We start from the raw sequence: 110,034 nt of genomic DNA on the forward strand, positions 1-110,034 counted from the left end.
CCCTTCGGGCTGCGCCGCTGCGCTCATCACCAGCCGCATGCGGTGGTCGTAGAGCGTGTCGACCAAGAGGATGAAGCGCTTGGCCTCGTTGCGCTTGCCTTCGCCGAGCACCGGCACATGGTCGATGAAGATGGTCGAGAAGCGGCCGGCGATCGCCAGGTAGTCGCGCGCGCCGAGCGGCTTTTCGCAAAGATCGGCGAAGGAGAAACGCGCGGCTTCGCCGGCGGCGCGGGGCACGACGAGCTGGCGCCCTTTAAGCGTCAGCGTCACCGCTTCCTCCGGCCTGCCATGCGTCATCGTCTTCCAGGCCTCGTCGAGCGCCCGGTCGGCCGCCGCGTCGGCCGGCGTCACATAGACCGGCAGGCGGTTGAGCTTTTCCTGCCGATAGTCCTTTTCGGCATCGAGCGTCAGTACCTCGGCATTGCGTTCGAGCAGGCCGATGAAGGGCAGGAAGAGCTGGCGGTTCAGCCCGTCGCGGTAAAGGTCCCCCGGCGCGACATTGGAGGTGGCGACCAGCACGACGCCGTTGGCAAACAGCGCCGAAAACAGCCGCGACAGGATCATCGCATCGGCGATATCGGTGACCGAAAATTCATCGAAGCACAGCACCCAGGCTTGCTCGGCCAGCGCGCGCGCCACCGGCGGGATCGGATCGTCTTCCTTGACGTCGCCGTTCTTACGCGCCGCCCGGTGCTTCTGGATGCGGTCCTGCACGTCGGCCATGAAGTCGTTGAAATGGACGCGGCGCTTGCGCCGGACCGGCAGCAGCTCGAAGAAAACGTCCATCAGCATGGTCTTGCCGCGCCCGACACCGCCATGGATGTAGAGGCCCTTGACTGCCTCGTGCGGCTTTTTGCTGCGCGCGAACAGCCAGCCCAGCGCGCTCGATTTCTGCGCCAGCCTTTTTGCCGAGATTTCGTCGGTCAGCCGGTCGAGCGCGGCGACGACGCGCTCCTGCGCCGGATCGCGTTCGACCACGCCGGTTTCGACAAGATGGTCGTAACGCTGCCTGACGGTCACATGGGTCTGGAGGCCGTCACGCAGATGCATAAGTCACGTCGTTTGCTCTGAGCAGAATGCTCTAGAAAGAGTTAGGGTGTGTTGAGATTCAGGTCAGGCCGAGCCGAGAATGGCGGCTTTCGAGAACCGGAGCGGAGCGTACCTGAAGTACGTGAGCACCGGAAGCGGAGAAAGCCGCCGTTTCGCAGGCCGGCATCACCTGAATATCAGCATACCCTAGCCTTACCTTGTAAACGATATCGGCTGCCCACTGGAAGTCTGGCCGTCGAACTTTTCGCCGCCGGAGGAATAGAGTCTGGCCAGGGCGCCGCCGTTTTCGTCGTAAAGCGTCAGCTGCTTGCCGGCGACGTTCCACGACTTGATGCCGTCGATCGGGGCCGGGCAATGCAGCGGCCCGGCGCGGTAGCCGGCGCCGAACTTGGTCTGCGGCGTCGCCACCTTGCAGCCCTGACCGCCGACGCTGACGTTCCAGACACCGGCGACGCTGGCCGCGGTCAGGTCCGTGGCGCCAGCGGGCGCGGTGCCGTCCGGCGGCAGCGAGGCGACCTGGCTGTTCTTCGGCGCATTCGGGAATTGCGACGGGTCGGTGGTGCCCGGAGCGGCCGGCGGCGGCAGCTGGTTCTGCGTCACCGTGCCGGACGGCGCCGGCGTGAGCGGCGCCGGCTGCTGGTCATCCATCGACGAGAAGCGCGAGGTCGAGCAGCCGCTCGCAACGAGCGCGGCCAGCGATACGGCCAAAAGGCCAGTCCTATAAAAAGTCATTCCAACCTCCGTCGGATCCGGTGGGGGGCGCCGTCCGCGTAAAATACCTGCTTCACCAAGATGGCGAAGGTGGCAGAATTTCAACCCGATATGGTTAAAATAGGGTTTTCGGGGCCGCTGTTGCAAATTTATCGCAACCGCCATCGTCACCCGGTCCGGACCGCGAACGTGGGTCCTAACGTGTTGAAATCTCAGGCCTGCAGCCGCGCGCTGGGCACGAAGACATAGCCGTCCGGACCGACAATATAGCATTCGCGCAAGCCATGCGGCTTGTCGATCGAGCCCGCCAGCACGATGTGGCCGAGCGCTGCCGCCTTTTTCTCGGCCGCATCCGGATCGGCGCCATAGAGACGCAGCTCGATGCCGGCGCCGCGCATTTCGGCACCCGTGGTCACGCCGGTCATGGGATTGTCGAGATAGGAGTGGTCGGCATGCAGCATGAAGATCGAGCCCAGCAGCTCGATCGCCGCGAAATCCTCGTCGGCATAGATGATGCGCGCGCCAAGCACGTCGCTGCAGAAAGCCTCCATCGCCGCCATGTCAGTGACCAAAAGGTTGACGCCCAGCCCATGCGGCAGCGAGCGGCCGAAATCCTCGGCCTTCATCCACGGTGTCCTGGTCCGCTTCATCGCCACGATGATGTCCCTCCGCAGGGCTGATCCCAGAGCATGATCCGGAAAAGTTGCAGACTTTTCGGAGAAGAATCATGCTTCAAAAACAAGAAGCCTAGTCGAAGCCGGACTTCGGCCCTTGGCATTCGCCGGCGAAACGCTTGCGCCAGGCTCCGGCGCCCTTATTTCAGGACAAGGGATAGCGAATAGGCGGAGAACGATGGTCGCAAGAAAAGCAGCAGCCAACCGCTATTACAGCGGCCCGCCCAGCGACCATTTCGACGGCACCCTGTTTTTCAATCCCGACGGCAAGCCGCCCGGGCGCTTCGCCGATCTTCTCAAATGGCAATTGAGCGGCGGGCGTTCGAAATGGCCGCCGGCCTCGCCGAGCCCCTATCCGCAGGCGAAGCCCGAGCAACGGATCGAAGGCGCGGCGCTTCGGGTCACGATGGTCGGCCATGCCTCGCTGCTTATCCAGACCGCCGGGCTGAACATCCTGACAGATCCGGTCTGGTCCGGGCGCGCCTCGCCCTTCGCGTTCGCCGGGCCGAAGCGGGTCAATGTGCCGGGCATCGGCTTCTCCGACCTGCCGCCGATCGACCTGGTGCTGGTCAGCCACAATCACTACGACCATCTCGACCTCGCGACGCTCGAGCGGCTGAAGCAAAGCCACGACCCGCGAGTGCTCACGCCGCTCGGCAACGACGCCATCATCGGCGCCGCCGTGCCCGGCATGCGAGTGTCGGCGCATGACTGGGGCGACAGGATCGAGTTCGGCAACGGCGCGGTCATCCATATCGAGCCGACGCATCACTGGTCGGCGCGCGCCGCGCGCGACCGCCGCATGGCGCTGTGGGCGGGGTTCGTCATCGAAGCGCCAGGCGGCAAGCTCTATTTCGCCGGCGACACCGGCTTCCATGGCGGCGCCAACTACCGGCTGATGGCGGAAAAGCATGGCGGCTTTCGGCTGGCCATCCTGCCGATCGGCGCCTACGAGCCGCGCTGGTTCATGGCGCCGCAGCATCAGAACCCGGAGGAAGCGGTGCAGGGCATGAGACTGTGCAACGCCGCCCATGCCGCCGGCTGCCACTGGGGCACGTTTCAGCTGACCGACGAGCCGATCGAGGAGCCGGCGCAAAAGCTCGCGGAGGCATTGGCGGCAGAGCGCATGTCGCATGAGCGATTTCGCGCCATGCGCCCGGGCGAAGTGTGGGATGTGCCGTCCGCCTAGCCCGCTCGGGCGACGGAACCGGAAGCACATGGCCGCGTTGCTTCCTTGACACAATTCGGCAGGGAGCCGTCTCTCATGATCAAGTGGATCATCATCCTTCTGATTGTCGCGGCCGCCGCGAGCCTGCTCGGCATGCCGGCGCTGGCCGGCACCGCCGCCCTGGGCGCGCGCATCCTGATCGGCATCGTGCTGATCCTGTTCCTGCTGCTCCTGCTCGGCGTCTTCGCGGTAACCTAGGCACGACCACTTGGTCGTCGCCGGCGCGGCGTCTTCGCCGCAGCCAGGTCCGCGCCTTCGCCGTGGCCAGGCCCGCGCCGGACTGGTAATTCCCGCCCGTTTCCGCCATATAGCGCCAAACGGTACACGGAAATGACGGGATCGATGGCAGGCACCGCCCCCTTCGCCAAGATGAACGGCATCGGCAACGAGATCATCGTCGCCGATATGCGCGGTCGTGCCGACAAGGTGACGGCGGCTGCCGCGATCGCGCTCAATGCCGACGCGGCGACCAAGTTCGACCAGATCATGGCGATCCATGATGCGAGGACGGCGGGCACCGCCTACTATGTCGACATCCTGAATTCCGACGGCTCAGGTGCGCAGGCCTGCGGCAACGGCATGCGCTGCGTGGTGCAGGCCTTGGCCGCCGAGACCGGCCAGAAGGTCTTCACCTTCGAGACCCGTGCCGGCATCCTCAACGCAAAGGAACATGCCGACGGCACGATCTCGGTCGACATGGGCAAGCCGCGCTTCGGCTGGCAGGAGATCCCGCTCGCGGAGGAGTTCCGCGACACGCGCATGATCGAATTGCAGATCGGCCCGATCGACGCGCCGGTGCTGCATTCGCCCTCCGTCGTGTCGATGGGCAATCCGCACGCCATCTTCTGGGTCGACCGCGACGTCTGGTCCTATGAGCTCGACCGTTTCGGCCCGCTGCTCGAGAACCACCCGATCTTCCCCGAGCGGGCCAACATCACCATTGCCCAGGTGACGTCGCCGCAGACGATGATCATCCGCACCTGGGAACGCGGCGCCGGCCTCACCAAGGCCTGTGGCTCGGCCGCATGCGCCGCCGTGGTGGCCGCGGCCCGCACCAAGCGCACCGGCCGCAGCGTGTCGCTGCTCACGCCGGGCGGCGGCGAGCTCAATGTCGAATGGCGCGACGACGACCACGTCATCCTGACCGGCGCCGCCGAATGGGAGTTTTCCGGCAGCTTCGATCCCTCGACCGGCGCCTGGGCCCGCGATACCGAAAGCGCCGCCTGATGTCCGCTCTGCAAAAAGGTCCGGTTTCTGCGGACCCCATCTCTAAAGGAATCGACGTCGTCACGTTCGGCTGCCGCCTCAACACCTATGAATCCGAGGTGATGCGCCGCGAGGCCGAGAACGCCGGCCTCGGCGCGCTGGAGGGCGGCGCCGTCATCTTCAACACCTGCGCCGTCACCGCAGAGGCCGTGCGCCAGGCCAAGCAGGCGATCCGCAAGGCGCGCCGCGAGAACCCTGAAGCGCGCATCATCGTCACCGGTTGCGCGGCACAGACCGAACCGCAGAATTTCGTCGCCATGGACGAGGTCGATCTCGTGCTCGGCAATGAGGAGAAGGTCAAGGCGAACTCCTACCGCGCGCTGCCCGATTTCGGCGTCAACGACACCGAGAAGGCGCGCGTCAACGACATTTTTTCGGTGCGCGAGACCGCAGGCCACATGGTCGACGCCATCGAAGGCCGGGCGCGCGCCTTCGTGCAGGTGCAGAACGGCTGCGACCACCGCTGCACCTTCTGCATCATCCCCTACGGCCGCGGCAATTCGCGCTCGGTGCCGATGGGCGCCGTGGTCGAGCAGATCAAGCGCCTTGCCGGCAACGGCTATGCCGAGATTGTTCTCACCGGCGTCGACATGACCGGTTGGGGCGCCGACCTGCCCGGCAGCCCGAAGCTCGGCAAACTCGTAAAGACGATCCTGCGCCAGGTGCCGGAGGTGAAGCGTCTCAGGCTCTCCTCGATCGATTCCATCGAGGCCGACGAAGATCTGCTCGATGCTATCGCCACCGAGCCCAGGCTGATGCCGCATCTGCATCTGTCGCTGCAGTCGGGGGACGACATGATCCTGAAGCGCATGAAGCGCCGGCATTTGCGCGATCAGTCGATCCGCTTCTGCGAGGACGTGCGCAAGCTGCGCCCCGGCATCGTGTTCGGTGCCGACATCATCGCCGGCTTCCCGACCGAGACCGAGGCGATGTTCGAAAATTCGGAAAAGATAGTCGAGGAATGCGGGCTGACGCATCTGCACGTCTTCCCGTTCAGCCCGCGCGAGGGCACGCCCGCCGCGCGCATGCCGCAAGTCCGCCGCGAGGTGGTCAAGCAGCGCGCCGCCAGGCTGCGCGCCGCAGGCGAGGCGGCCTACCGCCGTCATCTCATGTCCCTTGGCGGCACGCGCCAGTCGATCCTGGTCGAGCGCGACGGGCTCGGCCGCACCGAAGGTTTCACGCTTGCCGCGATCGCCATTGGACAGCCGGGCGAGATCGTCGATGCTGTCGTCACCGGCCATGACGGCGCCCGTCTGATCGCGGCACCGCTCGCCGCCCAAGCCGCCTGAGACTGCGAGACGCATGGCTGGTTTCTTCAAGAAGGTATTTTCGTTCGGCAGGAAAGAGGTCGTCGAGGAGCGCGTCGACGAGACTGCGCCGCTGCCGCCGATCAAATGGGACGCGCTGGAGGCGCTGAAGCCGGAGGCGCAGCCGGCGCCCCACCCTCCCCTCGATGGGGAGGGTCGCCACGAAGTGGCGGGGCGGGGTGACGGCGCCGACGCTGGTGCCGATCGCCCCCACGCCCGAACTGCGCTCGGGACCTCTCCCATCGAGGGGGAGGTAGAGGCCGCGCCTCAACCGGCTCCCGAGGAACCGAAGCCCGAGCCTTCACCGGCTATCCCACAGCCGCCGGAACCGACAATTCCCGCCGAGCCGGAACCGCTGCCGCAGCCCAAGCCGGAAGAAGAACCGCAACCGGCTCCGGAGACACCCGAACCGCCGGCGCCGGAGGTGGTGCCGGTGCCGCCGGCGGAACCCGAACCAGAGCCGGCACCCGAGCCGCAGCCGCAGGAAGTACCGCCGCCCGCCCCGGTCGAGCCGGAGATCGTGCCCTCGCAACCGGAGCCCCAGCCGGAACCCGCGCCGGTCGAGATACCCGCGACGGTGCCGGAAATTCCCGTCGAGGCACCCACGCCCGAGATTCCGCCGGCCGAGGTCATGCCGCCCGTTCGCCAGCCTGCGCCCGTCGAGCCTGAGCCGGTGCGTGCCGAGATCGCTCCGGAGATCGAAGCTGCGCCAACGCCCCACCCTCCCCTCGATGGGGAGGGTCGCCACGAAGTGGCGGGGCGGGGTGCCAGCGCCGACGCTGGCGCCAGTCACCCCCACCCCCGAGCTGCGCTCGGGACCTCCCCCATCGAGGGGGAGGTAGGGCCGGCACCCGTCAGTCAACCTTCGCCAAAGCCCGCGCCGTCCGCCGGCAAAGTAACCGTCGCGAAAAAGGTCGAGCAGAAGGCCGAGCCGCAAAAGGCGCCGGAACCGGCGCCGCGGCGCTCCTGGTTCCAGCGCATGCGGGACGGGCTTGCCCGTTCGTCGCGCGAGCTCACCGGCAACATCGCCGGCGTCTTCACCAAGCGCAAGCTGGACGAGGACACGCTGCAGGATCTGGAAGACGTGCTGATCCGCGCCGATCTCGGCGTCGAGACGGCCTTGCGCGTCACCGATTCGCTCGCCTCCAGCCGCTACGGCAAGGACGTTTCCGACACGGAAGTCCGCGCCGTGATGGCGGCGGAGGTCGAGAAGGTTTTGACGCCGGTCGCCAAACCGCTGGAGGTCGACCTCAGCCACAAGCCGCATGTCATCCTGGTCGTCGGCGTCAACGGCACCGGCAAGACCACGACCATCGGCAAGCTGGCGGCCAAGCTGACCGAAGGCGGGCTCTCGGTGATGCTCGCCGCCGGCGATACGTTCCGCGCGGCCGCAATCGAGCAGCTGAAGATCTGGGGCGAGCGCACCAAGTCGCCGGTCATCGCCTCGAAGCTCGGCGCCGATGCCGCAGGCCTCGCCTATGATGCCTTCGAGAAGGCCAAGGAGGCCGGCTCGGACGTGCTGATCATCGACACGGCCGGGCGCCTGCAGAACAAGGCCGAGCTGATGGCGGAGCTGGAAAAGATCGTGCGCGTGCTGGGCAAGCTCGATCCGGAAGCGCCGCACACCGTGCTGCAGACGGTCGACGCCACCACCGGCCAGAATGCGCTCAGCCAGGTCGAGATCTTCCGCAATGTCGCCGGCGTCAACGGCTTGGTCATGACCAAGCTGGACGGCACGGCGCGCGGCGGTATTCTGGTGGCGATCGCCGCCAAGCACAGGCTGCCGGTCTATTTCATCGGCGTCGGCGAGCAGGTCGACGACCTCGAACCTTTTTCGGCCGGCGAATTCGCCAGGGCGATTGCCGGTGTAGCTTGAACGATCCCAAAAGCGCCGACTTTCGGGACAACAAGGACTTTCATGAACATCCTCGAACGCGACCCGTCCGACCCGCAGAAGCAGAAGAAGGAAGGCCTCAACCCGCTGCTCAAGCTGGTGCTGGAGCTCGGGCCGTTGCTGGTCTTCTTCTTCGCCAATGCGCGCGGCGAATGGCTGGTGCAGAAGGTTCCGGCGCTGGGCGAGCTCGGCGGCCCGATCTTCGTCGCCACCGGCCTGTTCATGGCCGCGACCGCGATCGCGCTCATCGCCTCCTGGTTGCTCACCCGCACCTTGCCGATCATGCCGCTGGTGTCGGGCGTCGTCGTCCTTATCTTCGGCGCGCTGACGCTTTATCTGCAGGACGACATCTTCATCAAGATGAAGCCGACCATCGTCAACACGCTGTTCGGCTGCGTGCTGCTCGGCGGCCTTTTCTTCGGCAAGTCGCTGCTCGGCTATGTTTTTGACTCGGCCTTCAGCCTCGATGCCGAAGGCTGGCGCAAGCTGACCTTCCGATGGGGTCTGTTCTTCCTGTTCCTGGCCCTCGTCAACGAGGTGGTGTGGCGGAATTTTTCGACCGACGCCTGGGTTACCTTCAAGGTCTGGGGCATCATGCCGATCACGCTGCTCTTCACCTTCAGCCAGATGCCGCTGATCATGCGCCACTCGCTGGAGGAAAAGGCCAAGGGAGAGAACGCCGGCAAATAAAGCAATTCCAGGAAAAGTGCGTGGCGGTTTTCCATCCGGAATTGCGGCGAGACAAACCGGACAATTCCGGGAGGGGACGGCATGGAATTTCTCACCACGCGCGACGAGCTGAGGACGATCTATAAGACGCCGCGTCCGACCGACGGATCGATCCGCAAGGAATTGAAGGCGCTCGACGGCCACTGCCGCTCCTTCATCGGCAAGAGCCCCTTCGTGCTGATCGGCTCCTCGGACGGCGCCGGCAATGCCGATGTGACCCCGAAGGGTGACAAACCCGGCTTCGCCGCTATCCTCGACAACGCCACCATCGCCATCCCCGACCGTCCCGGCAACAACCGGCTGGACACGCTGGAAAACGTCATCCGCAATCCGTCGGTCGGGCTGCTGTTCCTCATTCCCGGCATGAACGAGACGCTGCGCGTCAACGGCGACGCCCGCATCACCGTCGATGCGAGCTTGCGCGAGCGGCTGGCCGTCGACGGCAAGGAGCCGCAAAGCGTCATCGTGGTGACGGTCAAGGCCACCTATATGCATTGCGCCAAGGCCTTCATGCGCTCCGACCTGTGGAAGCCGGAGACCTGGTACGACCGCGCGACCCTGCCGACGCTCGGCCAGATCATCCGTGACCAGCTGGCGCTCTCCGAGACCGCCAATGAGATAGACCGCGAGCTCGACGACGATTACCGGCAGACCATGTGGTAGGCTTGGGGCACGATTCGCCTGAGCAACCCGCCTCCTCCCCGTGCTGAATATCCTCGCCATCTCCGGCAGCCTCCGCGCCGCCTCGACCAATTCGGCCCTCATCGCGGCTTTAGCCGCCAACGCGCCGGCGGATTGCCGCGTCACCGTCTATGACGGGCTCGGCCGGCTGCCGATCTTCAACCCGGACGACGAAGGCGAGCGGACGCCGCCGGAAGCGGCGCGCCTGATCGACGCCGTCACCCGCGCCGACGGCCTCATCGTCTCCTGTCCCGAATATGCGCATGGCGTGCCGGGCGGCATGAAGAACGCGCTCGACTGGCTGGTGTCGCGCGACGCCGCCGTCGGCAAGCCTGCGATGCTGGTGCACGCCTCGCCGCGCTCGCTCTATGCGCGCGCGGCGCTTGCCGAGATCATGCGCACGATGTCTTTTGCGCTCCACGAAGAGGCCGCGCTCGAGATCGCCCTGCTCGGCAAGAAGCCGCCGGAGATCGAGGCGATCCTGGCGAAGGCCGAGAACCGGCAGGCGATGCGCGAGGCGGTCCAGGCATTCGCCGGCTTCATCGGGGCTCGCTGAGCGGCCGCTCCCGCCAACATGCGGCATCTTCGAGTTGCCTCAGCCCCGCGTGTTGCCTCAGCCCCGCGTGGCGGCAGCGTATGCGACGATCACAGCCTCAATAGGTCTTCGCCCCATTGACCATCAGCCGCACCATGTAGAGCGAGGTGGTGCCGGCGATGTAGAGGCAGTTGCGCTTGATGCCGCCGAACACGCAATTGGCGGTCACCTCCGGCACCTTGACCTTGCCGATCAGCGTGCCATCCGGATCGTAGCAATGAATGCCGTCGGCCGCGCTCGTCCAGATGCGCCCTGCATCGTCGAGCCGGAAACCGTCGAACAGGCCAGCCGTGCAGTCGGCGAACACCTTGCCTCCCGAGACCTTCTTGCCGCCCTTGCCGACATTGAACACGCGGATATGCGCAGGGTTCTGGGCGCCATGCGTGCGGCCGGTGTCGGCGACGTAGAGAAGGCTCTCGTCGGGCGAGAAGGCAAGCCCGTTCGGCCTGACCATATCGGTGACGACGGCCTCGATATCGCCCGTGCCCGGATCGACGCGAAATACGTAACAGGCGCCGATCTCGCTCTCGGCCTTGTCGCCCTCATAGTCGCTGTCGATGCCGTAGGACGGATCGGTGAACCAGATCGATCCGTCCGACTTCACGACCACGTCATTGGGCGAGTTGAGCCGCTTGCCCTTCCATGTGTCGGCGATGGTGGTGATCGAGCCGTCATGCTCGGTGCGGCTGACGCGGCGGCCCGAATGCTCGCAAGTGACCATCCGGCCTTGCCGGTCGACCGTGTTGCCGTTGGAATTGCCCGACGGCTGGCGGAAGACGCTGACGCTGCCGTCGGTCTCGTCATAGCGCAGCATTCGGTTATTGGGGATGTCCGACCATACCACATAGCGGCCGGCGGCGAACCAGGCCGGACCCTCCGCCCAGCGGCAGCCGGTGAACAGCTTGTCCACCTGCGCGTTGCCGACGAACAGGCGCGCGAAGCGCGGATCGAGAACTTCGTAGTCGGCGGCCGCCATGCTTTCCTCCCGGCACGATGTGACGCGCGGATCAAGCCAGCCGATGACAAAGAAGGCAAGGCCAATGATGGCAGCTTCACCGCGTCTTGAGCGTCCTGGGGCAGCCATGGCGATCCAGTTTGGACCGACGGCTGGGTAACGGCCGGTTAACCGGCTATGCGCTGGCTGCAATGGTGCATTGCAACATCTTTCTTTTGCAATGCACCATTCCTATGTCATGCTGGCAATCGATCAAGGGAGGAACAAACCGCCGCGTGAATGCGGCAGAGAAGGAACCTCGTCATGATCTTCGACAACTTCGTCTCCCGCGCTCGCAACAACATCGCCAAGCGCCGCCAGTACAACCGTCTCGTCGCCGAAATCGAGAACCTGTCGAGCCGCGATCTCGCCGATCTGCGTGCCGACCGCTCCGAGATGCTCTACCAGATCCACAAGCAGGTCTACGGCTGAGTCTTTTTGCCGACCAGCGCGGCCCGACGGCGCGTTGAGATTCAGGTCAGGCCGAGTCGAAAATGGCCGGCATCACCTGAATATCAATGCGCCGTCAGCGCTTTCTCGATCTGCGGCAACAGCAGATCCCGGGCCGACTCCGGCGTCAGCGGCCCGACATGCTTGTAGGCAATCCTGCCGTCCTTGCCGACGACGAAGGTTTCCGGCACGCCGTAGACGCCCCAGTCGATCGCCGCTCGCCCGGCCGGATCGACGCCGATCGCCTGGTAAGGATTGCCGAGATCGCCAAGGAAGCGGCGGGCATTTTCCGGCTGGTCCTTGTAGTTCAGCCCCGCCAGCGTGAATCGCCTGTCCTGCGACAGCCCGAGAAGCACCGGATGCTCTTCCCGGCACGGCAGGCACCACGATCCAAAGACATTGACCAGCGTCACCTTGCCGGCGAAGGATTTTGGGTCCAGCCCCGGCAGGCTCAACCCTTCGAGCGGCGGCAGCTTCGTCTGCGGGGCCGGCTGGCCGATCAGCGCCGAGGGGATTTCCGAAACGTCGCGGCCGGACAGAAGCTGCGCCAGGAACAGTCCGGCCAATCCCAGGAAAATCAGCAGCGGCAGAAGCACCAACAGGCGACGACGGGGCGGCGCCGAGGATCCGGTTTCGATGCTCATGGCTTCGCCGTCCCGGCCTTGTCGGAGCGGCGCCGCACGCCGGCGGCTTCGAGCGCCGCGAGCTCGCGCCTGCGTGCCCGCTGGTCGAGCAGGATCCAGCCGATCAGGCCGATGAGCACAATCGCCGTGATGGCATAGGCGGCGGCGACATAGAGGGCATGCGCGCTCATCTCAGCCGCTCCGCGCGCGCAGCTTCCGCGCCTGCCATGTCAATCCGCTTGTCATGCCTTCCTTTAACCTTGCGCCGCCGGTCCGGCAATCAGTCGCGGTGCCGCAGACTTGAGAACGTCCGACAGACCTCAATCCGTTCCGTGGCGCAACGCCAGCGCCGCCGACAGCGGCCCGACCACCGCAAGAAACAGCGTCAGCGCGGCAAGAATGAGGAAGGGCTGCAGGAACGGCGCCGGATCGGCCACCGCGCCGTAGCTCGCCGAGACGCCGAAGATCAGCACCGGGATGGTGAGCGGCAGCACAAGCACCGAGATCAGCAGCCCGCCGCGCGGCAGCGCCACCGCCACGGCAGCGCCAGCGGCGCCGATGAAGGTGATGGCCGGCGTGCCGACAAGCAGCGTCAGCGCCGTGGCGCCGATGCCCGTCGGCTCCATGTTCATGAACAGGCCGAGCAGGGGTGCCGCGACCACCAGCGGCAGCACGCTGCCGGTCCAGTGCGCCAGGCACTTCACCAGCACCGTCAGCGCCAGCATCTGGCGGTCGCTGTTCAGCACAAGGAGATCGAGCGCGCCGTCCTCGCGGTCGGCTTGGAACAGCCGATCGAGCCCGAGCAGGCAGGCGAGCAGGGCGGCGATCCACAGGATCGCCGGGCCGATGCGGGACAAGAGGTTGAGATCGGGCCCGACGCCGAACGGGATGGTGGCGATGACGGCCAGGAAGAAGATGACGCCGATCAGCGCGCCGCCGCCGGCGCGGATCGAAAGGCGGATGTCGCGGAGGAAGAGGGACCACATTATGAGGCGATCCCCTCGTAAGGTATGCGTTCCTTCGCGCCCCCCTCTGTCCTGCCGGACATCTCCCCCACAAGGGGGGAGATCAGACGTCGCCGGCGATTTCGCCAGCCTCCAACGTTGAAGGCGGGGCGCCGTCGGCGAAGCTGCCAATCTCCCCACTTGTGGGGGAGATGTCCGGCAGGACAGAGGGGGGCGCCGTAGAGCGCCGACATCAATGGCCAACCCTCATTTGCAGCTCGCGCGCCCCTTCCAACCCCAGCGGCAGATGCGTCGCCGCCACCACAATCCCCCCATCCGCCAGATGCACCCTCATCAACCCCGCGAACCTCTCCTCCGAGGCCTTGTCCAGCCCCGCCGTCGGCTCGTCGAGCAGCCAGACCGGCCGCCGGCTGATCAGAAGCTTGGCGATCGAAGCCCGACGCCTCTGCCCGGTCGAAAGATAGCCGAACGGCAGGTGGCCAATGCCGCCCAGCCCCACCGTCTCCAGCGCCTCCTCGACGCCCAGTCCCGGCTCGCCCTGGAAGGCGCGCCAGAAATCCAGGTTTTCGTCGACGCTGAGCGCCATCTTCATCGCATTGAGATGGCCGAGATAGTGCGAGGCCGAAGCGACCGAGGGGAATTCATCGCCGCCGCCTTCGACCGTCACCCGGCCCCCGGCCGCCGGCAGCAGGCCGGCGATCACCCTCAGAAGCGTCGATTTGCCGGCGCCGTTCGGCCCGGTGACGATCAGCGCCTCGCCCTTTTCGAGCGCGAATCCGATGCCGGAAAAAACCGTCTCGCCGCCGCGCTCGCCGCCCAGATTTTCGGCGATCAGCCGCATCCTTGCCCGTCCCGAAAGCACCGTTTCGCGGCCGCCGCCGCATCGCACAAATTTGCCTTTCGACTGTCTAGAACTATTCCAGGAAATTCTCTATATGCGGTTCATCCGTGCCAGCGGTCGGCGCGGGAACAGAATTTGCGCCGAACCAGCGCGCGCGCCGCCTTGAACGGCTCGGGTTGCTCGGGAGCGGACAGCGGAAATGGCCGTACCCGCACCTTTGCGCGTGATTGCATGCCATCGGCGTCCGTTCCCTTTCAGGCTGAACAGACAAGGACGGATCGCACGTGTCAAAATCCCTCGACAGTTTCCATTGCCGCCGCACCCTGACCGCGGGTGGCGCGGACTATGTCTATTTCGACCTCACCGAGGCCGAGAAGAACGGCCTCGCCGGCATCGCCAAGCTGCCCTATTCGATGAAGGTGCTGCTGGAGAACCTGCTGCGCAACGAAGACGGCCGCTCCGTCACCAAGGAGAGCATCCAGGCGGTCGCCGCCTGGCTCGCCGACAAGGGCACCGCCGGCGTCGAGATCGCCTATCGCCCGGCACGCGTGCTGATGCAGGATTTCACCGGCGTTCCAGCCGTGGTCGATCTCGCGGCCATGCGCGACGGCATCAAGGCGCTCGGCGGCGATCCGGAAAAGATCAATCCGCTGGTGCCGGTCGACCTCGTCATCGACCATTCCGTCATCGTCGACGAGTTCGGCACGCCGATGGCCTTCGCCCGCAATGTCGAGCTCGAATATGAGCGCAACGAGGAGCGCTACAAGTTCCTGAAATGGGGCCAGCAGGCCTTCCGCAACTTCCGCGTCGTGCCGCCCGGCACCGGCATTTGCCACCAGGTCAACCTCGAATATCTGGGACAGGTGGTGTGGACCAACGCCGAGGACGGCGAGACCACCGCCTATCCCGACACCTGCGTCGGCACCGATTCGCACACCACCATGATCAACGGCCTCGGCGTGCTCGGCTGGGGCGTCGGCGGTATCGAGGCGGAGGCCGCGATGCTCGGCCAGCCGGTCTCCATGCTGCTGCCCGAGGTCATCGGCTTCCGCCTCACCGGCAAGTTGAAGGAAGGCGTCACCGCCACCGACCTGGTGCTCACCGTCACCCAGATGCTGCGCAAGAAGGGCGTCGTCGGCAAGTTCGTCGAGTTCTTCGGCCCCGGCCTTTCCAACATGACGCTCGCCGACCGCGCCACCATCGGCAACATGGCGCCGGAATATGGCGCCACCTGCGGCTTCTTCCCGGTCGACAGCGAGACAATCCGCTACCTCACCATGTCCGGGCGCGAGGAGAACCGCATCGCGCTGGTCGAAGCCTATTCGAAGGCGCAAGGCATGTGGCGCGACGCAGGCTCCGCCGATCCGGTCTTCACCGACCTGCTCGAGCTCGACCTCGGCGACGTCGTGCCGTCGATGGCCGGGCCGAAGCGCCCCGAGGGCCGCGTCGCCCTGCAGGACATTCCGGCCGGCTTCGCCAAGGCGATGGAGACCGAGTACAAGAAGGCCGCCGAGATTTCGAAGCGCTATGCGGTGGAAGGCACCGGCCACGACCTCGGCCATGGCGACGTCGTCATCGCCGCCATCACGTCCTGCACCAACACCTCGAACCCGAGCGTTTTGATCGGCGCCGGCCTGTTGGCCCGCAATGCCAACCGGCGCGGCCTGAAGCAGAAGCCGTGGGTGAAAACCTCGCTCGCCCCCGGCAGCCAGGTGGTGGCCGAATATCTCGAAAAATCCGGCTTGCAGAAGGAGCTCGACCAGATCGGCTTCAACCTGGTCGGCTTCGGCTGCACCACCTGCATCGGCAATTCCGGCCCGCTGCCGGGGCCGATCTCCAAGACCATCAATGACAAGGGCCTGATCGCCGCCGCGGTCTTGTCCGGCAACCGCAACTTCGAAGGCCGCGTCTCACCGGACGTGCAGGCGAACTACCTGGCCTCACCGCCGCTGGTGGTGGCGCACGCGCTGGCCGGTACCGTCACCAAGGACCTGACCACCGAGCCGCTCGGCGAAGGCAGCGACGGCAAGCCGGTCTATCTCAAGGACATCTGGCCGACTTCGGCCGAGATCCAGGAGTTCATCGAGAAGAACGTCACGCGCGAGCTCTTCGCCCGCAAATATGCCGACGTCTTCAAGGGCGACGCGTACTGGCAGAAGGTGAAGGCGCCGGAAGGCCAGACCTACGCCTGGGACGACCATTCGACCTATGTGCAGAACCCGCCCTATTTCGCCGGCATGGGCCGCGCCTTCGGCAAGGTCGGCGACATCAAGGGCGCGCGCGTGCTTGGTCTCTTCGGCGACAAGATCACCACCGACCACATCTCGCCGGCTGGTTCGATCAAGGCAGCTTCGCCGGCCGGCAAATATCTCACCGAGCATGGCGTCGGCGTCGCCGACTTCAATCAGTACGGCACGCGGCGCGGCAACCATGAGGTGATGATGCGCGGCACTTTCGCCAACATCCGCATCCGCAACCACATGCTGGGCGAGAACGGCCGCGAGGGCGGGTACACGATCCACTATCCCTCGAAGGAGGAGATGTCGATCTACGACGCCGCGATGGAATACAAGCAGGAAGGCGTGCCGCTGGTCATCTTCGCCGGCGTCGAATACGGCAACGGCTCCTCGCGCGACTGGGCGGCCAAGGGAACGAATCTGCTTGGTGTCCGCGCGGTCATCGCCCAGTCCTTCGAGCGCATCCACCGCTCGAACCTGGTCGGCATGGGCGTCATCCCCTTCGTCTTCGAGGACGGCACCTCATGGGCCTCCCTCAACCTCAAGGGCGACGAACTGGTCGAGATCGACGGGCTGGACGCGATCAAGCCGCGCCAGAAGATGGTGGCCAAGGTCACCTATGGCGACGGCACGGTGAAGAACGTGCCGATCGTCTGCCGCATCGATACGCTGGACGAGCTCGACTACTTCAAGAACGGCGGCATCCTGCAATACGTGCTGCGCGATCTGGCTGCGTAAGCAAGCGAATAAGGGGGGTAGGGCAGTAAGGGAGTAGGGAAAAGGTACGCTACTTCCTACCCCCTCCTGCCCAATCTCCAACAATGAAACCGCAGCCGGCCAAGCATTCGCCGGCGCGGTTCAAAGTCCAAGTCCGGCCCGCTCGCAATAGAGATCGGCCGGCATCGGAAAAGTTTACCGCATGGCGGCGATGCGGCCCCGAAATCGAACCGCGTCGAAAAATGCAGTGGCCTCTCTGTCGCCACCTTACCTGCGGCCGCGGCAACAAAAATTTCACCGCAACGTGACTTCCCGTTGACTGTCCGTTCTGCCACATATTTTGGCAATCAGAACAAGGCCGGCGTCACCGGCGGGAATTGGAACAGTCATGGCTTCTCGAGGACCATTGCGGCTTGCGGCAGTTGCGCTGGCCCTTTCAACATTTGCCGGCGCCGCGCCGGCAAGCGAGCCCGATAAGCCGCAAAACGACAAGCTCCAGGCCGAAAAGCCTCAAGCCGAAAAGCCTCAAGCCGAAAAACCTCAAGCCGAAAAACCTCTGGGCGTGGTCGAGCTTTTCACCAGCCAGGGCTGCAGCTCCTGCCCGCCGGCCGATGAATTCTTCGCCGAGCTGGCTGCCAAGGAAAACGTCGTCGCGCTCGCCTACCACGTCAACTACTGGGACTATCTGGGCTGGCAGGACACGCTGAGCAACAAAGAGAACACCGACCGGCAGTATGACTATATGCGCGCCTTCGGCAGCCGCTCGGTCTATACCCCGCAAGCCGTCATCAACGGCCGCAGCCACGTCAACGGCGCCAGCCGCAAGGATGTCGACGGCGCGCTGGCCCGGATGGACAGGACCGGCGAGGGCATGCGGGTCGGCATCAAGGTGAGCCGCACCAGCGACCGCGTCATGATCGATGCCGGCGACGCCGGCAACGGCCCGACCGACGCTCATGTTGTGATCGTCTATTTCGATCCGCCGCAGACGGTGCAGATCGGCCAGGGCGAGAACAGCGGCCGCAACCTGACCTACTGGAATTCCGTCTCCGACATCCAGACAGCCGGCATGTGGCACGGCAAGGCGCAACGCTACGAGCTGCCGATGACCGAGATTGCCAAGAAGGGCGGCTGCGCGGTGCTGCTGCAGTCGGTCGGCAAGGACGGCATGCCCGGCCCGATCCTCGGCGCCGCCTTCATCCGCAAGCCCGAGCGGCTTTAGCGGCTCCTTTCCCTTCTCCCCTTGTGGGAGAAGGTGTCGCCGAAGGCGACGGATGAGGGGTGTTCCAGCTTGGCGAAGACATCCGTCGAGGTAGGGCGCTTGGCGGCAGGATTGCCAGCGTTTCACTCCGCTGGAACACCCCTCATCCGTCTCGGCGCTGCGCGCCGATCCACCTTCTCCCGCAAGGGGAGAAGGGCATCCCGCTCCAGCCAATAAAAAACCGGCGTCAGCTTGCTTCTGACGCCGGTCATTCAGGTTTTGGGATCGTCGCACCTGATTTTTCCAAGGAAAAACCGAGGTTGGTTCGATCCGACGCTGACCCGTGGGCGGGGGGCTTGGGGTTTACGAGCCGGTGCCGGACCGAACCGTCTCAGGCAACGCCGGTAAAGTCGTCGGACATTGGGGCATGAGCGCGGATTATTTGTGGCGAGAATGTGGCGGAGCATCACCAATTCCAACACGCGTTTTGCAAACGTGACTGGACCTTTCGGAAACCGCGCAGGCCCCGCATGCTTGGCCGGCCCTTGCAATTCGGCCGCGAAAGCGCGAACCTCGGCTGCGAGATTCAAGTGAAGGATCGAAGCATGACCGATCACGGCTGCGGGACGGAGGATGGGGAAGCATCCGGAATATTGATCCCGCTGCATGAGGCGCGCAGCGCGCGCCTCGACCAGCCGGTGCGCTTCGACCGGCGCGAACTCGACCAGATCCTGAGGCTTTACGGGCGTATGGTGGCGGCCAATGAATGGCGCGACTATGCGATCGACCATCTCACTGATCGCGCTGTCTTTTCGGTCTTCCGCCGGGCCAGCGAAGTGCCGCTGTTCCAGATCGTCAAGGACCCGAAACTGGCGCGCCGGCAAGGCGCCTTCGCTGTCATCGCCGCCGGCGGACGTATCCTCAAGCGCGGCCAGGAGCTCGGCCGCGTGCTCGGCGTGTTCGATCCCAAGCTGAAGCTGGTCCAGGCGTGAAGAGGAACTGGAGAATTGAAGAACTGAAGAATTGAGGAAAAGAGGCGCTAAGCGCCTGATATAAAATTGTCTTTCTTCAATTCTTCAATTCCCCAGTTCTTCAATTCCCAATTCCCATTTTCTCATTTCCCTCCGAGCCGGAACTTCCGCTCCGGCAGCGAATCAGCATCCGGCGGCAGTGCCGCGCCGCCGTTGAGCGGCAGCTGCATGAACACCGTGTCCAACCAGCGTCCGTGCTTGTAGCCCGATCCTTCCAGGCGTCCTGAATGACGGAAGCCAAGCTTCTCGTGCAGCCGCACCGAGGCGCTGTCGGCATGGCCGTCGCCGATCACCGCGATGATCTGGCGAAAGCCCGCAGCGCGCGCCGCCTCGATCAGAGCCTGCATCAGCAGGAAACCGACGCCCTGGCCCTTGGCCTCGGGCGCGACATAGACCGAATCCTCGATGACGAATCGGTAGGCGGGACGCGGCCGGAACGGCCCCGCATAGGCATAGCCGAGCACGATGCCGTCCTTTTCCGCCGCGAGATAGGGAAAGTCGCCTGCCGTCAGGCTGTCGAATCGATTGCCCATTTCGGCGCGGCTGGGCGGTTCCAACTCGTAGCTCGCGGTGCCGTGCGTGACGGCGTCGGCATAAATTTCCGTGATTCGGTCGAGGTCGGCCGTGGTGGCGGCCCTGATCGCAATATTGCTCATAATTTATGCAGGTCGTTTTCCTGCCTCGATAACAGCAGAGGGACGCGCAAAAGGAAAGGGCGGCCGTTGGGCCGCCCTTCCGAAGTCTATGGTCCAGCAGAACCGGGTGCTCGCCTTAGCGGCGGTCGCCCATGAACTGCAGCAGGAACATGAACAGGTTGATGAAGTCGAGGTAGAGCTGCAGCGCGCCCATGATCGCCTTGCGGCCGGCAACATCCGCGACGTCACCCTCGTAATACATCTCCTTGATCCGCTGCGTGTCGTAGGCGGTCAGGCCGGCGAACACCAGCACGCCGACCGCCGAGATGGCGAAGGCCAGCGCCGACGACGCCAGGAAGAAGTTGATGACCATGGCGATCAGCAGGCCTATCACGCCCATGATCAGGAACGAGCCGAACGCCGTCAGGTCGCGCCTGGTGGTGTAGCCGTAGAGCGACAGCGCGCCGAAGGCGGCGGCGGTGGCGAAGAAGGTCTGGGTGATGCTGGTGCCGGTGTAGACGAGGAAGATCGTCGACAGCGACAGGCCGACAAGGCCGGCATAGACCCAGAAGGTGGTCTGAGCCGCAGCCACGCTCATCGACTGGATCCTGAAGGACAGGAACATCACGGCAGCGAGCGGCGCCAGGATGACGACCCAGCGGAACGCGCTTGCGTAGATGAGCTGGCCGAAGGCGGTCAGCTGGCCGTCGCCGGTGACGGCGAGCTGGAACGCGCCCCAGGCGGCAAGGCCGGTGATGAGCAGGCCAAGCCCCATCAGGTTGTAGACCTTGATCATATAGGCCCTGAGGCCCTGATCGATATCGACGCGCGCGCCGGGGGCGGCGGACGTCTGGTAGTTGCGAATGGGATCAGCCATTGGAAATCCTCTGTTGCTTCTGCCCCGTCCGGTGACAGGTCGCCCGATCATCACTTTGGGATGACCTCTTCGGGACCAGGCGCCGCTGGCGGGGCTCCAGCATGCCTGCGCAAAATATGAGCGTTCTCGACGTCAAGAACAAGACGGTAACGAGGGGTAACGCTTCGTGAGATAGCAAAAGCCCGGTTTTCGGCCGTTTCGGCCGGGCATTCTTACAAAGATTTAAGACGCGCAGTTCCCGGCATGCCGGGTCAAAGGTTGCGCAGCACCGGCGCCGCCTTGTGGCCGAGCACCCGCCAGGTGCCGGCAAGGCCGATACCGACGGTAACAGCCAGCGACACGAGGATCGTCGCCACCGCCACTTCCGGCATGAAGTGCGACGGCAGCGTCATGATATGCGCGACGACGAACCATGCCGCGATGCCGCCCGCGGCAAGCGCGAACAATGCGGTCGCAAGGCCGATCAGCACATATTCCAGCGAGAAGGCGACGATCAGCGTTTGCCTTGTCGCGCCAAGCGTCTTCAGCACCACCGCGTCATGGATGCGCGCCCGGTTGCCGGCGGCCAAAGCGCCGGAGAGAACCAGCACCGAGGCGATCAGCGCCACGCCGGCGGCGGCGCGGATCGCCGTGCCCAATTGGGCGACCAACCGGTTGACGATGTCGAGCGCGTCCTTGACCCGCACGGTCGTCACCGCCGGAAAGGCGCGGGTGACCGCGTTGAGCAGCCTGGCGTCGTCGGCCGTGGTGGTGCTCTTGTCGGTCAGCGTCGCCAGCCAGCCATGCGGCGCGCCGGCGAAGGTGTTGGGCGAGAACACCATGACGAAATTGATGCCCATGGTTTCCCACTCGACCTGGCGGAAATTGGCGATCCTTGCCATCACGTTGCGGCCGAGCACGTTGACGGTGACGGTGTCGCCAAGCTTCAGCCCGATCGCCTTGCCCTCCTCGGCCGAGAACGACACCAGCGGCTCGCCGGAATAGTTCTGCGGCCACCACGTCCCCTCTGTCAGGGTGGCGTTGGCCGGCTGCTTCGCATCATAGGTCAGCCCGCGGTCGCCGCGCAGCACCCACGCGCCGTCGGCGGAGACCTTCACCTTGTCGACGTCGACGCCGTTGAGCGCCATGATACGGCCGCGCAGCATCGGCACCTTGACCAGCGTTCCCCGCGGCGCCTCTTTGCCGACCAGGCCGGCGAAGGCATCGACGTCGCTGCTCTGGATGTCGACGAAGAAGAAATTCGGCGCCCGCTCCGGCAGGCTGCCGGAGATCTGGCGCCTGAGATTGCCGTCGATCAGCGCCAGCGTCACCAGGAGCGTCAGGCCGAGCCCGAGCGACAGCACCACCGACGGCGTCAACGCGCCGGGGCGGTGGATGTTGCCGAGCGCCAGCCTGAGCGACACGAAACGCGCGCGCGGGCTCTGCTGGGCAGCCCACTGCACCAGCGCGGCCACCAGCCGCAGCACCAGGAAGGCAAAGACCGTGGCGCCGACGAAGATCGAGGCGATGCGCCGATCGTCGGCGGAAAGGATGGCGAGCGCGGCCAGCGCCAGCACGATCGCGAGGGCGGCGCCGACATAGGGCAGGCGCGGCCAGCCGCGGCTCTCAAAACCCATCTCGCGAAACAGCGCCGTCGCCGGCACGTCGCGGGCGCGCCCGAGCGGCAACAGCGCGAAGGCCAGCGTCACCAGGAGACCAAAGAGCGCGGCCATGGCGAGCGCGCCAGGATAGAAGCCGCCCTCCGCCGGCACCGGGATGACCGACCGCAGAAGCGCGCTCGCCACGAACGGCATCGCCGCGCCCAGGATCAGGCCGAGCACGATGCCGAGGCCGGCGATCAAGAGGATCTGCACGAGATAGACCGTGAAGACGAAGCCGCCTGAGGCGCCGAGGCTCTTGAAGGTGGCGATGACGCCCCGCTTGCCGTCGAGATAGGCGCGCACCGCGTTGGCCACGCCGACGCCGCCGACCACCAGCGCCGTCAGCCCGACCAGCGTCAGGAACTGCGAGAAGCGCTCGATGTTGGAGGACAGCGCGGGCGCCGCATTGCTGCGCGTGCGGATCGACCAGCCCGCTTGTGGAAAATCTTTCGCGGCCTCGGCCTGGATCGCCTTGATCCGCGCCTCACCGGCGCGGTCGGGCAGCCGGACCTTGTAGGCGTTCTCGACCAGGCTGCCGGGCTGGATCAGTCCGGAGGCGGCAAGCCCGTCGTTCGAGATCATCAGCCGCGGCGCGAAGCCGAAGCCGTCGGATATCGCATCGGGCTCGCTGACCAGCCTGGCTCTCAGTTCGAAGGTGGCGCCGCCAAGCTTCAGCCGGTCGCCGATCTTGAGATTGAGGCGATCGAACAAGAGATCGGGCGCGGCGGCGCCGAAGATGCCGGCTTTCTCGCCGAACAGCTCCTTCTTCGGCAGCGGCGGGTCGGTTTCCAGCGAGCCGTAAAGCGGATAGGCGTCGTCGACCGCCTTGGCCTCGACCAGCGCCTGGTCCGAGCCGTCCTCGAGCCGCGCCATGGAACGCATGCCGGAATTCAGCGAGACCGTGCCAAGGCTGTCGAGGAAGCCAAGCTCCGCATTCGAGGCGCTGCGCTGGTTGATCTGGAAGCGCAGATCGCCGCCAAGCAGCGTCTGGCCCTGATTGGCGACGCCTGCCGTGATCGCCTGCGCCACCGAATTAACGCCGCCGATCGCGGCCACGCCGAGCGCGATGCAGGCGAGGAAGATCATGAAGCCGGACAGGCCGCCGCGCATCTCGCGCAGCGAGAAGCGGATGGCGAGCTTCAGGGTCCGCATCAGGCCGGCACCTTCACCTGCTTGGGCGCATCCTCGATGCGTCCCGAGCGCATCGATACCTGGCGCGCGCAGCGGGCGGCAAGCGCCGGGTCATGTGTGACCAGCACCAGCGTCATGCCGCGCTCGGCCGCCTTGGCGAACAGAAGGTCGGCGATCTGTTTCCCCGTCGCCTGGTCGAGGTTGCCGGTCGGCTCGTCGGCAATCAGGATGCGCGGCGAGGGCGCCAGCGCCCTGGCGATCGCCACGCGCTGCTGCTCGCCGCCGGAGAGCTCGCCGGGATAGTGCGTCACACGGTCGCTCAAGCCGACCGCCGCCAGCTCCTGCGCCGCCACGGCGAACGGATCGGCATGGCCGGCGAGCTCCAGCGGCACCGCGACGTTCTCGAGCGCCGTCATGTTGGGGATCAGGTGGAAGGACTGGAAGACGATGCCGATGTTTCGCCCCCGAAACGAAGCAATCTGGTCCTCGCTTTTGCCGTTGAGCAGTTCGCCGGCGATCCGCACGGTTCCTGAATCGACCCTCTCCAGCCCGGCCAGAACCATCAGCAAGGTGGACTTGCCGGATCCCGACGGGCCGACGATGCCGGTGGCCTCGCCGCCGGCCACGTCGAGGCTAATGCCCTTCAGCACATGGACGGAGGACGCACCCTCGCCGAGCGTCAGCGAGACATCCCTCAGTGCGATGACGGCTTCTGTCACAATGAAAGCGTCCTATATGGTGGAAAAGGGAGACGAGAATGCCTCCTCCAACGATCGTTTCGGTCATATGGGGCTCGCCGCATGGCTTTCAAACATACTCTTGCCGCGGCCCTCGTCCTTTTCCTTTCGGTTTGCGGCGCCATGGCGCCGGCGGGCGCGGAGACCTTCAACATCGTCGGCTTCGGTGACAGCCTGACGGCAGGCTTCGGGCTCGGCCCGGGTCAGGGGTTCACCGACAGGCTACAGGCGGCGCTGAAAGCGAAGGGCCATGATGTCGCCGTCGCCAATGCCGGCGTTTCCGGCGATACCACGAGCGGCGGATTGGCGCGGCTCGACTGGTCGGTGCCGTACGGCACGGGGCTCGTCATCCTCGAGCTCGGAGCCAACGACATGCTGCGCGGCGTCGCGCCCGACATCGCTGAAAAGAATCTCGATGCGATGCTGGCCAAGCTCAAGCAGCGCAAAATCCCGGTGCTCCTGGCCGGCATGCGCGCGGCGCCCAATCTTGGCGCCGACTACCAGAAGGCCTTCGACGCGATCTATCCGCGGCTGGCCGCAAAGTACGGCATTCCTCTCTACCCGTTCTTTCTCGACAACGTCGCCGGCCATCCGGACCTGCAGCTGGAGGACGGCCTGCATCCCAACCCGAACGGAGTTGATGTCATGATTGAGGGCATTCTGCCGGTCGTCGAAAAGGCCATCGCCGCCAATGGCGGTCCGTCGTGAGTCCCAAACGCCACGGTTTCCGTTGGGGAAACCTTGTGGACAACAAACCGCTTGCCCCGCGCCGATATCGATGATTCGCTAGGGGTAGAGTTTCGATTCGAGGACAGGAGGCTTCTCATGCCACGTCTTTTCACCGCCCTCGAAATTCCGCGCGACGCTGCTCTTTCGCTGTCCCTGCTGCGGGGCGGCCTTCCCGGAGCCCGCTGGATCGATGTCGAAAACTATCATCTGACGCTGCGCTTCATCGGCGACATCGAAGGCCATGTCGCCGACGAGATCGCCAACGCGCTCGACCGCGTCAACCGTCCCTCCTTCCCCTTGACGCTCTCCGGCGTGGGCGCCTTCGGCGGCAAGAAGCCGCATGCGGTGTGGGCCGGCGTGTCCGCCTCGCCCGACCTGGTGGCGCTGCAGGGCGAGATCGATCGCATCTGCCAGCGGCTCGGCCTCCCGGCCGACCCGCGCAAGTTCTCGCCGCATGTGACGCTCGCCCGCCTGCGCAATGCGAGCCCGCTCGACGTCGCCCAATATCTTTCGGCGCGCGGCAACTTTTCCGCGCTGCCCTTCCGGGTCGGCCGCTTCGTCCTGATGTCGTCGCGCGATTCGGTCGGCGGCGGCCCCTACATCGTCGAGGAAGCCTGGCCGCTGGTTGGTGCTGACACACGCGCGTCCAGCCGCTTCGCCAGCGCCTCCGACGCCTCGCGGATCATGCGGTAGACCGAAGCAAAGGCCTGCTGGTCTTCATAGTAGGGGTCCGGCACGTCGCGCGCGTGTCCGTTGGCAAACTCCAGGAACAGGTGGATGCGGTCGCGCGCGGCCTCAGGCGCCAGCGCCTTGAGGTCGCGCACGTTCGACCGGTCCATGCCGAGGATCAGGTCGAAACGGGAAAAGTCTTCCGGCGCGATTCTGCGCGCCCTTTGCCCGGAAATATCGATGCCGTGGCGAATGGCGACCGCGATCGAGCGCGGATCGGGAGCGGAGCCGGCCTCCCAGCCGCCGGTCGCGGCCGAATCGAGCACGATGCCCTGATCGTCGCCGCGCTCGCTCAGCACGGCGCGAAAAACAGCTTCAGCCAGCGGCGAGCGGCAGATGTTGCCGAGGCAGACGAACAGAATGGATTTTATGGGCTTTATGCTCATTCGATATGCGCCGTTTGTGCATCTGGAACCCCAAAACCGCAAAGCACCTTTGGGCGACTTGCGTTATGGTGAGGTCAAATTCGAGATAGCACGGGAAATCATCATGACGAGAGAAAAACTCAGCAAGGACGCCATCACCGCTGCGCTTGCCGAACTCCAAGGCTGGTCGCTGGCCGCCGACGGCGCCTCCATCAAGCGCAGCTTCGGCTTCAAGAACTTCTCGGAGGCCTTCGCCTTCATGACGCGCGTGGCACTGGCAGCCGAGAAGATGGACCACCACCCCGACTGGTCGAATGTCTACAAGGTCGTCGACGTGACCCTGAACACGCACGACGCCGGCGGCGTGACGGCGCTGGATATCGAGCTTGCCAAGCGGATGAACCGTTATTTCGGATAGGGCCGACCAACCGCGTGCAGTCCGATTTTCCGGGCCCGGCAACGCGCGAAGTCTTGCAGCAGGCTCCCGCTTTCACCACATCTTTGCGCGGCGGGCTTGCCACGCAAGGTTGCGCGCGGCCGCCAAGGAGAGATGAATGGCGCAGGAATCCCGTTTCGATTTCTTCGGTTTCGGCGACAGGCTCGCAGGCGAAGGAGAGGTGCGCGAGAAGTTCTGGCGCACCGCCAAGAAAGCCGCCCGGCAGATCCCGTTCATGGACGAGGTGGTCGCCGCCTATTACTGCGCCATGGACAAGGACACGCCGCTGCGCGCCAAGGGCACCCTGCTTGCCGCGCTCGGCTATTTCGTGCTGCCGGTGGATTTCATCCCCGACTTCGTCTTGGGTCTCGGCTTCACCGACGACCTTGCCGTGCTGACCGCCGCGATCGCCGCCGTCAGCGCCCACATCACGCCCGCGCACCGGCAGGCCGCCAGGGACGCGCTGGCCGACAAGCGTTGACCCTTGGGGTTGACCCTGGCTTACATTTCGGCACGACGAGGCCGCGAAAGCGCCCGCGCGAAAAGACAAACTCTTGCCGTTTTCGTGGCCTCCAAGTTCGCGCCGGGACGTCGTGATCGCCGCACTACCAGCGGCGGCGCGAATGGTGGCGGTTTCCTGGGGTGAGCTCCTTTTCTTGAGGACAATTCACCGTTTGGTAACCCTGATTAAATCAAAATGAAGCGACGGCAGGACGCCACGCGGCCCGCCTCCGCACCAGTTGGAATACGGGAAGAACGATGCGCGGATTGATTGCTACAGTTTCCAGCCTGGTCCTGGCGGCCGCCTTCGTGACGTCGGCCATGGCCCAGCAGGCGACCAAGATCGGCCAGCACAACGCCTGGGGCACCTACAGCTATCAGTCGCAGGCCGGCAAGGTCTGCTACGTGCTGACCGTGCCGACCGACAAGCAGCCGCCGTCGCTCGACCACGGCGACATGTTCTTCTTCGTCAGCCAGCGCCCGGGCCAGCAGGTTTCCTACGAGCCGCAGTTCATCGCCGGCTACAATTTCCAGGAAGGCTCCAAGGCCACCGTCACCATCGACAAGAAGTCCTTCTCGATGTTCACCCGCGGCAAGTCGGCCTGGGTCGAGAACGCGGCCGAAGAGCCGGTGCTGATCGCCGCCATGAAGACCGGCACCGACATGAAGGTGCAGGCCAAGTCCGGCCGCGGCAACCCGACATCCTATGTCTTTTCGCTGAAAGGCATCTCGGCCGCGCTGGCCTCGATCGCCAAGTGCAAGTAGTCGCGAAGGCTCCGCGCGACTAGGCAGGCGTGGCTGCCCGGCTATGCGTCGCTCGGCATTTTTCGCGTCAACGACCAATCATTGGCCACGACCTCGATGGTGTCGTCTCGGAAACAGAGCAGGAAATGCCGCGAATCAGGGCCGTCCGGCGCCAGGACATCCCAATCATCCTCGCTGACTGCCCGGCTGTCCCCGGTCACCTCGTAGAACTCTCCCCATTTTGGAGCCTGCTGGCCGTTAAACCAAGCGTGGTCGTCTGAGGCATCCCATCGGATTCGGCTACAGCCAACAAAGTGAAGCGTTCCCATCTCTCTGAGCTTGGCGCCGTCGGCCGCTGGGTTCATGAGAAAGGAAAGCCGCGCCGAATTGCCCTCGATATGCAACTCAACGTCGGGAGCACTCGGCTCGGCGTTCCAGTCGAGGCTCAGGTGCCGGAAAGTCAACTCGCTCATGCATCGATATTGCACGCCGGCGCGGCACCTTCCATCCATAGTCGCCCACTGGGCTTGTTGCAGGACCAGCCGATTGCTGTGTTGGGATGTCGCTCAGTCCTAGTGCGTTTCACCGTTTCACGGAAACGGCGAAACGCCCTATCTCCTTGTTTTTACGCAATTCCGGACGGAAAACCGCTCACAATTTTCCTGGAATTGCTCTAGTGGGTTCCCGGCGCCGTCTCCGCCCGCCGCCGCCGGATCGCCTCGGCGACGAACACGCGCGACAGCGCGTGATAGAGCGGCTCGTTGGAGATCAGCCGCGCCGTGCCGTAGCCCAGCACCGCCGCGCACATCAGCGCGATGACATTGTCGTGATTGCCGGTCATCTCGAGGATGATGACGAAGGCCGTCATCGGCGCCTGCACGACGCCAGCGAAATAGCCGGCCATGCCGAGCAGCGCGGCGAGGCCGGTGCCGGCGCCGAGGACAAGGCCGAGCGTGCTGCCGAGACCGGCGCCGACCGCAAGCGACGGCGCGAAGATGCCGCCCGGAATGCCCGACACCATCGACAGCACCCCGGCGGCAAATTTTTCGAGGAAGAAGAACGCCGGCAGCGGCGCGCCTTCGACGGCGCCGCGGGCCTGCGCATAGCCGGTGCCGAAGGTAAGGCCGCCTGAAGCAAGCCCGATCACCGCCACCGCCAGGCCGCAGATGCCCGCCACAAGCAGCGCGCGCCACAAGGGCTGCAGCGCGTTCCAGCGCCGGATGCGCCGGGTGACCTTCAGCGCCAGCAGCGAGAACAGCGCGCCGAAACCGCCGCCGATGACGCCGCAGGCGATCACCAGCGGCCAGTCGGTGGCAAAGGCCACCGTGTCCCTGGCGACGCCGAAATAGGTGTAGTTGCCGAGCAGGCCGAGCGAGGCGAGGCCGGCGAGGATCACCGCCGTCAGCACCAGCCCGTTGGTGCGCGATTCATAGGCGCGGCCCATCTCCTCGATGGCGAAGACGATGCCGGCGAGCGGCGTGTTGAAGGCGGCGGCGATGCCGGCCGCCGAGCCCGCCAGGATCAGGCCGCGGGCCTGTGCCATGCCGCCCCAGCGCGCCGCCTGCAGCATCAGCGACGCCCCGACCTGCACCGTCGGACCCTCGCGGCCGATCGAGGCGCCGCAGGCGAGGCCGATAACGGTGAGCGCGATCTTGCCCGCCGCCAGTCGCAGCGAAAGCAGATGCCCGCGATCCTCGTCGTCGCGCAGGTGGCGCGCGGCGATCGCCTGCGGAATGCCGCTGCCTTGCGATCCCGGGAAGAAGGAGTGGGCAAGCCAGGCGCAGGCGACGAAGCCCGCCGGCGTCATGATCAACGGCAGATAGAAGCGCCAGCCGCTGCCGCCGGTGACGATATGGAACAGCGCCTGCGCCCTGTCGGCCAGCATGGCGAACAGGACGCTGATCAGGCCGATCGAGACGGCGCCGGCCCAGAAGACGAGCCGCGGCTGCCAGACACGGCGCGAGGCCCACATCGCCTGCGAGCGCCGCAGCATCGGGTGTCTTCGCGATATGCCGGCCATGCCTTGTCCTCATGATGATCACCCGCCCCTAGCATACTGAAGGGGGCGATCAAGCCTGTGAGGTCAGGCCGGAAAGCGGGGCCGACGACGAACATCGGAGATCAGGCTACCGGGCAGGATCCGCGCATTTGGACATATCCCGCCGGCTTTTGCCGGCGGGCAGCGCGAGGGTTGGCGAGGTCCAGATATCCTCACATCGCCATTTTTTCACATTCGGCCTGGGCCTTCTTGGTCGACGTATCGACCATGTAGGTTTTGCCCTTGGCGTCGGTGATCATCATCATGCAATGCTTGACCGGCTTCGCCATCTTCATCATTTCGGCGCTCGTCTTGGCGTCCGGCATCATGGTGCCCATATGGCCGTCCGGCATGATCGCCGTCACTTGCCCGCCCTTCATCATGGTCATTGTGCCCATCGCGTCCTCGGCGAATGCCTGCGAGGCGCAAAGGCTTGCAAGACCGGCCATGGCAACAAGCTTGATCGAATGCATTCCGCGTACTCCCATTTTTGCAAGGGCATGGTCGCCCCTTTCAGGTTCGCGGGCGCGCTTCGAGCTGTTACGCCTACACGAATATGTGATCTGTTTCCGCGGCGGGATTGGCGACACCGGCCGTATGGGCCGCCTACATGACTCCGCCTGCAAGCTGTGCTATGCGCCGCGCTTCATTTCGGGCACGATGCTGAAATCGGCCGCAAACCGCTTATATTGGCGCAACCATGACCCTTTCATTCGATCTGACCGCCGAAGGCGCGCGCGACGCCTTGCGCCGCGCAACACCGGCCGAGACGCCGTCGCTGATCGGCCTGACCCGCGCCGAGCTCGGCGCGGCGCTGGTTGCCGCCGGCATCGTGCCGGAGCGCCAGGCGAAAATGCGCGCCCAGCAGCTCTGGCACTGGATGTATGTGCGCGGCGTTTCCGACTTCGCCCACATGTTCAACATCTCCAAGGATTTGCGCGCCGCGCTCGACAGGCATTTCACCGTCGCGCGGCCCGAGATCGTCGAGGAGCAGATCTCTTCCGACGGCACGCGCAAGTGGCTGTTCCGCTTTCCGCCGCGCGGCGCCGGCCGCCCGGTCGAGATCGAAACCGTCTATATCCCGGAGGAGGGCCGCGGCACGCTCTGCATCTCCTCGCAGGTCGGCTGCACGCTGACCTGCTCCTTCTGCCACACCGGCACGCAGAAGCTGGTGCGCAACCTGACGACGGAAGAGATCCTGGCGCAGTTGCTCACCGCCCGCGACCGGCTCGGCGACTTCCCCGACCGCGACACGCCGGACGGCGCCATCGTGCCGGCCGAAGGCAGGAAAGTCTCCAACATCGTCATGATGGGCATGGGCGAGCCGCTCTACAATTTCGAGGCGGTGAAGAAGGCGCTGCTGATCGCTTCCGACGGCGACGGCCTGTCCCTGTCGAAGCGCCGCATAACGCTCTCGACCTCCGGCGTGGTGCCGGAGATCGCCCGCACCGGCGAGGAGATCGGCGTCATGCTGGCGATCTCGCTGCACGCCACCAATGACGATCTGCGCGACCTTTTGGTGCCGATCAACAAGAAGTTCCCGCTGAAGGAACTGATCGCCGCCTGCCGCGCCTATCCGGGGCTGTCCAACGCCCGCCGCATCACCTTCGAATATGTGATGCTGAAGGACGTCAACGATTCGCTCGAGGACGCCAAGGCGCTGGTCAAGCTGCTCAAGGGCATTCCGGCCAAGATCAACCTGATCCCGTTCAACCCATGGCCCGGCACCAACTACCAGTGCTCGGATTGGGAGACGATCGAGAAGTTCGCCGATTACATCAACAATGCCGGCTATGCCTCGCCGATCCGCACCCCGCGCGGCCGCGATATCCTCGCTGCCTGCGGCCAGTTGAAGTCGGAGTCCGAGCGCATGCGCAAGGTGGACCGGCTGGCGCTGGAAGCCATGATGATCGCGGGGCATGGCGAGGCGTGAGGCGTATCATCGCCTATCTCGTCCGCTTCGCCGCCATCCTGATCGGCTATGCCATCGCCTCGCTGGCGGCGAGCGCCTTTCTTAACGTGCTTTTCCTCGGCCATTTCGGCTATGCGCCGGAGCCCGGTCATCCGACGATCGCGCCGGCGCTCTATTTTTCGGTGCCTTTCGTGGCGCTGTTCGTCGCCTATTTCGGCTTCATGCCGGCGGCAATCGTCATCCTGATCGCCGAGGTGCTCGGCCGGCGCGACTGGCTGTTCTACGCGCTCGGCGGCGCCGCCGTCGCCGTCGTCTTCCTCGGCTTCGCGCACAATGTCGGCGATGGCGATTTCGATGTCGCCGACAACAATGTCAGGCTCGCGCTGGTCGGCAGCGGCATGGTCGGCGGCATCTTCTACTGGCTCTGCGCCGGCCGCTGGGCCGGCGCCTGGCGCCGCGAGCCGCTGCCCGACGCCGAAGCCTGAGATCGGCGCCAGCGAGGCGAGGCTTACTTCGCCTGCGCTGTCAGGATCTTCAGCGCGAAGGCCGAGAACACGCCGCCGAACAGATAGTCGACCACGCGCGTGACGCGCGGGCTCGCCTTCATCGCAGCCGCGAATTTCTCTGCCGCCAGCACCATCGGCGCCGTCACCGGGATCGACAGCACGATGAACATGACGCCGAGGAAGAACAGTTTTCCCGGCGCGTTCGGATCGTGCGCGGAGACGAATTGCGGCAGGAAGGTCATGAAGAACAGGATGATCTTCGGGTTGAGCAGGTTGACGCCGAGACCGGCCGCCCAGCTGCGGAACAGCGAGATCTGCGGCCCGCTCTTCTTCTCCGGCGAGAAGGCCGACCCCTTGGCGATCGCCTGCCAGGCCAGGAAGACGAGATAGCCGGCGCCGAAGATCTTCAGCGCGAAGAAGGCCATCGGCGAGGCGACGATCAGCGCCGAGACGCCGACCACCACCAGCGTGGTGTGGATCAGCGTGCCGGTGAGCGCGCCGGCCATCGAGGCAAAGCCGGTGGCGCGGCCCTGGCTCAGTGTTCGCGACACGAACAGCGTCATGTCCGGTCCCGGCGTGATCGCCAGGATGACGGTCGCGATGGCGAACTGGATCAGCGTCGTGGTGTCGGGAATGAAGGACATTGCTCGCTCCTGGGAAGCTTTGCGCAGCCTATAACGCAGCCATTTCCCCGCCGCCAGCATCTGCTGCAAGAAGTATCTGGCCCAGCCTCTGCCTAGGCCCTGCGCCCGTTCGTCTCTTGCGCCACCCGGAAACCCCGTGATACCTCGCCCGCGAACACTGTCCCTGCGGAACCGCCAAGATGTCCAAGACCAAAGACGTGAAGAAAGTCGTGCTCGCCTATTCCGGCGGCCTCGACACCTCCATCATCCTGAAATGGCTGCAGACCGAGCTCGGCGCCGAGGTCGTCACCTTCACCGCCGATCTTGGCCAGGGCGGCGAGTTGGAGCCGGCGCGCCGCAAGGCCGAGATGATGGGCATCAAGGACATCCGCATCGTCGACGTGCGCGAGGAATTCGTCGCCGACTTCGTCTTCCCGATGTTCCGCGCCAATGCCGTCTATGAAGGCACTTATCTGCTCGGCACCTCGATCGCCCGGCCGCTGATCTCGAAGCATCTGGTCGAGATCGCCAGGGAGACCGGCGCCGACGCGATCGCGCATGGCGCCACCGGCAAGGGCAACGACCAGGTCCGTTTCGAGCTCTCGGCTTACGCGCTCAATCCCGACATCAAGGTCATCGCGCCGTGGCGCGACTGGTCGTTCAAGTCGCGCACCGACCTGATCAACTTCGCCGAGCAGCACCAGATCCCGGTGCCGAAGGACAAGCGCGGCGACGCGCCCTTCTCGGTCGACGCCAACCTTTTGCACTCCTCCTCCGAGGGCAAGGTGCTGGAGGATCCGTGGAGCGAGCCGCCGGAATTCGTCCACCAGCGCACCGTCTCGCCGATGGACGCGCCCGACGCCGTCACCGAGATCGAGATCGAATTCCTCAAGGGCGATCCGATCGCGCTCAACGGCAAGAAGCTGTCGCCAGCCACCATGCTGGCGGCGCTCAACGACCTCGGCCGCGACAACGGCATCGGCCGCCTCGACCTGGTCGAGAACCGCTTCGTCGGCATGAAATCGCGCGGCGTCTATGAAACCCCCGGCGGCACCATCTTGATCGCCGCCCACCGTGCGATCGAATCGATCACGCTCGACAGGGGTGCCGCGCACCTCAAGGACGAGTTCATGCCGCGCTACGCAGAGCTCATCTACAACGGCTTCTGGTTCTCGCCCGAGCGGGTCATGCTGCAGGCGATGATCGACAAGAGCCAGGAAGACGTCGAAGGCAAGGTGCGGCTGAAGCTCTACAAGGGCAATGTCATCGTCACCGGCCGCAAGTCGAAGAAGACGCTTTATTCCGACGCGCTCGTCACCTTCGAGGACGACCGCGGCGCCTACGACCAGAAGGACGCAGCCGGCTTCATTCGCCTCAACGCGCTCCGGCTCAGGACGCTGGCGGCGAGAAGCCGCAAGGGCTGATGTCCGAACGTCGAAAGTTGAGATGAGCGGGAACCCGGCGGCGACGCCGGGTTTTTATTTCACAAAGCTAATATAATAGAAGTTCAGTCCACTTCAGAGAAATTATCGTTTGACCTTTCCGCCGCTCCAATTAAGTTCGCCAGCGGGGTGGGGGTTGACAGTGAAAAGTAGTATTTCTCTTTTGCTTGCGGCGGCGTTGACCTTAATGGCGTGCGGGTCTTCGCAAGCAGGCACACAGCAGGCACCTGAGGCTAATTTGGACGGGTGCATCTCCGCTGTGCATTTATGGAGCATCACGTTCAAGCACGAAATCGCCTCTTTCATGGGCGTCTCGCAGGAGCGCATGCCGGCCTTGTTCTGCCAGCGCATTGCCGAGGGGATACGCAGCGGGCGGATCAACTACTCCGATTTGAATAGAGTGCAGTTGGACCTACCGACCGAGATATGGCTGGTCATCAAGGGCAAGTCCAAGGCTGCGGCTACGGCCACGGTGGCGCCGCGGACGTCCAGCTTCCGTACCTGCTATCGTAACAACGGCGCCTTCCAGATTCCCGCTTCCCGGAAATGCCCGTTGAGCGGCCACGCACAGTTTGACCAACCGACCAAAATCGACATGAAGGGTAAGTCAAAGACGCCTACCCCAGCGCCGCGGAACCCCAAATTCCGTACCTGCAACGGCATTACCGGTACCTTCCAGATTCCCGTTTCCCGGAAATGCCCGTTGAGCGGCTACGCGAATGATTGAGAGTTAGGACATGAGATCGAACCCGGTCGTTCCGGGTGGTTGGGTTTTGACCCTTGCTCCGTAACAAAAAGCCCGGCGCCTGGCCGGGCTTTTTGTCTATGTCAGATAGGTTCCATCAGTTGGCGTCGATCGCCTCGGCTATGCGGGCGATGGCCTGCTGGTAGACGCTGGCCGAATTCCAGCCGGCGATGGCGCCCATATTCGCCTCATAGCTCGCGCCGGCGCGCCAGCCGTGACCCTTGAGGAAGTTGGCGGTTGAGGCGAGCGCGGTGTTCCTGTCGCGCAGGTTTCCGTTGCCGACGCCATATTGCAAGACATTTCCGGGCAGGAACTGCGTGTGGCCGATCTCGCCATGCATGGCGCCGACCGAGGAAGCGCTCAGCGCGCCGCGATCGACCAGCTTCAGCGCCGCGATGGCGTGCGGGGTAAAATAGTCCGGACGGCGGCAATCATAGGCAAGCGTCAGAATGGCGGAGACCGTGTTCTGGTTGCCCATGGAGGCGCCGAAGCCGGTCTCCATGCCCCAGATGGCGAGCAACACACCCGGCGGCACGCCGTAGTTCTGTTCGATCCTGTCGAACATCGCCGCGTTCTGCTTCTTCAGCGCGCGGCCCCTGGAAATGATCGCTGCCCCGCCCCGGCGCTTCATGAAAGCCTCAACCGAGCCGCTGAAAGCCTTGTGGATGGCGCGGTCGGCGGCGATCGTCCTTGTCGCGTAGGTCGCGCCGGCCAGCGCCGACAGGCCCTTCTGGCCAACGCCGTTGGCCTGTGCTTCCGCGGCAAACTGCTGTTTCCACGCGTCGAAGCCGGCGCCGTTCTTGCCACAGCTGCCCGCTGCCTGAGCGGCCGTCGCCAGCCCGAAAACCGCCACAGCGGCGGCCACGAAAATCCTTCCCTTGGCAAAAAATGCCATTCTGTCTCTCCTGGTTGCCTGAATCACGTCCCGGTTGCGAATTTGCCAGTGAAACGCCCGGTTGTCACCGCCCACACGGGGCTGCGCGGCGCTCGGCGCTGGCGAATGCCGGGGAATTTGCGCATGATCAAGCATTAATTATGGCGCAAGCTCATTGTGGCGGGGGTCTTTATGGAAGACGTTGATGTTGTGATCATTGGCGCAGGCTCGGCAGGGCTTTCCGCGGCCAAGACGCTCAGGGCAGCCGGACTTTCCTTCACGCTCCTGGAGGCGATGAGCCGCATCGGCGGCCGCGCCTGGACCAGCGACCGGCATTTCGGCGTACCCTTCGACATCGGCTGCGCCTGGCTGCACGCCGCCGACCGCAATCCCTATTTTCCCGAAGCGCAGGCCGCCGGCTGGACGCTGCATCACCACGACATGAATGTCGACCACCTCTATTACCGCGAGCGCAAGGCGAGCGAGGCGGAAGAGGCCGCGATGAAGGCCGCCGACGCAAGGCTGTTCGAGCTGCTTGCCGCCCATCAGGTCGAGGAAGGCGACGACGACCGGCTGTCGGCGCTGCTCGCCAAGGGCCACGCGCCGCGCGCCGCCGCCACTTTCGCCGGTCCGATGGATTTCGGCGCCGACGAGGACGAGATCTCGATCCGCGATTTCCAGGCCGCCGCCGACCTCGATCCGAATTATTTCACCAAGGAGGGCCTCGGCGCGCTGGTCGCGCATTTCGGCGCCGACGTGCCGGTCGAGCTGTCGACGCCGGTGCGCAAGATCCTTTGGGACGTGCCGGGGGTCGCCTGCGTCACCGACCGCGGCACCATCCGCGCCAAGGCGGTCATCGTCACCGCCTCGCCGGCGGTGCTCGCCTTCGAGGAGATCGAGTTCGCGCCGGCGCTGCCCGACACGCATTTCGGCGCCTTCTTCGACCTGCCCATGGGCATGCTCACCAAGCTGCCGGTGGAGATCAAGGGTACCCGGCTCGGCCTCGAGCCCTTTGACGACCTCTTGATCGAGCGGATGGCCAGGCACGACATCTATTTCCTCTGCTTCCCGTTCGACCTCGACCTGATGGTGGGGTTTGTCGGCGGCGACTTCGCCTGGGAGATGTCGGCCGCCGGCGAGGCGGCGGGCGTCGACTTCGTCGTCGACCGGCTGTGCGGCATCTTCGGCGGCGACGTGAGGAAACATGTCGGCCGCGCCATGATGACCAATTGGGGCGCGGAGCGCTTCGTGCGCGGCGCCTATGCGGCGGCCCGTCCCGGCCGTTCCGAAGCGCGCGCCACGCTGATGCAGCCGGTGGCGGAAAAGATCTTCTTCGCCGGCGAGCATGTCGCCGGACCGCTCATCCAGACCTGCGGCGGCGCGCGGTTGTCGGGCGAAAGCGTGGCCAGGCAAGTCATTGCGCAGCTCGCGACGAAATAGCGTCGGAACGACGGGCGACGACGGGCGTTTGGGCGATGCCCGACGCCGTCACCCCATGCTGTGGTTCGATTACCGATGAAGCTGTTCGACTGTCCTCATTGCGGTCACCGCCTTTATTTCGAAAACGCGCAATGCCTGAACTGTTCCAGCCTGGTGCTCTATGACCCGGAGCGCGCGCGTTTCACGCTTTCCGGCGCCGACGACGCCGTTCCATGCGGCAATGCCGACGAATGCGCCTGCAACTGGCGGGCCGAGCCGGGCAGGACCTTCTGCCGCGCCTGCGGGCTCAACCAATTGATCCCCGACCTCTCGGTGGACGGCAACCGCCAGCGCTGGATCCGCGTCGAGGCGGCCAAGAAACGCGCCGTCTATTCGCTGCTCGCCTTCGGCCTGCCGGTCGCGCCCAAGGCCGGACCCCAGGACGAGGCGGGACTCGCTTTCGACTTCCTCGCCGATCCGATCGGCGGCGGACCGGGCGGCGAGCGCATCCTGACCGGCCACGACAACGGCCTGATCACCCTCAACGTCGGTGAGGCCGATTCCGCCGAGCGCGAGCGGCGGCGCGTCGAGATGGGCGAGAACTACCGCACCTTGCTGGGCCATTTCCGCCACGAACTCGGCCACTATTACTGGGACCGGCTGATCCGCGACGATCCCGGGCGGCTTTCGGCCTTTCGCGCTCTGTTCGGCGACGAGCGGGCCGACTACGAGCAGGCGCTGAAGGCCCATTATGCCAATGGCGCTCCGCTGGACTGGCAACAGCGCCACATCTCGGCCTATGCGACGTCCCACCCCTGGGAAGACTGGGCCGAGACCTGGGCGCACCACCTGCACATCACCGACACGCTGGAGATGGTGCATGCGCTGAATTTTCCGCTCGGCCGGCTGGAGACGGTGGAAGCCAACGAACTGCCGCGTGGCGACACCGGCGGGCATGCGCAGCCGACGCCCGCCGAGCCCGATCCGGCGCCGGAACCGTTCGAAAAGATCCTCGCCCGCTGGCTGGTGCTGTCGGAGGCCTCGAATTCGATCAACCGCTGCATGGGACTGCCCGATCTCTACCCCTTCGTCATTTCGGACGTGACGGCTCAAAAACTGGCCTTCGTTCACCAGCTTTTGACCAGTACGCCGAAAAAACCTGGAACAATTCGTGAGCAGGCGACGGCACTTTAGCCGGAACGCATAAGGCCCGGTTTCGTTTTCGAGCCCGAGGGAGCGTTGAAAACGGAGAGTAAAACCATGAAACGCATACTGTTTCCGGCGGTTGCCGGCGCGCTGCTCGCCATGTCGGGCGCGACCCTTGCCGACACGCCCGTCTCGGCAGTGGCGGATTTGAACGTCCGCGCCGGCCCGGGTCCGCAATATCCCGTGATCGGCGTGCTGGCCGCCGGCCAGTCGGCCACTCTTACTGGCTGCATCGCAAACAGCAAATGGTGCACCATCGCCGAGGCCGGCGGCAACGGCTGGGTCTATTCCGACTATGTGACGGGTGATTTCGGCGGCAGCCGGGTTGTCGTCACACGTCGACCGGCCGAGGCCAGTATCGCTGTCGTGGCGCCGCCGACCGACGATATCTATTCGCAGGACGACTACACCGGCGCCATCGTTTCGGGCGATGCGGTCGAGCCGATCGCCAGGCCGCCGGCCGAGGTCGGCACCTATGTCACCACCCACAGGGTCGACCCGGTCTATCTCGAAGGCGAGGTGGTCACGGGCGCAACGCTGCCCGACACGGTCGAGCTGCGCGAGATTCCGGACTACAATTACCGCTATGTCTATGTGAACAACCAGCCGGCGCTGGTCGATCCGGGCACGCGGCGCATCGTCTATGTGATGCGCTGATCAACGGTGATTTTGGTAGAGCGGCCGCCGGAGATGGGCGGCCGCTCGTTTGAAGAAGCGCCGACGCCAGGTCGGGCTGCCTGCATCCGCTCGCCGGCGTCGACCCTCCTGCCCTCCACCAGATCGGTATGACGTTTGGTTGAGCCGTTATCCTGATCTTCGCCAGAGCTTCACGCCCGCGGATGCGCCCGTTCGTAGACTTCGAGCAGCCTTGCCGTGTCGACGCCGGTATAGACCTGCGTGGTCGACAGGCTGGCATGGCCGAGCAGCTCCTGGATGGTGCGCAGGTCGCCGCCGCGGCCAAGCAGATGCGTGGCGAAGGAATGACGCAAGGCGTGCGGGGTAGCGGTGTCAGGCAGGTTCAGCGCCGAGCGCAACTTCGCCATCTCGCGCTGGACGATTGCCGGGTTCAGCGGGCCGCCTCGCGCGCCGCGGAACAGCAGGCCCTTCGGATCGATATGGAAAGGACAGAGCCGCCGGTATTCGGCGACCGCGCGTGACGCCACCGGCAGCACCGGCACCAATCTTGTCTTGCCGCCCTTGCCGGTGACGCGCAGCACGGTGTCGGCCTCCGAGGCGAGGTCGGCGCCGGCGAGGCCAAGCGCTTCCGAGATGCGCAGTCCGGAGCCGTAGAGCAGCGTGAGCACGGCCGCGTTGCGGGCGGCGATCCACGGCTCTTCCGCCAGCTGGCCCTCCACGGCCACGACCTGTTTCGCATCGCTCGCCGTCAGCGGCTTGGGCAGCGATTTCGGCTGGCGCGGCGCGCGCAGCGCCGCCGCGCCCGCCGCGTTGGCGAGGCCGCGCCGCTCGAGGAAGCGCAGCAGCGAGCGGATGCCGGCCAAGCCGCGGCCGAGCGTGCGGGCGCCGGCGCCCGAGTTGCGGCGCGCGGCGAGGAAGCCGCGCAGATCGGCCGGCCGCAAATCGGCGATCTCGGAGATGCCGGGCGGTCCGCCGCAATGCCCGGTCAAAAAATGCAGGAATTGGCGCGTGTCGCGTTCATAGGCCTCGACCGTCTCCGGCGACAGCCGGCGCTCGCGCGCCAGCATTTTCAGCCAGGCCTCGCGTGCCGCTTGAAGATCCGGCTTTGCCGGGATGAGGAATTCCTGCATGGCGGCAGTTTCGGGCAGCGAGGTTAGGAAGCGGTGAAGAGGCCGTCATTGAAATGGCGGCTCGAGGGCGTTAGAGCAGTTCAGCGATTGGCAAAATCGCTGAACTGCTCCAACTACTTGTTTTTCCGCAATTCCGAACGGAAAACCGCTACACACTGTTCCTGGAATTGCTCTAGAGCAAGGCAAAGGAAGCGCTGCCGATGTCCAAGCTCGAGAACCCCGTCCAGATGGCCGTGATCGGCGCCGCGCACGGCATCAAGGGCGAATTGCGAGTAAAAACCTTCACCGGCGATCCGCTGGCGCTCGCCGATTACGGGCCGCTCCACGCCAAGGATGGCCGCGCCTTCCAGATCCTCGACATCAGGCCGGCCGGCACGGTGGTGGTGGTGCGCTTCAAGGGCATCAACGACCGCAACGCCGCCGAGGCGCTCGCCGGCACCGAACTGTTCGTCGACCGTTCGGTGCTGCCGGACGACGGCGAGGAGGACGAGTTCTACCACGCCGACCTGATCGGCCTGGAGGTCAGGGACGATACCGGCGTCATCGGCAGGGTCGTCGCCGTGCATAATTTCGGCGGCGGCGACATACTCGATGTCACGCTCGCCGGCCGCAAGGGTGTGCTGATCCCGTTCACCCAGGCCGCGGTGCCGCATGTTTCAATCGCCGACGGTTTTGTCGAGGTCGATCCCATGGCGGCGGGGCTGGTCGATGACGAGGAGAGCGAGGCGCCTGGCGGTTCCGGCTTCGACCCGAAGGGACGGCCGCGCGGACCGAAGGACGCCGGGGGCAACCGGTGAGCTTTGCCGCCTCGGTGCTGACGCTCTATCCCGAGATGTTTCCCGGCGCGCTCGGCCTGTCGCTCGCCGGCCGGGCGCTGGAAGCCGGCACCTGGTCGCTGGAAGCGATCCAGATCCGCGACTTCGCCACCGACAGGCACCGCACCGTCGACGACACGCCGGCCGGCGGCGGCGCCGGCATGGTGATGCGCGCCGACGTGCTGGCCAAAGCCATCGATCATGCCTCGCCGCCTGGCGATACGCGCCCGCGCCTGTTGATGAGCCCGCGCGGAAAACCGCTGACGCAGGCGCGGGTGCGCGAGCTCGCCGCCGGGCCGGGCGCCGTGATCCTGTGCGGCCGCTTCGAGGGCGTCGACCAGCGGCTGATCGAGGCGCGCGGCCTGGAGGAAGTCTCGATCGGCGATTTCATCCTGTCGGGCGGCGAGCCGGCGGCGCTGGTACTGCTCGACGCAGTGGTGCGGCTGCTTCCCGGGGTCATGGGCAATGCCGTCTCGGGCGAGGAAGAAAGCTTCGAGAACGGCCTGCTCGAGCACCCGCACTACACAAGGCCGCAGGAGTTCGAGGGGCGGCAAATTCCCGACGTGCTGATCTCCGGCAACCACAAAAAGATAGCCGACTGGCGCCGCGCCGAGGCGGAGAAGCTCACCAGAGAGCGGCGGCCGGATTTGCTGGCGGCTGCTCAGCCTTTGACGAAGTAGTAGAACGCCAGGAAAAGGCCGACGGCGACGACGAAGCCGCGCACGACGCCCTGCGGCACGCGCTTGGCGATCCAGACGCCGGCATAGCCGCCCAGCGCGCCGGCCGGGATCATGACGATCGCCTGCGGCCAGGCGACGACGCCGCCCGAAACGAAGACGAGGATGGCGATCGCGGCGATGACCACGGCCAGCATGTTCTTCAACGCATTGAGCTTGTGGTAGTCCCCGGCCTGCGTCAGGCCGAGGGTCGCCAGCATCATGACGCCCATGCCGGCGCCGAAGAAGCCGCCATAGACCGATGTCGCGAACTGCGCCAGCGATCCGGCGAGCGAACCGACCGAGGCCTGGTGCTCCGGTCCCGCCGTCGGCTTGAGCCACGGCCCGGCGGCGAACAAGGCGGTGGCGGCAATCAGCAGCCACGGCACGAGCGCGCGGAAGGACGGGTTGGAGAGCGCGAGCAGGATGAGCGAGCCGGCCAGCCCGCCGAGCGCCGAGATCAGGCAAAGCAGCAGGGCCCCGCGCCAGAAATGCCTGATGTCGTCGCGATAGGCGAGCGTCGAGGTGATGTAGCCGGGGAACTGCGTCACCGAGGAGGTGGCGTTGGCGACGATTGGCGGCACGCCGACCAGCGTCATGGCGCCGAAGGTGACGAAGGTGCCGCCGCCGGCGACGGCATTCACCGCGCCGGAGACAAAACCCGCGGCAAAGAGAAGGACGGCATCGAAGAAGGTCATTGGGGGAAGGCCTGGGGGATACACTTTCCCCCGCTTAGGAAGCTTGCGAGGCTCGCGCAACCCGGCACGACGGCGATATGATGGTGCCATGGCGCAAAAAAACGCCTCGAAGGCGTGACAAAGCGCCGAAATAGCTGTATGTGGCCGCCCGAACCGGAAGAACGATCTTGCAAGAACGCTCTTCCGGGCCCGTCATCAATGGCGGTGTAGCCGTCCCTGTCCGATGCTTGACCGCAAAGGGCATAGCCGAGCGGTCAATGGAACTGCAAGGCGAGCCGAGGACGCTCTGACTGTCGGAAGAACAAGAAGTGGATTTTTGAGATGGATCTCATCCGTCAGCTCGAGGCCGAGCAGGCCGCCAAGATCGAAGCTAAGCGCAAGCTGCCCGAATTCCAGCCCGGCGACACCGTGCGCGTCCAGGTGCGCGTCACCGAAGGCAGCCGCACCCGCGTCCAGGCCTATGAGGGCGTCGTCATCGCCCGCTCCGGCTCCGGCTTCCAGGAGAATTTCACCGTCCGCAAGATTTCCTACGGCGAAGGCGTCGAGCGCGTTTTCCCGGTCTACTCGCCGATGGTCGAGGGCGTCGAGATCGTGCGCCGCGGCAAGGTGCGCCGCGCCAAGCTCTATTACCTGCGCGACCGTCGCGGCAAGTCGGCCCGTATTTCGGAAAACACCGGCGTGCGCGCCCGCAAGCTGAACGACGAGGAGCGTGATGCCCTGGCCGCCGAGCGCGCCCGCATCGAGGCCGAGAAGGTCGCCGCCGCCGAGGCGCTGGCTGCCGAGAAGGCCGCGCAGGACGCCGCCGAGAAGAAGGCCGCCGAGGAGAAGGCCGCCGAGGAGAAGGCCGCCGAGGCTGCTTCGGCCGAGTAAGGCGCTTCTGCAGATTGTTTGAGAAAGGCGGCTTCGGCCGCCTTTTTTGTTTTGCAAGGGTTCGGAATCTAGTCGAAGCCCTTCGCTTTTCGTCATTCTAGGGCGAAGCGAAGCGGAGACCCTAGAATCCATGCCGTTACCTTCGCGAGGGATGCGGCGGTAGAGAATGGAACTCCGTCGAACCTTTGAATAGGTCTGCACCGCAGCAGCGCTCGGAGGCCACGGCATGGATTCCAGGGTCTGCGCCGCGTCGCTACGCTCCTTGCCCCGTCCGTGGATGACGACATCGGTGGGTTGACTCGCAGTTACCTTGTACACTAAATAATCGTGCACAAACAAACGGAGACGAAGATGTCAGCACTCTACACCACCCAGGCTCGCGTCGTTGGCGGCCGCGCGGGCCATGCCGAGACCAGCGACGGCCTGCTCAAGCTCGATCTGGCAATGCCGAAAGAGCTCGGCGGGCAGGGTGGCGCGACCAATCCCGAGCAGCTTTTCGCCGCCGGCTATGGCGCCTGCTTCGAAAGCGCAATCCGCTTCGTGGCGCGCAAGCAGAAGCTGCCGCTCGAGGATGCCGCGGTTACCGCCACCGTCAGCCTCCATCCCAACGACCAGGGCGGCTTCAGGCTGGACGTGGCGCTTGCGGCCGAGATCAAAGGCCTTGATCAGGCGGGCGCGGAAGCGCTTGTATCCGAGGCGCACACGATCTGCCCCTATTCCAACGCCATCCGGGGCAATATCGACGTGGCGCTTTCCACGGTGGCGCTTGCGGCAAAGGCGGCATGACGACTGAAACCGAAATTCGAGCAGGCGACGTCCCGGCCGATAGCGCCGGGACGATTGCCGTTCCGCGTCTCGATCAGCAGCTCTGCTTCGCGCTCTATTCGGCGAGCGGGCTGATGACCAGGCTTTACCGGCCGCTGCTCGACCCGCTCGGCCTCACCTATCCGCAATATCTGGCGATGCTGGCGCTGTGGCAGCGCTCGCCCATGACCGTCGGCGAGCTCGGCGAGGCGCTGGGTTTGGATTCGGCGACGCTGACGCCGCTGATCAAGCGGATGGAAGCGGGCGGCCTGGTCACGCGTCGGCGCGACAGCGCGGACGAGCGTCGGGTTCTGGTCGAGCCGACGGCAAAAGGCCAGGCGCTGCGCGCGAACATGAAGGACGTGCAGGCGGCGCTTGCCTGCAGCATGCCGTTGGAACGCGCCGAGCTCAAAGCCCTGCACGGCACGCTCACCCGACTGGTCGCCGGTTTGCGCGAGGCGGTTGCGGACCCTTCGGAATAATCGCTCCCCCGGCTGCGTTCGGAAAACCGTGCCGACCAGAGCATGGGAATCCGCCTTGGCGCTTGTCCATGCAGCGGATCGGCTTGCAAGGCGCCTGCGGAAAGCTAAAGTCGGCGCCGGGTTTTCATGCGTGCCCCGCATAGCGGGGCATTTCAGGTTCTGGGAGTTTGTCATGACCAAGTCGAAACTGTTGCTGGCCGCCATGCTGGCCTGCCTTCTCGCGCCTGCCGCTGCGCTAGCCGACACGCTGCCCGATCTCGGCGGCAAAAAGGTCGTGGTGGTGACGGAAAACGCCTACCCGCCGCTGCAGTTCATCGACAAGAAGACCGGCAAGCAGATCGGCTGGGAATATGACGCGATGGACGAAATCGCCAAGCGGCTGAACTTCAAGGTCGAATACCAGAACACTTCCTGGGACGCGATGATCCAGGCGGTTTCCGACAACCAGTACAACATCGGCATGACCGGCATCACGATCAAGGACGACCGCAAGGCGAAGGTCGACTTCTCCGACCCCTATATGCGCTCGGAGCAGTTCATGCTGGTGCGCGGCGACGAAAGCCGCTTCACCGATGCCAAGACCTTCGGCGCCTTCAAGGACGGGCTGATCGGGGCGCAGCCCGGCACGACACCCTTCTACACCGCCGTCTACAGCGTGCTCGACGGCAACGAGCAGAACCCGCGCATAAAGCTGTTTGAGACCTTCGGCGCGACCGTGCAGGCGCTGAAGGCGGGCGACGTCGACGTGGTGCTCACCGACGGCACTGCCGGCAAGGGCTATGTCGATGCCTCCGAAGGCAAGCTCAAGCTGATCGGCGGCCCGCTCGGCACCGAGGATTTCGGCTTCATCTTCCCGAAGGGCTCCGACCTGGTGAATCCGGTCAACGCCGCGATCGCCGCGCTCAAGGCCGACGGCACGCTCGATGCGCTGAACAAGAAGTGGTTCCTCGACTACAAGATGGGGCAGTGAGCTCGTCTTGTTACGTGCAGCGGGTTTGCAGGAAATCGCGCTGACATTGCGCCAGGGGGCTGTGTCGGAACGCGGCCTCCACAACCATATTGTTTGCATTGCCTAATGGTGGCACCGTCCAACTCCACTCCCAAATCCGAATTTCCCTGGTGGCTGGCCACGGCGCTGGCGATGGCATTGGCGGCGGCGCTGGCGATCGCCGCCAGCGACCTCTATGCCGAGGTCTTCGCCACGGTCGCCAAGGGCATCGGCATCACCGTCTTCGTCACCGTCGTCGCCTTCGCACTGGCCTCGGCGTTCGGGCTCGGCATCGCGCTGATGGCGCTGTCGGGGTCGCAATGGCTGCGCCAGATCGCCCGCTTCTATGTCGAGATCATCCGCGGCGTGCCGATCCTGGTGCTTTTGTTCTGGATCGCCTTCGCCGGCGCGCCTGCCTTCGTCGCGGCCTGGAACGCGCTGACGGCGCCGCTGCAAAGCGCCGGCTTCATGGGCGAGCTTCTGGTGCGCGACGTCTCGCTGCTGTGGCGCGCCATCATGGCGCTCACCATCGGCTATTCCGCCTTCATCTCGGAAGTCTTCCGGGCCGGCATCCAGTCGGTCGAGAAGGGCCAGATCGAAGCCGCCAAAGCGCTGGGCCTGACGCGCGTGCAGCGCTTCCGGCTGATCGTCTTCCCGCAGGCGATCCGCACCATCCTGCCGCCGCTCGGCAACGACTTCGTCGCCATGGTCAAGGATTCCTCGCTCGTCTCGGTGCTGGGCGTCGCCGACATCACCCAGATCGGCAAGATCTATGCCGCCGGCTCCTTCCGCTTCTTCGAGACCTATTCGATCGTCGCCTATATCTATCTGATCCTGACCGTCGGCCTGTCGCTGGCGTTGAGGGCGCTGGAACAGCGGCTGCGCCGGCAGCACGGGGAATAGCCGCCGGGCACGGACCGCGCTACTTTCGAGGCGACATTCATCCGGCGCGGAGGAGCCGACCTATGAATTTCGACAAGGCCAATGCCGCGCTGGATTCCGTCTACACGGCCGAGACGCCGGAAGCGCTGGCCAAGGCCTATGCCGAATGGGCCGCGACCTATGACAGCGAGACCGCCTCGCTCGGCTATCTCCTGCCGTTCCTCATCACCGCCTGGATGGCGCGGCATGTGCCTGCGGGTGAAGGCCCGCTGCTCGACGCCGGCTGCGGCACGGGGCTTTCGGGACCGTCGCTCAAGGCGCTGGGCTATGGCGACATCGCCGGCCTCGACCTCTCCGACGCCATGCTTAAGATCGCGGGCAGCCGCCGGGCGAATGGCAAGCCGGCCTACAGCGAGCTGAAGAAGGCCATGCTCGGCGGCCCGCTGCCGTGGCCGGACGGCCATTTCCGCGCCATCCTCTCGACCGGCGTCTTCACCATCGGCCACGCGCCGGCCTCCGGCCTGCACGAGCTGGTGCGCATCACGAGGAGCGGCGGCCACGCCATCTTCACCGTCCGCGACCAGGTTTTTGAAAGCGGCGGCTTCCAGGCAGTGTTCAACGAACTTACGCAAGCTGGGAAATGGCGGGCAGTGGAGGAAAGCCCGTGGTTCCGCTGCTACGCGATCGGCGATCCGGAAGCGCTGGTGAAGACGTTTGTCTTCGAGGTGTTGTGAGCGAGACTCCCCTTCTCCCCTTGTGGGCCTGTTGCGTAATTGGCTGGTTGTGATTCTCTGAGTTGGAACTCGGAGGGAATCGCGATGGCGGTGAAGCGGACGGGTCAGTTGAGCCTGGCGGAAGCATTTCTGGGCCAGAAGCTTGCTGGTGGATCCTCGCCGCTCGATCGGCTGTCCGGTCTGGTGAAGTGGTATCGCTTCGAGAAGCTGCTCAACCCGCTACGCGATGGCGGCCCGGGACGTGCGGCTTGGCCTCCGCTGGTTCTGTTCAAAGCACTGCTGCTGCAATCGCTCTATGGGCTATCGGATCGCGAACTCGAGGAAGCGCTGGGCGACCGGCTGTCGTTCCGGCGCTTTGTCGGGCTTGGCCTTGAGGAGAGCATTCCCGATCACTCAGTGCTGTCGCGCTTCCGCAACCTGCTTGTCGGCGAAGGGCTGATGGAAAGGCTGTTTGGCGAACTGGACCGGCAGTTGGAGAAGGTCGGCGTAATCCTGAAGCGCGGCACGATGCTGGATGCGACGCTGATCGATGCGGTCTCGGCGCCGCCGACAGCCGAGCGGCCCTCGAAGGATGCCGATGCCCGTCCCGTGCGGCGGGGCAAGGGCGGCTTTACCTTCGGCTACAAGGCCCATGTTGGGGTCGACGAGGGCTCTGGTCTGATCCGCACGGTGATCACCACGCCGGCCAACGTCAACGACACGGTAATGGCCGATCACTTGATCCGAGGCGACGAGAAGACGGTGTGGGCGGATGCCGCCTATGACACGCATGCCCGGCGTGCTCGGCTCAAGGCCGAGGGCAGGAAGCCGCGCATTGCCCGCCGCCCCAATAAGCACCATTCGCTGCCCGAGCGGCTCAAGCGCTACAATCGCCTGATCGCACGACGGCGGGCGGCGGTGGAGACGACCTTCGCCACGCTTAAGAACCGCATGAAACTGACCACAATCCGCTATGTCGGACTGGCCAAGGCCGCAGCCCAGGTGACACTTGCCGCGATCGCTTTCAACATGCGCCGATGGGCGGCAATCACAGGATAGGTGCGCCTAGCCTCCAGCCTAAGGCCGCCCGCCACCATCAAACTCCACCCCAAAAGCCAAAAATGAGCGAGACCTCACGGCCAAACCGCCTCGCGGGTCTGTCCGCGCTAACTGCGCAACAGGCCCACAAGGGGAGAAGGGGGCGTCGCGCCAATTGCCGAAAAGCCAAAACATTGCTATCTACGCCGCCATGGAAGAGCTTTTCGGCGATCCGGCCTACAAGGGCTTCGTGCTGCAGGACAGGAAGCGCCTGCCGTCGCGATTTGCCGCGCGCGTCTGCGGCGCGCTCACCAGCCGACTTAGCTGAGGCCGACCGATCCAGGTCGATTCGCCGGTTCGAAACCCGGCGCCAGCCTTTCCCATTCTCGCATCGACGGATTTACGCACATGAGCGCACCGCGCACCCTCTACGACAAGATCTTCGACGACCATGTCGTCGACCGCCAGGACGACGGCACCTGCCTGCTCTATGTCGACCGCCACCTGGTCCACGAAGTCACCAGCCCGCAGGCCTTCGAAGGCCTGCGCATGAGCAACCGCAAGGTTCGCCATCCCGAAAAGACGCTCGCCGTGGTCGACCACAACGTGCCGACCTCGCCGGAGCGCAAGTTCGGCATCAAGAACGAGGAAAGCCGCATCCAGGTCGAGGCGCTGGCCAGGAACGCCAAGGATTTCGGCATCGAATATTACTCAGAGAACGACGTCCGCCAGGGCATCGTCCACATCATCGGGCCCGAGCAGGGCTTCACGCTGCCCGGCATGACCATCGTTTGCGGCGACAGCCACACCTCGACGCATGGCGCGTTCGGCGCGCTGGCGCACGGCATCGGCACCTCGGAGGTCGAGCATGTGCTGGCGACGCAAACGCTGATCCAGCGCAAGGCCAAGAACATGCTGGTGCGCGTCGACGGCCAGCTTCCGGAAGGCGTCACCGCCAAGGACATCATCCTCGCCATCATCGGCGAGATCGGCACCGCCGGCGGCACCGGCTACGTCATCGAATATGCCGGCGAGGCGATCCGCTCGCTGTCGATGGAAGGCCGCATGACGGTCTGCAACATGTCGATCGAAGGCGGGGCCAGGGCCGGCCTGATCGCGCCGGACGAGACGACCTTCGCCTATGTCAAAGACAAGCCGCGCGCGCCGAAGGGCGCCGCCTGGGACGCCGCGCTCGCCTACTGGAAGACGATGCATTCCGACGAAGGCGCGCATTTCGACAAGGTGGTCGTGCTCGACGCGCAGAAACTGCCGCCGATCGTCTCCTGGGGCTCGTCGCCGGAGGACGTCGTCTCGGTGCAGGGTTTCGTGCCCGATCCGGCCGGTATTGCCGATGAGAACAAGCGCTCATCGAAGCTGCGCGCGCTCGACTATATGGGGCTGACGCCGGGAACCAAGATCACCGACATCGCGCTCGACCGCGTCTTCATCGGCTCCTGCACCAATGGCCGCATCGAGGACCTGCGCGCCGCGGCCAAGGTGGTCGAGGGCAAGAAGGTAAACCCGCGCGTCAACGCCATGATCGTGCCGGGCTCCGGCCTGGTGAAGGAGCAGGCCGAGGCCGAAGGCCTCGACAAGATCTTCGTCGCCGCCGGCTTCGACTGGCGCGAGCCCGGCTGCTCGATGTGCCTTGCCATGAACGACGACCGGCTGAAGCCGCATGAACGCTGCGCCTCGACCTCGAATCGCAATTTCGAGGGTCGGCAGGGCTTCAAGGGCCGCACCCATCTGGTGTCGCCGGCCATGGCGGCGGCCGCCGCGATCGCCGGCCATTTCGTCGACATCCGCGACTGGAAATAGGCGCGTTTGCAAGCAGGCGCGGCTTGAGCCAGGCCCGCGCCGCAATCCGTCACCGGAACCCCGAGCCGCGCCGCGGCTCGGGGTTTTTCATGGCTGACCGGAGCAAGATTGCGCCTGCGTCAGCTTCCGCTTAACTGCTTGTTTGCGCTTCCGGACTAGCATTCCCCCTGGGTCAAGTGGGGAAAGTCACGGTCCGTTGGACACCGGTCTGCTCATAGCGCTGCTCAATCCGACGATAGCGCTGGCGCTTGGCGCCGCGTTCCTCGTGCTGTGGTTTCATCAGCGCCATCGTCCATATCTGGCGGTGCTGGCGGCAAGCTACTGCCTGTCGGCGCCGGGCTTCCTGCTGCAATATTTCACGCTTCCGGTCGGCATCGTGGCGACCAAGCTGATCTCCAACATATGCTTCACGATCGCCGCCTGCTGCCTTTCCGGTGCGATCGTCGCGCGCTACGGCCGGCGCGTGCCCTATATCGGCATCGGCATCATGACCGGCAGCGGGCTCGCCGCCTTCGCGTGGTTCATGTTCATGCAGCCGGATCTCACCTGGCGCGTGCTGGCCATGAATTTCGGCTTCGGCGGTCTCAGCCTGCTCGTCGCCGCCGAGCTCAGGACGGTGCGCAACAACGGGCCGACCGAAAAAATCCTGTTCATTCTGGCGCTGCTTTCCGGGCTGAACTTCACCGCCCGCACACTGATCGTCGTCATCGCGCATGGACCGTTCCCGAGCTATGATGGCTTCTACGGCTCGTCCTACTGGACGACGGCGCTGCTTTCGCATGCGCTTTTGTCGCTGCTCATCGCGCTCTGCCTGTTCACGGCGGCGGCGCTCGACGTGCTGAAGGCGCTGAAGGCCGAGACCCATACCGATCCGCTGTCCGGCCTGCTCAACCGCCGCGGCTTCGAGGAACGGGCGGCAGCTCTGCTCGATCAATGCGCCAGAGCGGGGTTTCCCGTGGCGCTGGTGCTTGCCGACCTCGATCACTTCAAGGCGCTCAACGACCGGCACGGACATGAGGCGGGCGACCGGGTGATTGCCGATTTCTCCGCCAAGCTGCGCTTTGCCACGGGCGCCCGCGGCGCCGCCGGCCGCATCGGCGGCGAGGAGTTCGCCGTGCTTCTGCCGCTCAGCGATCTCGCCGCGGCGCGCCTGTTCGCCGAAGCGATCCGCAGCTTCTATTCGGCCGGGGCCGTCGACGGCCTGCCGCCCGGCACCAGGGTGACCGCGAGCTTCGGCGTCGCCGCCCGCACCGGCAATGAAGGGCTGGCGCCGCTGATGCGGCGCGCCGACGAGGCGCTCTACAAGGCCAAGAGGAACGGCCGCGACAGCGTCCGCCTTTCGTACGAGCGCCCCGAAACCGCCTTCGTGCCCGAAGCGGCCAGCGTCGGCTGAGACGGACGGGCCTGGGTCATCGGAGACGCCACGCCGTTCGAGATGACCCCCGAGCTATCGCGACCGCCAAGGACGCTTCGCCAAATCTCGAAGATATGCAGCCACCATAGCCCGCGTTAACATGTTTTTCGCCCGTCGGTGGTTTTCTGTGCCGGGGACTCAAGGAACATGGGCAGCGCTGATTTCATCCTGGTGATCAATCTGTTCGTCGCCGGGCTGCTGGCGGCGGCCTTCATGACCATCGCCATCCATGATGTCGGGCGCGTGTCGGCGCGCTGGCTCGCTCTCGGCTATGGACTCGGCATGGCCTATTTCGCCATCGAGTTCAGCATTCCCGCCTTTGCCGATGCCCGGCTGCCGGTTGTCGTGGCCTTTGCCGTCTTCCTCGGCGCAACCATTGCCTTCAACGGCGGGCTTGCCCACAAATACGGCGTGCGCCCGCCCTGGGCGCCGATGCTGTTCTTCCTGGCTGTCGCCTCGGCCGCCGTCTATCTGGTGCAGGACCTGCCCCGCCACTCGCTCACCCGCATGATGGCCTATCAGCTTCCCTATGCCGCCATGCAGTTCACCGCTCTCGGCATCGTGCTGTCCTCCAGGCAAAGGCTTGGCCGGCTCGATCACCTCTTGATGGCCGTGCTCGCGGCAAGCGCGGCGCAGTTCGCATCAAAGCCTTTCATCGCCGGCGCGCTGGGCGGCTGGGGCGCCAATCCGCAATCCTATGTGCAGACGGGCTATGCGCTGGTGTCGCAATCGCTCGGCACCGTGTTCGGTCTGGCTGTGGCGCTGCTCGCGCTCGCCATACTGGTGCGCGACGTGCTCGCCGAGGCGATGTCGAAATCGGAGACCGACACGCTGTCGCGGCTGCTCAACCGCGGTGGCTTCGAACGTCATGCCGAGCTCGCAATCAGGGATGCGGTGCGCCAGGGCATTCCGGTGGCGCTGGTCATCGCCGATCTCGACCACTTCAAGAACATCAACGACAGCTACGGCCATGCCAGCGGCGACCGCGTCATCGAAACCTTCGCGGGTCTCCTGCGCGAGGCGGCGGCGGAGCATCATGTCGCCGGCCGCATCGGCGGCGAGGAGTTCGCCATCATCCTGCCCGGCACCAACCTTGCCGCCGCGCGGCTGTTCGCGGAGGGGGCGCGCAACGCCTTCGGCGCGCTGCCGATCGAGGGACTGCCCGCCGGTCATCGCTGCAGCGCGAGCTTCGGCGTCGCCGAGCTTGCCGCGGACGAGGGTTTCTCAGATCTGTTTCGGCGCGCCGACGAGGCACTCTACGCGGCCAAGAATGCCGGCCGCGACTGCGTGCGCGTCGGGCTGGCGACTTTGCGGGGAAAGGCGCTCAGCGGCAGGGGCTGAGATTGGGCATCTCGCCGTCGGAAAGCCCGTACATGTAGGAGCGGCCCTTCACGAAGACCGGCGGCTGATAGCAACCCGGCGCGCCAGCATCGTCGGAGTCATATACGACATCGGGCTGGCCGGCGCCGGTAAAGTTGGAGAGCTCCTTGGCGTGCCTGCCCTCGCCGACGATGATGCGCTTGTAGCCGGCGGCGCTGTCGATGACAAGATTGCCGAAGGAATCGGCATAGACGCGGTCATGATGGCGCAAACCCGCCTCGGCCGGCGCGGCAATCGCGGTGGCGAGTGCCGCCAGCGTGACGGCCGCGATGCTTGCCCGCACTGAATTCGAACGCATGTCGCTCTCCCTTTAAGCGCGCTGCGACCTTGTCGGATCGCGCTGCACAACGTCGAATCAGAAATTAACTCTTTCTTAACCTTTGTTAAGAGGCGGACGGCCTCCGCTGGCGGATCTTAATCAACATGGTTAATTTCGGCGGCCTGGATCGCATCGTCCAGCCCAACCCGGCTGACTCAGGGTGAACTTGATCTTGGCGCGCCGCGTGGCTAGCGTGCCGCGCACGAAAGGGGCTGCCGCATATGAGCTTTGGCCGCACGGTTCGGGTGTCGATCGCCATCCCGCTGCTTCTCGCAGCCGCTGCCTGCGTGCCGCAGGATGGCGCGCCGAAGGCGGTGAATGCTGCATCGTCCGCGGCTACGCCCGCACCGGTTCAGCCGCCCGCCGCGCCAGCGGCGCCCCCGATATCCGCAGCACCCCCGATATCCGCAGCGCCCAAAACGCCCGGAACCGCCCCGGCACCCGCAACCAAGATCATCACCGACCTGACCGCGCCGCGATCCGGTGTCGGAACGGCCACCTACAGATGCGGCAATGGCGGCATGATCACCATCCAGAATCTTGGCCGGTCGCTGCGTGTCATTGGACCGGACGGCGCGGCCGAGGAGTTTGCGGCGTCGCCGGCCAACCAGAGCAGCCGCTACCAGGAAGCGGCGACGCATGACGCAATCGTGATCGACGGACGCGAGGCGCTGGTGATGAAGAGAGGGTCGACGCCGCAGACCTGCAGAAGGTAGCGATCCTCGTTGCCATACCGCACTGCAGCGACGTTGCGCCGGCTTCGCATCGCCCGCTAATCGATTGAAGCGGATTTCCCCCTTTTTGTCAGACTAAATGACGTTTCCAAAACGATTTTCCGGCTTTGACGCGGTGCAAAAAGCGCATTAGAAACCGCCTATCCGAAGCCATATACGGAGGCGGCAAACGCCGCGCCTGTCGCGGCTCCGGAACGCCGAACTGGGGGAGCCATGAGCAAATCACCAGCCACCCGCGCAGTTGCCAGACATGAGCGGCCGCTTTCGCCGCATCTGACGATCTACCGGCCGCCGATCACGATGACGATGTCGATCATCCATCGCGTCACCGGCGGCGCGCTCTATTTCGGCACGCTGCTGGTGGCGGCATGGCTGATCGCGGCTTCGACCTCGCAGGCCGCCTTCGATCTCGTCAACTGGGCCTTCGGCTCCTGGCTCGGCCGGCTGGTCCTGTTCGGCTACACCTGGGCGCTGATGCACCACATGCTGGGCGGGCTGCGCCATCTTGTCTGGGATACCGGCGTGGGGCTTGAGAAACACACCGCCTCGAAGATCGCCTGGGCGACGCTCGCCGGCTCGATCGTGCTGACGCTGCTGATCTGGATCGCCGGCTACATGGCGCGGGGAGCACTCTGATGACCGCAAAGAATTCGGACATGCGCACGCCGCTGGGCAAGGTACGCGGCCTCGGCTCGGCCCGCGAAGGCACCGGCCATTTCTGGCGCCAGCGGCTGACGGCGATCGCCAACATCCCGCTCATCCTGTTCTTCGTAGGCTTCCTGATCGCGGTCAACGGCCACGGCTATGCCGACGTGCGGGCTTCGCTCGCCAATCCGTTCGTGGCGCTGGTGCTGTCACTGGTGCTCATTTCCGGCCTCTACCACATGCGGCTCGGCATGCAGGTGATCATCGAGGACTATGTGCATAGCGAAGGCATGAGGCTGGCGCTGATCGCCCTCAACACATTCTTCACAGTGGCAGTGGGCGTCGCCTCGCTCTTCGCCCTGCTCAAACTCGCATTCGGAGGCTGACGTCTTGGCCAACGCAAATACAACCGGCACGGCTTCCGCCTACACTTTCGTCGATCACAAATTCGATGTGGTGATCGTCGGCGCCGGCGGCGCCGGGTTGCGCGCCACGCTCGGCATGGCCGAGCAGGGGCTGCGCACCGCCTGCATCACCAAGGTGTTCCCGACCCGCTCGCATACGGTGGCGGCCCAGGGCGGCATCGCCGCTTCGCTCGCCAACATGGGTCCCGACAACTGGCAGTGGCATCTCTTCGACACCGTCAAGGGTTCGGACTGGCTGGGCGACATCGACGCGCAGGAATACATGGTGCGCGAGGCGCCCGCCGCGGTCTACGAGCTCGAGCATTACGGCGTGCCGTTCTCGCGCACGGAGGAAGGCAAGATCTACCAGCGGCCGTTCGGCGGCATGATGATGAATTTCGGCGACGGCCCGCCGGTGCAGCGCACCTGCGCCGCCGCCGACCGTACCGGCCATGCCATGCTGCATACGCTCTACGGCCAGTCGCTGAAGAACAACGCGCAGTTCTTCATCGAGTATTTCGCGCTCGACCTGATCATGGAGCCGGACGGCACCTGCACCGGGGTCGTTGCCTGGAACCTCGACGACGGCACCATCCACCGCTTCTCGGCGAAGATGGTGGTGCTGGCGACAGGCGGCTATGGCCGCGCCTATTTCTCGGCCACCTCGGCGCATACCTGCACCGGCGACGGCGGCGGCATGGCCGCACGTGCCGGGCTTGCGCTGCAGGACATGGAGTTCGTGCAGTTCCACCCGACCGGCATCTACGGCGCCGGCTGCCTGATCACCGAAGGCGCGCGCGGCGAGGGCGGCTATCTCGTCAATTCCGAAGGCGAGCGCTTCATGGAGCGCTATGCGCCGTCGGCCAAGGACCTTGCCTCGCGCGACGTGGTCTCACGCTGCATGACGATGGAGATCCGCGAGGGCCGCGGCGTCGGCCCGAAGAAGGACCACATCTTCCTGCATCTCGACCATCTCGACCCGGCCGTCCTGCATGAAAGGCTGCCAGGCATTTCGGAGTCGGCAAAGATCTTCGCCGGCGTCGACCTGACCAAGGAACCGATCCCGGTGCTGCCGACGGTCCACTATAACATGGGCGGCGTGCCGACCAATTACTGGGGCGAGGTGCTCAACCCGACGTCGAGTAGCCCGGACAGGGTGTCGCCGGGGCTGATGGCGGTGGGCGAGGCGGCCTGCGCTTCGGTGCACGGCGCCAACCGGCTGGGCTCGAATTCGCTGATCGACCTGGTCGTCTTCGGCCGCGCCGCGGCGATCCGCGCCGGCCAGGTGATCGACCGCAATTCGCCGATTCCTTCGCCCAACGAAGTCTCGGTCGAGAAGATCATGGACCGCTTCGACCGGCTGCGCCACGCCAACGGCTCGACGCCGACGGCCAGCTTGCGCGAAAAGATGCAGAAGGCGATGCAGGAGGACGCTGCGGTGTTCCGGACGCAGGAATCGCTCGAAAACGGCTGCAAGCGCGTCTCGCAGATCTGGGGCGAGCTCAAGGACATCAAGGTGTTCGACCGCTCGATGATCTGGAATTCGGACCTGGTCGAAACGCTAGAACTGGAAAACCTGATGGCCAACGCCATCACCACGGTCTACGGCGCCGAGGCGCGCAAGGAGAGCCGGGGCGCGCACGCGCGGGAAGATTTTTCCTCTCGCGACGACGCCAACTGGCGCAAGCATACACTGGCTCATCTCAGCGAGGACGGTGAGGTGACGCTCACCTACCGGCCGGTGCATACCGAGACGCTGCTGGCGGAAAAGGACGGCGGCATCAATCCGGCCAAGATCGCGCCGAAGGCCAGGGTGTACTGACCATGGCATTGGTGGCCGCGGGATATTCCGGCACGCCTCTTCCGGCCAAGCTCGGCCTGAAGGACGGCATGGTCGCCGCCTTCATCGCGCTGCCGTCGGAGCTCGATCAACTGACCGAGGCCGTTTCCTTTGCCGGCGTCGACCGGCTCGCGGAATGGTCGGCGATTTCGGGCAGCTGGAAATACGACGCCGTGCAGGCCTTCACCCGGCAGCGCGCCGAGATCGAGGATGGTCTGGCCGGCATCGAGATGGCGATCAAGCGTGACGGCATGGTTTGGGTCTCGTGGCCGAAGAAGGCCTCGAAGGTGGCGACCGACGTTACCGAGGATGTGATCCGCGTCGAGGCACTCAAGCTGGACCTCGTCGACGTCAAGGTCGCCGCCGTCAATGAAATCTGGTCCGGGCTGAAGCTCGTCATCCGAAAGGACCGCAGGTAATGGTCGAACTCACGCTTCCCAAGAATTCGAAGGTCCAGCAGGGCAAGACCTGGCCGAAGCCGGAAGGCGCCACCAATCTGCGCGAATACCGCATCTATCGCTGGTCGCCGGACGACGGCCAGAACCCGCGCATGGACACCTATTTCGTCGACATGGACGATTGCGGGCCGATGGTGCTCGACGCGCTGCTGTGGATCAAGAACAAGATCGACCCGACGCTGACGCTGCGCCGCTCGTGCCGCGAAGGCATTTGCGGCTCCTGCGCCATGAACATCGACGGCTCGAACACGCTCGCCTGCACCAAGGGGGCGGAGGACATTTCGGGCGCGGTGAAGGTCTATCCGCTGCCGCACATGGCTGTGATCAAGGACCTGGTGCCAGACCTCACCAATTTCTACGCCCAGCACGCCTCGATCGAGCCATGGCTGAAGACGGTGTCGCCAACGCCCGCCACCGAGTGGCTACAGAGCCATGAGGACCGTGCGAAGCTCGACGGGCTCTACGAATGCATCCTGTGCGCCTGCTGCTCCACCTCCTGCCCGAGCTACTGGTGGAACGGCGAGCGCTATCTCGGCCCGGCGACGCTATTGCAGGCCTATCGCTGGCTGATCGACAGCCGCGACGAGGCGACCGGCGAGCGGCTCGACAATCTCGAAGACCCGTTCCGGCTCTATCGCTGCCACACCATCATGAATTGCGCGCAGACCTGCCCCAAGGGTCTGAACCCGGCCAAGGCGATCGCGGAGATCAAGAAGATGATGGTGGAGCGGCGGGTTTAGCCTTGGCGGGATAACCCACGACAACTCCAACGCGGCGATCCTTCGCGCCCCCCTCTGTCCTGCCGGACATCTCCCCCACGGGTGGGGAGATTGGCTGTCATGAGGGCTTTCGCCTATCTCCAAGGTTGAAGGATGAAGCGCGGTCGGCGAAGCTGCTGATCTCCCCCCAAGTGGGGGAGATGTCCGGCAGGACAGAGGGGGGCGCTGTCCCGCCAGCGTCAGAAAGGATTGCACGGCAATGAGCGAAGACCTTGCCATCCTCTCCCCCGCCGAAGCGCGTGTGCTCGGCTGCCTGATCGAGAAGAAGGAACTGACGCCGGACGTCTATCCGCTGACGCTCAACGGCGCGCATCAGGCCGCCAACCAGAAGACGGCGCGCGAGCCGGTGATGGCGCTAGAGCTGACCGAGGTTCGGCGGGCGCTGAGCCAGCTTGAGCAGAAGGGCCTGGTGCGCCAGGCCTTCGCCTCGCGCGTCGAGCGCTACGAGCATCTGATGGCGCAGCGTTTTTCGCTCACCACGCCGCAGATCGCGGTGATCGGGCTTTTGCTCCTGCGAGGCGCGCAGACCGCGCATGAACTGCTCGCGCGTTCGGAGCGGATGGCGCGCTTCGCCTCGATCGAGGAGCTTCGCGACAATCTCGACCTGATGATCGGCCGCCGGCCGCCGCTCATCCAACTGCTCGAACGCGCGCCCGGCCAGCGCGAGGAGCGCTATGTGCATCTGCTGAGCGGGCCGGTGGAAGCGGCGGTGGCGGCGGCGCCCTGGCAGCCGGCGGTGTCGGCATCCGATTCCGATCTCGAAGCGCGTGTGAAGGCGCTGGAGGAGGAGGTCGCGGCGTTGCGCGCGAAGATCGAGGCGCTGGGCGGTTAACCTTACCCGAAGCGTTGGCGCGAGGCCCCCCTCTCTGTCCTGCCGGACATCTCCCCCTCAAGGGGGGAGATCAGATGTCACGCCGGCTTTCGCCAACCGCCGACGTTGAAAGAGGAGCGCCAGCAATCGAGCTGCCAATCTCCCCCCTTGAGGGGGAGATGCCCGGCAGGGCAGAGAGGGGGGCGAAGGATCACTGCCGCTCAGATGAGAACGCCGTTCACCCCAACCTTGCGTCCAGCGACACCTTTATAGCCCCGAGCGCCTTTGACACTGGGCACTCGGCCTTGGCCTTCTCGGCCAACTCCTTGAACTTCGCCGCGTCGATGCCCGGCACCTTGCCGACCACGGTGAGAGCGCTGCCGGTGATGCCGGTGCCGGGCACCAGCGTCACCACCGCCTTGGCGTCGAGCTCGTCGGCAGGCGTGCCGTTCTCGGCGAGGAAGTGCGAAAACTGCATGGCGTAGCAGCCGGCATGGGCGGCGGCGATCAGCTCCTCCGGATTGGTGCCGGACTTGCCGCTCTCGTCCTCGAAACGCGCCTTGAAGGAATAGGGCGTGCCCTTCAAGGCGCCGCTCTGGGTGTCCAGCGCGCCTTTGCCCTCTTTCAGATTGCCTTTCCAGACGGCGTTTGCGGTGCGGTCCATGAAGTCCTCCTGGCTTTCGGGGTTTGCGCCGGCGGAGACCGGCGTTCCCCTGGACTATAGCGCGGACGCGCCGGAAGGCCATGGCACGATTGCGCCTACGCAGGCGGCGCCTGCGAAAAATTCTCAAAAAAGCGCGTGCAAAAATGTCGACTTCCATCCGGTCCGGTCGTCCTGCGGGCGGCCATGGAGTTTACGGCCGATGGAGGTTCAGATGGAAAATCTGTTTTTCGCGCTTTGGAGGCGCCCCGGCCGAAGAACCCGGCGGCCGGAAGAATTCTGGCTGGATCCGCCGCCATCCGGCTTCGGGCGGCTGGCGGCTGCCGTGGCCATCATCGCGCTCGCGGCGTTCCTGCTCGACCACGCGGCGGCGCTTAGCGGCAAGGCTGACAGCGTCGCCGTCGCCTCATATGGTTCATCACAGCAAGGGAACTGACAATGAAATATGTGCTGCTGGTCTATGGCCAGGAAAAAGACCTCTTCGCGCTCACCCCGCAGCAATCGGCCAAGCTCGATGCCGATTCGCTCGCTTATGACAGGGAACTGGAAAGACAAGGAAAGCTCATCGTCGCGCAGGCGCTGCAGCCGGTGAAGCTGTCGAAATCGCTCAGGCGGCGCAAGGGCAAGCGGCTGGTGACCGACGGCCCGTTCGCCGAAACCAAGGAGCAATTGCTCGGCTTCGTCATGGTCGAGGCGGCGGATCTCGACGAGGCGCTGGCGATCGCCGACGGAATACCGCTGGCCGAACTGGGCACCGTCGAGGTCAGGGCGATCTACGACATACCGGGTTCATAACCGCCGGTCAGGCTGGGCGCGCCGCATTGAAGCTGTCTCTCGCGGGAAACATCTTCAGAGTTTCTTCATAGACGCAACCGTTGCGTGTTGAAGCAGGGCCGCACTTCTCTTATCGTCGCCGCGATTTCGGGGGAATTCGGCATGCCTTTCCTGATTGCGATCCTTGGCCTGCTCGGAGCGGCCGCCATCTGGTGGTACCGGCTGAAATATATGAGCGACGCCGCGCGCGAAGTCGCCGACGTCGTCGGCCGGGTTCAGGGAAATATCCGCCGCAAGAAGCTGCGCAAGCAGGCGGCGCTGTCGCCGCTGACGGCGATCGATGACCCGGTCGTCGCGGCCGCGACGCTGATCACCGCGATCGTTTCGGAACAGGGCCCGGTCCTGCCGCAGCGCGAAGCCGTCATCCGCGAGGTGATTTCGCAGATCGCGAGCAGCCAGAAGAAGACCGACGAGGCGGTGGTCTACGCCAAATGGGCCGCCGCGCAGATCGACGACACCACGATCGTCATCGACAAGCTGGCGCCGTTCCTGCGCGAACGCCTCGACCCGCACGAGCGGGACGATCTGCTCGGGATGCTGAACCGCGTCGCGCAGGGCGGCGAACAGAGCCTGAAGATACCGGACCAGCGCATGCTGAGGCTGCGGCAGAAGCTCGGCTTCGAGGTCAACTAAGCTGAAGCAGCGGCGACCGGACCGCCTGCCTTGGTGATTGGTCGAAACGCCTCTCGCGTCGTCATTCTATGGCGGAGGAAGGAGCGAAGCGACGCGGCGCAGACCATAGAATCCATTCCGTGACGTTCAAGCGTTGCAACGGTGCAGAGTTCTGTTCCGCTGCATTCCTTGGCTAAGGTCACGGAATGGATCCTCGGGTCTTCGCGTCCGCTTCGCTCCCGCTCCGCCCGTGGATGACGACGTCGTGTAGGCCTCGGCCAATTGCGAGGTGCTAGATCGCCTCGCCCTTCAATAGCCGCGGGGTGTCGCCGGACAGGCCCGAGGCCTGGCGGATGAAGAAATCCTTGAGCTTGGGCATGCGCTCGACGAGGCCGAGGCCGATGTCGCGTACCGCGCGCAGCGGGCCGATGTCGTTGGAGAAGAGCCGGTTCAGCACGTCGGTGGTGACGCCCATCTGCAGCGTGTCGAAGCGCCGCCACTGCTGGTAGCGCTCGAGCACGTCGAGGGCGCCGATGTCCTGGCCGAGGCGGTCGGCCTCGACCACCACTTCGGCCAGCGCGGCGACATCCTTGAACCCGAGATTAAGGCCCTGCCCGGCGATCGGATGGATGCCGTGCGCGGCGTCGCCGGCAAGCGCGATGCGGGGCGCGACGAAGGCACGGGCAAGCGTGAGGCCGAGCGGCCAGGCGCGCGGTTTGTCGGCGACATGGATTTCGCCGAGCTTGAGCCCGAAGCGCTGTTCCAGCTCATGCTCGAAGACGAACTCGTCGCCGTCGACCAGTTTCCGGGCATCTTCCGATCGCTCGACCCAGACGATCGAGGAGCGGTTGGTGCCGTCCTTGCCGGGCTTCAGCGGCAAGGTGGCGAAGGGGCCGGCCGGCAGAAAATGCTCCTCGGCGCGGCCGTTATGCGGGCGCTCGTGGGCTATCGTGCAGACGATGCCGGACTGGCCGTATTCCCATTTCACCGTCTTGATGCCGGCCATGTCGCGCAGCTTCGAATGGACGCCGTCGGCGGCAATCAGCAGCCGCGCCTTGAGCGTCGCGCCATCCGCCAGATGCACGGTGATGCCGGCGCCGCCCGGGTCGAAGGCGCTGACGGCCACGCCTTCGATGATGTCGATGCCGAGCTTTTCGGCGCGGCGGCGCAGCGCCCCGTTCAGATCCCGGTTTGCGACCATATGCGCGAACGGTTCGCCGGGCGCTACCTCGCCGTCGAAGGTCAGGAACACCGGGCGCACCGGATCGGCGGCGCGAGAGTCGGTGATGATCATCTCGGTGATCGCCTGCGCCTCGGGCGCGATCTCGTCCCAGACGCCGAGCAGCTCCAGCATGCGGCACGCCGCAGCGGCGATCGCCGAGGCGCGGCCGTCCTTTTCCCAGACGCCGGCGGGCGCGGCGTCGACGATCGCGACGCCCAGGCTCGGGCGCGCCTGCTTCAGCGATACCGCGGCGGCAAGGCCGACATAGCCGGCACCGGCCACCAATACATCCAGCGACGCCTCGCCTGCCCCATCCGCCTTGCGGTCGACCATGGCACTTTCCTTTCGCGGCTTCCGGTCCCGGCTGCCGCCGTAGCAGCTTGACTGCTTGCCTGTCCTGTCCGAAACCCGCCATGGCACATCTTTTCAAGGACGTGGAACATGACGGCAGCCATGGACGAGCTTCTCGACATTCTCGACCTCGAGCAGCTCGAACACAATCTGTATCGTGGTCGCAGCCCGAAGCTCGACTGGCAGCGCGTGTTCGGCGGCCAGACCATCGCCCAGGCGCTTGTCGCGGCCCAGCGCACCGTCGAGCCGGAGCGCCATGTGCACTCGCTGCATGGCTATTTCATGCGGCCCGGCGACACCAAGGTGCCGATCGTCTACGAGGTCGACCGCATCCGCGACGGCGGTTCCTTCACCACGCGCCGGGTGGTGGCGATCCAACATGGGCAGGCGATCTTCTCGCTGGAAGCTTCCTTCCAGCAGGACGAGGTGGGGCTGGAGCATCAGCTGCCGATGCCGCGCGACGTGCCGGCGCCCGACACGCTTTTGTCGCAGCGCGAGCTGCTCGGCAAGTTCGGCGAGGCGGTGCCGGAAGGCATAAAGCGCTACTGGGAGCGCGACCGGCCGATCGAGATGAAGCCGGTGATGCTGAAGCACTATACCAGCCGCGAGAAGCTGGAGCCTGAGCAGAACATCTGGATCCGCACCACCGGCCCGGTGCCGGAAGACCGCGCGACGCAGGCGGCGGTGCTTGCCTATCTCTCCGACATGACGCTGCTCGACACCTCGACCTTCGCGCATGGCCGCGCCATCTTCGACCGCGACATCCAGGCGGCCAGCCTCGACCACGCCATGTGGTTCCACCGCAGCCATTCGCTGGACGACTGGATCCTCTACACCCAGGACAGCCCCTCCACGCAAGGCTCGCGCGGTTTCACCCGCGGCTCGCTGTTCGCGCGCGACGGAACGCTGATCGCCTCGGTCGCCCAGGAAGGCCTCATCCGGCTGAGACGCTGAGCCGGCTTCCGGCTTAAAGCCTATAAAGCGGGCATTTTCGAAATTTTGCCTATTTCTTAATCAGTTGCCCTGACGCCGCTGCGCACGATTTCTGTGCAAGGGCCGCCCATTCCCTTTGTTTACAACAGGTTAACGACCTGCTTCGGCAATTGGCACGGAGCTTGAATCCTGTCCGGCACTCTCCGGCTCTCATGGGATCGGCGAAGGTGTGCAAACGCGGGGGACCGCAACAGCAAAGGGTGAAACCTTATGAAAATCGTGATGGCAATCATCAAGCCGTTCAAGCTCGACGAGGTGCGCGAAGCGCTCACCGCCGTCGGCATCCAGGGCCTGACCGTCACCGAAGTCAAAGGCTACGGGCGTCAGAAGGGACATACGGAAATCTACCGCGGCGCGGAATATGCGGTGAGCTTCCTGCCCAAGATCAAGATCGAAGTCGCCGTCGGCGCCGACATGGTCGACAAGGCCGTCGAAGCCATCACCGCGGCCGCCAAGACCGGTCAGATCGGCGACGGCAAGATCTTCGTCTTCGGCATCGACCAGGCGGTGCGCATCCGCACCGGCGAAACAGACACCGACGCGCTGTAAAGCGGCGACCAGCTATTCCAACGGAGAGTTCAATGAATATTCCTTCCACCTTGAAGACGACGGGACGCGCCGCCGCTGCGCTCGCCCTCGTAGCGCTTAGCACGGCCGCCGCTTTCGCCCAGGAGGCCGCCCCGGCCGCGCCCGCCGCACCCGCCGCGCCGACCCCGGTGCTCGACACCGGCAACACCGCCTGGATGCTGACCTCGACGGCGCTGGTGCTGATGATGACCATTCCTGGCCTGGCGCTGTTCTACGGCGGCATGGTGCGCAAGAAGAACGTGCTCGCCACCATCATGCAGAGCTTCGCCATCACCTGCCTGGTGACGGTGCTGTGGTTCATGTTCGGCTATTCGCTGGCCTTCTCCGACGGCGGCGGCATGAACGCCTATCTCGGCGGCTTCTCGAAATTCTTCCATCAGGGCATCACCACCTCGACGCTGTGGCTGCCGGGCGTGGCGAACATCCCTGAATTCGTCTTCTCGATGTTCCAGCTGACCTTCGCCATCATCACGCCGGCGCTGATCGCCGGCGCGTTCGCCGAGCGCATGAAGTTCTCGGCGCTGCTCATCTTCATGGGCTTGTGGCTGGTCTTCGTCTACGCCCCGATCGCGCACTGGGTCTGGGGCGGCGGCTTCCTCGGTTCGGCCGGCGTTCTCGACTTCGCCGGCGGCACGGTCGTCCATATCAACGCCGGTGTCGCGGGCCTGGTCTGCGCGCTCGTCCTCGGCAAGCGCGAGGGCTACGGCACCACCAACATGGCGCCGCACAACCTCGTCTATTCGGTGATCGGCGCCTCGCTGCTGTGGGTCGGCTGGTTCGGCTTCAACGCCGGCTCGGAGCTTGCGGCCGACGGCCTTGCCGGCGCGGCGATGATGAACACGCAGGTCGCCACCGCCGCGGCGGCGCTGGCCTGGATGTTCGCCGAATGGATCGTCGCCAAGAAGCCTTCGGTGCTCGGCATCATCTCGGGCGCCGTCGCCGGCCTCGTCGCGGTGACGCCGGCTTCCGGCTTCGTCAACCCGACCGGCGCCTTCATCGTCGGCATCATCGCCGGCGTCGTCTGCTACCTCTCGGCGGTCAAGCTCAAGCATGCCATGGGCTATGACGACTCGCTCGATGCCTTCGGCGTCCACGGCGTTGGCGGTGTGGTCGGCGCCCTGCTCACCGGCGCGCTCGCCGATCCGGCGATCAATGCGCTCGGCAAGGGCGCTTCGGTCGGCACGCAGATCTACGGCATCGTCTTCACCATCCTGTGGACGGCGATCGCCACCTTCGTCATCCTCTTCATCGTCAAAGCGCTGGTCGGCCTGCGTCCGAGCAGCCAGGAAGAGGTCGAGGGCCTCGACGTCACCCAGCACGGCGAAGTGGTGCCGTAAGGCGGGCTTTGCCAAAGGGCCGGCGGATCCTCCTCCCGCCGGCCCGGATATCAACGAAGACACCAACGAAAGCCGCGCTGCGGCTTTCTGGATCTCCTCCCAAGATCCCGTCGTGATGTTCTCGAAAGAGGCTCACGCCTTGAGGCCCGGAAAGACCTTCCGGGCCTCCTTTTTGTTTGGCGGATCGTCAGGCGGACTTTCGATCACATTCACTTGATTGCGCCTGCATGAAACGCTGGCTGTCGCGGTTTCGTACTTGGATAGCGACCGCTGCCGTGGCGCTCGCCAAACAAAAGGGAAGGAACCAACCCATGAACTTCAAGAATATCTTCCTGGGAGCAATGGCTCTGTCGATGGTCAGCGGGGTTGCACTTGCTGGCGCGCTCGACGAGCCGGACAACATGGCGCCGTTCTTCACCGATGCCGGCATGAAGACCATGAAGCCCGAGGCCGATTTCAAGGCCGCCTGGGCCGCGACAGCCAAGGACAAGCAGGACATGATGATGAAGGAGTGCCAGGACGCGGCGATGAGCAAGCCCCACGCCGAATTCTGCGCCAACCTGATGATGTACGCCGGTCACATGTGATTTGCGGCAGATCGGGTCCGGACGGGCCTGATCGTTTCACCGTCGCCGATGAGAGATGGCGGGCTCCACCGGCCCGCCATTTGCTTTCCGAGGGCATGCCGGTAAAGGGCCATGGTTAATGCGGCCTTAACCTTCCCGCCGATAGTCTGTCGTCCGAATCTGCCGGAGTGCGCCAAGCGCCCGGCCAGGCAACGACTAACGGGGAAGAGGCATGCGTTCAGGCGCTTCAGCACCGCTCGCGCTGACCGATACGGGGCACGGCATCCAGGCGTTCGCGCGGCGGCAGGTCGGACGGCTGGTCGGCGCCGGCCTGTTCGTGTTCACCGCTTTCGGCGTCGCCAGCCTCGCCACCTGGAACGTGGCCGATCCGAGCTTCTCGCACGCCACCAACAACATCGTCACCAACGCCATGGGCTATGCAGGCGCGGTGTTTTCCGACCTCGCCATGCAGTTCTTCGGCCTGGCCGCCGTCGCGGGCCTGGTGCCGGCGGTGGTCTGGGGCTTTCTTCTCTTCTCCGCGCGTGGTGTCGACAGGCTGCCGAAACGCGGGCTGGCCTGGTTCGGCTATGCGCTCACCGCCGCGGCGATGGCCGGATGCGTCACGCCGCCCAACACCTGGCCGCTGCCGACGGGTCTCGGCGGTGTGTTCGGCGACATGGTGCTGAAAATCCCCGGCATCGCCGTCGGCGGCTATCCGAAGGGCCTTTTCGCCAGCATCATCGCGGTGGTTCTCGCCGCGCCGGCGCTGTGGCTGTTCGCCTATGGCTCGGCGCTGATTGCGCGCAGGAACGGCTTTGCCGTCATGGAGCGCGCCGCCGCGCCCGATCCGCGCGAACAGGACGATCTGCTCTTCGACGAGGATGAGGACGAAGGCGACGAAGGCATCCTGGCGCTCGGCGCCATCACCCACTGGTGGCTGTCGTTCCGCGCATGGATGCACCGCCGCGCCGCCCGCCGCAGGCAGGAGCGCGACGAGTTCGAGCCACCGATGGAGCCGCGGGCAAGCGCCTGGCGGCGCGCCGCCGAGCGGGTCGAATCGGCCGAATATGCGGAGGCCAGGATGAGCCCCGGCGGCCGCGCCCGCGTCGAGCCGGAATTCTTCGCCGCCATGGTCAACGACCGCAGCGCTTCGGTCGACCCGGTCGACGACGATGTCTTCGACGACGAGGAAGACGCCGATCTCGACGAATTCGATGACGAGCAGCCGGTGCAGCGCCGCGCCAATGTGCGCAACTTCCGCTCGGACGCGGCGACCCGCGTCGAAGCCCCGGCGCCGCGCCCGGTGCAGGGCGCGCGCGTCCAGCGCGAAGCGCAGACCTCGCTGATCGGCTCCGGCGCGTTCGAGATGCCGTCGCTGCATTTCTTGTCCGAGCCGAAGAACGTGGCGAAGGATCCGAGCCTGTCGAAGGATGCGCTGGAGCAGAACGCAAGGCTGCTTGAAGGCGTGCTCGAGGATTTCGGCGTCAAGGGCGAGATCATCCATGTCCGCCCCGGCCCGGTCGTAACGCTCTATGAGCTGGAGCCCGCGCCCGGCATCAAGTCCTCGCGCGTCATCGGCCTTTCCGACGACATCGCCCGCTCGATGAGCGCGATCGCCTGCCGCGTCGCCGTCGTGCCCGGCCGTAACGCCATCGGCATCGAATTGCCGAACGCCAAGCGCGAGACGGTCTATCTGCGGGAAATCATGGCAAGCCGCGACTTCGAGACGACGAAGGCCAAGCTCGCGCTGGCGCTCGGCAAGACCATCAACGGCGAGGCGGTCATTGTCGACATCGCCAAGATGCCGCACGTGCTGGTCGCCGGCACCACCGGCTCGGGCAAGTCGGTCGCCATCAACACCATGATCCTGTCGCTGCTCTACCGGCTGACGCCGCAGGAATGCCGGCTGATCATGATCGATCCGAAGATGCTCGAGCTCTCGGTCTATGACGGCATCCCGCATCTGCTGACGCCCGTCGTCACCGATCCGAAGAAGGCGGTGGTGGCGCTGAAGTGGACCGTGCGCGAGATGGAGGATCGCTACCGCAAGATGTCCAAGGTCGGCGTGCGCAACATCGACGGTTTCAACGCGCGCGTCCAACAGGCCGAGAAGAAGGGCGAGAAGATCTCGCGCACGGTGCAGACCGGCTTCGACCGGCAGACCGGCGAGGCGATCTACGAGACGGAGGATCTCGATCTCGAGCCGATGCCCTATATCGTCGTCATCATCGACGAGATGGCCGACCTGATGATGGTCGCCGGCAAGGACATCGAAGGCGCGGTGCAGCGCCTGGCGCAGATGGCGCGCGCCGCCGGCATCCATGTCATCATGGCCACGCAGCGCCCGTCGGTCGACGTCATCACCGGCACCATCAAGGCCAACTTCCCGACGCGCATCTCCTTCCAGGTGACGTCGAAGATCGACAGCCGCACGATCCTCGGCGAGCAGGGCGCCGAGCAGCTGCTCGGCATGGGCGACATGCTCTACATGGCCGGCGGCGGCCGCATCCAGCGCGTCCACGGCCCGTTCGTTTCGGATGACGAGGTCGAGCGGATCGTCGGGCATCTCAAGCTGCAGGGCGTGCCCGAATATCTCGACGCCATCACCGAGGACGACGATGAAGACGACGAGGACGGTTCGCCGAGCAAAGGCTCCGGCGGCGGCGGCAATTTCGAGGATTCCGACGATCCCTACGACCAGGCGGTGGCGGTGGTGCTGCGCGACGGCAAGGCCTCGACCAGCTATATCCAGCGCCGGCTCGGCATCGGCTACAACCGCGCCGCCTCGATCATCGAGAAGATGGAGAAGGAAGGCATCGTCGGCCCGGCCAACCACGCCGGCAAGCGCGAGATCCTGGTGCCGACGGACGAAGATAAGTTTTAGGCCATGTCGGCGGACGGCAACTTTGAACCTTCCGGCGCGTTCATGCGACCAAGCGCCCGTGTGACCCGCCAAACTTAGGCCCAACTGGGGGTCCAGAGACTGCGACCAAGAACGAATCACAGGAAGTGACCGGCATGAAGACCCAGACAGATTTCGCTCCGACCCGCCGGCAGGTGCTCGGCCTCGGGCTTGCGCTCGCGGGCGCGGCCGCAATCAATGTCATGCCGGGCTTCCAGCTCTTGGCCCAGGCGCAGGCCGCGATTCCGCCGGCGGCGCAAAAGATCGCCGACCACTTCTCCTCGGTCAAATCGATGAGCGGCGAGTTCGTGCAGTTCGGCCCGAAGGGCGAGCAGACCGGCGGCAAGTTCTTCCTCGAACGTCCCGGCAAGATCCGCTTCAACTATGACGGGTCGTCGAATTTCCGGGTGATCTCCGACGGCAAGTCGGTGGTGATCCTCAACAAGAAGCTCAACACGTCAGACCTCTATCCGCTGTCGAAGACGCCGCTGAAACTATTGCTCGACGACAGGATCGACCTCTCCGGCGGGCGCGTGAAGGCGGTCAAGGAAGAGGACGACCTCACCACAATCCAGCTCTCCGACAAATCGGTGTTCGGCAACGCCCGGATCACCATGATGTTCGATCCGAAGAGCTATGAGCTGCGCCAGTGGACGATCACCGACGCGCAGGGCAAGGACACGACGGTGATGATCTTCAACGTCAAGGAAGGAGTCTCCATCCCGCCGGACACCTTCGCCATCGACTATACGGCGAACCGCGAGCTGAACACGAAGACGCGCTAGATTTAAATGAGACCGGCCTGCAAAGCGCAGGCCGGCTTGTCTTTGCGGCGCGCAGGTGGCAGTAGCTCGGCGATCTTTGCCGGACCCGCCTGAATGCCCTTCACCATCGCCACCTGGAACATCAACTCCGTGCGCCTGCGCATGCCGATCGTCGAGCGGCTGCTCAGGGAGCATGCGCCGGATGTGCTCTGCCTGCAGGAAACCAAGGTGCCGGACGAGCTTTTTCCCGAGAAGGCCTTCCGCAAGGCGGGGTACGGGCACATCCATTTCCATGGCCAGAAGGGCTATCACGGCGTGGCAACCGTGGCGCGCCGGCCGATCGAGCTGGTCGAGAAACGGCGTTTCTGCGAGATCGACGACAGCCGGCATCTGTCGGTCAAAGTGCAGGCCGGCGACAGGTCGATCCTGCTGCACAATTTCTATGTGCCGGCCGGCGGCGACGAGCCGGACCCGGAGATCAACCGGAAATTCCGACACAAGCTCGACTTCGTCCACGAGATGAACGGCGTGCCGGCGAGCCGGGACGATCAATCCGCCTCGATCCTGGTCGGCGACCTCAACATCGCGCCGCGGGAGCATGACGTCTGGTCGCACAAGCAATTGCTCAACGTCGTCAGCCACACGCCGGTCGAGACCGAAAACTTCGAGGCGATGCGGCAGGCCGGCGGCTGGGTCGACCTGATGCGGCTCAACGTGCCCGCCGAGCAGAAGCTCTACACTTGGTGGAGCTACCGCGCGAAGGACTGGGAGGCCTCGGATCGCGGCCGCCGGCTCGACCATGTCTGGTCGTCGGCCAATCTGGTGCCGAACTTTAGAGGCTACGAGATCCTGAAGGCGGCGCGCGGCTGGGAGAAGCCGTCGGATCATGTGCCGGTGATTGCCAGGTTCGATCTGGCTTGACGCCCGGTGACGAGAGAGCGCCTGCATTTCCTTCGCTATTGCGCGTTCGTCAGGCCGCTCACCCCGTAAAGCGCGGCGCGAGTTCCTCGATGCGGGCGATCATCTCTCGGAATTCTTCCAGGATGCGCTCGTGCAGCTGCGCCGCCAGCTCCGGATATTCCTCCAGGATGCGGCGGAACATCTTCCGGCTCAAGCGGATCACCTCCGAATCGGCCGCGGCCGAGGCGCTGGTCAGGCGTCTGGTATCGGCGATCAAAGCGAGCTCGCTGAGCATGGCGCCCGGGCCGGCCGTGCCGATCGGGATGCGCTCGCCGCCCTGCTCGCGGTAGAGCGCGATCAAGCCGCTGACCACGATATAGGCCGAGTCGGCCTCGTCATCCTCGAGATAGAGCTTGCGATCGGCCTGCAGGAAGGTGTTTTCCGCGCCGAATGCGAGCAGGCGCAACTGTTCCTGCGTGAAGCCCTGAAAAAGCTTCACGGCGGACAGGATGCGGATGTCGTCATCGAGCGCCATCCTAGCTGTGTCCCCGAGCGGTCAGTCCAGTCCCTCCTTTGGAGCGTCGCGTCCCTTCGGATGCGCGCACTCCAACCTTCCAATCGCGCATCGTACGATGCGTCCAGCGAGCCGATCCATCACCCTCCAGCACCAGGATCGCACCCGAAGCGGTCCCGCCCGACCGCTCAGTCTGTCTGTTTCGACGCAATTCCGGACGGAAAACCGCCTCATACTTTCCTGGAATTGCTCTAGATCATGAAATGTTTAAGGAACCAGCTTGTAGCCGCCGCTTTCTGTCACAAGAATTTCGGCATTGGAAGGATCGCGCTCAATCTTCTGGCGCAGCCGGTAGACATGGGTTTCAAGCGTATGCGTGGTGACGCCTGAATTGTAACCCCACACCTCTTCCAGGAGCACGTCGCGCGTTACCACTTTCTGGTCGGCGCGGTAGAGATATTTGATGATCGATGCCTCCTTTTCGGTCAGCCGCACCTTGGCGCCGCGCGAATCGATCAGAAGCTTCTGGCTGGGCTTGAACGTGTAGGGGCCGACCGAGAAGGTGGCGTCCTCGCTCTGCTCGTGCTGGCGCAGTTGCGCACGGACGCGCGCCAGGAGCACGGCGAAGCGGAAGGGCTTGGTGACATAGTCGTTGGCGCCGGCCTCGAGCCCCAGGATCGTGTCGGAATCGGTGTCGTGGCCGGTCAGCATGATGATCGGCGCCTTGTAGCCGCCCTTGCGCAGGATCTTCACCGCCTCGCGGCCGTCCATGTCGGGCAGTCCGACATCCATGATCAGCAGGTCGACAAGGCCGCCGCGCGCCGCGGCGACGCCTTTTGCGGCGGTGGATTCCTGCTGGACGTCGAATTCTTCGTAAAGCGCCAGTTGCTCGACGAGGGTGGCTCGCAGGTCGTCGTCGTCGTCAACGATCAGAATGGTCCGTGATGTCATGATCAATCCGTTGTTTTAAAAAGAATATTCAGTTGACCTCCCCCCATTTATGCGGAAGCTCACCGGCGCAACAGCCGATCACAGTGATTTGTTCCGTGAGACAATCATACAAGAAAAAACGCGCGCGCAATGAGGCAGGCGCATTTTTGCCGAAGGGCCTGCGTGTCCTGGTTGTGCGTGCGAGGCCCGGCAACCCTGCGCAGGGGTTGCTGCAAGCCGGCAAAACGGTGTTTCCCTGCGCGCTCGGGCGCGGCGGCATCTCCGCCGGCAAGCGCGAGGGCGACGGCGCGACGCCGCTGGCCGCGATGCGCATATTGTCAGGCTATTTCCGCAACGAGCAGTTTCCCGGCGGGCGCCGGACAAGGCTGGCGATGGCGCCGATCGGGCCGGACCTCGGCTGGTGCGAGGTGCCGGACGACCGCAACTACAACCGGCCGGTGAAGATCCCCTATGGCGCCAGCCATGAACGGATGCGTCGGGACGACCGGCTTTACGATGCCTGCCTGGTGCTGGACTGGAACATCGCGCCACGCCGTCGCGGGCGCGGCAGCGCGATCTTTTTCCATCTGGCGCGCCCGGGCTTCACGCCGACGCAAGGCTGCGTCGCGGTCACGGCGCGCACCATGGCAAGGCTGCTGCCGCTGCTGTCGGATCGCACGGTGGTGAGGGTGGTGAGGTAGGGGAGCAGGGGAGCAGGGGAGCAGGGGAGCAGGGGAGCAGGTACTGCCTTTCCCTACTGCCCTATTGCCTTGGTCCCTTATCGACGCGGCTGCTGCCAGCCCGTATCCAGCAACCCGATCCGGCCAAGCTCGCGGTCCATCGCCTTTGAGACGTCCCGGCGCTCGCCGCCGATGTCGCGCAGCTGACGGTCGGAGAGATCCTCGACCGCATCATGGGGAAGCCGGACGGCGACTCGAGCCTGGCGCAGCCAGTCGACCGTGGCGCGCAGCCAAAGGGCGACACCGGGGCGGGGGTTCAAGGCGGTCTGGGGCTTGAGAACGATCTCGGTCATGGCTTCATCCGTGTTCTCCGGACGTCAAATCCGGTTTGATAGTGTTTCGATGACGTCATCATGCCGGATTGAAAAATAAACGAGAAACGAGTAGTTCTTGTTTGATCATCAAGTTTTATTTGGAGATCGAATGTCCCGCCTGCTGCCCGGAACGCGCGCGTTGAGGACCTTCGAGGCGGCGGCCAGGCATCTCAATTTCACCCGCGCCGCCGATGAGCTCGGCCTGACGCCGGCGGCGGTCAGTCACCAGATCAAGGAAATCGAGGATCAGCTCGACCTGGTGCTGTTCACGCGCACCAGCCGCACCATCCGGCTGACCGAAGCGGGCAATGTGCTTCACGAGGCCTCGGTCGATGCGCTCGACCTGCTTGGCCGTGCCGTCAGCCGCGCGCGCAAGATGAGCAGGGGCACGGCGCTGCTCAAGATCACGCTCGACGCGCAGTTCGCCACAAAATGGCTGATGCGGCGCGTCGACGATTTCCGTAGGCAGCGGCCGGGGATCGAGCTCCGCTTCGACATCACCTCCAAGCTGCGCGAGTTCGAACGTGACGATGTCGATGTCGGCATCCGTTTCGGCGCCGGCAAATATCCGGGACTATGCGCTGACCGGCTGTTCGAGAACGTTATCATTCCCGTTTGCAGTCCTGCTCTGCTGCGGGCCGGACCGCCGCTAAAGGAGCCGCGCGATCTTTTCCGTCACACGCTCGCCCATATCGAATGGGCCCGTCAGGGTATCACATGGCCGAACTGGCGCATGTGGATGGCGGCGGCCGGCGTCGATGATTTCGACGACAGCCGGACCATCGTGTTCGACACCTCGACAGATGTCGTCCAGGCGGCACTCGACGGCATTGCCGTCGCGCTTGCCGATTTCGCCATGGTCGCCAAGGATCTGTCCGAGGGCAGGCTCATCCGGCCCTTCGAGCTCGGCATCAAGGTCGCGCCGGAGTTCGCCTACTTCCTGGTCTATCCGGAAGCGATGAAGGATGACGCGCGGATCATTGCCTTCCGCGATTGGCTGCTCGATGAGGTGGCGAAGGACGAAGGGTCGGAGTAGCGATGCTGCGGATCGCTTCGCACTTTCTGACGCCACTTTAGCCCGCAGGAGCCGCCGGCGCGCCGAACCAGCCGATCACCACGCCGATGATGATGAGCACGCCCAGCCAATGGCCGGCGTCGATCAGCGTCAGGTCCCAGCCGAAACCTTCATAGCGGTGGTTGACCGAAAGCGTGGTGGCGACGAAGCCCAGCCAGAGAACGAAACCGAAGATCACACCAGCGAGCGGATTGGGCTCGCCGCCGGTGATCGCGCCGACCACCAGCGTCATGACCAGCGCCATGATCAGCTCCGCGATGAAGCTGACGATGAACGGAGCGACAGAGCGCTTCATGGTTGCCGGGTCGAGCTTTGCCGCTCTGAGCCAAGGCTTGCTCAAGCCCGTATACCAGACAGCACCGAACAGCCACGCCACGACGGCGGCGACGATCACCGCCAGCCAGTTCACCGTTGAAAAATCCATGAGTACCCTCCCGAATGGCAGCCGATGGAATCCCTGTTCGCCGGCGGCGTCAAGCGGGGAGAGCGGGATCCCACCGCCAGACGGTGGTGCGCTTGACCTCGGCATCCTCCAGCACGCGCGTCACCGGCACCTGGTAGACGGCGAGCGATCGCAGCCCCTTCTTCGGCAGGTAGGCTCGGCCGGGATCGCCGACGAGGATCTCGGCGCCGCGCGCTTTCAGGCTGCTGAACCACGGCACCAGCCTGTCCGCCAGCGGCTTGTCGTAGAAGACGTCGCCGGCGAGCACGACGTCCCAGCCGTCATCCGTACCGATGCAGTCGGCATCGAGGAATTCGGCCTTCACGCCATTGGCTTCCAGGTTGAGCGTGATCACCGTTTGGCAAAAAGGGTCGATATCGGCGGCGATCACTTGCGCCGCGCCGGCCTTCAAGGCGGCGATCGCGACCATGCCGGAGCCGGAAGCGAAATCGAGCACGCTTTTGCCCCGCACCATCGCCGGATGGTCGAGCAGATAGCGGGCGAGGCCCTGGCCGCCGGCCCAGGCGAAGGCCCAGAAGGGCGGCGGCAGGCCGATCTCGGCCAGCTCCTCCTCGGTGCGCAGCCAAAGATCATGCGCCTCGTCGGCCAGGTGCAGCAGCACTTCCGGTACATGCGGCGGCGCCATCAGCGCCGTGTTATCGAGGATGAAAGTCTTTGCGCTTTTGGGCGAGAGCCTGGTCACGGCGCCGGGTTGAGATCGGCCATGCGGCAGACCTCTTTCCACTCTGCCGGCGTCACCGGCTGCACGGAAAGCCGGCCCAGCCGGACCAGCGCCATGTCGGAGAGCTTCGGATTGGCCTTGACCTGTTCCAGCGTCACCGGCTTCGGCACGTCCTCGAAAGCGCGGATATCGACGCATTCCCAGCGCGGATCGTCGGTGGTGGTGTCGGGATGGGCGAGCGCGCAGACCTCGGCGATGCCGACGATGTCGAGGCCCTCGTTGGAGTGGTAGAAGAAGCCCAGATCGCCGATCTGCATCGCCTTCATGTTGTTGCGCGCGGCGTAGTTGCGCACACCGTCCCACTGCGTGCCGGCCTTGCCTTTCGCCTTCAGCGCCTCGAAGGAGAAGACCGAGGGTTCGGACTTGAACAGCCAGTAGTTCATCTCAGTTGTCCTGTTGCCGTTGTCGGTGAGCCATTATTCAGCGCTGGCGCTGCCCCTCACCCTACCCTCTCCCCGTAAGGACGGGGAGAGGGGGTCGCCAGCGTTGGAGCCTCTCCCTTCTCCCCGTTCTTACGGAGAGAAGGGAGAGGCAGCCGGATGAGGGGCAGCGCAAACGAACCTCATTCGGCCGCGGGCTTCTGGAAGACCCAGTTCCATGCTCGGATTTCGACGCTCTCGAACAGCCCGGCCTTGGCATAGGGATCGGCGGCCGCCAGTGCTTGCGCGCCGGCGATGTCAGGCGCTTCGATCATCACCAGGCTGCCGTCGGGCTTGCCGTCTTTGTCGAGAAACGGGCCGGCAAAGGCAAGTTTCCCCTCGCTGATCAGGCCTTCCAGGAACGCCGCGTGCGCCGGCCGCGTGTCGACACGCAGCTGCAGGCTGCCGGGCTTGTCCTTGCAAATCAACGCGAACAGCATGTCTAAACTCCGATGTTCAGATGTCGGTTTCGGTTTTGAGCGGCCGCGTCATCAGCGCGGTCACCGCCTGGCCGATGGTCACCTTGCGATCCAGGATGGCGGCGACGGCTGAAATGATCGGCGCCTCGATTTGGCGCTCGGCGGCGATACGGGCGGCAATGCCGGCCGTCGGCACGCCTTCGGCGAGCGGCAGGCCGGCAAGCGGCTTGCCCTGGCCCAGCGCCAGGCCATAGGCGAAATTGCGCGATTGCGCCGAGGAACAGGTGAGCAGCAGGTCGCCGAGGCCGGAAAGCCCCATCAGCGTCTCCGGCCTGGCGCCGAAGGCCGCGCCGATGCGGCGCAATTCGACGAAGCCGCGGGTCACCATGGCGGCCTGGGCGCTGGCGCCGAGCCGGGCGCCGGTGACGGCGCCGGCGGCGATGGCGAAGACGTTCTTCAGCGCGCCGCCGATCTCGACGCCGATCAGGTCGTCGCTGGAATAGCAGCGCAGGTTCTCGGCCGAAAAGCGGGCGGCGAGCTCCGCCGCCAGTTGCCCGTCCCGGGCGGCAACCACGACGGCTGTCGGCAGGCCGCGCGCCACATCGCTGGCAAAACTCGGACCGGAAAGTGCCGCGACAGGATTGCCCGGCAGGTTTTCCTCCACGATCGTCGACAGCAGCGCGCCGGTATCGCGCTCGATGCCCTTGGCGCAGAGGACCAGCGGCACGCCGTTCGGCACATGGCCGCCGGCCGTGGCCAGCACCGCGCGCAGCGATTGCGCCGGCGTCACCGCCAGCACGCAATTCGTACCGTCGAGCGCCGCGGCGACATCGCTGGTGGCGACGATGCCCGGCTCGATCGCGATGCCGGGCAGATAGCGTGGGTTTTCGCCGCGATCGATCGCGGCGACGGTTTCGGCATCGCGCGCATAGAGGCGCACGAAATGGCCGGCGCGCAGCATTGCCAGCGCCAGCGCCGTGCCCCAGGCGCCGCCGCCGAGCACCGCAACGCGCCATCCGCTCGCAGGTCTTCTTTCCCCGCTCGTGGTCATGCCTTGGCACCGCGCCGGCCGGAGCCGACCAATGGAGCCGAAATGCTGTCCAGCGGCCAGCGCGAGCGCGGCACGAAGTCGGCGGCATTCTCGCCGACGATCCCGGCACGCAGCCGCTCGATGCCGGCCCAGGCGATCATCGCGGCATTGTCGGTGCAGAGCTTCTGCGGCGGCGCCACGAATGCAAAGCCGGCTTCGGAGCACAGGGCTTCGAGCGTCGCCTTGATCGTCCGGTTGGCGGCGACACCGCCGGCGACGACCAGCGCAGGGTTCGCCTTGTCGGGAAATTCCTCACGGAAACGGGCGAGCGCGCGGGCGACACGGTCGCCCAGCGTGTCGGCCACCGCCGCCTGGAAGGAGGCGCAGATGTCGGCGACATCCTGGTCGCTGAGCGGCGCGATCGCCGTCGCCGCCTGGCGCACGGCGGTCTTCAGTCCTGAGAAGGAGAAATCCGGCTGCGCGGCACCTTTCATCGGACGCGGAAAGGCAAAGCGGCTCGCATCGCCGCTTACCGCCGCCTTCTCGACATTCGGTCCGCCCGGATAGGGCAGGCCGAGCATCTTGGCCGTCTTGTCGAAGGCCTCGCCCAGCGCGTCGTCGATGGTCGTCGCCCAGCGCTGGTAGTCGCCGACGCCGCGCACCGCGACGATCTGGGTGTGGCCGCCTGAGACCAGCAAAAGCAGATAAGGAAAATCCAGCCCATCGGTCAGCCTGGCAGTCAGCGCATGGCCTTCGAGGTGATTGATGGCAATCAACGGCTTGTTGGCGGCGGCGGCGATCGCCTTGGCGGTCATCAGTCCGACGATCAGTCCGCCGACAAGGCCGGGCCCGGCGGTCGCGGCAATCGCATCGATCTCGTCCAGCGAAACCGCCGAATCGGTCAGTGCTGCCGCGACGATGCCGTCCAGCGCCTCGACATGGGCGCGCGCGGCGATCTCGGGCACGACGCCGCCGAAGGCCGCGTGTTCCTCGATCTGGCTCAGCACGATGTTGGACAGTATTTCGGGCGCGGAGCCGCCGTCCAGCGCCACCACGCTGGCCGCCGTCTCGTCGCAGCTCGTCTCAATGCCCAGAACGCGGATCAATTCGTCGCTGTCCTCGAAGATTGTGTCTCAGGCCTTTCCTATATAGGAGGTCAGTCGGTATTCAGGTGATGCCGGCCTGCAAATGGCGGTTTTCTGCGCTTCCGCTGCTCACGTACCAAAAATACGCTGCGCTCGGCTCTCGAAACCCACCAATGTCGGCGCGGCCTGACCTGAATCTCGGCAGACCTCAAAGCCGCCTGGGGGTTATCACGGACCGCGCGCCATGCAAACAACCTTGAAAATCGGAACACGCGGCAGCCCGCTGGCGCTGGCCCAGGCGCATGAGACGCGGGCGCGGCTGCTGAAGGCGCACGGCTTGCCTGAGCAGGCCTTCGAGGTGGTGCCGATCTCGACCAGCGGCGACCGCATCCAGGACAGGCCGCTTTCGGAAGCCGGCGGCAAGGGCCTGTTCACCAAGGAAATCGAGGAAGCGCTGCTCGATGGCCGCATCGACATCGCGGTGCATTCGTCGAAGGACATGCCGACGGTGCTGCCCGAAGGGCTGGAGCTCGCCACCTTCCTGCCGCGCGAGGACGCGCGCGACGCCTTCATCGGCAAGACGGTGAAGCGGATCGCCGATCTGCCGCACGGCGCGACGATCGGGTCTTCGTCGCTGCGGCGCCAGGCGCTGATCCGCCGGATGCGGCCGGACCTCGACGTGGTGATGTTCCGCGGCAATGTGCAGACGAGACTGCGCAAGCTGGACGAAGGCGTCGCCGAGGGCACCATCCTCGCCTGTGCCGGGCTGAAGCGCCTCGGGCTCGAGAGCGTCATCACCGATTTGATGCCGCTGGATATTTTCCCGCCGGCGCCTGGCCAGGGCGCGATCGGCATCGAAAGCCGCATCGGCGACGGCGCGGTGGCAAAAATGCTGGCGGCCATCCACGACGTGCCGACCGGCCAGGCCTTGGCCTGCGAGCGCGCCTTCCTCGCCGCGCTCGACGGCTCCTGCCGCACCCCGATCGCCGGCCACGCGACCATATCGGGCGAAAAACTGGCTTTCGCCGGGCTGATCATCTCGCCCGACGGCACCGAGTCGCATGAGGTCCGGCTGGACGGCCCGGCTCGGGATGCGGCGAAAATTGGCGCAGAGGCTGCACGGACGGTGCGCGCCAAGGCCGGCGCCAAATTCTTCGAGGGCTGGGCCTGACATGATCCGCGTCCTGGTGACGAGGCCGGAGCCGGGCGCCTCTCGTACGGCCCGACGGCTTGAAGCCCCGGGATTTCAGCCGATCCTGCTGCCGCTGACCGAAACGGCGGCGCTGCCGGTCGAGACCAGCGTCTTTCCCGCCGCAGCGGTCGCCGTCACCAGCGCCAACGCGGTTCGTCATGCGCCGGCGAATCTGGTCGCGGCGCTTGCCGCCTTGCCTTGCCACGCGGTCGGGAAAAGGACCGCCGATGCCTGCCGAACGGCTGGATTTACGTCCGTCTCCGAAGGCCCCGGCGATGCCGAGGCGCTGGCCGGTGCGATAGCCGACAGGCTCGCAGGCAAGGATATGATCTATCTTTGCGGCCGTGTGCGCTTTCCGGTGTTCGAGGAACGGCTTGCGGCGGCGGGGATGCGCGTTCGGCCTGTCGAGACTTACGACACCGTCGAACTGGACTACAGCGATGCCGACGTCATTGCCCGATTGTCGGGCTTGCCGGTCGAGGCGGTGCTGCTCTATTCGGCCAAGGCGGCCGCTGCGACGATTAGCCTGATCATGCGCCCAACGCTGCGGCATCTCTTTGAAAGCACGGAGTTTTTGACCCTTTCGGCACGTGTCGCCAAGGCATTGGAGGGGGTCGGCGGGGCAAAGGTCCGCATTGCGGCGCAGCCTGACGAGGACGCGTTGCTGGCGCTTTTGTCGCTGCCGCGCTGAGCCGCGTCATCACACCGCCCCTTTTCACCGCTTGGTGATGTGCTAGAGCATCCCCTAGACCCTTCGAACCATCCACAATCCAGTTCGCGGAGCCCAAGCATGGTCAAGACGCCGAAGGTGCGACATTCGAAGAGCCGCCGCGAGCCGGTGATCATCGAGCTCGAACCCGGCGCCGTCTCGCGAATCACCGGCGAGGATGCCGCCAAGGACGAGGCCAACCCGCAACAGACCGACGAGGCGAAGGCGGAGGAAGCGGCCGACGCCTCGCAGCCTGACGCTCCGGAAGAGCCGATCCATGCCGAGCAGACCGACGTCGAGGCGTGGGAACACGCCGATACGGCGCAGGCCGCGGCTGACGGGCCTGAAGCCAAAGGCAAGGACGAGGCGGAGGCGCCCTATCCGGGCGGCGAAGAGGCTGCGAAAAGCGAGCCAAAGAGCTTCGGCTATAATTTCGAGGACGCGTCGACCAGGACCGGTCCGGCCCCCTCGGCGCCGAAACCGGGCGAGGCCCGGAGCGACGATCATGCGGCGCCGCCATCCGGACGCGCCGGGGTGCGCACCCTCGCAGCCGGTGTCATCGGCGGCGTGATCGCCCTTGCCGGCGCCGGTCTCCTGCAGGCGGTCGGCCTGCTCGGCTCTCCGGCCTCGGGCGGACCGTCGCTCGACGGCGTCAATGGCGAGATCGCTTCGCTTAAGGGCGAGATCGCGGCGCTGAAGGAGGCGGGCGATGCCGGCGCCTCGGCCAAGGTCGACGGCCTGTCCTCGGCGCTCGACCAGGTGAAGTCGGATATCGCGGCGCTGAAATCGTCGGCCGGGCAAAGCGGCGACGGCACCGCGCTCAAGGCGCTCAACGACAAGCTCGGCCAGATCGAGACGGCAGTCGCCGACCTGCAGAAGGCCGGCAGCGCCGCTCCCGTCGATCTCGGACCGCTCAACGAGAAGCTCGCCGGGCTCGACGCGCTGGTCAAATCGGCCGGCGACGCGGCGAAGGCCGAAGACGGCCGGATCGCGGCGCTGGAACAGTCGGTGCAGCAGCTCTCCGGCAAGGTCGAGGCGCAGGCCTCGCAGCCGAAGATCGCGCTGGCGATTGCCGCTTCGGCGCTGAAGGCGGCGCTCGATCGCGGCGCGCCCTTTGCGACCGAGCTCGATACGTTCGCCGCGATCGCGCCGGACGCGCCCGAGCTTGGCGTTCTGCGCGGCTATGCGGAAAAAGGCGTGCCGACCCGCGCCACGATCGCCTCGGAAGCCGATGCCGCCGCCAATGCCATGGTCGAGGCGGCGACGCCGGTCGACCAGAATGCCGGCTTCTTCCAGAGCCTGGTGTCGAGCGCCGAATCGCTGGTCAAGGTGCGGCCGGTCGGCGCCGTCGAAGGCAAGGGCGCGCCCGAAACCGTGGCGCGCATGGAGGTGGCGGTCAACCAGGGCGACTATGCCAAGGCGCTCGGCGAATACGACACGTTGCCCGACGCGGCGAAAGCGGCCGGCGCCGATTTTGCCGGCAAACTGAAGGCGCGGCTCGAGGTCGAAAAGCAGATCGAAGCGTTGATTGCCGGCGCGACGAAGGCGTGAGGACCATCCGATGATCCGCATCCTCATCTTCCTTGCCGTCGTCTTCGCGCTGGGGCTGGGCTTTGCATGGCTGGCCGACCGTCCGGGCGAGATGCTCGTCACGTTCAACGGCTACCAGTACCAGGTCACGCTGATGGTGGCGGCGGTGGCGATCGTCGCCGTGGTCGCCGCGGTAATGATCGCGTGGTGGCTGATCAAGTCGCTGTGGAACAGCCCTTATACGATCTCGCGCTATTTCAGGGTGCGCCGCCGCGACCGCGGCTACCAGGCGCTGTCGACCGGCATGATCGCGGCCGGCGCCGGCGACGGGGCGTTGGCGCGCAAGAAGACCAAGGAGGCTGCCAAGCTGATCAGCTCCGACCAGGAGCCGCTGATCAACCTGCTCGACGCGCAGGCCTCGCTGCTCGAAGGCGACCATGAAGGCGCGCGGGAAAAGTTCGAGCGCATGCTCGACGATCCGGAGATGCGGCTGCTCGGCCTGCGCGGTCTCTATCTCGAAGCCGAGCGGCTGGGCGACCGCAACGCCGCGCGCCATTATGCCGGGCGTGCCGCGGCGGTGGCGCCGCAGCTCGCCTGGGCGGCGGAATCGACGCTGGAGGAACTGACCGAGCGCGGCGACTGGGACGGCGCCCTGAAGCTGGTCGAGGCGCAGAAATCGACCCGGCAGATCGAGCGCGACGCCGCCAACCGCCGCCGCGCGGTGCTGCTCACGGCCAAGGCGCAGGCGCTGGTCGACAGCGACCCGAATGCCGCCCGGACCGCGGCGCTGGAAGCCAACAAGCTGGCGCCCGATTTCGCGCCGGCCGCGGTGATCGCGGCCAATATGCTTTTCCGGCAAAACGATGTGCGCAAGGGGTCCAAGATCCTGGAGACGGCCTGGCGGGCCGAGCCGCATCCGGACCTCGCCGAGCTCTACACCCATGCGAGGCCGGGCGATGCCGTGCTCGACCGCCTCAACCGGGCGAAGAAGCTGCAGGAGATGAAGAAGAACCACGCCGAATCGTCGCTTGTAGTGGCGCGCGCCGCGCTCGACGCGCAGGATTTCGCCACCGCCAGGCGCGAGGCGGAAGCCGCGATCCGCATTGACCGTCGCGAGGGCGCCTATCTGTTGCTGGCCGACATCGAGGAGGCCGAAACCGGCGACCAGGGCAAGGTGCGGCAGCTTTTGTCGAAGGCCGTGCGCGCGCCGCGCGATCCGGCATGGGTCGCCGACGGCGTCGTCTCCGAGCGCTGGGCGCCGGTGTCGCCGATCACCGGCAAGCTGGACGCCTTCACCTGGCGCGCGCCGATGGAGCGGCTGGGGCAGCTGATCGACAGCGAGATCGACGCCGCCATTCCCGCCATTCCCGCCATCCCCGCCGCCGCGCCCGCTGCGCCGGATGAAGACAAGACGATCGATATCGCGCCTGACGGCACAGCCGAGAAGCCGGCCGCCGCGGCTGCGAACGGGGAACAGAAGGACGGGGCCGTCGCCGCTGCCGACGACATTGCGGGCGAGCAGGCGCCGGAGCCGCCGCGCTTGCCGGATGATCCCGGGGTGACGCCGGAAGACGAGGCGGAAAAAACGCCGCGCCGGTTTCGTTTGTTCTGAGGCCGGGTCTGGCGGACAGGGAATGGTTTAGATGTTCGAACGTGTGCTGTCGTTCTTGAGGGATTTGCCAGCCGGCGGCGGGGCCAAGCCGAACGCCGACGATCCGCGCGTCGCGGCCTCGGCGCTGCTCTACCATGTGATGAACGCCGACGGCGTGCGCCAGGATGTCGAGTGGGAGCGGTTCAAGGAGATCCTCGCCGAGACCTATTCGATCAGCGGCGACGAGCTCGACGCATTGGCGGCCGCCGGCGAGCGCGCCGACAACGAGGCGATCGACCTCTACGCCTTCACCAGCGTGCTCAAGCGCCATCTCGATGCCGAGGCGCGCAAGGCCTTCATCGGCCTGATGTGGGAGGTCGTCTATGCCGATGGCGAGTTGCACGAGCTGGAAGACAACACCGTCTGGCGCGTCGCCGAACTGATCGGCGTCGAGCGCCAGGACCGGATCGAGGCGCGCCGCAAGGCGGCGGCCGACGCGCCCGGCGCGCGCGGAACCTCGAGCGACGAATAGGATTTCGCCTGCCCATGCCACCCGGACCGCGGCCGAGACCAAAAATCCTGATCGTGCTGCATCAGGAGACTTCGAGCCCCGGCCGGGTCGGCCACATGCTTCTGGAAGAAGGCTTCGATCTCGATATCCGCCGGCCGCCGCTTGGCGACGAACTGCCGGGCACGCTGGACGGCCATGCCGGGGCGGTTATCTTCGGCGGGCCGATGAGCGCGAACGACTCCGAAGAGTTCGTCCGGCGCGAGACCGACTGGCTCGAAGTCCCGCTCAGGGAGAACCGGCCCTTCCTCGGCATCTGCCTCGGCGCGCAGATGCTTGCCAACCATCTCGGCGGCAAGGTCGACGGCCATGACGAAGGGCTGGTCGAGATCGGCTGGTATCCGCTGAAGGCGACCGAGGCCGGCAAGAAACTGCTGCACTGGCCGGAGATGGTCTACCAGTTTCACCGCGAGGGCTTTTCGCTGCCCAAGGAGGCGACGCTGCTGGCGACGGCGGAGACCTATCCCAACCAGGCCTTCCGCTATGGCGACAATGCCTGGGGCATCCAGTTCCATGGCGAACTGACCCGGGTGATGATGCAGCGCTGGGTGGTGCGCGGCGCGCATCGCTTCGAATTGCCCGGCGCGCAGCCCGGCCGCGACCATCTCGGCGGCCGGCTGATCTGGGACATGCACCTCAAACGCTGGTTGGGCGAGTTTCTGGGGCTGATTTTTGGCGGGCCGGCGGTGGGTTAGAGCAAAACCCAATTGCTTGGAGTGGCTGGACAACTTCGCATAGTCCTGCGCGTAGCCCCACCTTACCTTCCGATTTGTGATGCCGCCGACATCAGGTCCTGAGTGTTCGGGGCGCCGAATAGGCCACCATCGAGGATCTCGTTGGAGGTCCAGCGAACGACGCCATCACGGTCCAGCAAGAACTGACCGACGAGCTGCCCAACGCCGGTGGCCATCATCTGTTGATCCGCTTCGGTGATGTCGTAGCCGTCCTTCTTGTTCAGATATTCGAGCGCCGCAAACGGGTTCATCGGTTCCGGCATCTCGCCCGGCAAGTCGACCCGCATCGACTTCACTTCGCTCATCGAAACCTTTTGCGGCCATGCGCTCTCGTCTTCGGTGATCTGCATATTCGGCAAGCCAAAGGCGCGGTGTGAAGTCCGCTCCGGATCGGATGCCGCGAGCAGGCCGAGCATCGGATGGTACCGCAGATAGAGGCGGGCCCGGTCGATGGGCGTGTTGACCACTGTCAGGTTTTCGATACCCTTCTCGTTGAGGGCCGGGGTGAGTTGCGAAAGCATGGCGATATGGCGCCTGCAAAAAGGACAATGGAGACCTCGATACAGCCCAACCAGCACCGGTTTCTCGCCTCGGAAATCGTCGATGGCGATCTTGCCCTCGCGGGTAATCGCGTCGAGCACGACATTGGGCGCCATTTCGCCAAGTTGCAGCGGGCCTATGTTGAGACGTTCTGACATGCTGATCCCTCCTCCCGGGTCAATTCACAACGGATGTGCGGGCGGGTGGCTTGAGCCCATGTGCGGCACATACGTCCTTGGGCATGCTGAAATGACGGTCGGCCCTAGGTCGGCGTCGATAGAGCACGGAGTGGGCGGACGCTAAGGCGTCCTTAGGGAGGGCAACGCTTTGCTAGATGGCGCTGGTGTCCGCTTTAGCCCAATTGCGTAGATTGAACGTCCGATATGTCTAGTGCGTTTCACCGTTTCACGGAAACGGCGAAACGCACTATCTCCTTGTTTTGACGCAATTCCAGACGGAAAACCGCTCACACTTTTCCTGGAATTGCTCTAGATGCCGAAAGCTGCAGGCATTCTGACGGCCCATCTCAGCCGGTGTCGGCGCAAGCTTGGCGGCCAACTAGCTCCGGCTATTCAAATGCCGCACCTGTCGCAGCGCCGGGAACAGCCAGGCCCACAGGCCGGCCACGGCGATGGCGCCGATGCCGCCGAGCACCACCGCCGGCACGGTGCCGATCAGCGCCGCCATGGTGCCGGCGCGGAATTCGCCGACCTCGTTGGAGGCGCCGACGAAGACCTGGTTGACGGCGTTGACGCGGCCGCGCACCTCGTCCGGCGTCCAGAGCTGGATCAGTGTCTCGCGGATATAGACGCTGAACATGTCGGTGGCGCCGAGCATGGCGAGCGCCGCGATCGACAGCCAGGTGAGGGTCGAGATGCCGAACAGAACGGTGAAGGCGCCGAACAGACCGACGAAGCCCAGCATGATCTTGCCGGCGTGGTCGCGGATCGGGTGGCCGGCGAGCCAGACCGCCACGGCGATGGCGCCGATGCCGGGCGCCGAGCGCAGCAGGCCGAGACCCCAGGGCCCGAGGTCCAGAATGTCGCGCGCATAGACCGGCAGCAGCGCCGAGGCGCCCGACAGAAGCACGGCGAAGAGGTCGAGCGAGATGGCGCCGAGCACGATCTTCTCGCTCCAGATATAGCCGAAGCCGGCAAACAGCGTCTGCATCGTCGGCTTGTCGGTGGCCGTCTGCTGGGCAGGCTTCGGAATGGTGAAGACGAGCAGCGCGGCGACAAGCATCAGGATGGCTGCGGTGGCGTAGGCGGCTTCCGCCGACAGGCCGTAGAGCAGGCCGCCGGCGACCGGGCCGACAATGGTCGCCATCTGCCAGGCGGACGAGTTCCAGGCGATGGCGTTGGCGAAATCCTGCGGCGGCACAAGATTGGCGACCAGCGAGGACGATGCCGGCCCGTAGAAGGCGCGGGCGATACCGAACATGGCGAGCACGACGAAGATCGGCACCGGGCTGCCAGGGCCGCGCAGCGTCAGCAACAACAGGGTGAGCGCGCAGCCGGCCTCGACAAGCGACGACAATGTCATGATCAGGCGGCGGCCGAAGCGGTCGGCGACGACGCCGGTGACGAGCACCAAAAGCAACGAAGGCAGGAACTGGACGATGCCGACGATGCCGAGATCGAAAGGGTTGCGCGTCAGGTCGTAGATCTGCCAGCCGACGGCGACGGAGACGATCTGGGTGGCGAAAGTGGTGAGAAAGCGCGCCGTCCAGTAGCTGAGGTACGGCCGGTGCCGGAATGCGGCGTAACGCTGTTCAGGTGAAACTGCTTCGGCGGTCATGATTCGAGGGCCCCGTTGTGACATCGGCCGGCGGGGCACTTCCACGGTGGGCGCTGGTCCGGCGGCAAACCCTTAGCCCAGTTCGTCCTGCCATGCGCGCAAAAAAACCGCGCGGGATGAAGGAAATGCGGAAATCATTGTTCGCAATGGAAGAGGCTCAGCCTCTCAGCGCGGCCGAGATGGCCTCCAGCCCGCCGCGCAATTCAGCCTCTTTCGGCCAGCCGAAGCCGACGCGGAAGAAGCGCTTCGGCATCTCGAACCAGTGGCCGGGCCCGACATAGGTGCCGTGCTCTTCCAAGAGCCTGGTGTAGAAGCGGTCGAGGTCGAAGCCGGCATCGACGTCCAGCCGCGGGAAGCCGACGACGCCGCCTTGCGGCCGTACCCAGTCGACCAGCGGTTCGCCGTCGATCCAGGCTTGCACGATGTCGCGACGCTTCGTCATCTCCGGCAGCAGCGACTTGAGGAAGGCGTCGCGGCGCTCGAGAATGGAGCGCGCGACCGCCTCGTCGATGACGCTGCCGCAGATGCCGATCTGCTCCTTGGCGGCGAGGAAGGTCTCCTGCAGTTCCTTGTCCCTGGTGACCAGCCAGCCGATGCGGATGCCTGGAATGCCGAAAGCCTTGGACAGCGAGGAGACGCTGATGGCGGCGGCACTCAGCGATGCCGCCGAAGGCAGCTTTTCGTCATAGGAAAGGTCGCGATAAGTCTCGTCGACCAGCAGACGGCAGCGCCGGCTCTCGGCAAGCGCGATCAGCGCGTCGAGATCGGCGCGGGCCATCATCGTGCCGGTCGGGTTGTGCGGGCAGGTGACGCTGATCAGCCTGGTGCTTGGCCGCACCGCCGCCGCGACGCGCTCGATGTCGATCGCAAAGCCGTTGTCGAAATCGAGATCGACATAGGAGATGGCGCAGCCGATCGCCTTGGGCGTCTCGATGTTGGTGGCATAGTTCGGCCGCAGGACGACGAGATGGTCATCGGCCGAAAGCAGCGAGGTGGCGATGATGAACAGCGCGCCGGCAGCGCCCGCGGTCACCAGAACGTCGTCGGCGGAGAGTCCTCCGTCCTGCGCGGCGATCAGCGCGCGCAGCCCTTTTTCGCCGCGATGCTCGCCGTAGAACAAGGTGAGGTCGGGCAGCGAAAGGCCGATGTCGGAGAGTTTCCGGTCGGCGATCGAGCTTTCGGAAAGGTTGTAGCGGATACGGTCGTAGCCATACTCCTCCGGCGCCTCCTTCTCGATCACCATCCTGGCGTAGTTCATGGCCTCATCCCCACCAGCCTGCTTCTCCCGTCATCCAAGCCACAAAAGCAGGAAGCCTGCCAAGGCGCTTTCGCCCGGCAGGCTTCCTGAAATCGTTGGTGCAGCCGGATCGGCTCAGGCCGTCGCCTTGGCCCGTCTTCCCCTGGCGGGCTTCACCGGGGCCGCTTCCGCCTTGCGGCCGAGGCCGATCGATTTGGCGAGCTCGGAGCGCGAGGCCGCATAGTTGGGTGCGACCATCGGATAGTCCGCCGGCAGGCCCCATTTGGTCCGGTAGGCCTCCGGGGTCAGTCCGAAATGCACGCCGATATGGCGCTTCAGCGATTTGAACTTCTTCCCGTCCTCGAGGCAGATGATGTAGTCCGGCGTCACCGAGCGGCGGGGGTTGACGGCGGGAACGGGCGGGGGCGCCGCCGGGGCCGGCGGCTGGTTCAGCCCGCCGATCGAGGAGGCGACGCTGGCGATGAGACCGCCCAGGTCCGAAGCGGGCAGCCGGTTCTTGGCGACATAGGCCGACACGATGTGAGCGGTGAGCTCGAGCAGGTCGACTTCTTCCTTGGCTGTATTGGTATCCTCGTCCACGTCAATTCCTCCTCTATGCCGCACGGCCGCAAATCGGGATGCAAATCAGAGCACTGCCGTTCCTTCGCGGGCGCATGGCGGCGGCAGGCCGGCGAATTCCTAGTCGGCAAATCTGCTCGGCGCAACGATAAGCGGCGCAATTACACGCTATTTTGAACAAGTATACTGGAAAGTAAAAATATCAGACGACCAGCGCCTTGTCGCGCCACAGTCGAAATCCGCCTTCGAAGGCGCGTGTGTTGTCGCCGCGCCTGGATTTTTCCGGCAATTCATCGAGCTTGTCGACATTGCCGCCGCCGATAACCACATAGTCCGGCTGCAAGGCGGCGCGAAGCCTGTCTACGACATCGAAAACGTATTTGCGCCATTTCTTCTTGCCGTACTTTTCCAGGCCGCGCTCGCCGACATAATCCTCGAAGCTGCAGCCTTTCTTGTAGGGAAGGTGGGCAAGCTCCATCGGCTGCCCGACGTGGTCGAGGATCATGGCAGCACCCAGGCCGGTGCCCAGGCCGAGGAACAGCATGCGGCCACCTTCATAGCTGCCGATCGCCTGCAACAGCGCATCGTTGACGACCTTGACAGGCTTGCCGAAGGCGGCGCCGAAATCGTAGCCGTTCCAACCCTTGCCGAGATTGAAGGGATCGAGCGAAGGCTTGTTGTCCCTGACCGGGCCGGGATAGCCCATCGAGATCACGTCGTAGTCCAGACCCTCGGCCAGTTTCTTCACCGAAGCGACCATCTGCTGCGGTGTCAGGCCCGGCCCGGACTCGGCGCGGCGCATGTCGCCGCCGGCGCTGGTGAGGATCTTAACACGCGAGCCGCCGACGTCGATGGTGAGCACGACCGGTTCGCCGGTCGCCGCAGCCGGTTTTGCCGCCTTCGCCATTCCGTTCCTCCCATGCTACCTGGTCGGATTGATCCAGCCGTTGGGCGGGCCGAAGCCGTTCATGGCATCGGCCGGTCCCCAGGTCTTCGGCGCATAGATCTGCGGCGGCGTGGTGTCGCCGAGCACCGGTCCGACAATGCGCCACGCGAGCTCGGCCGCGTCCTGGCGGGTGAACAGCTGGCCGTTGCCGTTCATGGCGTCGCCGATCAGCCGCTCGTAGGGCGGCATGTCGCCCTTGGTGTCGTCGAGCGCGGTCAGTTCCACCTGCTCGCCGATCATGTCGTCGCCGGCCACCTTGCGCTGGGCGCCGATCGAGATCGCCACCTGCGGGTCGATGCGGAAACGGACATAGTTGGCGTCGCCCGGCTTGATCGGATCGAAAACGTCGAGCGGCGGCCGCTTCAGCCGCACGATCACTTCGGTGGCGTGCACCGGCATGTTCTTGCCGGCGCGGATGAAGAACGGCACGTCCCGCCAGCGCCATGTGTCGACGAAGAAGCGGACCGCGGCGAAGGTTTCGACCGGAGAGTTCGGCCGCACGCCAGGCTCCGCCAGATAGCCGTCGAACTGGCCGCGCACGACATCGTCCCTGGTCAGCGTGCGGATCGCGCGCAGCACCTGCACCTTCTCGTCGATCAGGTCGTCGGCCGAGCGGCCGACCGGCGGCTCCATCGCCAGAAGCAGAAGGATATTGAGCAGATGGTTCTCGATGACGTCGCGGATGCAGCCGACGTCGTCATAGAATTTGCCGCGGCCGTCGATGCCGAAATCCTCGGCCATGGTGATCTGCACGCTCTCGACGAAGTTGCGGTTCCAGATCGGCTCGAGAAAGGCATTGGCGAAGCGGAAATAGAGCAGGTTCTGGATCGCTTCCTTGCCGAGATAGTGGTCGATGCGGAAGATCGACTGTTCGTCGAACACCAGATGCAGCACGCGGTTCAGCCAGCGCGCCGACTGCAGATCGTGGCCGAAGGGTTTCTCGACCATCAGCCGCGCGCCGCGCGCGGTGCCGGACTGTTCCAGCCCTTGCACGACGGTTTCGAACATGGTCGGGGGCACGGCCATGTAATGCAGCGGCCGCTGCGCCGGGCCGAGCGCCGTCTTCAGCCTCTCGAAGGTGGCGGGATCGCGATAATCGCCGCTGACATAGCGCAGCAGCGAGGCGAGCTTGGCGAACACCTTGTCGTCGACGGCGCCCAGCGCATTGACGATGCCGTCGCGGGCACGGTCCACCAGTTTGGCGAGCTCCCAAGGGTCGAAGGCGACCCCGATCACCGGCTCGGCGAGCGTCCCCTTGGCGACCATGTGGTAGAGCGCCGGAAATATCTTCTTGTGCGCAAGGTCGCCGGTCGCCCCGAAAAGCACCAGCGTGTCGGACCTCTCCTGGCTCATCCTGTCTCTCTCCTCAGGCGCCGGTCTTCGACTTCTCGACATGCCCGCCGAAGGCATAGCGCATGGCGGACAGAAGCTTGTCGGCGAAGGCGGACTCGCCTTGCGATGAGAAGCGGTCGAACAGCGCCGAGGAGAGTACGGGCGCCGGAACGCCGGTGTCGATCGCCGCCTTCAGCGTCCAGCGGCCTTCGCCCGAGTCCGACACCCGGCCGCCGAACTGCGTGAGCGAGGGGTCGTTCTTCAGCGCGCCGGCGGTGAGGTCGAGCAGCCAGGAACCGATGACGCTGCCATGCCGCCAAACCTCGGCCACCTGGGCGAGGTCGATATCGAACTGGTAATATTGCGGGTTTTCCAGCGGACTGGTCTCGGCGTCCGCGGTCCGGCCGCGTTTGCCGGCGTTGGCCGATTTCAGGATGTTGATGCCTTCTGCATAGGCGGCCATGACGCCGTACTCGATGCCGTTGTGTACCATCTTGACGAAGTGGCCGGCGCCGCTCGGCCCGCAATGCAGATAGCCGAAGGCCGCGGTTCCGGCGTCTTTTGAGGGGTTGGTTCCGGCATCGGCGCCGGGCGCCAGCGTGGCGAAGACCGTATCGAGGTGCTGCACGGCCTCATCGGGGCCGCCGATCATCAGGCAGTAGCCGCGCTCGAGACCCCAGACGCCGCCGCTGGTGCCGACATCGACGAAGCTGATGCCTTTGGTCGCCAGTTTCGCGGCCTGGTCGACGGCGTCATGATAATAGGAATTGCCGCCGTCGATGATGATGTCGCCGGGCTCCATCAGCGCCGCCACCTGGTCGACGATCCTGCCGGTGATCGCGGCCGGCAGCATCAGCCAGGCGCAGCGCGGCTTGGCGAGCTTGGCGACGAACTCTTCCAGCGAGGCGGCGCCGACGGCGCCGTCCTTGACCATGCCGGCGACGCTTGCCGAATTGATGTCGTAGACGACGCATTCATGGCCGTCGCGCATCAGGCGGCGCACCATATTGGCGCCCATCCTGCCCAGTCCCATCATTCCGATCTGCATGGTGCCATCCCGATTGCTTGAGGAAAGAAGATTCTGCTGGCCGTCTTATGCGCCGATATCGACAGTGAAGTCGACATTCTCCCAACGGCTGGCTTCGGGCCAGAAAAAAGTGAAGGCGATCGTCGATCCCGGCGGCAGGCCGGTAACGGACAGATCGACCAGATGGACGCCGAAGGCGTTCTCGGTCGTCTTGTCGTCATGCACCGTCAGCCATTTGTCGCTGCTCCAGTGAACAACGCCGCGCGCCGCAAGTTCCACACGCAGGACCTTGCCGGCGGGAATGGAGCGGATCTTGTTGTTGAAGCGCCATGAGCGGAAGGGCGAGACGGTCTTTTGCTTGATATAGCGTTCGACGCCTTGGGGCGGGATGTCGAAGACCCTGCGATCGCGCAGCGAGCGCAACAGCTTGATATGCTCGGCATGCGCCCAGACCAGCGGCATGGCGCTGCCGGAGGGCGCGCCGAGCCGCAATTCGCGCTCCGGCATGTCGGGCCTGTCCCAGACCTGCTCCGGCAGCAGGCCGCCGACGCTGGCCGAGCGCTCGAATGTTTCGAGCAGCTCCGCCGCTTTCCCGGGACGTCCGGCGGCCAGCTCGTAATGCGCGCGCTCACCGGCGAGCAGCGGCCAGGGCCGGCCCCGGCCGGTGCCGTCGAAGGGTGAGCCGTCGTCATGCTCGCCATAGCCGTCGCCACTGTAGCGGTACCAGACCGGGCCCTGCGGCAGGTCGCAGCGCAGCGTGGCGTCGATGACCTTGACGGTGTTCAGGATGCGCGGATCGTCGGCGGCCCTGAGCCCGAAACGGACCAGCGCCAGCGCATCCGGGCTGACGATGGCTTCGGCCGGCTTGTCGGTGTCGCCGGGCGGCCGGTTCTTGATCGGCACGAAACCGTCCTTGGGCGAAGCGGCGCCGGCATCGTTGGATGGGGCGATGCGGATATAATAGCCATCGACGCCTTCCCTGGCGCAGAGTTCGGTGCCGGTGACATAGGTCCAGCGCTCGATCTCTCCGTTCCAGCAATCGGCGGTCTCGCGCAGATAGTTTGCCGGCTCATTTTTGCCGCAGGCGTCGAGCATGTCGGCGGCGACGAGAAGAGCCGCGATCTCGACGGCCAGCGTGAACGGGCTGTAGCCGGCGTCCTCCTCCCAGCGGTCCTCGCCGGTGACGGGGCCGTTACGCACCACATAGGAGGCCGCGCTCTCGATCATGGCCAGGAACTCGCCAAGTTTGGCGGGCGGCAGATGGCCGGCGCGGCGCAGCGCGTCGGCGAGCAACAGCGGAAAGGCGCACTCGTCCATCTGGATGCCGGGCCAGTAAGGCGTTCCGCTCGACCAGCAGTTTTGCGGCCAGTGCCCGTCCGGCTGCTGGATCGAGCGCAGATAGGTGAGGATCTGCAGCGCCTGCCTGGCGTCGCCGGCGGCGAGGAAGCCGCCCGCCGTCTCGACCAGATCGCGCGGCCAGACCAGATGGTAGCCGCCGAGATCGTCGTCGCCCTTGTTGAAGCCCCAGGGGATCGAGAGACTGGCGACGGCGGCGCCGGGCCTGGCGACCGACAGATGCGAGGCGAGCACCGCCGTGCTGATGCGGTAGGTGTTCAGGCCGGAAGCAGAATGCCGGTCGAGCTTTTCCAGCCCGGCCTGGAATTTCCGCCAGTTGGCGGCATAGGTTTCGGCGGCCGCCTCGAAACCGCCCTTCAGGCTGGCCAGCGCGATCTCCGCCGCCTCTTCAGGCCAGGCGCCGAAGCCGAGCGCGAGCAGGGCCATGCCCTTGCCTGCCGGGAAGCCGATCTCGCCAGTCAGCGCCACATTGCCGTCCTCCGCGCGCTCAAAGGCCGGATCGAGCGCGCCGCCATCCCGAAGCAGCTGCCAGCCGTCGGAGAAGCCGACATAGCCGGCCGAGCAGTCGCCCCAGGGCAGCGATGAGGCGAGCGCGACCGAGACGCCGCGGCCTGACGCAAAAAGGATGCGCTGTCCCTTGTGCTCGCCGACCCAGGCGGTGTTGCCCATGCCGGCATTGACCAGATGCGGCGCAAGCAATGCGTAAACGCGATAGTCCGCGGCCTGACCCGTAAGCGCCGCGAAGGTGATTTCCTGCAGCAGGGCAGGGCGTTTCGGGTCCGTAACAATGCGCTTTTCTACCCGGTAGGAGCCATCGGCCGCCGTGTTGACCAAGCGGTAGGCCGGCACGCCGTCCTCGAACGGCTCGATCGTGTGCACCGCATCGCGCTTCTCTTCCGAGAAGGAGCCGTGGGGTCCGGTGACGATCAGCTCCATGTCGCGCGTGCAGGCGCTGTCGAGGCGCGGATAATAGACCTCGTTCAATATGCCGTGGCTGACGGTGAACCAGAGCGGGCTCTTCGCCGAAAGCGCGGTGCCGATGCCGCTCTTGGCGCTTGACGTCCAGCGCGCGGGAATTCCCGGGGCGCCCTGTGCAATGGTCGGCGTCACTGCCATGCATTGATCTCCTGGCGCCGTTCCCAAAGCGCATCGCGATCTTTCAGGTTCGCTTTAGGTTTTTGATCTTACGCATGTCTTTGTCCCGAACCGGTTCCCGCTTTCGGGAGACATGCTTAGACCAGGAGCCGGCGGGTTTTCAATCTTCGCACCTGAAGTTGATCGCCCTGCCGCAACGTGAGCCCTCGTTGACAGGCGCACCGTCAAGCGCTCACTATTTCGCAACCAGGGAGGACTGCGGAAAAGCATTGGAGGCTGCGCCACGAGGCCCGGCATGGCGCGTTTTTCCGCGGCATCATCCAGGGAGGAAACATGTCGGAGGTATCTCCCCAGCTGATCGACCGGCTGCTCGCGATCTCGCGGGCCCTGGCCGGGCATATCGATCCGGGCTCGGCGTTCCGGGCGACGGCGATCGAAATCGGCACGCTCATCCCGCACGACCATATCGACCTGGCGGTGCTGTCGCTCGATGGACGCATGCATGCCTGCTACGAGGCCGGCTTCCACACCAGCTGGAGCGATCTGGCGCAGCACCCGGTCGACGGCAGCCCGATCCGTCGCGTCCTGCGGGGCGAGACGCCTTATCTCCTATCCGGCAATGCGCTGATCGACGACCGCTTCCACTTCGAGGGAGCCTTCGACGGGCCGATCTTCGCCGCCAAGCTGCGCAGCCGCATCATCGTGCCGCTCAGGGCCCGCGGCAGCGTCATCGGCGCGCTCAACATCAGCCGGCACGAAGCCGGCTGCTACACCCAGGAAGACGTCGAGATCGCCCAGCAATGCGCCGACCTGATCGGCCCTTACATCTTCGCGCTGATCCAGACCGAGGAGGCGCGCCGCGCCATGCTCGCCGAGAGCGAGGCGCGCAACCGCGCCGAACTGCTGAGGGTCGGCGCCTCGCAATTGACCGAAGGCATGGAGCGCGAGCGCCGCCGCATGGCCATGGACCTGCACGACCAGACGCTCGCCGACCTCGCCCGCATCGCGCGCCAGGTCTCGGCCTTCCGCAGCCGGGGCGTGGCGCGGACGGCCCAGCTCGCCGATCTCGAGCAGGAAGTGGCGGGCTGCCTGGCGGAACTGCGCCACATCGTCGACGACATGCGGCCGAGCGTATTGGAACTGTTCGGCCTGCGCGACGCAGTCGAGGCGCATCTCAACCGCAGCGTCGCCAGGGCCAAGCCGCCGATCGCGGTGCGCATCGCCGACGCCAGCGACGGCAGCGCCGACAGCCTGTCGGAAACGTTGCGCACGGCGCTCTACCGGATCGTGCAGGAAGCGATCAACAACGCGGTGCGCCATGCCGGGCCGAGCCGCATCGAGGTGCAGCTCGCCTCCACGCCGGGCACGTTCAGCGTGACCGTCTGCGATGACGGCCATGGCTGCGGCACGGTCGACCCCGCCGCTCAGGGCGGCATCGGCCACATGCATACGCGAGCGGCGCTTGTCGGGGCGCGTCTGCGTTTCGAGCCGGCCGGCCGCAAGGGCGGCACGCGGGTCGTCATCGAGATCGACCGCGAGCCGACGATGGGCAAGGGCTCGACACGAACCGTGGCGCTGGCAGGCCAATCCGTGGCGGAGGCTATCTGATGCTGGTGATGATCGCGGAAAATGACGGGCTGCACCGCACCTTCGCGCGGCGCACCGTCGAGCAACTGTGGCCGGGCGACGTCGAGGTGATCGAAGCAGGCGACGGCGAGGACGCCATCAGCCTCGCCGCCGAGCGGCAGCCGCCGCATGTCGTGCTCGACCTGCAGCTGCCCAAGGCGACCGGCATCGAGGTGGCCCGCGCCATCTGGAGCCGGCGCGCCGGCACGCATATCCTGTTCTGGTCGAATTTCGCCGACGAGGCCTATGTGCGGGGCGTGGCGCGCATCGTGCCGCCGGGCTCGGTCTATGGCTATGTGCTGAAGTCGGCGACCGAAGAAGGCATGCGTTCGGCGCTGCGCGGCGTGTTCCGCGAGGGGCACTGCATCATCGACCGCGAGATCCGCGGCATCCAGCACCGCGTCCAGGACCGATTCGAGGGCATCACCGACGGCGAATATGAGAGCCTGATCGACATTGCGCTCGGCCTGACCGACCGGGCGATCGCGGCGCGGCGCGGCTTGTCGATCCGCGGCGCGCAAAGCCGCATCAAGCATGTCTACGACAAGCTGGGCATCGTGCCGCCGGAAGACGGCGCCGGCGAAGCGTCGGTCTTCAATTCGCGCACCCGCGCCATCTATCTCGCCATGGCGCGCGGGCTGATCAACATCGACGCGCTGCGGCGCGAGCAGGAGCAGCTCGACGCCTGGCTCGCTCAGGCGACGCCGCCGCAGGATCAGTAGGCCCCGCTCAGTCTGAATTGTGATTGCTCTTCGCCCTCAGAGCGATCGGCTCGGTTTCGATCAGCCTCAGCGACCTGACCATACTAGCGGTCCGCGATTTGTACTTGAGAAAGTGTGGTGTGGTCAGGTGGGCTTGGTAGGCGAACTGATCGGCATAGCATTCGATCACGCGTACCATTTGAGGCGCATCCTTGACCGAGACCGCATGAAGAAACAGCACGCCGGGCTCGTTCTGCACCGAGGCCTCGATCTCTTCGGCGAGCAAGGTCCTGAAGCTTTCGATCTGGCCCGGATCGATCTCCAGTTCCGCAATCCGCACGATCCGCTCGACGGGACGCTCCGCCATCACTTTTCTCCTGCTTACAGCTGCCGACTGTGCAAAACCACAGTCGGCGATGCGCTTAGACCCGTATCGCCCGGCCTGCATCCTGGTTACGCTTTTTTGTCCTACAAAAAGAAAAAAATAGCGGGAGGTGCCCATGCCGTTCGTCAGCATACGGATACTCGAGGGCCATTCGCAAAAGCGCAAGAACGAGATCTCGCGCCGCGTCACCGAGGCGATCAGCGAGGTCGCCGAATTGCCCATGGACAAGATCTGGGTGGTAATCGAGGATGTGCCGGGCAGCGACTGGTTCGTCGCCGGCAAGCCGGTGCGGGAACCGAAGGGCCCGTAATGTCGATCCCGGCGCACGCCCGTCGTTCCGGCTTCGGCGACGTCGTCGGCAATGCGGCGATGGAGCGGCTTGCTACCGGCTACGGCTTCATCGAGGGACCGGTGTGGCATCCTTACGAGAAATGGCTGGTCTTTTCCGACATTCCGCAAAGCCGCATGTACCGGCGCAGCACCTCGGGCGAGATCGGGCTGCTTCGCAATCCCAGCCAGATGGCCAACGGCAACACGCTCGACCGGCAGGGCCGGCTCGTGACCTGCGAGCACGCGACCAGCCGAGTGACGCGCGCCGAGCCGAATGGCGCGACGACGGTCCTCGCCACCCACTACCAGGGCGCGCAGCTCAACAGCCCGAACGACATCGTCGTCGCCACCGGCGGCTCGATCTATTTCACCGATCCGACCTACGGCCGGGCGGAATTCTACGGCGTGCCGAGGCCGCAGGAGCTGTCGTTCCAGGGCGTCTACCGCATCGATGGCGACGGCGCGCGGCTGACGCTCGTCGCCGACGATTTCACGCAGCCCAACGGGCTCTGCTTCTCGCTCGACGAATCGAGGCTGTTCGTCAACGACACCGAGCGCGGCCACATCAGGGTGTTCGGCGTTGAAGCGAACGGCGATCTCAACGGCGGCGCGGTTTGGGCGGTGACGGAAGGCGAGGGGCCCGGGGCGCCCGACGGGATGAAGATCGACAGCCGGGGAAACCTCTATTGCACCGGCCCGGGCGGCATCCATGTGTTCGATGCCTCGGGCGATCTTCTCGGCGTCATCGCGACACCGGAAGATTGCGCCAACTTCACCTTCGGCGACGACGATCTGAGGAGCCTCTACATCGCCGCATCGACCTCGCTCTACCGGCTGAGGGTGCGCGTGCCGGGGCTGAGGCTGTTTTGAGCGTGAGCGCTCGGATCGAATTGAGCGCTCGGATCGGATTGGAATGAAGTCGGCCGCGGGGCCGATGGAAGTGCAGCAGTCAACACATCTGGGAGGATAGTGACATGAAGAAACTACTGGTCTTGAGCGCCCTTGCAGCCATGCTCGCCTCGGGCACGGCGCTTGCCGACACGAGCGGCAAGAAGATCGCCTTCTCCAACAATTACGCCGGCAATTCCTGGCGCCAGGCGATGCTCGACAGCTATGGCATCGTCACCAAGAAGGCGGTCGACGACAAGGTGGTGGCGGCGGCGGACGTCTTCACCACCGCCGACAAGGAAGTGCCGACCCAGGCCGCCCAGGTGCAGAACCTGATCCTGCAGGGCTATGACGCGATCGTCATCAACGCCGCCTCGCCGGATGCGTTGAACGGCGCCATCAAGCAGGCCTGCGATGCCGGCATCGTCGTCGTCTCCTTCGACGGCACCGTCACCGAGCCTTGCGCCTACCGCGTCGTCGTCGACTTCAAGGACATGGGCAAGCAGGAAGTCGAGCAGATGGCCAAGTTCCAGCCGAAGGGCGGCAACCTGCTCGAGATCCGCGGGCTGGCCGGCACCTCGATCGACGACGCCATCCATGCCGGCATCCTCGAAGGCGTCGCCGCTCATCCCGAGTTCAAGATCGTCGGCTCGGTGACCGGCGACTGGGACCAGACCACGGCGCAGAAGGCGGTTGCGACCATCCTGCCGTCGCTGCCCGACGTCGTCGGCATCGTCGACCAGGGCGGCGACGGCTATGGCGCAGCGCAAGCCTTCGCCGCCGCCGGCAAGCCGCGCCCGACCATCATCATGGGCAACCGCCAGGACGAATTGAAGTGGTGGAAGGAGCAGAAGGAGAAGGACGGCTACACGACCTGGTCGGCTTCGATCGCGCCCGGCGTGTCGACGCTCGCCTTCTGGGTGGCGCAACAGGTGCTCGACGGCCGCAAGGATATTCCGCACGATCTCCTGGTGCCCTATCTCGCCTTCACCCAGGACGATTTCGAGGCCGCGCTGCCGAAGATCAAGGAAGGAGGCGTCGCCACGCATGAATACACGCAGGAAGACGCCGTCGCGGCCATAAAGGCCAACATCAAGTAGTAACGGTGAGCGCATTGCCGTCAGCGTCGCCAACCGGGTATCGTTGAGCATGCTCAAGGCAAACACCGACATCGTCAGGCTGGACGGCGCCGAAAAACATTTCGGCGCCGTCAGGGCTCTCAACGGGGTCGACTTCCATGTCGGCGCCGGCGAATGCGTCGGGCTGGTCGGCCACAACGGCGCCGGCAAGTCGACGCTGATGCATATGGTGGCGGGCACGCTGCGGCCCGATGGCGGGCAGATCGCCGTGCGCGGCAATCAGGAAGCCGGCTATTCCGTGGCGCGCGCGCTCGAGCTCGGCATACGCTGCGTCTTCCAGGAGCTGTCGCTCTGCCCAAACCTCAGCGTCGCCGAAAACACGCGCATCAACCACCCCTCGCTCGCCGGTTTCCGCTGGCGGCGCAAGGCCGCCGATCTGATCCAGGCCAAGCTCGACGAGATCTTTCCCGGCCACGGCATCTCGGCGGACGACATCGCCGGCGACCTGTCCATCGGCAGGCGGCAAATGGTCGAGGTGGCGCGCGCCTTCACGCTGACAAGCAAGCCGCTGCACCTGGTCATCCTCGACGAGCCGACCTCGTCGCTCGACGCGCATACGGCGGGCCAGCTGCTCGCCTTCGTGCGCCGCTTCGTCGAGGGCGGCGGCAGCTGCATCCTGATCTCGCATGTGCTGGGCGAAGTGCTGCAGAATGCCGACCGCATCGTGGTGATGCGCGACGGCAAGGTGGTCGCGGCGGATGCCGCGAATGCGTTCGACCGCGACAAGCTGGTTGCCGCCATGGGCGGCGCCGAGGGCCATAGCAAGGCCGCCGCCGAGAGCCGCAAGGTGGAGGTCGGTCCGCTCAGGGTGCGCGCGGCCCCGGCGCGGCAGCAGGACGGCAAGGAGCTCATCGCCCGCGCCGGCGAGATCATCGGCCTTGCCGGACTCGCCGGCCACGGCCAGACCGATCTCTTGCTTGCGATCTTCTCGGCGGCTTCGCGCGCCAAGGCGGGCGTCGAGGTGACCGCGCCGGTGGCGCTGGTCGCCGGCGACCGCCAGGCGGACGGCATCTTCGCGCAATGGTCGATCGCGCAGAACATCGGCATCCGCTCGCTTACCCGCCTGCGCAACGGTTTTTTGATCTCGCCGCAGCGCGAGGCGGAGCTCGCGGATTTCTGGAAGAAGAAGATCGGCATCCGCACACCGGACATCAACAACAACATTTTCTCGCTGTCGGGCGGCAACCAGCAGAAGGCGCTGTTTGCCCGCGCACTCGGCTCCGACGCCGAGATCGTGCTGATGGACGATCCGATGCGCGGCGTCGACATCGGCACCAAGCTCGAAGTCTACGACCTCGTTCGCGAGGAGGCCGCCAAGGGGCGCACCTTCCTCTGGTACACCACCGAGACCGAGGAGCTCGACAATTGCGACCATGTCTATGTCTTCAAGAACGGCCGGATCGTGGCCAATCTCGGCCGTGACGAGCTGACGGAGGAGAAGATCATCCAGTCCTCGTTCGGCGATGCGGCCTGAGATGACGGCGATCGCTCCCGGCACGCTTCCGAAATCCTCGCCGCGCGGCAGTGCGGCCCGGGCGCGCATGCTGCGCGGTCTTTTGCCGGCGCTGTCACTGGCGCTGGTGCTGTTCGCCATTGCCTGGCTCAACCCGCGCGCCATCAGCTATTTCGGCTTCAACCTGATGCTCAACCTGGCGATCCCGATCGCGCTGGCGACGATCGCGCAGATGTTCGTCATCGCCGGCAACGAGCTCGACCTGTCGATCGGCACCTTCGTCGGCTTCGTCGGCTGCGTCACCGCCACCTGGCTGCGCGACGCGCCGCTCATCGGCATTGTCGTCCTTTTCGGCGCGATCGGCGTCTACGCGCTGCTCGGCGCGCTGATCCATCTGCGCAACCTGCCCTCGATCGTGGTGACGCTCGGCATGAGCTTCGTCTGGCAGGGGCTGGCCATCCTCATCCTGCCCAAACCCGGCGGCAAGGCGCCGGACTGGCTCTTGGCGCTGATGTCCTTCAAGCCGCCCTACATTCCGTTCCCGATCCTTGCCGCGCTGCTCATCGCCGCGGTCGTGCATTTCGGCCTGATGCGCACCTCCTACGGCGTGATCCTGCGCGGCTCCGGCGGCAACGCCGCGGCGCTCAGGCGCGCCGGCTGGTCGCTGCTCCGAACCAAGATCGTGCTGTTCGCGCTGACCGGCCTTTTCGGCGTGCTCTCCGGCATGGCGCTGATCGGCATCACCACCTCAGCCGACGCCAATATAGGCAACGGCTATACGCTGCTGTCGATCGCCGGCGTCATCCTCGGCGGCGGCGAGTTCGTCGGCGGCCGGGTGTCGCCGGTCGGCGCGGTCATCGGCGCGCTGACGCTGGCGTTGGCCGCCTCGCCGCTCTTGACCTTCATGCACATCCCGCCCGACTGGCAGGTGGCCGCCAACGGCGCGATCCTGATCATCGTGCTGGCGGCGCGGGTGCTGATCAGCCGCAGGGAGCGGTGAAAATGACCTCCGTGCGGATGCTGCTCGAGAAACCCTGGATCTGGTCCTTCGTCGGCGCGCTCGTGGTGTGGGCGGCGACGGTTGCCTTCACCGGCGGCTACGGTGCCGGCGGCATGGTCACGGCGGCGCTCTCGCTGGCAGTCTTCACCGTCATCGTCGGCGTCGGCCAGATGTTCGTCATCACGCTGGGGCCCGGCAACGTCGACCTGTCGCTGCCGGCCAACATAGGGCTCGCCAGCGCCGTGGCGATGAAGGTGATGGGCGGCAGCGATTCCATGATCGTCGTCGGGCTGCTCGCCGCGCTCGCCTGCGGCGCGGCCATCGGCGCCATCAACTACCTGCTGATCTGGGCGCTGCGCATCCCGCCGATCATCGCGACGCTGTCGGCAAGCTTCATCATCCAGTCGGTCGACATCAGCTATGGCCGCGGCCTGCAGATCAAGCCGCCGCCGGGCTTCGCCGATTTCACCAACTGGCAGGTTCTCGGCATCCCGGTGCTGGCGATGCTGACGGTTGTCTTCACGATCGGTGCAGCCTTGGCGTTGCAGCGCATGATCTATGGCCGCTCGGTGCTGGCGATCGGCCAGAACATCCGCGCCGCCTGGCTCGCCGGCGTCAATGTCGGCCGCGTCCGCTTCCTCACCTACACGCTGTGCGGGGCGCTGGGCGGCATCGACGGCGCGCTGCTCGCCGGCTATTTCCGCGGCGCCAATGTCGATATCGGCAACGAATATCTGCTCGCCTCGATCGCGGTCGTCGTCATAGGCGGCACCTCGGTCGCCGGCGGCAAGGCCAATGTGCCCGGCGTCTGGGGCGCCGGCCTGTTCCTCGTGCTGCTCCTTACCATGCTCAACACCTTCGGCGTCAGCGCCGGCGTGCGGCTGGTGCTGACCGGGCTGATCATCGTCGGGGTGATCACCGCGGCGGGTGGGGAAAAGGCCGTGCGCTAGTCGTAGCGGCGCAGGGCTGCGAGAGGCCGGCGGGACAGCGTTTCCGTTTTTGCGCATTTGGGCCGGAAAGTCGTTCCAGCGCACCGCCGCCCCACCTTCGCCGACAATCATTGTGCCAGCGCCGGATCGGGTTCCCATTCGCGACGCAGCCGAGTAAACCCTCCCGGTCGCAGCCGGTCTCGGGAGGTCCCGCTTGTCCAGTTCTGTCAGCGTCGCAATCGAGAGCGGTATGGCGGTGGTCACCATCGACAATCCGCCGGTCAATGCGCTGAGTTTTCACGTCCGCAAGCCGCTTTACGAGGCGCTCGCCACGCTGCGTGACGACCTAGCCGCCAGAGCCATCGTCATCGCCTGCGCCGGGCGCACCTTTGTCGCCGGCGCCGACATCACCGAGTTCGGCAAGCCGGTCGAGCAGCCGGAACTGCGCGCCATCGTCGCTTTGCTCGAAACCATCGCCAAGCCGACGGTCGCGGCCATCCATGGCACGGCGCTCGGCGGCGGGCTGGAGCTGGCGCTCGGCTGCCATTTCCGCGTCGCCGATGCCGGCGCCAGGCTCGGACTGCCGGAAGTGAAGCTCGGCCTGCTGCCCGGCGGCGGCGGCACGGTGCGCCTGCCGCGTCTGGTCGGCGCCGCGAAGGCGCTCGGCATGATTGTTTCAGGAGCGCCGATTTCGGCCTACGAAGCCAAGGCGGCGGGCCTTGTCGATGCGGTTTTTGACGGCGATCTGTTGGCGGAGGCCGTTCGTTTCGCTGACGAAATGGCTGATCGGGGTGGACCGTTCATCGCTGTCCGCGATCGCAACGACCGGCTTCTCGAAACAGATCTCGCCGCGTTCGACGCCCAGGCGGCCGGCCTCGCCCGAAAGGCGCGCGGGCTGGAAGCGCCGCTTGCCTGCGCCGAGGCCGTGCGCAACGCGATCACCTTGCCTTTCGATGAAGCGCTGGCTGCCGAGCGCCAGGCCTTCGCAAAGCTCGTATCCGGCGACCAGTCGCGGGCGCAGCGGCATCTGTTCTTCGCCGAGCGCGAGGCCGCGAAGGTGCCGGGCAAGGACCTGCAGCGGCGGAAGATAGAACGCGTCGGCATCATCGGAGCCGGCACGATGGGCGGCGGCATCGCCATGGCCTTCGCCAATGGCGGCTTCCCGGTGACCTTGCTGGAGACGAACGCGGAAGCGCTGCAGCGCGGGCTGGCGATGATCGACAAGAACTATGCCGTCTCGGTCAGCCGCGGCTCGCTGACGGAGGAGGCGAAACGGCAGCGGCTCGGCCTGTTCAAGGGCAGCACCGACTATGCCGACCTTGCCGATTGCGACCTGATCATCGAGGCCGTGTTCGAGGACATGGCGGCCAAGAAAGAAGTGTTCGGCAGGCTGGACGCCGTGGCCAGGCCCGGCGCCATCCTTGCCACCAACACCTCCTATCTCGACGTCGACGAGATCGCCGGCGCGACCGCGCGACCGCAGGACGTGCTCGGCATGCATTTCTTCTCGCCGGCAAACGTCATGAAGCTCCTGGAGATCGTGCGCGCCGAAAAGACCGCGCCCGATGCGCTGGCGACGGTTGCCGATCTGGCGCGGCGCATCGGCAAGGTGGCGGTCGTCGTCGGAGTCTGCCACGGTTTCGTCGGCAACCGCATGCTTTCCGCACGGGGTGCGGAGAATGAGGCGCTGCTGTTGGAAGGTGCCACACCTGCCCAAGTCGACAAGGTCTTCACCGATTTCGGCTGGCCGATGGGGCCGTTTCAGATGGGCGATCTCGCTGGGCTCGATATCAGCTGGCGCAACCGCAAGGCGCGCGGGCTGACGGCGGTCATTGCCGACACGCTGTGCGAAGAGGGGCGTTTCGGCCAGAAGACAGGGCGCGGCTGGTATCGCTACGAGGGCGGCTCACGGGAACCCGTTGCGGACGTTGAGGTTGCGGAGTTGATCCGGGCCAAAGCGGCGGAACAGGGGATCGCGCAGCGCGAAATCGGCGCTGACGAAATCATCGAGCGCATGCTCTATCCCCTGGTCAACGAGGGCGCGAAAATCCTGGAGGAAGGCATCGCGGCGCGCGCTTCCGACATCGACGTCGTCTGGGTCAACGGCTACGGCTTTCCCGTCGGCAAGGGCGGGCCGATGTTCTGGGCCGGGCTCGAGGGGGCGACCCGGATCCTCGAGCGGCTGGAGCATTGGCATGGGCGGACCGGCAGGGCGATTTTCGAGCCGGCGCCGGTCTTGAGAAGGTTTGCCGAGACGGGGGGTTGGGAAGTTATTGGCGGTGCCCGGTAACTTCGTCATTCCAGGGCGAAGCGAAGCGCAGACCCTGGAATCCATGCCGTTCCATCAAACGAAGAATCCAACGGTCCAGAACAAGCGATGGCACAGCCGTCTATCGTTCTGCACCGTCGCCGTTTTCGGACGTCACGGCATGGATTCTATGGTCTGCGCGCGTCGCTTCGCTCCTTGCTCCGCCATAGAATGACGAAGAAGAGGATCGCCCTATATGCTCGCCATCAAATTTGACCATGTGGACAAAACTCAGACACCGTTCCATAGTCCAGCGTCTGACATTCCTGAGAACGGCCGGCTCGACACGGCTGTCAACCAGAGGGGCACTTCCATGAAAGACGATCATAGCAAAATGCAGCGTGCCGGCCTGTCGCGGCGCAACGTGCTGGAACTTGGCGCGCTCGGCCTCGCGGCAGCCGTGTTGCCCGGCGCGGCTTTCGCCAAGGACAAGAAGCTGAAGGTGGCGGCGATCTTCGCCACGCCGATCGAGGAGCCGTGGGACAACCAGATCCATGTCGCCCTGCAAAAGGCCGAGAAGGAACTCGGCATCGAATACAAATGGTCGGAAAAGGTGCAGACCGCCGACTTCAGCCGTGTCATGCGCGAATATGCCCAGGGCGGCTACCAGCTGGTGCTGGGCGACGCCTTCGCCGCCGAGCGCGAATCCCGAAAGACCGCCAAGCAGTTCCCGAAGACGGCCTGGCTGTTCGGCTCCGGCGCCGGCCCGGCCGAACCCAATTTCGGCGTCTTCGACAACTGGATCCATGAGCCGGCCTACCTCTCCGGGCTGATCGCCGGCAAGATGTCCAAGTCGGGCACCGTGGGCGCTGTCGCGGCGATGGGCATTCCGGAGGTGAACCGGCTGGTCAACGCCTTCTTTGCCGGCGCCAAGGAGGTCAATCCGAACATCAAAAGGAAGGTCGCCTTCATCGGCTCCTTCTTCGATCCGCCGAAGGCCAAGGAAGCGGCGGTGGCGCAGATCGATGCCGGCGTCGACGTCATCTATGCCGAGCGCTTCGGCGTCATCGAGGCGGCGGTGGAAAAGAAGATCTACGCCATCTCCAACATGTCCGACCAGTCGAGCCTCGGCCCGGACACGGTCATCACCGGCCCGGTCTGGAACATGTATCCGACGGTCGAGCAGGCGATCAAGCTGGTCAAGGCCGGCGTCTTCACCGCGCAGGACTATGGCGACTTCTCGCGCATGGGCAAGGGCGGCTCGTATCTGGCGCCCTACCACAAGTTCGACAAGACGCTGCCGGCCGAGGTCAAGGATCTGGTCGAGAAGAAGAAGGCCGAGATTCTGGAAGGCAATTTCCGCGTCGACGTCGACGAGAACACGCCGGTTTCGGATTGATCTTTACCTCCCCCTTGTGGGGAGGGTCGATCCGCGAAGCGGAGCGGGGTGGGGGCGTTCGGCGCCGCACCCCCGCCCCGTCTCACAATCTCCGCTTCGCCGCGATCGTGAGCCGACCCTCCCCACAAGGGGGAGGGTAAAGAATCGCGCCATTCTCGCCAGGATTCGCCCTTGTCCGCCCCACTCATCGAAATGCGCGGCATCACCAAGAGCTTCGGCGCCGTCAGGGCGAACGAGGCGGTCGATCTCAGCGTCGCGCCCGGCGAGATACTCGGCCTGCTCGGCGAGAACGGCGCCGGCAAGACAACGCTGATGAACGTGCTGTTCGGCGCCTATGCGCCGGATGCCGGCGAGATCCTGGTCGAGGGCAGGCCGGTCGCCATCCGCGATTCGGCCGATGCCTTGGCCGCCGGCATCGGCATGGTGCACCAGCATTTCCATCTGGCGCCGCGGCTGACGGTGCTGGAAAACCTTTTGATCGGCATTGCCGGCAAATCCGGCCGCATCGACCGTGCCGGCGGGCTGGCGCGGCTGAAGGAGATCGGCAGCCGGCATGGCTTGAGCCTCGATCCCGACCTGCCGGTCTCGGCGCTGTCGGTCGGCGAGCAGCAGCGGCTGGAAATCATCAAGGCGCTGTTCCGCGGCGCGAAGCTGTTGATCCTCGACGAGCCGACGGCGGTGCTGGCACCGAGCGAGGTCGACGGCCTGTTCGCCGCGTTGCGCTCGATGGCGGGCCAGGGGCTCGGCATCATCTTCATCTCGCACAAGCTGAACGAAGTCAGGGCGCTCACGCATCGCTGCGTGGTACTCAGGCACGGCAAGGTCGCCGGCCGTGTCGACCATCCGGCAAGCACCACGTCGGCCGAGATGGCGAAGCTGATGTGCGGCCACGAAATCGTGCCGCCGACCAGGGAGGCTTCGACGCCCGGCGCTTCGGTGCTGACGCTCGACGGCATTTCCACTTCCGGCCATGCCGGCACGCCGCTGCGCGACGTCTCGCTTTTCGTCCGCGCCGGCGAGATCCTGGGCATCGCCGGCGTTTCGGGCAACGGTCAACGCGCGCTCGCCGATGTGATCTCCGGCATGCTGCCGCCCAAGGCCGGCACGATGACGATAGCCGGCAAAACGGTCGCGCAATACTCGCCGCGCGAGCTGCAGGCGCTCGGGCTCGGCCGCATCCCGGAGGACCGGATGACGACCGGGCTGGTCACCAACCTGCCGCTGGCCGACTCCATGGTGTTGCCGCGCATCGGCACCGAAGCCTTCAGCCGCAAGGGACTGCTCGATCCCGCCGCGATCCGCGCCTTCACCGAGGCGCAGATCAAGGCCTACGACATACGCTGCCCCGGGCCGATGGTGCGCGCCGGCGCGCTGTCCGGCGGCAATCTGCAGAAGGCGCTTTTGGCGCGCGAGCTCGCCTTCGACCCGAAAGTGCTGATCGTCTCGCAGCCGACCCGCGGCCTCGACATCGGCGCTGCTCGTTTCATCCACGAAAAGTTCCTGGCCATGCGCGCGAAGGGCTGCGGCATCATCGTCATCGGCGAGGATCTCGAGGAACTGCTGATGCTCTGCGACCGCATCGCGGTGATGTATGAGGGCCGCATCGCCGGCACGCTGGTCGGCAGCGAGGCCACCGTCGCGAGGCTCGGCCTGATGATGACCGGCGCGGAGGGGCATGCCTGATGTTTCGCCTCGAAGCCCGCAGCTCGACGCCCGCCTGGTTCAATCTTGCGCTGCCGCTCATCGCGATTGCCGTCACGCTGGTGTTGTGCAGCGGCCTTATCGCGGTGGCCGGCGCCGGCGTGCTCGAGGCCTATGGCGTGATGCTGTCGGCCTCGCTCGGCGACAGCTACGCCATCACCGAGACGCTGGTGCGCGCCGCGCCGATGATCTTCACCGGCCTGGCTGTGGCAATCGCCTTCCGCGCAAAATTCTGGAACATCGGCGCCGAGGGCCAGTTGCTGGCCGGCGCGGTCGCGGGCTGCGCCGTCGGCGCGATCCCGATGCCCGGATACCTCGCGATGCTGCTGATGGCGCTGGCGGGTGCGGCGGCCGGCGCGATCGTGGCGCTGGTGCCGGCGACGCTGCGCGTGAAGTTCAAGGTCGACGACGTGGTGAGCTCGCTGCTCCTCAACTCGGTCATCTATTACGCGCTGATGGCGCTGATCGAAGGGCCGTGGAAGGATAGCTTCAGCGGCTATCCCATCTCGCCGCCGATCGAGGATTCGGCCAATTTCCCGGTGCTGCTCGAAGGCACGCGGCTGCATCTCGGCGTCATCGTGGCGCTGATCGCGGCGCCGCTTTGCTGGTTCCTGATCGCGCGCACAACGCTCGGCTTCCGGATCCGCGTCACCGGCGAGAATCCGGAAGCCGCGCGCTATGGCGGCATCAATGTGAAGCGCGTTCTGCTGTCCACCGCACTGCTTTCCGGCGCGCTGGCTGGGCTCGCCGGTGTCGGCGAGGTCGGCGGGGTGCACTTCCAGGTGATGAGCGACATCTCGCCCGGCTACGGCTATTCCGGCATCGTCGTCGCCATGCTCGCCCGGCTCAACCCGCTCGGCGTGGTGCCGGCGGCGATCTTCCTTGCCGCGGTCATGACCGGCGCCGAGGCGATGTCGCGCGCGACCGGCGTGCCGGCTTTCCTGAGCGACGTCATCCAGGGCACGGCGCTGCTTGCCATGCTGGTGGCGCTGCTCTTCACCGCCTACCGCATCCGCCGCGTGGGAGCATCCGCATGAGCGCGGTGTTCGAGCAGATTTTTCAGGTCGGCTTCCTCGCCGCCATCATCCGCATCGCCACGCCGCTCGCCTTCGCCACGCTCGGCGAAATGTTTTCCGAGCGCGCCGGCGTGCTCAATCTCGGCATCGAAGGCATCATGCTGTTGTCGGCCATGGCCGGCTTCACCGCCGCGAGCCTTAGCGGAAGCCTGTGGCTGGGAGTGCTGGTGGCCGTGCTGGTTGGCGCGCTGATGGGCGCGGTGCATGCGCTGTTCACGGTGGCATTGGGCCTGAGCCAGCATGTCTGCGGCATCGGCGTGACGCTGTTGTCATCCGGCCTCGCCTACTTCCTCTACCGGCTGATCTTCGGCCAGCAGTCGGTGCCGCCGAGCATCAAGGGGTTTCAGCCCGCGCCGGTCGCGTTGCTCTCCGATATCCCGATCGTGGGGCCGGCGGTGTTCAACCAGTTCACGCTGGTCTATCTGGCGATCATCGCGGTCCCGCTCGCCGCCTTCGTGCTCTACCGCACGCCATGGGGGCTCTCGGTGCGCATGGTCGGCGAGAACCCGCGCGCCGCGGATTCCGCCGGCGTCAGCGTGATCGCCACCCGCTTCCAGGCGGTGATCCTCGGCGGCGCGCTGATGGGGCTTGCCGGCGCGTTCCTCGCCATGGCGCAGTTCAACGCCTTC

At 65.5% G+C, this 110,034-nt stretch carries 116 protein-coding genes (2 of these 116 running past the window's edge); 75 read left to right on the top strand and 41 right to left on the bottom strand.

The genetic code is table 11. The features are described 5' to 3' along the window. The 3 genes from zapE to EJ067_RS17390 form a co-directional block, all read right to left on the bottom strand. A protein-coding gene (zapE, locus tag EJ067_RS17380; protein ID WP_126086845.1) for a cell division protein ZapE crosses the window boundary here: on the bottom strand, window positions 1-1,050 show its 5' portion. It extends 150 nt beyond the left edge of the window; 1,050 of the gene's 1,200 nt are visible here — the first part of the coding sequence; the start codon lies at window positions 1,048-1,050; its stop codon lies beyond the left edge, outside the window. A gap of 192 nt (window positions 1,051-1,242) precedes the next feature. Beyond that, entirely contained in the window at window positions 1,243-1,782 is a 540-nt protein-coding gene (locus EJ067_RS17385; RefSeq protein WP_126086846.1) for a protease inhibitor Inh/omp19 family protein, read from the bottom strand. A gap of 191 nt (window positions 1,783-1,973) precedes the next feature. Next, a complete protein-coding gene (locus tag EJ067_RS17390; RefSeq protein ID WP_245468327.1) occupies window positions 1,974-2,411 on the bottom strand; it encodes a VOC family protein in 438 nt (145 codons plus the stop codon). Window positions 2,412-2,613: 202 nt separating this feature from the next. Between EJ067_RS17390 and EJ067_RS17395 the strand changes: the two genes are divergently transcribed. The 8 genes from EJ067_RS17395 (at window position 2,614) to EJ067_RS17430 (ending at window position 10,096) form a co-directional block, all read left to right on the top strand. Next, window positions 2,614-3,624 carry an MBL fold metallo-hydrolase gene (locus EJ067_RS17395; RefSeq protein ID WP_126086847.1) on the top strand — a complete coding sequence of 337 codons (1,011 nt, stop codon included), beginning with the start codon at window positions 2,614-2,616 and terminating at the stop codon, window positions 3,622-3,624. Between the two features lie 75 nt (window positions 3,625-3,699). Beyond that, the gene (locus EJ067_RS17400) at window positions 3,700-3,861 is read left to right on the top strand and encodes a DUF1328 family protein (RefSeq protein WP_126086848.1); all 162 of its coding nucleotides are present in this window, start codon (window positions 3,700-3,702) and stop codon (window positions 3,859-3,861) included. Window positions 3,862-4,005: 144 nt separating this feature from the next. Next, window positions 4,006-4,890, top strand: a complete 885-nt coding sequence (gene dapF, locus EJ067_RS17405) for a diaminopimelate epimerase (protein ID WP_126086849.1) — start codon at window positions 4,006-4,008, stop codon at window positions 4,888-4,890. Further along, window positions 4,890-6,218: a tRNA (N(6)-L-threonylcarbamoyladenosine(37)-C(2))-methylthiotransferase MtaB gene (mtaB, locus tag EJ067_RS17410; RefSeq protein WP_126086850.1), complete on the top strand. Its 1,329-nt coding sequence runs from the start codon at window positions 4,890-4,892 to the stop codon at window positions 6,216-6,218. Before dapF ends, mtaB begins: the two co-directional genes overlap by 1 nt. Before the next feature lie 13 nt (window positions 6,219-6,231). Then, a complete protein-coding gene (gene ftsY, locus EJ067_RS17415; protein WP_126086851.1) occupies window positions 6,232-8,112 on the top strand; it encodes a signal recognition particle-docking protein FtsY in 1,881 nt (626 codons plus the stop codon). Window positions 8,113-8,154: 42 nt separating this feature from the next. Further along, window positions 8,155-8,820 (top strand): septation protein A, encoded by a 666-nt coding sequence (locus EJ067_RS17420; protein WP_126086852.1) that lies wholly within the window; start codon window positions 8,155-8,157, stop codon window positions 8,818-8,820. Between the two features lie 81 nt (window positions 8,821-8,901). After that, complete coding sequence (locus EJ067_RS17425) at window positions 8,902-9,522, top strand: pyridoxamine 5'-phosphate oxidase family protein (RefSeq protein WP_126086853.1); 621 nt, start codon at window positions 8,902-8,904, stop codon at window positions 9,520-9,522. 40 nt (window positions 9,523-9,562) lie between these two features. Next, entirely contained in the window at window positions 9,563-10,096 is a 534-nt protein-coding gene (locus EJ067_RS17430) for an NADPH-dependent FMN reductase (RefSeq protein WP_126086854.1), read from the top strand. A 97-nt stretch (window positions 10,097-10,193) separates the two neighbouring features. On the opposite strand, the gene EJ067_RS17435 is transcribed toward EJ067_RS17430, so the two are convergent. Continuing rightward, the gene (locus EJ067_RS17435) at window positions 10,194-11,111 is read right to left on the bottom strand and encodes an SMP-30/gluconolactonase/LRE family protein (protein ID WP_126086855.1); all 918 of its coding nucleotides are present in this window, start codon (window positions 11,109-11,111) and stop codon (window positions 10,194-10,196) included. Between the two features lie 282 nt (window positions 11,112-11,393). Between EJ067_RS17435 and EJ067_RS17440 the strand changes: the two genes are divergently transcribed. Further along, on the top strand, window positions 11,394-11,561 hold the full coding sequence (locus EJ067_RS17440; RefSeq protein WP_126086856.1) for a hypothetical protein: 168 nt from the start codon (window positions 11,394-11,396) through the stop codon (window positions 11,559-11,561). Between the two features lie 83 nt (window positions 11,562-11,644). Here the strand turns inward: EJ067_RS17440 and EJ067_RS17445 are convergent, their stop codons facing one another. The 4 genes from EJ067_RS17445 to ccmA all read right to left on the bottom strand — a co-directional run bounded on the left by EJ067_RS17445 (window position 11,645) and on the right by ccmA (window position 14,008). Further along, window positions 11,645-12,223, bottom strand: a complete 579-nt coding sequence (locus tag EJ067_RS17445) for a DsbE family thiol:disulfide interchange protein (RefSeq protein ID WP_126086857.1) — start codon at window positions 12,221-12,223, stop codon at window positions 11,645-11,647. Further along, on the bottom strand, window positions 12,220-12,393 hold the full coding sequence (gene ccmD, locus EJ067_RS17450) for a heme exporter protein CcmD (protein ID WP_126086858.1): 174 nt from the start codon (window positions 12,391-12,393) through the stop codon (window positions 12,220-12,222). The genes EJ067_RS17445 and ccmD overlap by 4 nt, the downstream gene beginning before the upstream one ends. A gap of 129 nt (window positions 12,394-12,522) precedes the next feature. Further along, window positions 12,523-13,188, bottom strand: a complete 666-nt coding sequence (gene ccmB / locus EJ067_RS17455) for a heme exporter protein CcmB (RefSeq protein ID WP_126086859.1) — start codon at window positions 13,186-13,188, stop codon at window positions 12,523-12,525. Between the two features lie 211 nt (window positions 13,189-13,399). Then, entirely contained in the window at window positions 13,400-14,008 is a 609-nt protein-coding gene (gene ccmA, locus EJ067_RS17465) for a heme ABC exporter ATP-binding protein CcmA (RefSeq protein ID WP_126086860.1), read from the bottom strand. Between the two features lie 284 nt (window positions 14,009-14,292). Between ccmA and acnA the strand changes: the two genes are divergently transcribed. The 3 genes from acnA to EJ067_RS17480 all read left to right on the top strand — a co-directional run bounded on the left by acnA (window position 14,293) and on the right by EJ067_RS17480 (window position 19,155). Then, window positions 14,293-16,983, top strand: coding sequence for an aconitate hydratase AcnA (gene acnA, locus EJ067_RS17470; protein ID WP_126086861.1), 2,691 nt, complete (start codon window positions 14,293-14,295; stop codon window positions 16,981-16,983). 367 nt (window positions 16,984-17,350) lie between these two features. Then, window positions 17,351-18,184: a thioredoxin family protein gene (locus tag EJ067_RS17475; RefSeq protein ID WP_126086862.1), complete on the top strand. Its 834-nt coding sequence runs from the start codon at window positions 17,351-17,353 to the stop codon at window positions 18,182-18,184. 584 nt (window positions 18,185-18,768) lie between these two features. Continuing rightward, on the top strand, window positions 18,769-19,155 hold the full coding sequence (locus tag EJ067_RS17480; RefSeq protein WP_126086863.1) for a DUF2794 domain-containing protein: 387 nt from the start codon (window positions 18,769-18,771) through the stop codon (window positions 19,153-19,155). A gap of 122 nt (window positions 19,156-19,277) precedes the next feature. Here EJ067_RS17480 and EJ067_RS17485 read toward each other — a convergent pair whose 3' ends face one another. From EJ067_RS17485 to EJ067_RS17500, 4 genes are all read right to left on the bottom strand, one after another. Further along, entirely contained in the window at window positions 19,278-19,850 is a 573-nt protein-coding gene (locus EJ067_RS17485; protein WP_126086864.1) for a GNAT family N-acetyltransferase, read from the bottom strand. 115 nt (window positions 19,851-19,965) lie between these two features. Continuing rightward, entirely contained in the window at window positions 19,966-20,706 is a 741-nt protein-coding gene (locus tag EJ067_RS17490) for a Bax inhibitor-1/YccA family protein (RefSeq protein ID WP_126086865.1), read from the bottom strand. A 251-nt stretch (window positions 20,707-20,957) separates the two neighbouring features. Continuing rightward, window positions 20,958-23,498, bottom strand: a complete 2,541-nt coding sequence (locus EJ067_RS17495; protein ID WP_126086866.1) for an ABC transporter permease — start codon at window positions 23,496-23,498, stop codon at window positions 20,958-20,960. Further along, window positions 23,498-24,196 (bottom strand): ABC transporter ATP-binding protein, encoded by a 699-nt coding sequence (locus tag EJ067_RS17500; RefSeq protein ID WP_126086867.1) that lies wholly within the window; start codon window positions 24,194-24,196, stop codon window positions 23,498-23,500. The genes EJ067_RS17495 and EJ067_RS17500 overlap by 1 nt, the downstream gene beginning before the upstream one ends. Before the next feature lie 81 nt (window positions 24,197-24,277). On the opposite strand from EJ067_RS17500, the gene EJ067_RS17505 reads away from it, so the two are divergent. Next, window positions 24,278-24,922, top strand: coding sequence for an arylesterase (locus EJ067_RS17505; RefSeq protein ID WP_126086868.1), 645 nt, complete (start codon window positions 24,278-24,280; stop codon window positions 24,920-24,922). 117 nt (window positions 24,923-25,039) lie between these two features. Further along, a complete protein-coding gene (gene thpR / locus EJ067_RS17510; protein ID WP_126086869.1) occupies window positions 25,040-25,636 on the top strand; it encodes an RNA 2',3'-cyclic phosphodiesterase in 597 nt (198 codons plus the stop codon). On the opposite strand, the gene EJ067_RS17515 is transcribed toward thpR, so the two are convergent. Further along, on the bottom strand, window positions 25,540-26,058 hold the full coding sequence (locus EJ067_RS17515) for a low molecular weight protein-tyrosine-phosphatase (protein WP_126086870.1): 519 nt from the start codon (window positions 26,056-26,058) through the stop codon (window positions 25,540-25,542). The two genes, thpR and EJ067_RS17515, sit on opposite strands and share 97 nt — an antisense overlap. A 103-nt stretch (window positions 26,059-26,161) precedes the next feature. Here EJ067_RS17515 and EJ067_RS17520 point away from each other — a divergent pair, with 103 nt between their 5' ends. The 3 genes from EJ067_RS17520 to EJ067_RS17530 all read left to right on the top strand — a co-directional run bounded on the left by EJ067_RS17520 (window position 26,162) and on the right by EJ067_RS17530 (window position 27,739). Beyond that, a complete protein-coding gene (locus EJ067_RS17520; RefSeq protein ID WP_126089656.1) occupies window positions 26,162-26,455 on the top strand; it encodes a 4a-hydroxytetrahydrobiopterin dehydratase in 294 nt (97 codons plus the stop codon). A gap of 136 nt (window positions 26,456-26,591) precedes the next feature. After that, window positions 26,592-26,954 (top strand): YkvA family protein, encoded by a 363-nt coding sequence (locus tag EJ067_RS17525; RefSeq protein ID WP_126086871.1) that lies wholly within the window; start codon window positions 26,592-26,594, stop codon window positions 26,952-26,954. A 278-nt stretch (window positions 26,955-27,232) separates the two neighbouring features. Next, window positions 27,233-27,739, top strand: a complete 507-nt coding sequence (locus EJ067_RS17530; RefSeq protein ID WP_126086872.1) for an invasion associated locus B family protein — start codon at window positions 27,233-27,235, stop codon at window positions 27,737-27,739. 41 nt (window positions 27,740-27,780) lie between these two features. On the opposite strand, the gene EJ067_RS17535 is transcribed toward EJ067_RS17530, so the two are convergent. From EJ067_RS17535 to EJ067_RS17545, 3 genes are all read right to left on the bottom strand, one after another. Further along, on the bottom strand, window positions 27,781-28,191 hold the full coding sequence (locus EJ067_RS17535) for a hypothetical protein (RefSeq protein ID WP_126086873.1): 411 nt from the start codon (window positions 28,189-28,191) through the stop codon (window positions 27,781-27,783). Window positions 28,192-28,391: 200 nt separating this feature from the next. Further along, a complete protein-coding gene (locus EJ067_RS17540; protein WP_126086874.1) occupies window positions 28,392-29,738 on the bottom strand; it encodes a chloride channel protein in 1,347 nt (448 codons plus the stop codon). A 191-nt stretch (window positions 29,739-29,929) separates the two neighbouring features. Next, complete coding sequence (locus EJ067_RS17545; protein ID WP_126086875.1) at window positions 29,930-30,229, bottom strand: hypothetical protein; 300 nt, start codon at window positions 30,227-30,229, stop codon at window positions 29,930-29,932. Between the two features lie 227 nt (window positions 30,230-30,456). Between EJ067_RS17545 and rlmN the strand changes: the two genes are divergently transcribed. Beyond that, entirely contained in the window at window positions 30,457-31,689 is a 1,233-nt protein-coding gene (gene rlmN, locus EJ067_RS17550) for a 23S rRNA (adenine(2503)-C(2))-methyltransferase RlmN (RefSeq protein ID WP_126086876.1), read from the top strand. Continuing rightward, window positions 31,686-32,153: a hypothetical protein gene (locus tag EJ067_RS17555; protein ID WP_126086877.1), complete on the top strand. Its 468-nt coding sequence runs from the start codon at window positions 31,686-31,688 to the stop codon at window positions 32,151-32,153. The genes rlmN and EJ067_RS17555 overlap by 4 nt, the downstream gene beginning before the upstream one ends. 23 nt (window positions 32,154-32,176) lie before the next feature. Here EJ067_RS17555 and EJ067_RS17560 read toward each other — a convergent pair whose 3' ends face one another. Next, window positions 32,177-32,818, bottom strand: coding sequence for a LysE family translocator (locus EJ067_RS17560; protein WP_126086878.1), 642 nt, complete (start codon window positions 32,816-32,818; stop codon window positions 32,177-32,179). Between the two features lie 179 nt (window positions 32,819-32,997). On the opposite strand from EJ067_RS17560, the gene EJ067_RS17565 reads away from it, so the two are divergent. After that, on the top strand, window positions 32,998-34,221 hold the full coding sequence (locus EJ067_RS17565) for an argininosuccinate synthase (RefSeq protein WP_126086879.1): 1,224 nt from the start codon (window positions 32,998-33,000) through the stop codon (window positions 34,219-34,221). Between the two features lie 160 nt (window positions 34,222-34,381). Then, window positions 34,382-34,966: a hypothetical protein gene (locus EJ067_RS17570; RefSeq protein WP_189510030.1), complete on the top strand. Its 585-nt coding sequence runs from the start codon at window positions 34,382-34,384 to the stop codon at window positions 34,964-34,966. Window positions 34,967-35,081: 115 nt separating this feature from the next. Here EJ067_RS17570 and EJ067_RS17575 read toward each other — a convergent pair whose 3' ends face one another. Then, window positions 35,082-35,879: a lytic transglycosylase domain-containing protein gene (locus tag EJ067_RS17575; RefSeq protein WP_126086880.1), complete on the bottom strand. Its 798-nt coding sequence runs from the start codon at window positions 35,877-35,879 to the stop codon at window positions 35,082-35,084. Between the two features lie 171 nt (window positions 35,880-36,050). On the opposite strand from EJ067_RS17575, the gene EJ067_RS17580 reads away from it, so the two are divergent. From EJ067_RS17580 to EJ067_RS17590, 3 genes are all read left to right on the top strand, one after another. After that, window positions 36,051-37,298: an NAD(P)/FAD-dependent oxidoreductase gene (locus EJ067_RS17580; RefSeq protein WP_126086881.1), complete on the top strand. Its 1,248-nt coding sequence runs from the start codon at window positions 36,051-36,053 to the stop codon at window positions 37,296-37,298. A gap of 75 nt (window positions 37,299-37,373) precedes the next feature. Then, a complete protein-coding gene (locus EJ067_RS17585; protein ID WP_126086882.1) occupies window positions 37,374-38,471 on the top strand; it encodes a putative zinc-binding metallopeptidase in 1,098 nt (365 codons plus the stop codon). 66 nt (window positions 38,472-38,537) lie between these two features. After that, window positions 38,538-39,140, top strand: a complete 603-nt coding sequence (locus EJ067_RS17590; RefSeq protein WP_126086883.1) for a DUF1236 domain-containing protein — start codon at window positions 38,538-38,540, stop codon at window positions 39,138-39,140. 170 nt (window positions 39,141-39,310) lie between these two features. Here EJ067_RS17590 and EJ067_RS17595 read toward each other — a convergent pair whose 3' ends face one another. After that, the gene (locus EJ067_RS17595; protein ID WP_126086884.1) at window positions 39,311-40,249 is read right to left on the bottom strand and encodes a tyrosine recombinase XerC; all 939 of its coding nucleotides are present in this window, start codon (window positions 40,247-40,249) and stop codon (window positions 39,311-39,313) included. Between the two features lie 200 nt (window positions 40,250-40,449). On the opposite strand from EJ067_RS17595, the gene rimM reads away from it, so the two are divergent. Beyond that, on the top strand, window positions 40,450-41,046 hold the full coding sequence (rimM, locus tag EJ067_RS17600) for a ribosome maturation factor RimM (RefSeq protein ID WP_126086885.1): 597 nt from the start codon (window positions 40,450-40,452) through the stop codon (window positions 41,044-41,046). Then, complete coding sequence (gene trmD / locus EJ067_RS17605; RefSeq protein ID WP_126086886.1) at window positions 41,043-41,744, top strand: tRNA (guanosine(37)-N1)-methyltransferase TrmD; 702 nt, start codon at window positions 41,043-41,045, stop codon at window positions 41,742-41,744. The genes rimM and trmD overlap by 4 nt, the downstream gene beginning before the upstream one ends. On the opposite strand, the gene EJ067_RS17610 is transcribed toward trmD, so the two are convergent. Next, a complete protein-coding gene (locus EJ067_RS17610; RefSeq protein WP_126086887.1) occupies window positions 41,726-42,478 on the bottom strand; it encodes a sulfite exporter TauE/SafE family protein in 753 nt (250 codons plus the stop codon). The genes trmD and EJ067_RS17610 overlap by 19 nt on opposite strands. Before the next feature lie 321 nt (window positions 42,479-42,799). Here EJ067_RS17610 and rplS point away from each other — a divergent pair, with 321 nt between their 5' ends. The 11 genes from rplS to EJ067_RS17670 all read left to right on the top strand — a co-directional run bounded on the left by rplS (window position 42,800) and on the right by EJ067_RS17670 (window position 52,828). Next, complete coding sequence (gene rplS, locus EJ067_RS17620) at window positions 42,800-43,348, top strand: 50S ribosomal protein L19 (protein WP_126086888.1); 549 nt, start codon at window positions 42,800-42,802, stop codon at window positions 43,346-43,348. A 351-nt stretch (window positions 43,349-43,699) separates the two neighbouring features. Then, window positions 43,700-44,134 (top strand): organic hydroperoxide resistance protein, encoded by a 435-nt coding sequence (locus EJ067_RS17625; RefSeq protein WP_126086889.1) that lies wholly within the window; start codon window positions 43,700-43,702, stop codon window positions 44,132-44,134. Next, the gene (locus EJ067_RS17630) at window positions 44,131-44,634 is read left to right on the top strand and encodes a MarR family transcriptional regulator (RefSeq protein ID WP_126086890.1); all 504 of its coding nucleotides are present in this window, start codon (window positions 44,131-44,133) and stop codon (window positions 44,632-44,634) included. The genes EJ067_RS17625 and EJ067_RS17630 overlap by 4 nt, the downstream gene beginning before the upstream one ends. A 172-nt stretch (window positions 44,635-44,806) precedes the next feature. After that, window positions 44,807-45,604, top strand: coding sequence for a transporter substrate-binding domain-containing protein (locus tag EJ067_RS17635; protein ID WP_126086891.1), 798 nt, complete (start codon window positions 44,807-44,809; stop codon window positions 45,602-45,604). Window positions 45,605-45,709: 105 nt separating this feature from the next. After that, window positions 45,710-46,525, top strand: coding sequence for an amino acid ABC transporter permease (locus EJ067_RS17640; protein ID WP_126086892.1), 816 nt, complete (start codon window positions 45,710-45,712; stop codon window positions 46,523-46,525). Between the two features lie 62 nt (window positions 46,526-46,587). After that, window positions 46,588-47,238, top strand: coding sequence for a class I SAM-dependent methyltransferase (locus EJ067_RS17645; RefSeq protein WP_126086893.1), 651 nt, complete (start codon window positions 46,588-46,590; stop codon window positions 47,236-47,238). A gap of 84 nt (window positions 47,239-47,322) precedes the next feature. Next, entirely contained in the window at window positions 47,323-48,276 is a 954-nt protein-coding gene (locus tag EJ067_RS17650; RefSeq protein WP_126084495.1) for an IS5 family transposase, read from the top strand. Between the two features lie 154 nt (window positions 48,277-48,430). After that, complete coding sequence (locus EJ067_RS17655) at window positions 48,431-48,583, top strand: hypothetical protein (protein WP_168247536.1); 153 nt, start codon at window positions 48,431-48,433, stop codon at window positions 48,581-48,583. 80 nt (window positions 48,584-48,663) lie between these two features. Then, complete coding sequence (leuC, locus tag EJ067_RS17660; protein WP_126086894.1) at window positions 48,664-50,073, top strand: 3-isopropylmalate dehydratase large subunit; 1,410 nt, start codon at window positions 48,664-48,666, stop codon at window positions 50,071-50,073. Between the two features lie 196 nt (window positions 50,074-50,269). Continuing rightward, window positions 50,270-51,466 (top strand): GGDEF domain-containing protein, encoded by a 1,197-nt coding sequence (locus tag EJ067_RS17665; protein WP_126086895.1) that lies wholly within the window; start codon window positions 50,270-50,272, stop codon window positions 51,464-51,466. Window positions 51,467-51,634: 168 nt separating this feature from the next. Then, window positions 51,635-52,828 carry a GGDEF domain-containing protein gene (locus EJ067_RS17670; RefSeq protein WP_126086896.1) on the top strand — a complete coding sequence of 398 codons (1,194 nt, stop codon included), beginning with the start codon at window positions 51,635-51,637 and terminating at the stop codon, window positions 52,826-52,828. Here the strand turns inward: EJ067_RS17670 and EJ067_RS17675 are convergent. Further along, window positions 52,812-53,165 carry a hypothetical protein gene (locus tag EJ067_RS17675; protein WP_126086897.1) on the bottom strand — a complete coding sequence of 118 codons (354 nt, stop codon included), beginning with the start codon at window positions 53,163-53,165 and terminating at the stop codon, window positions 52,812-52,814. The two genes, EJ067_RS17670 and EJ067_RS17675, sit on opposite strands and share 17 nt — an antisense overlap. A 242-nt stretch (window positions 53,166-53,407) precedes the next feature. Between EJ067_RS17675 and EJ067_RS17680 the strand changes: the two genes are divergently transcribed. The 7 genes from EJ067_RS17680 to EJ067_RS17715 all read left to right on the top strand — a co-directional run bounded on the left by EJ067_RS17680 (window position 53,408) and on the right by EJ067_RS17715 (window position 58,878). Next, the gene (locus EJ067_RS17680; RefSeq protein ID WP_126086898.1) at window positions 53,408-53,902 is read left to right on the top strand and encodes a hypothetical protein; all 495 of its coding nucleotides are present in this window, start codon (window positions 53,408-53,410) and stop codon (window positions 53,900-53,902) included. A 231-nt stretch (window positions 53,903-54,133) separates the two neighbouring features. Beyond that, window positions 54,134-54,556, top strand: coding sequence for a succinate dehydrogenase, cytochrome b556 subunit (gene sdhC / locus EJ067_RS17685; RefSeq protein WP_126086899.1), 423 nt, complete (start codon window positions 54,134-54,136; stop codon window positions 54,554-54,556). After that, window positions 54,556-54,951 carry a succinate dehydrogenase, hydrophobic membrane anchor protein gene (sdhD, locus tag EJ067_RS17690; protein ID WP_126086900.1) on the top strand — a complete coding sequence of 132 codons (396 nt, stop codon included), beginning with the start codon at window positions 54,556-54,558 and terminating at the stop codon, window positions 54,949-54,951. Before sdhC ends, sdhD begins: the two co-directional genes overlap by 1 nt. 4 nt (window positions 54,952-54,955) lie before the next feature. After that, the gene (sdhA, locus tag EJ067_RS17695) at window positions 54,956-56,791 is read left to right on the top strand and encodes a succinate dehydrogenase flavoprotein subunit (RefSeq protein ID WP_126086901.1); all 1,836 of its coding nucleotides are present in this window, start codon (window positions 54,956-54,958) and stop codon (window positions 56,789-56,791) included. A gap of 2 nt (window positions 56,792-56,793) precedes the next feature. After that, complete coding sequence (locus EJ067_RS17700; RefSeq protein ID WP_126086902.1) at window positions 56,794-57,228, top strand: DUF3052 domain-containing protein; 435 nt, start codon at window positions 56,794-56,796, stop codon at window positions 57,226-57,228. Beyond that, window positions 57,228-58,007: a succinate dehydrogenase iron-sulfur subunit gene (locus tag EJ067_RS17705; RefSeq protein ID WP_126086903.1), complete on the top strand. Its 780-nt coding sequence runs from the start codon at window positions 57,228-57,230 to the stop codon at window positions 58,005-58,007. Before EJ067_RS17700 ends, EJ067_RS17705 begins: the two co-directional genes overlap by 1 nt. A gap of 238 nt (window positions 58,008-58,245) precedes the next feature. Continuing rightward, window positions 58,246-58,878, top strand: a complete 633-nt coding sequence (locus tag EJ067_RS17715) for a DUF480 domain-containing protein (protein WP_126086904.1) — start codon at window positions 58,246-58,248, stop codon at window positions 58,876-58,878. 217 nt (window positions 58,879-59,095) lie between these two features. Here EJ067_RS17715 and EJ067_RS17725 read toward each other — a convergent pair whose 3' ends face one another. Continuing rightward, entirely contained in the window at window positions 59,096-59,521 is a 426-nt protein-coding gene (locus tag EJ067_RS17725; RefSeq protein WP_126086905.1) for an OsmC family protein, read from the bottom strand. Between EJ067_RS17725 and EJ067_RS35355 the strand changes: the two genes are divergently transcribed. The 3 genes from EJ067_RS35355 (at window position 59,520) to EJ067_RS17740 (ending at window position 60,985) form a co-directional block, all read left to right on the top strand. Beyond that, window positions 59,520-59,954, top strand: coding sequence for a hypothetical protein (locus tag EJ067_RS35355; protein WP_245467982.1), 435 nt, complete (start codon window positions 59,520-59,522; stop codon window positions 59,952-59,954). The two genes, EJ067_RS17725 and EJ067_RS35355, sit on opposite strands and share 2 nt — an antisense overlap. Window positions 59,955-59,956: 2 nt before the next feature. Next, a complete protein-coding gene (locus tag EJ067_RS17735; RefSeq protein WP_126086906.1) occupies window positions 59,957-60,313 on the top strand; it encodes a YciI family protein in 357 nt (118 codons plus the stop codon). A 141-nt stretch (window positions 60,314-60,454) separates the two neighbouring features. Next, window positions 60,455-60,985, top strand: coding sequence for a hypothetical protein (locus EJ067_RS17740; protein ID WP_126086907.1), 531 nt, complete (start codon window positions 60,455-60,457; stop codon window positions 60,983-60,985). Window positions 60,986-61,256: 271 nt separating this feature from the next. Here the strand turns inward: EJ067_RS17740 and EJ067_RS17745 are convergent, their stop codons facing one another. Continuing rightward, complete coding sequence (locus tag EJ067_RS17745; protein ID WP_126086908.1) at window positions 61,257-62,519, bottom strand: ubiquinone biosynthesis hydroxylase; 1,263 nt, start codon at window positions 62,517-62,519, stop codon at window positions 61,257-61,259. 108 nt (window positions 62,520-62,627) lie between these two features. Between EJ067_RS17745 and tesB the strand changes: the two genes are divergently transcribed. The 7 genes from tesB (at window position 62,628) to xth (ending at window position 70,608) form a co-directional block, all read left to right on the top strand. Next, window positions 62,628-63,491 carry an acyl-CoA thioesterase II gene (gene tesB, locus EJ067_RS17750; RefSeq protein ID WP_126086909.1) on the top strand — a complete coding sequence of 288 codons (864 nt, stop codon included), beginning with the start codon at window positions 62,628-62,630 and terminating at the stop codon, window positions 63,489-63,491. 249 nt (window positions 63,492-63,740) lie between these two features. Then, window positions 63,741-64,079, top strand: coding sequence for a P-II family nitrogen regulator (locus EJ067_RS17755; RefSeq protein ID WP_006327120.1), 339 nt, complete (start codon window positions 63,741-63,743; stop codon window positions 64,077-64,079). Between the two features lie 32 nt (window positions 64,080-64,111). Continuing rightward, window positions 64,112-65,455 (top strand): ammonium transporter, encoded by a 1,344-nt coding sequence (locus EJ067_RS17760; RefSeq protein WP_126086910.1) that lies wholly within the window; start codon window positions 64,112-64,114, stop codon window positions 65,453-65,455. Window positions 65,456-65,766: 311 nt separating this feature from the next. Beyond that, on the top strand, window positions 65,767-66,042 hold the full coding sequence (locus tag EJ067_RS17765) for a hypothetical protein (RefSeq protein ID WP_126089659.1): 276 nt from the start codon (window positions 65,767-65,769) through the stop codon (window positions 66,040-66,042). 211 nt (window positions 66,043-66,253) lie between these two features. Then, entirely contained in the window at window positions 66,254-68,905 is a 2,652-nt protein-coding gene (locus EJ067_RS17770) for a DNA translocase FtsK (protein ID WP_126086911.1), read from the top strand. Between the two features lie 134 nt (window positions 68,906-69,039). Further along, the gene (locus tag EJ067_RS17775) at window positions 69,040-69,708 is read left to right on the top strand and encodes an outer membrane lipoprotein carrier protein LolA (protein WP_126086912.1); all 669 of its coding nucleotides are present in this window, start codon (window positions 69,040-69,042) and stop codon (window positions 69,706-69,708) included. A gap of 93 nt (window positions 69,709-69,801) precedes the next feature. After that, window positions 69,802-70,608: an exodeoxyribonuclease III gene (xth, locus tag EJ067_RS17780; protein ID WP_126086913.1), complete on the top strand. Its 807-nt coding sequence runs from the start codon at window positions 69,802-69,804 to the stop codon at window positions 70,606-70,608. Window positions 70,609-70,666: 58 nt separating this feature from the next. Here xth and EJ067_RS17785 read toward each other — a convergent pair whose 3' ends face one another. Both EJ067_RS17785 and EJ067_RS17790 read right to left on the bottom strand, forming a co-directional pair. Then, entirely contained in the window at window positions 70,667-71,122 is a 456-nt protein-coding gene (locus EJ067_RS17785) for a cyclic nucleotide-binding domain-containing protein (RefSeq protein WP_126086914.1), read from the bottom strand. A gap of 246 nt (window positions 71,123-71,368) precedes the next feature. Further along, window positions 71,369-72,052, bottom strand: a complete 684-nt coding sequence (locus EJ067_RS17790) for a response regulator transcription factor (protein WP_126086915.1) — start codon at window positions 72,050-72,052, stop codon at window positions 71,369-71,371. 83 nt (window positions 72,053-72,135) lie between these two features. On the opposite strand from EJ067_RS17790, the gene EJ067_RS17795 reads away from it, so the two are divergent. Continuing rightward, window positions 72,136-72,732: a L,D-transpeptidase gene (locus EJ067_RS17795; protein ID WP_126086916.1), complete on the top strand. Its 597-nt coding sequence runs from the start codon at window positions 72,136-72,138 to the stop codon at window positions 72,730-72,732. A 77-nt stretch (window positions 72,733-72,809) separates the two neighbouring features. On the opposite strand, the gene EJ067_RS17800 is transcribed toward EJ067_RS17795, so the two are convergent. Next, window positions 72,810-73,064, bottom strand: a complete 255-nt coding sequence (locus EJ067_RS17800; RefSeq protein ID WP_126086917.1) for a hypothetical protein — start codon at window positions 73,062-73,064, stop codon at window positions 72,810-72,812. 130 nt (window positions 73,065-73,194) lie between these two features. Here EJ067_RS17800 and gcvA point away from each other — a divergent pair, with 130 nt between their 5' ends. Beyond that, complete coding sequence (gcvA, locus tag EJ067_RS17805; protein WP_126086918.1) at window positions 73,195-74,121, top strand: transcriptional regulator GcvA; 927 nt, start codon at window positions 73,195-73,197, stop codon at window positions 74,119-74,121. A 37-nt stretch (window positions 74,122-74,158) separates the two neighbouring features. On the opposite strand, the gene EJ067_RS17810 is transcribed toward gcvA, so the two are convergent. From EJ067_RS17810 to tsaD, 6 genes are all read right to left on the bottom strand, one after another. Then, a complete protein-coding gene (locus tag EJ067_RS17810) occupies window positions 74,159-74,584 on the bottom strand; it encodes a DUF1761 domain-containing protein (RefSeq protein ID WP_126086919.1) in 426 nt (141 codons plus the stop codon). A 49-nt stretch (window positions 74,585-74,633) separates the two neighbouring features. Next, window positions 74,634-75,305 (bottom strand): methyltransferase, encoded by a 672-nt coding sequence (locus EJ067_RS17815; protein ID WP_126086920.1) that lies wholly within the window; start codon window positions 75,303-75,305, stop codon window positions 74,634-74,636. Next, window positions 75,302-75,727: an EVE domain-containing protein gene (locus tag EJ067_RS17820; RefSeq protein ID WP_126086921.1), complete on the bottom strand. Its 426-nt coding sequence runs from the start codon at window positions 75,725-75,727 to the stop codon at window positions 75,302-75,304. Before EJ067_RS17820 ends, EJ067_RS17815 begins: the two co-directional genes overlap by 4 nt. Before the next feature lie 179 nt (window positions 75,728-75,906). Continuing rightward, window positions 75,907-76,203: a YciI-like protein gene (locus tag EJ067_RS17825; RefSeq protein ID WP_126086922.1), complete on the bottom strand. Its 297-nt coding sequence runs from the start codon at window positions 76,201-76,203 to the stop codon at window positions 75,907-75,909. Between the two features lie 16 nt (window positions 76,204-76,219). Further along, window positions 76,220-77,233, bottom strand: a complete 1,014-nt coding sequence (locus tag EJ067_RS17830) for an NAD(P)H-dependent glycerol-3-phosphate dehydrogenase (RefSeq protein ID WP_126086923.1) — start codon at window positions 77,231-77,233, stop codon at window positions 76,220-76,222. Next, the gene (gene tsaD / locus EJ067_RS17835; protein WP_189510784.1) at window positions 77,230-78,315 is read right to left on the bottom strand and encodes a tRNA (adenosine(37)-N6)-threonylcarbamoyltransferase complex transferase subunit TsaD; all 1,086 of its coding nucleotides are present in this window, start codon (window positions 78,313-78,315) and stop codon (window positions 77,230-77,232) included. Before tsaD ends, EJ067_RS17830 begins: the two co-directional genes overlap by 4 nt. A gap of 226 nt (window positions 78,316-78,541) precedes the next feature. On the opposite strand from tsaD, the gene hemC reads away from it, so the two are divergent. From hemC to EJ067_RS17865, 6 genes are all read left to right on the top strand, one after another. Next, entirely contained in the window at window positions 78,542-79,468 is a 927-nt protein-coding gene (hemC, locus tag EJ067_RS17840) for a hydroxymethylbilane synthase (RefSeq protein ID WP_126086925.1), read from the top strand. Between the two features lies 1 nt (window position 79,469). Beyond that, window positions 79,470-80,180, top strand: coding sequence for a uroporphyrinogen-III synthase (locus tag EJ067_RS17845; RefSeq protein ID WP_126086926.1), 711 nt, complete (start codon window positions 79,470-79,472; stop codon window positions 80,178-80,180). Between the two features lie 99 nt (window positions 80,181-80,279). Continuing rightward, a complete protein-coding gene (locus EJ067_RS17850) occupies window positions 80,280-81,749 on the top strand; it encodes a COG4223 family protein (RefSeq protein ID WP_126086927.1) in 1,470 nt (489 codons plus the stop codon). 10 nt (window positions 81,750-81,759) lie between these two features. Then, a complete protein-coding gene (locus EJ067_RS17855) occupies window positions 81,760-83,340 on the top strand; it encodes a heme biosynthesis protein HemY (protein ID WP_126086928.1) in 1,581 nt (526 codons plus the stop codon). A gap of 31 nt (window positions 83,341-83,371) precedes the next feature. Beyond that, window positions 83,372-83,851, top strand: coding sequence for a TerB family tellurite resistance protein (locus tag EJ067_RS17860; protein ID WP_126086929.1), 480 nt, complete (start codon window positions 83,372-83,374; stop codon window positions 83,849-83,851). Window positions 83,852-83,865: 14 nt separating this feature from the next. Next, a complete protein-coding gene (locus EJ067_RS17865) occupies window positions 83,866-84,582 on the top strand; it encodes a glutamine amidotransferase (protein ID WP_126086930.1) in 717 nt (238 codons plus the stop codon). A 62-nt stretch (window positions 84,583-84,644) separates the two neighbouring features. On the opposite strand, the gene EJ067_RS17870 is transcribed toward EJ067_RS17865, so the two are convergent. From EJ067_RS17870 to EJ067_RS17905, 8 genes are all read right to left on the bottom strand, one after another. Next, window positions 84,645-85,319 carry a peroxiredoxin-like family protein gene (locus EJ067_RS17870; protein ID WP_126086931.1) on the bottom strand — a complete coding sequence of 225 codons (675 nt, stop codon included), beginning with the start codon at window positions 85,317-85,319 and terminating at the stop codon, window positions 84,645-84,647. A gap of 400 nt (window positions 85,320-85,719) precedes the next feature. Then, window positions 85,720-86,958 (bottom strand): MFS transporter, encoded by a 1,239-nt coding sequence (locus EJ067_RS17875; RefSeq protein ID WP_126086932.1) that lies wholly within the window; start codon window positions 86,956-86,958, stop codon window positions 85,720-85,722. 157 nt (window positions 86,959-87,115) lie between these two features. Beyond that, window positions 87,116-88,216, bottom strand: a complete 1,101-nt coding sequence (locus EJ067_RS17880) for an aminotransferase class I/II-fold pyridoxal phosphate-dependent enzyme (RefSeq protein WP_126086933.1) — start codon at window positions 88,214-88,216, stop codon at window positions 87,116-87,118. 114 nt (window positions 88,217-88,330) lie between these two features. Next, complete coding sequence (locus tag EJ067_RS17885) at window positions 88,331-88,795, bottom strand: MucR family transcriptional regulator (protein ID WP_126086934.1); 465 nt, start codon at window positions 88,793-88,795, stop codon at window positions 88,331-88,333. A 181-nt stretch (window positions 88,796-88,976) separates the two neighbouring features. Beyond that, window positions 88,977-89,681 (bottom strand): ROK family protein, encoded by a 705-nt coding sequence (locus EJ067_RS17890; RefSeq protein ID WP_126086935.1) that lies wholly within the window; start codon window positions 89,679-89,681, stop codon window positions 88,977-88,979. Window positions 89,682-89,696: 15 nt separating this feature from the next. Then, window positions 89,697-91,073 (bottom strand): glucose-6-phosphate dehydrogenase, encoded by a 1,377-nt coding sequence (zwf, locus tag EJ067_RS17895; RefSeq protein WP_126086936.1) that lies wholly within the window; start codon window positions 91,071-91,073, stop codon window positions 89,697-89,699. A 13-nt stretch (window positions 91,074-91,086) separates the two neighbouring features. Continuing rightward, window positions 91,087-92,100, bottom strand: a complete 1,014-nt coding sequence (gene gnd, locus EJ067_RS17900; RefSeq protein WP_126086937.1) for a phosphogluconate dehydrogenase (NAD(+)-dependent, decarboxylating) — start codon at window positions 92,098-92,100, stop codon at window positions 91,087-91,089. 45 nt (window positions 92,101-92,145) lie between these two features. After that, the gene (locus tag EJ067_RS17905; RefSeq protein WP_126086938.1) at window positions 92,146-94,551 is read right to left on the bottom strand and encodes a glucan 1,4-alpha-glucosidase; all 2,406 of its coding nucleotides are present in this window, start codon (window positions 94,549-94,551) and stop codon (window positions 92,146-92,148) included. 312 nt (window positions 94,552-94,863) lie between these two features. Here EJ067_RS17905 and EJ067_RS17910 point away from each other — a divergent pair, with 312 nt between their 5' ends. After that, window positions 94,864-96,138, top strand: a complete 1,275-nt coding sequence (locus EJ067_RS17910; protein WP_126086939.1) for a histidine kinase — start codon at window positions 94,864-94,866, stop codon at window positions 96,136-96,138. After that, window positions 96,138-96,878 (top strand): response regulator transcription factor, encoded by a 741-nt coding sequence (locus tag EJ067_RS17915; protein ID WP_126086940.1) that lies wholly within the window; start codon window positions 96,138-96,140, stop codon window positions 96,876-96,878. The genes EJ067_RS17910 and EJ067_RS17915 overlap by 1 nt, the downstream gene beginning before the upstream one ends. 7 nt (window positions 96,879-96,885) lie before the next feature. Here EJ067_RS17915 and EJ067_RS17920 read toward each other — a convergent pair whose 3' ends face one another. Continuing rightward, window positions 96,886-97,224: a putative quinol monooxygenase gene (locus EJ067_RS17920; protein ID WP_126089660.1), complete on the bottom strand. Its 339-nt coding sequence runs from the start codon at window positions 97,222-97,224 to the stop codon at window positions 96,886-96,888. 133 nt (window positions 97,225-97,357) lie between these two features. Between EJ067_RS17920 and EJ067_RS17925 the strand changes: the two genes are divergently transcribed. The 11 genes from EJ067_RS17925 to EJ067_RS17975 form a co-directional block, all read left to right on the top strand. Further along, a complete protein-coding gene (locus EJ067_RS17925; protein ID WP_126086941.1) occupies window positions 97,358-97,552 on the top strand; it encodes a 4-oxalocrotonate tautomerase family protein in 195 nt (64 codons plus the stop codon). After that, complete coding sequence (locus EJ067_RS17930) at window positions 97,552-98,442, top strand: SMP-30/gluconolactonase/LRE family protein (RefSeq protein WP_126086942.1); 891 nt, start codon at window positions 97,552-97,554, stop codon at window positions 98,440-98,442. The genes EJ067_RS17925 and EJ067_RS17930 overlap by 1 nt, the downstream gene beginning before the upstream one ends. Before the next feature lie 104 nt (window positions 98,443-98,546). Then, the gene (locus EJ067_RS17935; RefSeq protein WP_126086943.1) at window positions 98,547-99,560 is read left to right on the top strand and encodes an ABC transporter substrate-binding protein; all 1,014 of its coding nucleotides are present in this window, start codon (window positions 98,547-98,549) and stop codon (window positions 99,558-99,560) included. Window positions 99,561-99,609: 49 nt separating this feature from the next. Continuing rightward, window positions 99,610-101,073: a sugar ABC transporter ATP-binding protein gene (locus EJ067_RS17940; RefSeq protein WP_126086944.1), complete on the top strand. Its 1,464-nt coding sequence runs from the start codon at window positions 99,610-99,612 to the stop codon at window positions 101,071-101,073. 1 nt (window position 101,074) lies between these two features. Further along, on the top strand, window positions 101,075-102,052 hold the full coding sequence (locus EJ067_RS17945; RefSeq protein WP_189510031.1) for an ABC transporter permease: 978 nt from the start codon (window positions 101,075-101,077) through the stop codon (window positions 102,050-102,052). Window positions 102,053-102,054: 2 nt separating this feature from the next. After that, on the top strand, window positions 102,055-103,002 hold the full coding sequence (locus tag EJ067_RS17950; RefSeq protein WP_126086946.1) for an ABC transporter permease: 948 nt from the start codon (window positions 102,055-102,057) through the stop codon (window positions 103,000-103,002). A gap of 193 nt (window positions 103,003-103,195) precedes the next feature. Beyond that, a complete protein-coding gene (locus tag EJ067_RS17955; protein ID WP_126086947.1) occupies window positions 103,196-105,271 on the top strand; it encodes a 3-hydroxyacyl-CoA dehydrogenase NAD-binding domain-containing protein in 2,076 nt (691 codons plus the stop codon). Between the two features lie 331 nt (window positions 105,272-105,602). Beyond that, a complete protein-coding gene (locus EJ067_RS17960) occupies window positions 105,603-106,628 on the top strand; it encodes a BMP family protein (RefSeq protein WP_126086948.1) in 1,026 nt (341 codons plus the stop codon). A gap of 171 nt (window positions 106,629-106,799) precedes the next feature. After that, on the top strand, window positions 106,800-108,311 hold the full coding sequence (locus EJ067_RS17965) for an ABC transporter ATP-binding protein (RefSeq protein ID WP_126086949.1): 1,512 nt from the start codon (window positions 106,800-106,802) through the stop codon (window positions 108,309-108,311). Beyond that, a complete protein-coding gene (locus EJ067_RS17970) occupies window positions 108,311-109,366 on the top strand; it encodes an ABC transporter permease (RefSeq protein ID WP_126086950.1) in 1,056 nt (351 codons plus the stop codon). The genes EJ067_RS17965 and EJ067_RS17970 overlap by 1 nt, the downstream gene beginning before the upstream one ends. After that, window positions 109,363-110,034 carry the 5' portion of an ABC transporter permease gene (locus tag EJ067_RS17975; RefSeq protein ID WP_126086951.1) on the top strand. It continues 273 nt past the right edge of the window, so only the first 672 of its 945 coding nucleotides appear in the window; it begins with the start codon at window positions 109,363-109,365; its stop codon lies beyond the right edge, outside the window. The genes EJ067_RS17970 and EJ067_RS17975 overlap by 4 nt, the downstream gene beginning before the upstream one ends.

The organism is Mesorhizobium sp. M1D.F.Ca.ET.043.01.1.1 (assembly GCF_003952385.1).
GTDB lineage: Bacteria > Pseudomonadota > Alphaproteobacteria > Rhizobiales > Rhizobiaceae > Mesorhizobium.

Bases quoted from the DNA above. Each gene is read 5' to 3' on its own strand.
- EJ067_RS17385 (WP_126086846.1), bottom strand. From the start codon at position 1,782: ATGACTTTTTATAGGACTGGCCTTTTGGCCGTATCGCTGGCCGCGCTC.
- EJ067_RS17390 (WP_245468327.1), bottom strand. From the start codon at position 2,411: ATGAAGCGGACCAGGACACCGTGGATGAAGGCCGAGGATTTCGGCCGC.
- EJ067_RS17395 (WP_126086847.1), top strand. From the start codon at position 2,614: ATGGTCGCAAGAAAAGCAGCAGCCAACCGCTATTACAGCGGCCCGCCC.
- EJ067_RS17400 (WP_126086848.1), top strand. From the start codon at position 3,700: ATGATCAAGTGGATCATCATCCTTCTGATTGTCGCGGCCGCCGCGAGC.
- dapF (WP_126086849.1), top strand. From the start codon at position 4,006: ATGGCAGGCACCGCCCCCTTCGCCAAGATGAACGGCATCGGCAACGAG.
- mtaB (WP_126086850.1), top strand. From the start codon at position 4,890: ATGTCCGCTCTGCAAAAAGGTCCGGTTTCTGCGGACCCCATCTCTAAA.
- ftsY (WP_126086851.1), top strand. From the start codon at position 6,232: ATGGCTGGTTTCTTCAAGAAGGTATTTTCGTTCGGCAGGAAAGAGGTC.
- EJ067_RS17420 (WP_126086852.1), top strand. From the start codon at position 8,155: ATGAACATCCTCGAACGCGACCCGTCCGACCCGCAGAAGCAGAAGAAG.
- EJ067_RS17425 (WP_126086853.1), top strand. From the start codon at position 8,902: ATGGAATTTCTCACCACGCGCGACGAGCTGAGGACGATCTATAAGACG.
- EJ067_RS17435 (WP_126086855.1), bottom strand. From the start codon at position 11,111: ATGGCGGCCGCCGACTACGAAGTTCTCGATCCGCGCTTCGCGCGCCTG.
- EJ067_RS17440 (WP_126086856.1), top strand. From the start codon at position 11,394: ATGATCTTCGACAACTTCGTCTCCCGCGCTCGCAACAACATCGCCAAG.
- EJ067_RS17445 (WP_126086857.1), bottom strand. From the start codon at position 12,223: ATGAGCATCGAAACCGGATCCTCGGCGCCGCCCCGTCGTCGCCTGTTG.
- ccmD (WP_126086858.1), bottom strand. From the start codon at position 12,393: ATGAGCGCGCATGCCCTCTATGTCGCCGCCGCCTATGCCATCACGGCG.
- ccmB (WP_126086859.1), bottom strand. From the start codon at position 13,188: ATGTGGTCCCTCTTCCTCCGCGACATCCGCCTTTCGATCCGCGCCGGC.
- ccmA (WP_126086860.1), bottom strand. From the start codon at position 14,008: ATGCGGCTGATCGCCGAAAATCTGGGCGGCGAGCGCGGCGGCGAGACG.
- EJ067_RS17475 (WP_126086862.1), top strand. From the start codon at position 17,351: ATGGCTTCTCGAGGACCATTGCGGCTTGCGGCAGTTGCGCTGGCCCTT.
- EJ067_RS17480 (WP_126086863.1), top strand. From the start codon at position 18,769: ATGACCGATCACGGCTGCGGGACGGAGGATGGGGAAGCATCCGGAATA.
- EJ067_RS17485 (WP_126086864.1), bottom strand. From the start codon at position 19,850: ATGAGCAATATTGCGATCAGGGCCGCCACCACGGCCGACCTCGACCGA.
- EJ067_RS17490 (WP_126086865.1), bottom strand. From the start codon at position 20,706: ATGGCTGATCCCATTCGCAACTACCAGACGTCCGCCGCCCCCGGCGCG.
- EJ067_RS17495 (WP_126086866.1), bottom strand. From the start codon at position 23,498: ATGCGGACCCTGAAGCTCGCCATCCGCTTCTCGCTGCGCGAGATGCGC.
- EJ067_RS17505 (WP_126086868.1), top strand. From the start codon at position 24,278: ATGGCTTTCAAACATACTCTTGCCGCGGCCCTCGTCCTTTTCCTTTCG.
- thpR (WP_126086869.1), top strand. From the start codon at position 25,040: ATGCCACGTCTTTTCACCGCCCTCGAAATTCCGCGCGACGCTGCTCTT.
- EJ067_RS17515 (WP_126086870.1), bottom strand. From the start codon at position 26,058: ATGAGCATAAAGCCCATAAAATCCATTCTGTTCGTCTGCCTCGGCAAC.
- EJ067_RS17520 (WP_126089656.1), top strand. From the start codon at position 26,162: ATGACGAGAGAAAAACTCAGCAAGGACGCCATCACCGCTGCGCTTGCC.
- EJ067_RS17525 (WP_126086871.1), top strand. From the start codon at position 26,592: ATGGCGCAGGAATCCCGTTTCGATTTCTTCGGTTTCGGCGACAGGCTC.
- EJ067_RS17530 (WP_126086872.1), top strand. From the start codon at position 27,233: ATGCGCGGATTGATTGCTACAGTTTCCAGCCTGGTCCTGGCGGCCGCC.
- EJ067_RS17535 (WP_126086873.1), bottom strand. From the start codon at position 28,191: ATGAGCGAGTTGACTTTCCGGCACCTGAGCCTCGACTGGAACGCCGAG.
- EJ067_RS17540 (WP_126086874.1), bottom strand. From the start codon at position 29,738: ATGGCCGGCATATCGCGAAGACACCCGATGCTGCGGCGCTCGCAGGCG.
- EJ067_RS17545 (WP_126086875.1), bottom strand. From the start codon at position 30,229: ATGCATTCGATCAAGCTTGTTGCCATGGCCGGTCTTGCAAGCCTTTGC.
- rlmN (WP_126086876.1), top strand. From the start codon at position 30,457: ATGACCCTTTCATTCGATCTGACCGCCGAAGGCGCGCGCGACGCCTTG.
- EJ067_RS17560 (WP_126086878.1), bottom strand. From the start codon at position 32,818: ATGTCCTTCATTCCCGACACCACGACGCTGATCCAGTTCGCCATCGCG.
- EJ067_RS17565 (WP_126086879.1), top strand. From the start codon at position 32,998: ATGTCCAAGACCAAAGACGTGAAGAAAGTCGTGCTCGCCTATTCCGGC.
- EJ067_RS17575 (WP_126086880.1), bottom strand. From the start codon at position 35,879: ATGGCATTTTTTGCCAAGGGAAGGATTTTCGTGGCCGCCGCTGTGGCG.
- EJ067_RS17580 (WP_126086881.1), top strand. From the start codon at position 36,051: ATGGAAGACGTTGATGTTGTGATCATTGGCGCAGGCTCGGCAGGGCTT.
- EJ067_RS17585 (WP_126086882.1), top strand. From the start codon at position 37,374: ATGAAGCTGTTCGACTGTCCTCATTGCGGTCACCGCCTTTATTTCGAA.
- EJ067_RS17590 (WP_126086883.1), top strand. From the start codon at position 38,538: ATGAAACGCATACTGTTTCCGGCGGTTGCCGGCGCGCTGCTCGCCATG.
- EJ067_RS17595 (WP_126086884.1), bottom strand. From the start codon at position 40,249: ATGCAGGAATTCCTCATCCCGGCAAAGCCGGATCTTCAAGCGGCACGC.
- rimM (WP_126086885.1), top strand. From the start codon at position 40,450: ATGTCCAAGCTCGAGAACCCCGTCCAGATGGCCGTGATCGGCGCCGCG.
- EJ067_RS17610 (WP_126086887.1), bottom strand. From the start codon at position 42,478: ATGACCTTCTTCGATGCCGTCCTTCTCTTTGCCGCGGGTTTTGTCTCC.
- rplS (WP_126086888.1), top strand. From the start codon at position 42,800: ATGGATCTCATCCGTCAGCTCGAGGCCGAGCAGGCCGCCAAGATCGAA.
- EJ067_RS17625 (WP_126086889.1), top strand. From the start codon at position 43,700: ATGTCAGCACTCTACACCACCCAGGCTCGCGTCGTTGGCGGCCGCGCG.
- EJ067_RS17630 (WP_126086890.1), top strand. From the start codon at position 44,131: ATGACGACTGAAACCGAAATTCGAGCAGGCGACGTCCCGGCCGATAGC.
- EJ067_RS17635 (WP_126086891.1), top strand. From the start codon at position 44,807: ATGACCAAGTCGAAACTGTTGCTGGCCGCCATGCTGGCCTGCCTTCTC.
- EJ067_RS17640 (WP_126086892.1), top strand. From the start codon at position 45,710: ATGGTGGCACCGTCCAACTCCACTCCCAAATCCGAATTTCCCTGGTGG.
- EJ067_RS17645 (WP_126086893.1), top strand. From the start codon at position 46,588: ATGAATTTCGACAAGGCCAATGCCGCGCTGGATTCCGTCTACACGGCC.
- EJ067_RS17650 (WP_126084495.1), top strand. From the start codon at position 47,323: ATGGCGGTGAAGCGGACGGGTCAGTTGAGCCTGGCGGAAGCATTTCTG.
- leuC (WP_126086894.1), top strand. From the start codon at position 48,664: ATGAGCGCACCGCGCACCCTCTACGACAAGATCTTCGACGACCATGTC.
- EJ067_RS17670 (WP_126086896.1), top strand. From the start codon at position 51,635: ATGGGCAGCGCTGATTTCATCCTGGTGATCAATCTGTTCGTCGCCGGG.
- EJ067_RS17675 (WP_126086897.1), bottom strand. From the start codon at position 53,165: ATGCGTTCGAATTCAGTGCGGGCAAGCATCGCGGCCGTCACGCTGGCG.
- EJ067_RS17680 (WP_126086898.1), top strand. From the start codon at position 53,408: ATGAGCTTTGGCCGCACGGTTCGGGTGTCGATCGCCATCCCGCTGCTT.
- sdhC (WP_126086899.1), top strand. From the start codon at position 54,134: ATGAGCAAATCACCAGCCACCCGCGCAGTTGCCAGACATGAGCGGCCG.
- sdhD (WP_126086900.1), top strand. From the start codon at position 54,556: ATGACCGCAAAGAATTCGGACATGCGCACGCCGCTGGGCAAGGTACGC.
- EJ067_RS17700 (WP_126086902.1), top strand. From the start codon at position 56,794: ATGGCATTGGTGGCCGCGGGATATTCCGGCACGCCTCTTCCGGCCAAG.
- EJ067_RS17705 (WP_126086903.1), top strand. From the start codon at position 57,228: ATGGTCGAACTCACGCTTCCCAAGAATTCGAAGGTCCAGCAGGGCAAG.
- EJ067_RS17715 (WP_126086904.1), top strand. From the start codon at position 58,246: ATGAGCGAAGACCTTGCCATCCTCTCCCCCGCCGAAGCGCGTGTGCTC.
- EJ067_RS35355 (WP_245467982.1), top strand. From the start codon at position 59,520: ATGAAGTCCTCCTGGCTTTCGGGGTTTGCGCCGGCGGAGACCGGCGTT.
- EJ067_RS17725 (WP_126086905.1), bottom strand. From the start codon at position 59,521: ATGGACCGCACCGCAAACGCCGTCTGGAAAGGCAATCTGAAAGAGGGC.
- EJ067_RS17735 (WP_126086906.1), top strand. From the start codon at position 59,957: ATGAAATATGTGCTGCTGGTCTATGGCCAGGAAAAAGACCTCTTCGCG.
- EJ067_RS17740 (WP_126086907.1), top strand. From the start codon at position 60,455: ATGCCTTTCCTGATTGCGATCCTTGGCCTGCTCGGAGCGGCCGCCATC.
- EJ067_RS17745 (WP_126086908.1), bottom strand. From the start codon at position 62,519: ATGGTCGACCGCAAGGCGGATGGGGCAGGCGAGGCGTCGCTGGATGTA.
- tesB (WP_126086909.1), top strand. From the start codon at position 62,628: ATGACGGCAGCCATGGACGAGCTTCTCGACATTCTCGACCTCGAGCAG.
- EJ067_RS17755 (WP_006327120.1), top strand. From the start codon at position 63,741: ATGAAAATCGTGATGGCAATCATCAAGCCGTTCAAGCTCGACGAGGTG.
- EJ067_RS17760 (WP_126086910.1), top strand. From the start codon at position 64,112: ATGAATATTCCTTCCACCTTGAAGACGACGGGACGCGCCGCCGCTGCG.
- EJ067_RS17765 (WP_126089659.1), top strand. From the start codon at position 65,767: ATGAACTTCAAGAATATCTTCCTGGGAGCAATGGCTCTGTCGATGGTC.
- EJ067_RS17770 (WP_126086911.1), top strand. From the start codon at position 66,254: ATGCGTTCAGGCGCTTCAGCACCGCTCGCGCTGACCGATACGGGGCAC.
- EJ067_RS17775 (WP_126086912.1), top strand. From the start codon at position 69,040: ATGAAGACCCAGACAGATTTCGCTCCGACCCGCCGGCAGGTGCTCGGC.
- xth (WP_126086913.1), top strand. From the start codon at position 69,802: ATGCCCTTCACCATCGCCACCTGGAACATCAACTCCGTGCGCCTGCGC.
- EJ067_RS17785 (WP_126086914.1), bottom strand. From the start codon at position 71,122: ATGGCGCTCGATGACGACATCCGCATCCTGTCCGCCGTGAAGCTTTTT.
- EJ067_RS17790 (WP_126086915.1), bottom strand. From the start codon at position 72,052: ATGACATCACGGACCATTCTGATCGTTGACGACGACGACGACCTGCGA.
- EJ067_RS17800 (WP_126086917.1), bottom strand. From the start codon at position 73,064: ATGACCGAGATCGTTCTCAAGCCCCAGACCGCCTTGAACCCCCGCCCC.
- gcvA (WP_126086918.1), top strand. From the start codon at position 73,195: ATGTCCCGCCTGCTGCCCGGAACGCGCGCGTTGAGGACCTTCGAGGCG.
- EJ067_RS17810 (WP_126086919.1), bottom strand. From the start codon at position 74,584: ATGGATTTTTCAACGGTGAACTGGCTGGCGGTGATCGTCGCCGCCGTC.
- EJ067_RS17820 (WP_126086921.1), bottom strand. From the start codon at position 75,727: ATGAACTACTGGCTGTTCAAGTCCGAACCCTCGGTCTTCTCCTTCGAG.
- EJ067_RS17825 (WP_126086922.1), bottom strand. From the start codon at position 76,203: ATGCTGTTCGCGTTGATTTGCAAGGACAAGCCCGGCAGCCTGCAGCTG.
- EJ067_RS17830 (WP_126086923.1), bottom strand. From the start codon at position 77,233: ATGACCACGAGCGGGGAAAGAAGACCTGCGAGCGGATGGCGCGTTGCG.
- hemC (WP_126086925.1), top strand. From the start codon at position 78,542: ATGCAAACAACCTTGAAAATCGGAACACGCGGCAGCCCGCTGGCGCTG.
- EJ067_RS17845 (WP_126086926.1), top strand. From the start codon at position 79,470: ATGATCCGCGTCCTGGTGACGAGGCCGGAGCCGGGCGCCTCTCGTACG.
- EJ067_RS17850 (WP_126086927.1), top strand. From the start codon at position 80,280: ATGGTCAAGACGCCGAAGGTGCGACATTCGAAGAGCCGCCGCGAGCCG.
- EJ067_RS17855 (WP_126086928.1), top strand. From the start codon at position 81,760: ATGATCCGCATCCTCATCTTCCTTGCCGTCGTCTTCGCGCTGGGGCTG.
- EJ067_RS17860 (WP_126086929.1), top strand. From the start codon at position 83,372: ATGTTCGAACGTGTGCTGTCGTTCTTGAGGGATTTGCCAGCCGGCGGC.
- EJ067_RS17865 (WP_126086930.1), top strand. From the start codon at position 83,866: ATGCCACCCGGACCGCGGCCGAGACCAAAAATCCTGATCGTGCTGCAT.
- EJ067_RS17870 (WP_126086931.1), bottom strand. From the start codon at position 85,319: ATGTCAGAACGTCTCAACATAGGCCCGCTGCAACTTGGCGAAATGGCG.
- EJ067_RS17875 (WP_126086932.1), bottom strand. From the start codon at position 86,958: ATGACCGCCGAAGCAGTTTCACCTGAACAGCGTTACGCCGCATTCCGG.
- EJ067_RS17880 (WP_126086933.1), bottom strand. From the start codon at position 88,216: ATGAACTACGCCAGGATGGTGATCGAGAAGGAGGCGCCGGAGGAGTAT.
- EJ067_RS17890 (WP_126086935.1), bottom strand. From the start codon at position 89,681: ATGGCGAAGGCGGCAAAACCGGCTGCGGCGACCGGCGAACCGGTCGTG.
- zwf (WP_126086936.1), bottom strand. From the start codon at position 91,073: ATGAGCCAGGAGAGGTCCGACACGCTGGTGCTTTTCGGGGCGACCGGC.
- gnd (WP_126086937.1), bottom strand. From the start codon at position 92,100: ATGCAGATCGGAATGATGGGACTGGGCAGGATGGGCGCCAATATGGTG.
- EJ067_RS17905 (WP_126086938.1), bottom strand. From the start codon at position 94,551: ATGGCAGTGACGCCGACCATTGCACAGGGCGCCCCGGGAATTCCCGCG.
- EJ067_RS17910 (WP_126086939.1), top strand. From the start codon at position 94,864: ATGTCGGAGGTATCTCCCCAGCTGATCGACCGGCTGCTCGCGATCTCG.
- EJ067_RS17915 (WP_126086940.1), top strand. From the start codon at position 96,138: ATGCTGGTGATGATCGCGGAAAATGACGGGCTGCACCGCACCTTCGCG.
- EJ067_RS17920 (WP_126089660.1), bottom strand. From the start codon at position 97,224: ATGGCGGAGCGTCCCGTCGAGCGGATCGTGCGGATTGCGGAACTGGAG.
- EJ067_RS17925 (WP_126086941.1), top strand. From the start codon at position 97,358: ATGCCGTTCGTCAGCATACGGATACTCGAGGGCCATTCGCAAAAGCGC.
- EJ067_RS17930 (WP_126086942.1), top strand. From the start codon at position 97,552: ATGTCGATCCCGGCGCACGCCCGTCGTTCCGGCTTCGGCGACGTCGTC.
- EJ067_RS17935 (WP_126086943.1), top strand. From the start codon at position 98,547: ATGAAGAAACTACTGGTCTTGAGCGCCCTTGCAGCCATGCTCGCCTCG.
- EJ067_RS17940 (WP_126086944.1), top strand. From the start codon at position 99,610: ATGCTCAAGGCAAACACCGACATCGTCAGGCTGGACGGCGCCGAAAAA.
- EJ067_RS17945 (WP_189510031.1), top strand. From the start codon at position 101,075: ATGACGGCGATCGCTCCCGGCACGCTTCCGAAATCCTCGCCGCGCGGC.
- EJ067_RS17950 (WP_126086946.1), top strand. From the start codon at position 102,055: ATGACCTCCGTGCGGATGCTGCTCGAGAAACCCTGGATCTGGTCCTTC.
- EJ067_RS17960 (WP_126086948.1), top strand. From the start codon at position 105,603: ATGAAAGACGATCATAGCAAAATGCAGCGTGCCGGCCTGTCGCGGCGC.
- EJ067_RS17970 (WP_126086950.1), top strand. From the start codon at position 108,311: ATGTTTCGCCTCGAAGCCCGCAGCTCGACGCCCGCCTGGTTCAATCTT.